The organism is Streptomyces sp. FIT100 (genome assembly GCF_024584805.1).
GTDB lineage: Bacteria > Actinomycetota > Actinomycetes > Streptomycetales > Streptomycetaceae > Streptomyces.
In genome coordinates, this window is sequence record NZ_CP075715.1 from 3,668,526 (window position 1) to 3,782,304 (window position 113,779).

A 113,779-nucleotide genomic window follows, 5' to 3' on the forward strand; every position below is an offset into this window, starting at 1 on the left:
CGCGTCCGCGGGTGCGCTGAGCATGGGACTCTCCGGGAGCGTCCCGATGGCCGTGGTCTCGGCGGCCCTGCTGGGCGCGGGGACGGCCGTGATGCAGCCGGCGCTCGCAACCCTGATCGTCTGGTGCTCCAGCCCGGCGGGCCGGACTCGGGCGTTCGCGACGCAGTTCTTCCTGCAGAACCTGGGGCTCGGCATCGGCGGTCTCATCGGCGGCCAGATCGTCGACGCGGACCGCCCTGGAAGCTTCACCCTTCTCTTCGCGATCGAGGCGGCGATGTTCGTCGTCCTGGCGGGGATCGCCGCGACCGTGAAGATGCCCGTGTCGCCGTCCATCCAGGATCCGCGGCCCATGGACTCGGAGACCAGGGCCAGGGGTGGGCTGCGTGCACTGCTCGGGCACCGGGCCATGGTGCAGCTGTGCGTTCTCGGCTTCGTCCTCTTCTTCGCCTGCTACGGGCAGTTCGAGTCCGGGCTCGCGGCGTACGGCACCGAGGCCGCAGGGATCGACCCGGCGACCCTCGGCTTCGCCCTGGCGGCGAACACGGCCGTCATCGTGGTCGCGCAGTTCGTCGTGCTCCGGTTCCTCGAGCGGCGGCGGCGTACGCGCGTGATCGCCGCGGTCGGGCTGATCTGGGCCGTCTCGTGGCTCTTCGCGGGGTACGCGGGTCTGGGACACGGCAGCCAGGCCATGGCGACGGCCGCGTTCATCTCGACGTACGCGCTCTTCGGGCTCGGTGAGGCGATGCTGTCGCCGACGGTGGCTCCGCTCGTCGCCGATCTGGCGCCGGAGGCGATGGTCGGGCAGTACAACTCGGCCTTCGCCCTGGTCAAGCAGCTCGCGCTGGCGGTCGGTCCGGCCGTGGGCGGGCCGATGGGGGCCGCACTGCACGGACCGTACATCGTGACGTTCGTCCTCTTCTCCCTGGGCATCACCGTGCTGGCCCTGCGCCTGGGCAAGCAGCTCACGCCCGTGCAGGACCTGCCGGTGCTCGCCTCGAAGTCGCGGATCGTGGCCGGGCGCCGTCCCGACCGGGACAGCCGCGAGACCAGCCGCGACGACAACAAGGCCGGGACCGCGGCCTAGTCGGGGAGCGCGAACTCGCACCACACCGCTTTGCCGCCGCCGGGAGTGCGGCGGCTGCCCCAGGACGAGGCGATCGTCGCGACGATGGAGATGCCGCGGCCCGCCTCGTCCTCCGTTTCCGCGCGGCGGCGGCGCGGCAGATGGTCGTCCCCGTCCGTCACCTCGATGATCAGGCGGCGGTCGGTGCGGCGGAGCCGCAGACGCATGGGCGGGGTGCCGTGCTGCAGCGAGTTCGCGACGAGTTCGCTGGCGGCCAGCACCCCCAGGTCGCACAGCTCGCCCGGGAAACGCCAGGACGCCAGGACCCCCGAGGCGAAGGCACGCGCGCGGGGCGCCGCTTCGATGCCGCCGAGCAGTTCCAGGGCGGCGTTGTGGAAGAGCTCCGCGTCCGTGCCCGTACGGGTGGGGTGCTGGAGGACCAGGACCGCGACATCGTCGTCATGCTCCGCCGTGACGCCCAGGGAGCGGATCAGACGGTCGCACACCACCTGTGGAGTGCCGGTCGCTCCGGCCAGCGCGCGCTCCAGGGCGGCGACCCCCTCGTCGATGTCCTCTCCGCGCCGCTCGATGAGACCGTCCGTGTAGAGGACGGCGGTGGAGCCGGGCTGGAGCGGGATGGTGCCCGACGTGTGGATCCAGCCGCCGGTGCCGAGCGGAGGTCCTGTGGGCTCCTCGGCGCGGTGGACCGTGCCGTCCGCGTCCCGCACGAGGATGGGCAGATGGCCCGCCGACGCGTAGACGAGGCGTCCCTCGTTCGGGTCGTGGACCGCGTACACGCAGGTGGCGATCTGGCTGGGGTCGATCTCGGCGGCGAGTCCGTCGAGGAGCTGGAGCACCTCGTGCGGGGGCAGGTCGAGGCGGGCGTAGGCGCGGACGGCGGTGCGGAGCTGGCCCATGACGGCGGCGGCGCGCACCCCGCGGCCCATGACGTCGCCGATGACGAGGGCGGTGCGGCCGGCGCCGAGCGTGATGACGTCGTACCAGTCGCCGCCTACCGCGGCGTCCGTGCCGCCCGGGCGGTAGTCGGCCGCGATGCGGAGGTCGTCCGGCTGTTCGAGCTCCTGTGGGAGGAGCGAGCGCTGGAGCGTGACGGCGGTCTCGCGGTGGCGGCGCTCGCTGGCGCGCAGCCGCTCGGCGGCCTCGGCGTGGTCGGTGACATCGGCGGCGAAGACGAGGACTCCGGAGCCGGGCACCGAACCGGAGGCGGTGATTCCAGGGACTTCGGAGGCACCGGGGCCATCGACGGCGTCCTGGACTTCGGGGACATCCGCGGGCAGGCACGTGACCGTGTACGAACCACCGCCCTTGACGCGACGGGACTTCACCGTGCGGGGCTTTCCGCTGCGCAGCACCTGGTCCATGAGCGGGAGCAGGCCCAGCTCGGTGAACTCGGGGCACGCGTCGGCGGCGCGGACGCCGATGGGGCGGGGGCCGAAGGCCGCAGCGTAGGCGTCGTTGACGTACGTGATGCGGTGCTCGGGGCCGTGGACGAGGGCGACGAGGGCGGGGAGCCGGCCGAGCAGCTCCCGTACGGAGAACTGTTCGAGCATGGGCGCGTCGGTGAGGTCCGGCGTGCCGGCGGCACCGCTGACACCTGTGGCGTCGCCGGGACCCGCGGCGTCGGGCGAGCGCCCCGGCCGCTGGTCGTACTCACCGCGGGCCGCGGGCACGGAGCCGCGGTCGACCCTCGCTGCGGCGCGACGCTGCGTACCGGGGAGCCGGGCGCTCCAACGCGTGAAGTTCACGAATTTCCAAGCCTCGTGTGTCGGTCGTGCTGGTCGTCTCGGGTCACTCCGCCGGGGCGGGCCGGGGGTCCGGGGGTTGCCCCCGGGTGGAGCAGCCAAGCCTCGTGTGTCGGTCGTACTGGTCGTGGTGGTCGTGGTGGTCGTCTGGGGCCGCCGGAACGCTCAGGAGCTCGGATCACCACTCAAGGGACGGGGATCACTCAGTGCATGCGTCGGTCCACCTATCGTCACACGTCCAGTGTGGCCGACCGCACTGACAACCAAGACTGACGAGAGTGTCAGCCCTCCCCGGGATCCTCCCCCGTCCGTGATTGCCGCCTGCCTTTGGCGCCGTTGGGCGGATCCTCGTGACGGCGTGTGAGGGGCCGGGAGGGGACCGCGCCCGCGGCGAGTTCGAACTCGGCGCGCGGATGCTCCAGCGAGCCGAGCGAGACGATCTCACGTTTGAAGAGGCCCGACAGCGTCCACTCGGCCAGGATGCGTGCCTTCCGGTTGAACGTGGGCATGCGGCTGAGGTGATACACCCGGTGCATCAGCCAGGCCGGATAGCCCTTGAGCTTGCGGCCGTAGACATGCGCCACGCCCTTGTGCAGGCCGAGCGAGGCGACGGATCCGACGTACGCGTGGGCGTACTCCTTGAGGGGCTGTCCGCGCAGCGAGGCGATGATGTTCTCGGCCAGCACCTTGGTCTGGCGGACGGCGTGCTGGGCGTTCGGCGCCGTCTCCGCGCCCGGCACCTTCGAGGTGACGTCCGGTACGGCCGCGGCGTCGCCCGCCGCCCAGGCGTGATCGACCCCCTCCACGGTGAGCCGGGGCGTGCACTTGAGGCGCCCGCGTTCGTTGAGCGGCAGGTCGGTGGAGGCGAGGACGGGCGCGGGCTTGACGCCGGCGGTCCACACGACCGTGCGGGTGGGCAGGCGAGTGCCGTCACTGAGAACGGCGATCCGGTTCTCGCAGGAGTCGAGGCGGGTGTCGAGGCGTACGTCAATGTTGCGGCGCCGCAGCTCGCGGACGGCGTACGTGCCCATCTCCTCGCCGACTTCAGGGAGGATGCGGCTGGTCGCCTCGACGAGGACCCATTTCAGGTCCTCGGGCTTGATGTTGTGGTAGTAGCGCGTGGCATAGCGGGCCATGTCCTCCAGCTCGCCCAGCGCTTCGACCCCCGCGAAGCCGCCGCCCACGAAGACGAAGGTGAGGGCGGCGTCGCGCAGTGCGGGCTCGCGTGTGGAGGACGCGATGTCCATCTGTTCGAGGACGTGGTTGCGCAGGCCGATGGCCTCCTCGACGGACTTGAAGCCGATGCCGTACATGGCGAGGCCGGGGACCGGGAGGGTGCGGGAGATCGAGCCGGGCGCAATGACCAGTTCGTCGTAGCCCAGCTGGACGCCGCCCGCGCCCTCCTCCTCGGTGGCGAGGGTGGCGACGGTCGCGGTCCGCTTGGCGTGGTCGACGGCTCTGACCTCACCGATGAGGATCCGGCACTTGGCCAGGACCCGGCGGAGCGGGACCACCACGTGGCGGGGTGAGATCGCGCCGGCCGCCGCTTCGGGGAGGAAGGGCTGGTACGTCATGTACGGCTCTGGCGTCACGACGGTCATCTCGATCCGGCCGCGGGCCAGCTCGGCCTTGAGCTTCTGCTGGAGACGGAGTGCCGTGTACATCCCCACGTAGCCGCCGCCGACGATGAGGATGCGCGTGCGCGGCGAGGAGCCGGGGGTCGTGTCCCGGGAGTTTGCAGCCTTCACCATCCCATGACGCAACGGTCCCGGGAGTTTGTCCACAGCCCCGGCAAATTGTGTGACCGGAGGTTCTGGCCGGACATCGCCGGTCCGGTTCCCGGGGTTGGGGAAGGTACGCAGGTCAGGGCGGGCGCGGGAGGTGGAGGGAGGGGGCCGAATCGGGAACGTTCCGGCCCTTGCTCCGATCGGGGGGCACACCGTGCGGAAGAGCCCCTTCTGAATTGACCTCGACTCAACTATGTTCGTACTTCGTCGGGGTGTCGGGTCGGTGACTCGTCTGATTCACCTCGGCTGTCAGGGCGGGGAGTCTCCGGGGGGAGACAACATCATCACCGGGGGAACGGTTATGCACACTCAGGAATCGCATTGGCAGTCCGCTGCCGCTTCCGACGGCAACGGCACGCGCGTGGGCAACGGGCGCGCGACGGGGGCGGTGACCGGATCAGTGACCGGACCGGTCACGGGAGCAGCGGGGACGGCCGGTGCGGGGGCAGGCGCGGCAGGGCGTTCGGCGCCGCTGCGCGTGGATGCCCAGCGGAATCTGGAGCATGTACTGCGCGCCGCACGCGAGGTGTTCGGCGAGCTGGGGTACGGCGCACCGATGGAGGACGTGGCGCGCCGGGCGCGCGTCGGTGTCGGCACGGTCTACCGCCGTTTTCCCAGCAAGGACGTCCTGGTGCGACGGATAGCCGAGGAGGAGACCTCCCGGCTCACCGAGCAGGCGCGCACGGCGCTGGGGCAGGAGGAGGAGCCGTGGTCGGCGCTCTCCCGCTTCCTGCGCACCTCGGTCGCGTCCGGCGCGGGGCGGCTGCTGCCGCCGCAGGTGCTGCGCGTCGGTGTGGACGGGGACGACCCGACGGTCCTGCCCGAGGCCGTACCGGAGGTCCTCCCCGAAGTCATGGGGGGCGCCGGGCAGGGTGCGGGCAGGGACGGCCGGGGCGGGGCACGGGTGCCGCAGCAGCGGCAGGGTTTCGGCGGCCAGCCCGGCCTGCGAGTGGTCGGCTCCCGCCCCGAGACGGCCGTGCAGGACGACGCGGGGACGGGCGAACTGCTGGAGGTCGTGGGGCAGCTCGTGGAGCGGGCGCGGTCGGCAGGCGAGCTGCGGGCCGATGTCACGGTGGCCGATGTGCTGCTGGTGATAGCCACGGCGGCACCGTCCCTGCCGGACGCGGCACAGCAGGCCGCGGCCTCGGCACGGCTACTGGACATCCTGCTGGAGGGTCTGCGGTCGCGGCCGGCGTAGCGGCGCGTGTGGGGGCAACGGGTGCCCGAACGGCTGTCCGGACGGCTGCCTGAACGAATCCGGGGCGGCATCCGAGGACGGATGCAGCCCGGCAGCCGGATACCCGCAGCCGGTGCCGGATGCCGGAGCGGGCGACGGGTGCTCGTACGGCGCAGTCGTACAGTCCGCTAAGCATTCCCCGTTCGGGTGAATGGTCTCGCGCGGTCCCGGAAGGTCTCCCCGGACGAGTGGTAGCCGGGAGGTGGCGTACTGCCGGTCATCTCTCTGTGGCACTCTTGGCCGGTGTTCGGGTCACTGCGTGCGTACGGGGGCTTCCTCGATGAGCGGTAACGGTCGGGACGAACCACTCGGCGGCGCCCCTGGGGCGGAGACCGGCGGGGCGCATCGGCAGGTTCCGAGCCAGGGCGGGCCGGGTCATGCCATGCGTACGCCCGGGCAGTCCGCCGACGGAGCGTATGCGCGGGATGCCGATGCGAGCGTGCCGCCGCAGCGCGAGCGCGGCGGCAGGGCGACGGCCGACGATCTGCCGCCGTCGGACGCCGACTTGGTCCAGCGGATGCGGGGCGGCGACAGCACCGCGTACGCGGAGTTGTTCCGCCGGCACTCGGACGCCGTGCGCCGGTACGCGCGCACGTGCTGCCGCGACGCGCACACGGCGGACGATCTGACCGCCGAGGTCTTCGCCCGCACGCTGCAGGCGGTGCGGAGCGGCGCCGGGCCCGAGCACGCCGTGCGCGCCTATCTCCTGACGACCGTGCGCCGCGTCGCCGCTGCCTGGACGAACTCCTCGAAACGGGAGCAACTGGTCGAGGACTTCGCGGTCTTCGCCGACCAGGCCGCCCGCTCCTCCGAGGTCTCCGACCAGGACACCCTCGACCTCGGCGCCGACGTCCGGGCCATGCACGACGCCGAGCAGTCGCTGGCCCTGCAGGCGTTCCGCTCGCTGCCCGAGCGATGGCAGGCGGTGCTCTGGCACACGACCGTCGAGGAGGAGTCGCCCAGCAAGGTGGCCCCGCTCTTCGGGCTCACCGCCAATGCCACGGCGGTACTGGCCAGCCGGGCCCGCGAGGGCCTCAAGCAGGCTTATCTCCAGGCCCATGTGAGCACCGCGCTCACCTCTGGTGGCGACTGCGCGCGGTACGCGGACCGGCTCGGGGCGTATGCCCGGGGCGGGCTGCGGATGCGGGCCGAGCGGGGCCTGCGCAAGCACTTGGAGGAGTGCGTCAAGTGCCGGCTGGCCGCGGGCGAGCTGGAGCAGGTCAACGCGGGCATCCCCGCGCTGCTGCCGATCGCCGTCATCGGCTGGTTCGCCGGCGGGTACTCGCTCAAGGCCGCCGGGATCGTGGCAGGCGGCGCCGCGGGAGCGGCGGGAGCGGGTGCCGCCGCCGCCTCGACGGGGTCCGCCGCGTCCGGGTCGGGCACGGCCGGTTCCGGATCCGGCGGGGCCGCTGCCTCGGAGGGCCTGGGCGCACCGGCGAAGGCAGGGCTCGCCGCCGCTGCGGCCCTCGCCGCGGCCGCCGGGCTCGCATGGGCGCTCGCCGGCGACCCCGCGTCCGTGCCCGCGAAGCCCGAGGCGAAGCCGCCCGTCTCGATGCCCGTCGCACCGAAGGCACCCGCCCCGTCCGCAAAGCCGGAGCCTCCGGCGCCGCCCGCGCCCCCGGCCGAGGAGCCTGCGCCGCCGCAGGAGCCGTCGACCGCCCCGGTCGCGCACCCCGTGGAGCAGCCCGAGCCCCCGGCGGCCGAGCCGACCACGCCGCCGCCGAGTCCGGAGCCGCCCGCGGCCGAGCCGAAGCCCACTCCGCCGCCCCCGCCGTCCGTCTACCAGGTCAACGAGCTGAAGTTCGGCACCGTCGGCGACCACGCCGAGCCCGAAGTGCGGCTCGCGGAGAGCAGCTGGATCTGGAAGCGCTGGGGCATGTCGATCGACGGCACCCGCTACGAGCAGGGCGTGTCGGTGCACGGAAGGTCGTCCGTGACGATCGACCTGAACCAGCAGTGCACCTCCTACGAGGCGTCGGTCGGCATCGACGATCTGACGCTGGGAACGGGCAGCGTGCGGTTCTCCGTCTACGGGGACGGGGCACGACTGTGGCAGTCGCCCGTGATGAACGGCGGTGACCCGGCGGTTCCGGTGAGCGTCGGCATCGCGGGGCAGAAGTCGATCCGCCTCGTGGTGGAGCCGCAGAAGCCGTCCGACACGGTGACGGTCGCGGACTGGGCCCAGTCCCGGATCAACTGCTCCTGACCGCGGCGCCGGCGCGTTCGGGCCTCGCGCTCCACGGCCTCGGCCCACAAACCACCGGGGTCGGCCACGGCCGGTGACCTGACCCGGGGGGCGCGGAGGGGTCGGGTTCGGGACACTCAAGCGTGATTTGTGGCACGCGCCGAAATCCCGGACGACTACACGCTTCCGAGTGGGCGCGCGACGTACGAGGGTCCGGGGGTTTCCCCCGGAAAAGCACAGCATGCCGTCCCGAACACGAGCCCCGCAGCGCCACCCGGACGGCAACCACCCGCCACCGGGCAACCCCAACACCCCAGCCCGTCCGGCGCTTGAGGACAAAAACCCCGGCCCAGCCACCGCCACCGGACAACACCAGCGCCGCCAACCCGCCCCCCGCCGGAGGCGCTACGCCCGCAGCGTCGGCCTCGGCGGCACACCCGACGCCACCGCACGCCGGCGTGGTGCCGCCGTGCCCGTCCAGCAGGTGCCGCGGCGGGCCAGGAGGCGGCGGAGCCAGAGCTCCGTGGAGACCAGGTCCGCGAGGCCGTCCAGCGGGACCGGCTCGCCCTCCGACGCCGCGCGCAGCGCCCGGCGGACGACCCGCGCCTCGACCAGGCCCGCGTCGGCGAGCAGCGGCGTGTCGAAGAGGGCGAGCAGTTCGGGCAGCGCGAGCCGCAGGCCCGTCCGGGTCGCCGCCGTCGACGCGGCCTGGGACGGCGCGCCCCAGCCCGGCGGCAGGTCGTGGATCCCCGCGCCCGCCAGCACCGACCGCAGGACCGTCACCCGCGCCCCCGGCTGTACCCGCAGCGCCTCGGGGAGGCCGCGTGCGGCCCGTACGACCTGGTTGTCGAGAAAGGGCGCGTGCAGCCGCTGGCTGCGTACCTCCGCCGCCTGCTCCAGCACCCGGTGGTCCGCCGCGGCGCGGGCGAGCGCGGCGCGCGCCCGCGCCTCGCCGGGCCGTTGCACCGATGTGGGCCGGGTCGCCGCCTCGGCCAGCCGAACCGATACTTCGGCGAGCGCCTCCCCTGTGAGCCAGCGCGCCGCGGGTCCCGGCCGGGACCAGGCGAGGGCGGCCAGGGAGGCGCCCACGGGCCCGTTCACCGAGGCGACGGCCCGGTTCGCCGAGGGCAGGTGCGCCGCCGCGGCCTCCAGCCCGGTCCGGTACGGCGTACGGGCCAGCCGCCGCGCCGCACGGTAGACGGTCAGCGGGACGAGCAGCGATCCCGCCGACGCCCCTTGGGCCTTGGCCAGTGCGGAGACGGGCCGGAGCAGTGGCCGGCGCCGGCGGTCGATCAGGAGGTCCGCAAGCCGCGCGGGATGCGCGTCGAGGACCTGGCGTGCGGCGAACCCCGTGAGGTGGTCGGCGCTGCCGGCGGCGAGGCGGCGCCGGTGGCGTTCGGCGACCACCAGGGACGCGCCCGGTTCGTCCGTCAGCGGTCCGGACTCCAGGTCGGCGTAGGGGAGGGCTTCTTCGCCGGCCGCGACGACGACGTGGTGGAGCCGGGGGTTCTCCGCGATGGCCCGGGCCCGTTCCAGCTCGGCTTCCCGCCCTTCCCCCGCGGCCAGGTCGTTGAAGGTGACGGCCAGCAGCCGTTCCCCCGCGCCGGTGCCGTGCCCCAGTACCGTGCCCGGCGCCCCGGGCAGCCCGGCGGCGAGCAGGGCAAGCGTCGCGGAGGCGCTGCCTCCGGACAGGTCGGCGCCGATGCCCGGCACGGGTGCGCCGCGTGCCGCGCGCCGCTCCGACGGGCCCATTCCGGGAACGGGACCGGGGTCGGGCGGCAGCACCCCCGGCGCGTGCCGGGGCGCGGTGAGCCGGGCGCGTACGGCGTCGACGAGCGCGTCCCGCATAGCGTCCATCGCCCGCTCCGCCTCGGGCTCGGGTGCGGCGACGGCGAGCGAGGCGACCGGTTCGTACCCCGTGATCTCGCGCGAGCCCTCGCGCAGGATCAGCGCGTGCCCGGGCGGGATGCGCTTGACGCCGGCGTACGGGGTGGAGTCGCGCAGCGCCTCCGGGGTCTCGGGGCAGGCGAGCAGCGCGGCGAGGTGGCCGATGTCGAGCTGGGCCTCGATGAGGTCGGCCAGGGGCAGCGCCGCGGTGGCGTACGCCGTGCCGTTCGCCCAGGGCGTGTAGAAGACGGGCCGCGCGCCGGCGAGATCACCGGCGATGGTGATGCGGCGGCCGACCTGCACGACGGCCGTGTAACTGCCTGCCCAGGCGGTGAGATGCCGCAGCGCCCCGCCGCGGGCGGCGAAGAGGCCGACGCGCAGCTCCTCGTCATTGGCGGCGCAGCATCCCAGCACGGCGACGCGGGTGAAGGGGTCGGCGGTGACGACGCGCACCTCGTCGGGCCGCCAGTCGCCGACGGCCCACAGCGGATCGGGGTCGCCCCACAGCAGCTGGGCGCCGACGGGGTGGACGGTGCGGTTCTCGTCAGTGGAGCCGGTGGCCGTCGCCCCCGCCGTACCGAAGCTTGCGGCGATACTGCTCCATCCCACCAGCCACCGCATCGCGCCTCCACAGCCTGTGGACAACTCTGGGTCGGCCAACCGCCGATGAGGACATGCTGCCACGACAACGGCGCATGGGAGGGTCTCCGGGCCGCTCGCGCGTAAAGTGAACACGCCCCTGGCATGGGCGGATTGCACTCGGAGCGTGGGGCGCACCCGTGGTGCGCCGCCGCAGCGGCCAACTTCCGGACGGAGATCAGACGGAGATCAGACGGAGATCGCACCAACATCGCACGGCCTCCGCACGGACGCCTGACGGCCTCCGCACAGACGCCCGACGGACAAGGGACGACTCCCGGAGGCCGTCGAAGGACGCCGAAGGACGCCGGAGCGAGCGTCGACATTCGGCCATTCTCCGAACAGCACGGAACCGAACACCGGTCCGGACAGGGGGCCGCGCGCACGGTCCGGGAGGTGCTGACCACCCCCCGGACCGGTCCGCCGCCCGCGGGGAAATGAGGCGGCGGTGTCCCCCAGCCCACTGGATCCCTGTGCCAGTGGGCCGACCCACGCACCACTCATGGAAGCGCCCACGCCAGCGCCCGACGAGAGCGCACGGACGGGCGCACGGCCACACACCGGGAGCACGAGGACGGCCGGACCCGGCCCCGTTCACACAACAATCTCGCCATACGGACGACCGCCTCTTAACGGTCGGGATCCGGCGAACTACGCTGTGTGTCACTGCTGTTCTCCGCGGGGGGTGCATATTCCGAAGGGCTCGGCCAGATGCTCTTGCGGCGAGGTCCGGGACCCGGGCCGGCGTCGGCGGAGGCCGTGCCCCCGGGGGAGAACGCAGCACGAATGCCGTGCGCCTGCACCGGGCGCCCCGGCGGCCGTCTGTGTGTCGAGGGGTGGCGCATGTCCAGGGAGCAACGCGGGCCGAACGAAAAGCTCGGCACCGTTCTCGCCCTCGCGGGAATCAGCAACGCCGGCCTCGCCCGGCGGGTCAACGACCTCGGCGCGCAGCGCGGTCTGACCCTTCGTTACGACAAGACGTCGGTGGCCAGGTGGGTGTCGAAGGGCATGGTGCCGCAGGGCGCCGCGCCCCATCTCATCGCCGCCGCCATCGGGCAGAAGCTGGGCCGCCCGGTGCCGCTGCACGAGATCGGCCTCGCGGACGCCGACCCCGCCCCCGAGGTTGGGCTCGCCTTCCCGCGCGACGTGGGTGAGGCGGTCAGGTCGGCCACGGAGCTGTACCGGCTGGATCTGGCCGGGCGGCGCGCGGGCGGCGGCGGGATCTGGCAGTCGCTGGCCGGTTCGTTCTCGGTGAGCGCGTACGCCACCCCCGCGTCCCGCTGGCTGATCACGCCCGTGGATCCGTCGGTCGCGCGGCACGTCGAGCGCGATGACGAGCGGAGCGCCGAGCGGAACGCGCAGCATTCCCCCGAGGACACCACCGCCACCGCCTCCCCCGCCGTCTCCCACACGGCCTCCAACGCCTCCGAGGGGGCGCCTACGGACCCGGCCGCGGACGGCGCCACCGACGACGGGCTGGTCCGCGTCGGCCACACCGACGTCGCCAAGCTGCGCGAGGCCGCCGAGGACGCCCGCCGCTGGGACTCCAAGTACGGCGGCGGGGACTGGCGTTCCTCGATGGTCCCCGAGTGCTTACGGGTCGACGCGGCCCCGCTGCTCCTCGGTTCGTACTCGGACGAGGTCGGCAGGGCGCTCTTCGGAGCCACCGCTGAGCTGACCCGGCTGGCGGGCTGGATGGCCTTCGACACCGGCCAGCAGGAGGCGGCGCAGCGGTACTACATCCAGGCGCTGCGCCTCGCCCGCGCCGCCGCCGACGTCCCCCTCGGGGGATACGTCCTTGCCTCGATGTCGCTCCAGGCGACCTACCGGGGCTTCGCCGACGAGGGCGTGGACCTGGCCCAGGCGGCCGTCGAGCGCAACCGCGGACTGGCCACCGCCCGCACGATGAGCTTCTTCCGGCTGGTCGAGGCGCGCGCGCACGCGAAGGCGAGCGACGCGGCGGCGGCCGGCGCGGCGCTCAAGGCCGCGGAGAGCTGGCTGGAGCGGGCCAGGGAAGGCGATGCCGACCCGTCCTGGCTGGGCTTCTACTCGTACGACCGCTTCGCCGCCGACGCCGCGGAGTGCTACCGCGACCTGAAGGCGCCGCGCCAGGTGCGCCGCTTCACGGAGCAGGCGCTGTCCCGCCCCACGGAGGAGTTCGTGCGGTCGCACGGGCTGCGGCTGGTGGTGAGCGCCGTCGCCGAACTGGAGTCGGGGAACCTCGACGCCGCGTGCGCTGCGGGCACCCGGGCGGTGGAGGTCGCGGGCCGGATCTCGTCCGCGCGTACGACGGAGTACGTACGGGACCTGCTGCACCGGCTGGAGCCGTACGGCGACGAGCCGCGCGTGGCGGAGCTGAGGGAGCGGGCCCGGCCGCTGCTGATGGCACCGGCGTGAGCCACACCCCTCCGTAAAGCGTGTCCCACCTGGTTTAACGCGAATGTCAGTGGGCCAGTGCATCATCGGGGGGACCGGGGGTTGCCCTCCGGACAGCACAGCCGGGGTGGGAGGTGTGTGGTGACGGCGTCATACGCGACGTACGGCGGCGCGTACGACTGTGACGTGCTGGTGATCGGTGGCGGGATCATCGGCCTGTCGACGGCGTACGCCCTGACGCGCGCCGCGCCGGGCACATCCGTGGTCGTGCTGGAGAAGGAGGCCGGCCCGGCCCACCACCAGACCGGGCGGAACAGCGGAGTGATCCACAGCGGGATCTACTACCGGCCGGGTTCGCTGAAGGCGCGCTACGCCGTGCGGGGCGCGGCGGAGATGGTGAAGTTCTGCGCGGAGTACGGGCTCGCCCATGAGGTCACCGGCAAGCTGATCGTCGCCACCGACCGCGAGGAGCTCCCGCGGCTGCACGCCCTGGTCCAGCGCGGCAGGGAGAACGGGATTCCGGTGCGCGAGCTGGGCCCGGCGCAGATCGCCGAGTACGAGCCGCGGGTCCGGGGGGTCGCGGCGATCCATGTGGGGACGACCGGCGTGTGCGACTTCGGGGCGGTCGCGGCACAGCTCGCGGAGGAGGCCGACGCCGCGGGCGCACAGATCGTGTACGGCGAGGAGGTGCGGGCCGTCGACCGGCGCCCGTTCGGCGTCGCGGTGCGCACGTCCTCCGGGCGGATCGTCCGGGCGCGGGCGCTGGTGAACTGCGCGGGGCTGCACTGCGACGAGGTGGCGCGTCTGGCGGGCGACGAGCCGGCGGTACGGATCGTCCCCTTCCGGGGGGAGTACTACGAGCTCGACCGCCCCGAGCTGGTCCGCGGCCTCGTCTATCCGGTGCCGGATCCCGCCTTCCCCTTCCTCGGGGTGCACCTCACCCGGGGCATCGAGGGCACCGTCCACGTCGGGCCGAACGCGGTGCCGGCGCTCGCCCGCGAGGGGTACGGCTGGTCCACGGTCCATCCCCGCGAGCTGGCGGCCACACTGAGCTGGCCGGGCTCCTGGCGGATCGCCCGCCGCCACTGGCGGTACGGGACGGGCGAGCTGTACCGCTCCCTGTCCAAGCGCGCCTTCACGGAGGCGGTGCGGCGGCTGCTGCCCCCGGTGGCGGAGGACGACCTGCGGCCGGTGGCGGCGGGCGTGCGGGCGCAGGCGGTGCTGCGGGACGGCACGCTCGTGGACGACTTCCTCATCCAGGAGGCCCCCCGCACGGTCCACGTACTGAACGCGCCGTCCCCTGCGGCGACGGCCTCCCTCCCCATCGGCCGCGAGGTGGCCCGAAGGGCCCTGGCCCACCTGGCCTGAGCCCGGACGGTGGCTGCGGCCCGGGACAGAGCCCCCGGGGAGCGCGGGACGCGCCGTACAATCGGGGCATTGTGTCTGAGTCCGAGAACGTCACCACCAAGGTTCCCCGCCCCAAGACCGAGCCGCGTTTCCCGGGTGGTCCCGCGGCCGATCCGGCCGGGTCCCATCACGAGCGGCGGATCCGCAGCTTCCAGCCGCGCCGCAGCCGGGTGACCGCCGGGCAGGGCGAGGCGCTGCTGCGGCTGTGGCCGACGTGGGGGCTGGACATCGACGGGCGGAGCACCCTCGATCTCGACGAGATGTTCGGCGGGCTCCCGGTCGTCCTGGAGATCGGCTTCGGCATGGGCGAGGCGACCGCCCAGATGGCGGCCGCCGACCCCCGCACCGGCATCCTCGCGGTCGACGTGCACACGCCGGGCCAGGGCAATCTGCTCGGCCTCGCCGACCGCATGGGGCTGAGCAACGTCCGGGTGGCCAACGGCGACGCGATCATCCTGCTCCGCGAGATGCTCACCCCGGACGCGCTCGACGGGCTCCGTGTGTACTTCCCGGACCCGTGGCCCAAGAAGCGCCACCACAAGCGGCGGCTGATCCAGCCCGAGTTCCTGACGCTCGCCGCGAGCCGGATGAAGCCCGGCGCGGTGCTGCACTGCGCGACCGACTGGGAGCCGTACGCCGAGCAGATGCTCGAGGTGCTCACGGCGCACCCCGGCTTCGAGAACACCCGGGAGGACGGCGGCTACGCTCCCCGTCCCGCCTTCCGCCCGCTGACCCGGTTCGAGGGCCAGGGTCTCGACAAGGGCCATCTGGTGCACGATCTTCTGTTCCGTCGCACCGCCCGCGCCGGCGACCGACCCGGCTGACCCGGCTGACCCGACCGACCCGACCGACCCGGCTGACTCGACGGCGCCGACCGCGCCGACCGCGCCGACCGCGCCGCCTGGCTGACCCGGCTGAGCCGACGGGCCGCCTCACTCGGACGCGTAACCACGTCGCGCACTGTCAGTGCGCCTCGTTAGGGTCGATGCGTGTCCCACCGGCCCATGCAGCAGCTTCCTGCGGCTCCGCACCCCGTCGTTCCGGCGTGCGGCGAACAACCGCTGTTCGACGCCGTTCCGGAGCGCACGCACTGGCGCTACAAGCCGCGCCGCGCCTTCTGGCGCAGCAAGGCCCTGCGCGTGGGGGCCGTATTCACGCTGCTCGCGCTCTGCGGGCTCGTCCTCCTCGCACTGGTGCGCGAGGAGACCGGCACCGAGGGCTTCCTCGTCGGCCTCGGCCTCGCCGTGCTGCCGGTGCCGCTGCTGATGGCGGCGTTCCGCTGGCTGGACCGGGTCGAGCCGGGCCCCTGGCGCAATCTGATCTTCGCCTTCGCCTGGGGCGCCTGCGCCGCCGCGCTCGTCGCCATCATCGCCAACTCGTTCGCGACGCAGTGGATAGCCACCGCGACGGCCGACCCGGCGTCCGCGGACACGATCGGGGCCACGGTCATCGCACCGGTGGTGGAGGAGAGCGCGAAGGCGGCCGCGATCCTGCTTCTCTTCCTCTTCCGCAGACAGGACTTCACGGGGCTCGTCGACGGCGTCGTCGTGGCCGGTTTCACCGCGACCGGCTTCGCCTTCACCGAGAACATCCTCTATCTCGGCACGGCGTTCGGCGAGGACCAGGAGTTCGGCCACTCCGGCTTCGCGTCCGTCACCGCGGCGACCTTCTTCGTACGGATCGTGATGTCGCCGTTCGCGCACCCCCTCTTCACCGTGCTGACGGGCATCGGCTTCGGCATCGCGGCGAACACACCGCACCGGCGCAGGTTCGTCAGGACCGTGCTGCCGCTGCTCGGCCTGGCGATGGCGATGGCGATGCACGCGCTGTGGAACGGCTCCGGGGTGTTCGGCCCCTGGGGCTTCTACGCGGTGTACGGGGCGTTCATGGTCCCGGCCTTCGGGCTGCTGACCTGGCTGGCGATCTGGACCCGCCAGCGCGAGCTGCGCACGGTCGCGACGCACCTGCCCGCATACGCCGCCGCGGGCTGGCTCTCCGCCGCCGAGCCGTTCGCCCTCTCCTCGATGCGGGCGCGCACGATGGCCCGTGACCTGGTGGGCCGCGCTCACGGTTCGGCAGCCGCCCGCACCGTGACCGAGTACGAGGCGTTCGCGACCTCGCTCGCCTTCCTGCGCCACCGGGCCCACCGCGGCACGGCGGGCCCGGACTTCGCCGCCCGTGAGCAGGAGCTGCTCCACCACCTCTGGCAGCGCAAGCACGTCGCGTCCCCTGCTCTCACCTACGCGGCCGGGGCGACGGGGCGGGTCCGGCTCCCGCCGCCGTATCTGGACTACGGGAGCTACAACCCGTACCGCTGGTAGCGCCCGGCCGGGCGCTACCAGCACCGGGCAGGGGTGGGTCTACGCCGACGCCGCCGTCAGCCGCGCAAGCTCGTCCTCGGCGAGCTCCAGCTCCGCGACCGCGACCAGAGCCGGCAGCTGCTCCACCGTCCGTGCGGAGGCGATGGGCGCGACGACGGTCGGCCGGGACGCGAGCCAGGCGAGGGCGACCGTCGCGACCTCCGCACCCCGGGCCGCGGCGATGTCGTCGAGCGCCGCCAGCACCCGCCGGCCGCGCTCGGTCTCCAGGTGCTGGCCGGCGCGCTGCGCCCGAGCGCTGTCGACCGCCTTCCCTTCCCGGTACTTGCCGGTGAGGAATCCGGAGGCCAGCGCGGCGTAGGGGACGGCGGCGAGGCCGGCCCTGGCGGCCGTGTCCTGGAGCTCGCCCTCGTAGGCGTCACGCGCGACCAGGTTGTAGGGCGGCTGGAGGACGGCGTAGCGGGCCAGGCCCTCGCGCTCCGAGAAGTCCAGCGATGCCTGGAGCCGCTCGGCGGAGAGGTTGGACGCGGCGATGGCGCGGACCTTTCCGTCCTTCACCAGGCGGTCGAGGGCCGTGATGATCTCTTCGACCGGTACGGAGACATCGTCGAAGTGCGTGTAGTACAGGTCGATGTGGTCGGTGCGCAGTCGGCGCAGCGAGTCCTCGGCCGCCGCCTTGATCGTGGCGGCGGAGAGCCCTTTGTGCTGCGGGTGCGCGCCGGCCTTCGTGGCGACGACGACGTCGGCGCGGTTGCCTCGCAGGGCCATCCAGTTGCCGATGACGGTCTCGGATTCGCCGCCCTCGTTGCCGGGGACCCATGCCGAGTACGCGTCGGCGGTGTCCACGAAGTTGCCTCCGGCCGCCGCGTACGCGTCGAGCACGGCGAAGGACTCCGACTCGTCGGCGGTCCAGCCGAAGACATTGCCGCCGAGGGCGAGCGGGAAGACGGACAGATCGGACGAGCCCAGCGGGCGCAGTGACGTCATGCCTGCCCAACGACTCCCTGCCCGCCGAGATTCCGGAATCCGCCCGTCCACTGCCGCCTCACGCAGCGGCCCCGACCTCAACTCCCAAGGCGCCACGAAGCCAAGGAGCCAAGGCTCCAGGGACCCGAGGGTCGGGCTCCAGTGCCCGGCGCCTCAGGGACCCAGAGACGCAAGGACCCAGGGACCAGAGGGCTGGGCAGGACCCAGCGCCTCAGGGAACCCAGGGACTCAGAGACCCAGAGACTCAGATGCTGATGCCCTTGTCCCGCAGCCACGCCGCCGGGTCGATCCCGTCGCCGCCCGCCGTGTGCACCTCCAGGTGCAGATGCGGTCCGGTGACATTGCCGGTGGCGCCGACGCGGCCGATCGTGTCGCCCGTGGTCACCGCCTGTCCGGCGGACACGGTCATCGACGACAGGTGGGCGTACCAGATCTCGGTGCCGTCCTCGAGCTCCAGCACCACGCGGTAGCCGTACGAGCCGGACCAGCCCGCGGACTTGACGGTGCCGCCGTGGACGGCCTTCGCCGGGGTGCCGGTGGGGGCCGCGAAGTCGAGGCCGGTGTGGTAGCCGGAGGACCACATGGACCCGGCCTGCCCGAACGTGGAAGTGATCGTGTACGAGGACGTCGGCAGGGAGTAGCTCGCGGCGAGCTTGGCCAGCCGCTCGGCCTCCGCCTTGCGCGCGGCCTCCTCCTCGGCCTTCCGCTTCGCCTCGGCGGCGGCCTTCTCCGCGGCGGTCTGCTGGGCTCTCGCCTCCGCCGCGGCCTTCTCGGCTGCGGCCTTCTCCGCGGCGGCCTTCGCCTCGGCCTCGGCTTCGGCCCGCTGCTGCTCGGCCTGCTGGAGAATCCGGGCGCGCAGGGCCTCGCCTGCGCCCGCCCCGCTCTGCTCGCTGCTGCTCGCGGACGCCGTGTCGGCGACGGAGAGCGCGGTCAGCGGCGCGTCGTTGCGGTCGCCGTCCTCGTCGTCGGAGTCGTCCGCCACCAGGGAGCCCACGCCGGGCAGGGACTTGGCGTCGGGGAGTTTGTCCGTGATGGTGTCGGGCAGGGAGATGGAGACCGCGGGCTTGTCCTGCGCGGTGGCCATGCCGCCGGCGCCGACCGCGGCGATGACGCCGACTCCGAGGACGGTGGAGCTCCTGGCAAGTCCGTTGCGCTGCTTGACGACGCGGTGCCTGCCGCGGACCGGGCGAACGGTCTCCTCGGTCGGGTTCCATTCCTCCGCCCCGGCGGCCGGGGCCCACGCGTCGGCGGGCATCCACTCGGTGTTGGGGGGATCTTGGAGGGCAGGCTCGTTGGACGCCACGGAGGCGTGCTCCTTTCCTTCCTTCTCGCCTACCGGGTTAGCTGACGGGTTCGGAGCAGGAAGGTCTCCTACGAGCACCGCGAAGTGCCCGATTCACCCCAATTAGTGGTTCCCCGGTTCCCTTTCGGGATTCGGCGCGTGCGCACGGTGCCGTCTCTTGCGACGGCTGGGACGACCGCGCTGCGTTATCGAACGTTAATAGACGCGGGGGTCGTATTCCAAGCCGTTCCGACTGATCGTTAACGACTTTGGCCAGGACTTATCCTTCACAAGCGGGGACAATCGGGCGAGTTGACCCCAGCTCATTCCGGCCAGTACATCTGACGGTGCATCAAATGTTATGCGGAGGGCTCTGCTTCGATTACACAGGGTCGCAAGCATGCCCTCGGGGCGGGTCACGGCACCACCGGCATCGTCCGGCGCCGCTCCGGCTGCCGGTCCCCGGGCCGGCTGACCGCCAGCAGCGCCATGTCGTCCGTCGACCGGCCGCCCGTATGGCGGCGTACGTCGGCCACCAGCGCGTCCAGCAGCTCGTCGGGGCCGGGGAAGATCCGCCCGCCCAGCCGGCCGCCCGGATCGTAGAAGGCGCCCTGCGCGTCACGGGCCTCCGTCAGTCCGTCCGTGTAGAGCAGCAGAGTGGCTCCGGACGGGAACGCGGCCTCGTCCGCGCGGTCCGGCCACGAGCCGAGGTCGCCCATGCCGAGCGGCAGCGCCCGTTCGGCCGGTTCCAGCGTCTCCAGGGCGCCGTCCCCGTACAGCACGTACGGCGGCGGATGGCCGCGGTTGACCACCCGGACGTGCCCGTCCCCGCGCGGGATCTCGGCGAGCACGGCGGTCGTGAAGCCCTCGAACGCGTCCAGCCCGGAGCGCCGTGTGCCCTCCCGCGCGAGCGCCCGGTCCAGCCGCTGCGCGACCCCCTCCAGCGAGGACTCCTGCTCCGCCGCCTCCCGGAACGCGCCCAGCACGACGGCCACCGCCTCGACCGCGTCCAGCCCCTTGCCCCGTACGTCCCCGACCACCAGCCGCACCCCTAACGGGGTGTCCTGCACGGCGAACAGGTCACCGCCGATGGACGCGTCCGCCTGCGCCGCCTCGTACCGCGCCGCGATGTGCAGCCCGCCGATCCGCTCGGCCGGCGAGGGCAGCACCGCCCGCTGGGCGGCCTCCGCGACGACCCGCGCCGAGGCCAGCTGCTCGCCGCTGCGCCGCACGACCTGGTTGATGAAGAGGGCCAGCACGGAGACCGTGAACACGGTCAGCAGCTCCGTCACCGCCGGGATCTCGCTGGTCCTCTCGTTGTACGCGTGCAGCGCGGCCACCGTCCCGACGGCGGCGACGCCCGTCATGAGCGTGTACAGCGGGGAGAAGAAGGGGGCGGCGACCAGGGGCGCGGCGGCGAAGAGGGGGGAGGCGGTGAACGAGGCGGGGGTGCCGAGGTCGAAGAAGACGCCGGCAATGATGATCAGCACGGGCAGCGCCATGACGACCCGGCGGCCACCGTCACGCCGCGGCCCTCGCTCGTCGTCGCCGCCTGCTCGCTGCCCCACCAGTGGTCTCTCCTGCCAGGTCCGCCAGGTCCCGCCCACGGCTGCGGACGGTACCCCGCCCCACTCAGGCTGGCGGCAGCCGCGCCGTGGTGCGACTCGCCGTCGGCCAACCGGGCTAGGTGGTGTCCGCGGTCACCAGGGGGCCCTCCTGGTGACCGGGCGTGAGCGGTGCGCGCCCGCCGGCTCAGTCGTCGCCGCTGCCGCTGCCGGCACCGCCGTCGGTCTCGTCGGCGAGGTTGCGTTCCGCGTACACCTTCATGGCATCACGGACGAAGACCGCTGTCCCCTCGCCGTGCCGGTCGTAGTTCGCCGTGAAGCGCGGGTCGGCGACGTACATCTCGCCGAGCCCGATGATGTACGGCTTCGTCGGCGTGACCGTCACCGACAGCCACTCGATGTGCCTCCGCGCGATCGCCTGCGCCTCCTCGCTGTCCGGCGCGAGGCCGTCCTTCCGTGCCTGGGCGAAGTCGCGGGCGATCCCGGCCTGCCGGTCCTGGAACTCCTGCTTCTCCGCGGCGCTGAGCGAGCGCCACCAGCGGTCACCCTTCTCGTACGCCTCGCGGCCCCAGCGCTCGGTGACCTCCGCCTCGTACCGGGTGTGGTCGAAGCCGTCGAAGACTTCTTCCGCCATCAGTTCCTCTCCTCTCTCCGTGCGGTCGAGAGTGGTCCGCACCGAGGCGATCTGCCGCCCGATGCGCTCCCGCTCCTGCTCCAGCAGCCTCAGATGGGTGCGCAGGGCGGCGGCCGTGTCCCGCTGTCCTTCCAGGACCTGCGCGATCGCCGGCAGGCCGAGGCCCAGCTCGCGCAGCAGCAGGATGCGCTGCAGCCGGACGAGGGCGTCCTGGTCGTAGTAGCGGTAGCCGTTGCTGCCGATCCGGCTCGGCGTGAGGAGCCCGAGCTCTCCGTAGTGCCTGAGCGCTCGGCTCGTCGTGCCGGCCTTCCTGGCGATTTCCTGGATCGACCACTCCATGACCCTCACGCTAGAACTTGACGTTGCGTAAAGGTCAAGCGAGCCGTCTGGCGAAACCGCGAGAACGGGAGAATGCGAAAATGCCGAAGGCCCGGGACCTGATCGGTCCCGGGCCTTCGGCCTTCAGTAGCGGGGACAGGATTTGAACCTGCGACCTCTGGGTTATGAGCCCAGCGAGCTACCGAGCTGCTCCACCCCGCGTCGGTAAACACCACCTTACGCCATCCGGAGCAAGATCAATTCCACTTTCGCCGCCCGGGTCGTCCAGAACGCCCGGCCACGGCCGGCGCCCGGGTCGTCCAGAACGCCCGGCCACGGGCGGCGCCCCCGCCCCAGGCCCCCACCCAGTCCCCCGGCGCGCCTACTCGGCGACCTCCGTCCGCTCCCACCACTCGTACACGGTGACCCGGCCCTCCGGGCTGTCCTCATGGCGCGTCGTGGCCTTGAAGTGCTCGTAGCCGCCGCGATGCGGAATCTTCAATTCCTGGCCAGGGGGTGTGATCGGCACGATCTGCCCCTGCAGATCGTCCGGACCACCCTCCAGGAGTGCCTTGGTAGCCATACCTCCAGTTTTCCCACCCGGGAACCACCTCGCACCTTGTACGCGATCAGAGCGCCCCGAGGAGGCAGAGGCGGTTCAGAGCCGGCCCAGGAACGCGAACAGATTGCTCCTCGTGCGCGCGATCTGCTCCTCGACCGTGAGGGACTCGATCAGGCGGCCCCCGGGCACCGCCTCCTTCTTGCCGCGCACATAGAGGGAGCAGGCCAGGTCGGTGCACATGTACGCACCGACCGAGTTGCCCTCACGGCCCGCCGGGCCCGTCCTGCGGGCCGTCATCAGCGAGACGTCGTCCCCGGGATGGGTGGTCAGACACAGCGAGCACATGCTGCGGTGCAGATATCCGCGCTGCCGGGAGGGGAAGCGGAGCGCCACACCGATGAGCCGGCCGTCCCGCTCGGCGACCAGATAGCTGCGATCGGGCGCACCCGGATCGCGCCACCCCACGAAGTCGAGATCGCTCCAGGGCCGCTCCGCGAGATCGCGGGGGACGGCGAGCCGCTTGGCCTCACCCTTCGAGCAGTTGACGAACGACGCACGGATCTCCGGCTCGGTGAGTTCCTTCATGCCGGCGACGCTACGAACCCCTAGGAGCCCCGGGCAACTGATTAAGCGTCGCGACGAGACCCTCCTCGTTCGGGACGTCATGCGTCGCGGCGTCAGGCGCCGGGGCGTCGCGGCGTCAGGCGCCGGGGCGTCGCGGCGTCAGGCGTCGCGGCGTCAGGCGTCGCGGCGTCGGAAGGCCGTCGCCGCCGCTGCCGTCTTCGCCGTGATCAAGGCGAGGAAGACCACGCCACCCGCGAGCGGGCCCAACTGGGCGCCGCTGTCCAGGAGGGCACTGCCCGCGTCCGCCGCGCCGGTCATGGCGCTGCCCGCGGTGAAGGGCAGGAACATCGCCACACGCTCCAGCAGCGACTGGCCCGAGTTGGCCAGGACCGCGCGGAGCATCGGCTCCACCACGAAGGGGACCGCCAGCAAGGTCAGCAGAGCCACGGTCTGGGAGCGGATGAGCGCGCCCAGGGCCACGCCTGCCAGGCCCCAGCCCGCGACCAGCAGCACGTGGCCGATATGGACGCGGACCAGGAGCGCCGCCGGGACCCCGCTCAGGGACTCGCCGGCCAGAACAGGGAGGGCGACGGCCCAGGCGACGGCCAGGTTGGCCAGCGCGAGCACGGCGCTGAATGCGGCGATCGACACGGCCTTGGCGCCGAAAGCGACCGACCGGCGGGGGGTCAGCGCGAGGGTGGTGCGGATCGTGCCGTACCGGTATTCATGACCCATGGCGAAGACGCCCAGTGCGCCGGCTGTCACCGGTGTCAGCGGGGACTTCGTCAACATGATCACCAGCAGCTCGGACACCGGTACGGCCTGTCCTCGGTCCGCCGACATGTCCTTGATCAGGGCCCCGAAGGCCAAGGCCAGCAACGCGGTGACCATCAGGGTGGCGGCGGCCGTCCACCAGGTGCTGCGCAGGGTCCGCAGCCGCCACCATTCGTACGCGAGCGCCGTCCTCATGCCGTCGCCTTCTCCTGTCCGGCCCGCCGGGCGTCGTAGTCGGTCTGTTCCGCCGAGGCGCGGAGGTACGCGGACTCCAGCGTGGAGGTACGGGCGACCAGTTCGTAGACGAGGATCCCGAGGGCCGCGGCGATCTCGGCGATGCGCCGCTGGGCCAGTCCGCGTACGACGACGAGCTCGGCTTCCCGCTCCAGTACCGTGCCGCCCTCCTCCGCCACCGCCTGGGCCAGCCCCTCGGCGTCGGAGGTGCGCACGAGCACTGCTTCCAGCTCGAAGGTGCGGATGAACTCGGCCTGCGGCAGGTCGGCGAGGAGCCGCCCGCGGCCGATGACCACCAGGTGGTCGGCGACCGCCTCCACCTCGGCGAGCAGGTGTGAGGAGATCAGCACGGAGTTGCCGCCGGCCGCGTACCGGGTCAGGAATTCCCGGAGCCAGTGGATGCCCTGCGGGTCGAGCCCGTTCGCGGGCTCGTCCAGGATCAGCGTGTCCGGCTCGCCCAGCAACGCCGCGGCAAGGCCCAGCCGCTGGCCCATACCCAGCGAGAAGCCCCTGGGCCGGGTGGTGGCGACCGAGCCGAGGCCCACCTGTTCCAGCACCTCGTCGGCGCGGGAGACCGGCAGTCCGGCCCCCTTCGCGAGCATCCGCAGATGGTTGACGGCCGTCCGAGCCGGGTGGAAGGAGCGTGCGTCGAGCATCGCCCCGACCCGGCGTGCGGGCCGGGCCAGTTCGCGGTACGGAACACCGTCGAAGAGGGTTTCGCCCTCACCCGCGTCGAGTCCCAGCATGAGCCGCATGGTGGTCGACTTCCCTGCGCCGTTGGGCCCGAGGAAGCCCGTCACCTTTCCCGGCTCCACGCGGAAGGACAGGTCCTCCACGACCGTCTTCCCGCCGTATCGCTTCGTGAGGCCGCGGGCCTCGATCAGTGCCATGACTCTCCAGAACGCAGATCTCGGTCCAGTACGCATTCGTCCGTCACCGTCAGGGCAGCGGGCAGCGTGTGGCTGATGAGAAGGACCAGACGGTCGGCACCCCAGAGCGAGAGCTCCCCGGCGATCTTCTCCACGCCCTCCTGGTCGATGCCGTTGAACGGCTCGTCCAGGACCGCGCAGCCGAAACTGCCGAGGGTGCAGATGACGTACCAGAGCTTGCGGGTGTTGCCGGTGGACAGCGTCTTCGCAGCGTGGTCCAGCCAGGGCCCAAGACCCAGCCGGACCGCGCGGTCCAGGCCGCCGTCGGGGGCAGCGCCGCGGCACCGTGAGGTGAAGACGATGTGGTCCCTGACCGTCATATCGGGGTAGAGGGCGGGCTGGGTACGGCAGATTCGGCGGCCGGCCCGGGCTGCCGGGCTGTTCGCGTCCAGGCCGCCCACCCGTACGGTGCCCTGCCACGGCACGAGGTACCCCGAGCAGAGCTCCACCAGGGTGGACTTGCCCGTGCCGTTGCCGCCCCTCACATGCACCAGGCCCGTTCTGCCGAAGGAGAGCGAGAGCCCGCTGAACACCGGGCTTCCCTCCACATAGCCCGCGGTCACGTCACGGATCTCAAGGGCAGGGTCCTGATGCGACGGCCGATGCACGTGATTGCTCCTCCGAAGAGACAGACGCTGTAGAAGGCGGTCAGCAGCCGCAGGGACAGGGGTTGCGCAGTGCTGCCCACGAGGGCGGGCAGGGCGAGCCCGATGGAGACGCATGCCACGAACACGCCGGGCGCGCTGGTGCCGTCCACCAGTTGTCTCGGCGCGGACGCCAGCGACTCCGCGATCAACGAGGCGGACATGACCCCGAGTCCCAGGAACGGCAGCTGCCACAGGACTGTGCCGCTCACCAGGCCGGCTGCCGCTGCCACGCCCGCGGCGAGGAGCACAGCGTGGGCGGTGTAGTACAGCGTGGCGCTCACCGCGACATGGCGGTGGGAGAGCAGGTTCTCCCAAGCGGAACGGAACTGGGGGCCGAGCGCGGTCGGCCCGCTGGTGGCCAGCACCAGCTCCACGCAGCCCAGCAGCAGGACGAAGCCAAGGGCGACCGCGGTACGCGTGACGAGCCGTTCGGCTCCGGCCGGCAGAGGTAGCAGCCCGCTGCCGGAGGCATGTACTCCGGCCAGCAGCAGGACGGCCGTCAGCAGGGCCGCGTAGGCCCGCCTGATCATCGGGTACGTACGGCTGGAAGTGAAGTGCCGGTGCACGACCGGCAGCAGCGGCAGCCGTGCGGGCCGGAAGGCCATGGCCGGCACGGTGGCGGACCGTCCGGAAGGGCGGATGGCGAACGCACTCCCGTCCAGGCGGCGGCAGTCGCGCATGCAGCTCAGCAGAGCGGCGGCGGCCAGGGTCGCACAGACCACCGTCACACCGAGGGCCAGCAGCTCGACCAGCCCCGTGCCCGTTCCCGAGCCCACGCCTCCGCCCCGGCCGCGCGCGCCCGCGGTGCCCGCGGCCCCTGGGGCGTCCAGCAGTGCCCCCGTCGCCAGACCCGTGGCGAAAACCACCAGGGCCACCGTCGCGTGCACGCCTGGCCCGGCAGCCGCTGCGGTGGAATCAGCACGCGCGGCGAGCCGGGCGGACACGGCCAGCGTGAGCGCGCACAGCACCAGCGGTACGCAGATCAGCCCTGGGGTGAGCGGACCGGCCAAGGACTCCCGGAAGACGCACAGGAAGGCCGCGTCCACAGTGAACAGTGCGGCGTGAAAGTGCACGATTCGGGCAGCGCAGTACACCAGGAAGACATCGCGGGCCCTGATGTCGAGGGCCCGGAAGAAGTGTTCGTTGGGGCTGCCGCTGACGCTGTGGCGCCGCCGGGAGAACGCCTCGCGCAGCAGATACACCCCGCCCGCGTACAGGTTGGCGAGCAGGAAGCCGCCGACCAGGACCAGGCCCGGCAGCTCGATCGTCCGGTGCAGCAGGCGCGCCCCGAGGAGGGCTGCGGCGAGCAGCACCGGCACCGTCAGGGCGGTGCCCGTGAAGCAGAACACCCGGAAGACCGGCATGGGCATGCTCCAGCCCAGCGCGTTCAGCCGCTCGAAGAGCAGGAAGTCGACGGTGTTGCGCAGGCCGGACGGGGACGTACGGGGTGAGGGCATCTCAGAAGCGATTCCTCGGCCGGTTCTCCGACGCCTCCGCACGCAGCAGGGTCACCCGCACGCACACCAGGAAGGAGACGCCGATGGACAGACCCAGCAGGACCTTCAGCGGCAAGCTCCCACCGGACGCGCCGAGGGTCGCGGCATGGCAGGCGGCCGCGAGTGGGAATGCCACCAGGGCAGCCCGGTACGAGGGTTTGCGCGGCACCAGCACGATGACCAGCGGTACGGCGGCCCCCAGCACGGCGAGGGCGGGCAGCAGCCATGCGGGTACGCCCGCCGCCCGGGACTCCTGGGCGACCAGGAAGACGGTGGACGTCGCGCCGCTGAGGGCGACAACGGCCGCGGCGGCCCATAAGACGGCCGGCTGTGACGTGGTGAAGCGCATGGAATCTCCCTCTTGCTGGGATCTCGAGAGGCTCACTGAGATCTCGACCGGCTTGCTGGGATCTCGACCGGGATCTCGCCCCTCAGATCGCGAGGGAAAGTCCCGCGAGCCCGACGGCGAAGGCATAGGTCGTGATGATCTTGCGCTGACCGAGCCCGGCCCAGTGCGTACGGAAAAGGACTGGCGCGATCGCGGCGACCAGCAGGACGTACAGGTAGTACCAACCGGTCGTCTTGGGGGAGGAGACGTCGAGCGCCGAACTGACCAGGTGCACGGGGAAGGTGCACAGCAGCGCGACGACGAAACCGAGCCCGAATCCCCGTTCCCGGCCGACCCGCCGCCGCATGGTGAGGACGTGCCGCTCCACCACGGCGGCGAGCGAGTAGAAGACAGCCAGCAGCAGCATCGACAGGAACACGGCCAGCAGCAGGCCGACGTTGACGGCCAGCGCCTCCATGCTCTTGTCCGGGACTTTGTCCGCCATATCGCTGTTCTGCAGCTGCCGGCGGACGGTCTCGTACAGGGTGGGCAGCCGCAGCAGAATGGCGGAGATCGTCAGCCCGTACGCGATGAGCCAGAAGGCCCGGCTCGTCGGTCCGGGCGTGCGGACCTTCCCCGGCCCTCCTCTCGCGCTGTTCTCCGACTCGGCGGGCTCAAGGGCCCTTGCCGGCACCGCCATAGGACTTTCCCCAATCCCCCCTCGGCTAGCGAGCGGCTATCACGACTGACTCCACCAGGGCCGCAACGAGAATGACCGCGACCGCGACGCCCAGCGTCTTGAGTGAGAGCGCGAGCGACTCCGCGTACGCCCGCAAGGGCGATCTGTCGTCCTCCGCGCTGCTGTGCAGGGCATTGGCCACGCCGGACACCACGGGCAGCATTCCGGCAGTGGCCGCGAGCAACAGCCCGAGGAATTCGAGCGGCGCGTAAAGGACGATGGAGCCCAACGCCTCCTGGAATCCCGCGGTACGAGCCGCCGCACCGAATGTGGCACCGATGTACACGGCCATCAGGCCGAGCGCCACGACGGTGGAGAATCCCGCGGTCAGCGCGCCGGAGAACAGCAGCATGGCGGCTCCCGTATTGCGCAGCACAATGGGGCCGAACGAATCGGCGAAGGAGACATCGGCCGGCCGACCACCAGGGTCCGCCCAGGCGCCGTCCCCGCCCGCCGGGTCCATGCTGGTGCAGCCCAGCACGATTCCTGTGCACAGCGCCGCCAGGGACACCGAGAACGCGATGGCGAGCATGCGCCTCGTAACGTCCCCGGCGGCCGTGCGAGTTGCCTGTGAAATGGTGATTTCCCCAGCTACTCGGTCATCGTGCCCCTAGGAGATGGCGACCTTCTTGCCCCACTGGCTGATGGCCCACTTGGCGGTCGCGACGACCGTGCCGGCGATACCGCCGGAGACCAGGGCCATCGCGGCGGCCAGGACCCAGCCGCCGACCTCGACGGCGTTGACGATCTGGGTGGCCACCGAGCTGGAGAGGCCGAACATGCCGGCGATGTACATGACGCTGATACCCGCGAAGGTCAGGCCGATGACGCTGATGAGTCCGGCGGCCGCGGTGGTGCCGGCCGTCTTCTTGGTGGCGAACGAGTTCATGACGGGCTACTCCCTTGAATCTCTTCCGAAAGGCCGCGGCCCCGGTGCACCGGCCCCATAGCGGTAGCGTCGATACGGGACCGCAAGGCCCCTTCGGGCGTTTTCGTACAGTTGCTCGGGTCGGGAACGATCATGACAAGGGGCCGGATCCGCCGGTACCCCCGAGTGACCCCTCCAGGTGGAGGCTGATCCGCCCGTTCTCCGGAACCGCGGGGTCAGCGCCTCACAGCGGCAGCACGGCCCTGACCAGGAACCCGCCATCCGCTCCGGGCGAGGCGTCCAGCCGCCCGCCCAGGCGCTCGGCACGCTCGCGGAGCCCGACCAGCCCATGGCCGCCTGCGGGGAACGCGGCGTCCTCCCGCCGGTGCGCGGCCGGGCCGTTGCGTACTTCGAGCACCAGTGACTCACGGTCCTCGGCGAGCAGCGCCGAGATGGCGACCGGGGCACCGGGCGCGTGCTTGCGTACGTTGGTGAGTGCCTCCTGAACGATCCGGTACACGGCCGTCTCGACGCCCGGCGGCCATGACCGCTCGGTCAGCGCACGCAGGTCGGTGGTGACGTCCAGTGCACTGTCGGCCGCCAGTCCCGGCAGGTCCGCCAGGTGCGGCCGACCTGCCGCGGTGGCGCCGAGGATCCCGGAGCGGCGTAACACCCCCACGGTGTCCCGCAGTTCCTCCAGCGCCCGGACACTGTGCTTCCGGATGCTCTCCACATCGGCGCGCTTGGCCGGATCGGACTCGACGGCCCGGAGCGCGCCCGCCTGCACGGCGATGATGCTCAGGTGATGGGAGACGGTGTCGTGCATGTCCCGGGCCAGCCGGGCCCGTTCGCGGATCACCGCCTGCTCGGCTCCCAGCCGCTGCTCACGCGCCTGGCTCGCCTCGAGCCGGGCGAGCTGCGCCTGGGTCTGGGCACGGGCCCTGGCCAACAGGCCGAGCGCGGTCGAGCCGACGCTCAGCAGAGCCGCCACCTCGATGGCGTTCAGCAGCTCCGTCAGGGTCTTGTCGGCGACCCCGGGCAGCGGCCAGGGGCAGACCGCGGCGGCGATCAACAGGCCGGAGGGCCAGAGGACCCGGCCCTGCGGCCGGGACGAGGCCACGGCGTACATGGTGATCACCCACGGCAGCAACAGGTACCCGGTGACCATGGCCGGCAGCGTGGCGCAGAGTGCGGTCACCGGAAGGCGCCGGCGCAGCGGCAGGGCGAGCAGGGCCGGGACACACACGGCGAGCGCGAGCGGGCCGGACTCGTCGAGTACGGTCAGCGGCTCGGCCAGCGCGCACACCACGGCCACCTGCTCGGCCGAGAGCCGGATCCGGCGGGGCAATCTCATACGGATCACGCCGTACGTCGTGTTCCTGCCGTCGCACTGCTCACCAGACCTTGCTGGTGGGCCCGGACCGCCGCCTGCACCCGGTTGGCCACGCCCAGCTTTCCGAACAGGACGCTGACGTGGTCCTTGACGGTGGTGGTGGCGATATAGAGCTCCTTGCCGATCTCGGTGTTGGACAGGCCCGCGGCGAGAAGTTCGAGCACTTGCCGCTCTCGCGCCGTGAGCTCCCCCGTGGCAGTCGCTCCCGCCAGGTCAGGACCGGACCTGGGCTGCGCGGGGATTCCCCCGACCGGCCGCGCGCCCTCGCTCGCCACGGCCGCCTCGCCCGGCCGGCCCGCCCGGTTCACGTACCCGCTGACAACGGTGCGGGCCACCCGCGGAGCGATGACACTGCCGCCCTCGGCCAACTCCCTGATGGCGTACTCCAGCTGCTCAGGAGCGGTGTCCTTGAGGAGGAAGCCCGACGCTCCGCCGTGCAGCGCCTCCGAAAGGTGCTCCTCGGCGTCGAAGGCGGTCAACATGGCGACCACCGGGGGCCGCTCCAGTGCGCGCAGGTCCGCGAGCACGCCGAGGCCGTCGCGGTCAGGCATCCTGACGTCGAGCAGGACCACGTCCGGTCTCTGCCGCTCGGCCTCGCCGACGGCCTCCTCCCCCTGGCAGACAGCCACCACACGCACACCTTCGAAGGTGCCGATGATCCGTCTGAGCCCTTCCCGGATCAGGACCTCGTCATCGACGATCATCACGCGTATGGCCGATTCGTTCATTTTCTTCCCCGTGCAGCAAACTGTGGAATCGCTTCGCCCAGGCCGAGCGCAGAGTCACGGCGCCTCACCCGGTGTCGACATCGCTACTATCCCACGGTCAAGGTGGGTCGAAGCGGACGTACTTCGCAGGTAGGTCCCTCAACGCGCGAGGCCGCCGAGGGATGGCCGAAGGACGGCCGGCGGATGTTCTGGTATCAGCCATGACAGAGGGGGCCGTACCGACGACGAAGCGCCCCAACCGGATGGAACCGATTGAGGCGCTAAGCAGCAGGTCAGAGAGGTTTTCCCTCGACCCGCAGGCGGTAGGCCGTGTGGGACTCGAACCCACAACCAACGGATTAAAAGTCCGCTGCTCTGCCAATTGAGCTAACGGCCCTCGACGAGTCATCCATGAGCATAGCCGGACGGGGGCGGTGCGCCGATCGGGTATCGCCTCACCGGCCCCGTCACGTGGCCGAAGGGCACGGCGCGGCCGTCGGCGTCCAGGCCCTCGGCGGGGCCATGGGCCTCGCCACACGGGCGTCGAGAACGAGCAGGGCCCGTACGCACCGAGGTGTCGTACGGGCCCTGCCACGGATTACGGCCGGTCAGCCGTTGCGCTTCCAGCGCGGCTTGTCGTCACGGCGGCCGCCACCGAACGAGCCGGAGCCGGAGCCCGAGCCGCGGTGGTCGTCACGGCGGCCGTACGGGCGGTCGTGGCCGCCGGAGCGGAAGCCGCCGCCCGAGGGACGGTCGTCGCGGCGGTCGCGGTTGAACGGACGGTCGCTGCCGCCGCGGTGGTCGCGACGCTCGAAGGGGCGGCCACCACGGTCGTTGTCGCGACGGTCGTCGCGACGGAAGCCGCCACGGTCGTTGCCGCCACGGTCGTTGTCACGGCGGAAGCCACCGCGGTCGTCGTCACGACGGTCGCGGTTGAACGGACGGTCGTTGTCACGACGCTCGAACGAACGGCCGCCACGGTCGTTGCCACCGCGGTCGCGGTTGAACGGACGGTCGTTGTCACGACGGTCGTCACGACGGAAACCACCGCGGTCGTTGCCACCACGGTCGTTGTCACGGCGGAAGCCACCGCGGTCGTCGTCACGACGGTCGCGGTTGAACGGACGGTCGTTGTCACGACGCTCGAACGAACGGCCGCCACGGTCGTCACGGCGCTCGCGACGGTCGAAGTTGCCCCGATCGTCACGGCGCTCGTCACGGCGCTCGTCACGGCGCTCGCGGCGCTCGTACGACGGACGCTCCTCACGGACCTCACGGGCCTCGCGGAACGCCGGGGCCTGCTCGGGTACGGCCACCTCGGCTGCCGCCGCGACCTCGGTCTCCGCCGCCTCGGTCACCTCGGCGACCGCGGCCTGCGGGTCCTCGCCACGCTCGCGCGCGGCACGGGCGACCAGGCGGTCGGCCTCCTCGCGGAGTTCGGCGGCGCGGCGCTGGACGCGCTCCAGCTCCTTGGTGAGCTGGGCGACCTCGCGCTCGGCCTGCTTGGCGGCGTTGTTCGCGGAGTCGGCCTGGACCTCGGTCAGCGAACGGGCACCGGTGATCTCGGCGACCTCCGGGTCGAAGATGCCCGCACCGCCGACGATGTGGCGCGAGGCGTCGACGCCCGCGTCCTCCATCAGACGGAAGATCTGGCGGCGCTGGTGCGGGAGCGCCAGCGAGACGACCGTGCCGGACTGGCCGGCACGGGCGGTGCGGCCCGAACGGTGCAGGTAGTCCTTGTGGTCCCCGGCCGGGTCCACGTTCAGGACGAGGTCGATGCCGTCGACGTGGATACCGCGGGCGGCGACATCGGTCGCCACCAGCGCGTTGACATAACCGTCCTTGAAGTCGGCGAGGACACGGGTGCGGGCACCCTGCGTCATGCCGCCGTGCAGCGCATCGGCCTTCACGCCCGCGTCGACGAGCTGCTCGGCGATACGGTCGGCCCCCAGCTGCGTACGGACGAAGATGATCGTGCGGCCCTTGCGGGCGGCGATCGCGGCCGTGACCGGCGCCTTGTCCTTCGGCTTCACGACGAGGACGTGGTGGGTCATGGTCGTGACGTTGCCCTGGGCGCTGTCGACCTCGTGGCTGACCGGGTTGTTCAGGTAGCGCTTGACCAGGGTGCCGATCTCGTTCTCCATGGTGGCGGAGAAGAGCATGCGCTGGCCACCCTCGGGCACCTGGTCGAGCAGCTCGGTGACCTCGGGCAGGAAGCCCAGGTCGGACATCTGGTCGGCCTCGTCGAGGACCGCGACCTGGACGTTCTCGAGGGAGCAGGCGCCACGGTTGATGATGTCGCGCAGTCGGCCCGGGGTGGCGACGAGGATGTCGACGCCGCGCTCGAGCGCGTAGATCTGGTTGCCCATGGACGTACCGCCGCAGACGACCTTGATCTTCAGGCCGAGGACGTCGCCGTAGGGCTGGAGGGCGTCCGCGACCTGCATCGCGAGCTCACGGGTCGGGGTGAGAATGACGGCGCGGGGCTTCTTCTTCTCGGTCTGGCCGCCGGCCAGCGTGGCCAGGGTCGGCAGACCGAAGGAGAGGGTCTTGCCGGAGCCGGTGCGGCCACGGCCGAGGATGTCTTTGCCGGCCAGGGCGTCCGGGATGGTCGCGGCCTGGATCGGGAACGGGACGGTGACACCGTTCTGAGCGAGCTTGCGGACGACGCCCTCGGGGAGGCCGAGGTCGCCGAAGGTCACCTCGGGGGTCGCGGGAGCCTCGTCGGCAGCCGCGGCCTCGGCCGTCTCCGCCGCGTCGACGATCTCCTCGTTCACGACCTCGTCGGTCACGATCTCGTCGTTCTCGGGCAGGACGGCACGATCAGTACTGGAAATGGACATGCGAAATGCGAAACCTTCCGGAGTCTCGGCACGCGCCCAAACTCCGTGAATTCGCAATTCGACCGCCTCAATGCGGTCAGCCACGGCTAGGGAGAGTACGCGCCACGCGGCGCGCTTCTGTGTCGGCGCCGGGCAATGGGATCAAACGATCTACCACCATACGCACCTGAACCCGCCGAAGGCAAACCGCCTCACTGCGTCGCTCGTCACACCCGCGGGGCCGCGCGGGGCCGCCCATGTCGGCGCACCCCCTCGGCCCCTCCTGCCCGGCGGCCCTTCCCGTACGGGCCTGTGCAGGCCCGCACGGGCTCATACGGGCCTATACAGGCTCATACGGGCTCATACGGGTGCCATCTGCGGCGACGCCATCGGCACCGTGTGCGCCCCCGCCCCATCGACGGCCGCCCGCATCGCGCCCATCTGGGTGTTGGCCGCCGGTGAGGCGGACGGCGGGTCGGTGGGTTCCTGGGTCGGGTCGGGATCCGGGTCGGGGCCTGGCGGGGTCGGGTCGACGGGCGGCGTCGGGTCCACCGGCGGCGTGGGGTCGACCGGCGGCGTCGGCTCGCCCGGCGGAGGCGTGGGCCCCGGCGGTACGGCGGGTCCCGCGCCCCCTCCACCGGCGACGCCGCCCTTCGGCGGCCGCGCGGACGGCGCCACGGACCCGCTCGGGCTCGCTCCGGCGCCCGCGTCCTGGCCCGCGGCCTCGCCCGCGGCCCCGCCGGAGCGGGCGGCTGCGCCCATGCCCGTGCGCTCGTGCCCGCCGACACCGCCCGGCGCGGCGCCCCCGCCGTCCGGCTCGATCCCGGCCCCGCGCTGCTGCGGGGACTTCGCGGGCGGCCCACCGCCGTCGTCGCTCACGCTCATACAGCCTGCGGAGGCCGCGACCGCCAGGGCGGTGGCGATCCATACGGCACAACGGCCGGGGGCGGACAACTGGCGCACGAGCGGCACCTCCGAGGGCACGGGACACGGGTTCTGACGCAGGTCTTCCTGCCCAACTCCCTGTGCCCCACAAGGGACACGCCCGGCGCACGCCCAGCCCGGGGCCGCGAGCGGCCAACACACCCGGCGCCACCGGCAACCAGCGGGTTTCAGGAACCGCCGGTTTCGGGAACCACGCCCGAGCCGCCGGGGTTTCAGGCTCCGCGCCCGAGCCGCCGGGCGAACGCCACGACCCGGCGGGTGAGCCACGCGCCCAGCCACACCGCCGCCAGCGCGCCGGCTACCGTTCCGGCGCCGTACGCCACTGCCTGCGCGACCTGGTGACGCTCCAGCAGCTTCACGACGTCGAGGGCGTACGTCGAGAACGTCGTGAACCCGCCCAGCACCCCGACCCCGAGGAACGGGCGCGCCAGCGGGCTCGTGACCACCTCGCGCTCGCTCACCAGCACCATCAGCACGCCGATGAGGGCACAACCGACCACATTGACGGTGAAGATCGCCCATACCGAAGGCCAGGCGAGCGACATCCCGTAGCGCGCGGACGCGCCCAGCGCCCCTCCGGCGGAAACCGCCGCGATGACGCTCCACTTGACGCCCGCCCAGGGGGCTCGCCCGACCCGCCCGGAGCCGGAGCCGGAGCCGGACCTGGTGCCCGTGCCCTGGCCCACGACGCTCACCCGTACCCGAGCGCGTGCAGCCGCTCGTCGTCGATCCCGAAGTGGTGGGCGATCTCATGGACCACCGTGATCTCGGTCTCCTCGACCACTTCCTCACGGGTCTCGCAGATCCGCAGCGTCGGACCCCGGTAGATCGTGATCCGGTCCGGCAGAACGCCGGCGTACCACTCCCCGCGGTCGGTCAGCGGAGTCCCCTCGTACAGCCCGAGCAGCTCGGGATCGTCGGCGGACGGTTCGTCCTCGACGAACACCGCGACGTTGTCCATCAGCCGCGTCAGCTCCGGCGGGATCCGGTCCAGCGCCTCGGCGACCAGTTCCTCGAACTCCTCGCGCGTCATCTCCAGCACCCGGCCATTGTCACGCACGCGCGCCCCCGACCCCCGTACGCGGGGCATAGCCCGCCGCGTACACGGGCATACGCGACCAATGGCCAGCGCCCGTGAAGCCCGTCAACGGCTCCGTGCCCTCCTCACCCGTACCCGGCGCCGCACCCCCGCCACCACCGGTTCCCCCGCCGGCGCCCTCGCCCCTACCCCCCATCCCTATGCCCGCGCGATCGGACTGGTCGCCGTCGTCCTGCTGGGCGCCTGGCTGGGGCTGCTGATCGTCGGGTCCGTCCGTACGCCCGTCGGGCCCATGGACACGAGCATGACCCTCCGCCCGTCCCTCTCCGGCGGCACGAAGATCAACGTCTCCCCGCTCGGCGCCCTCGAACTGGACTCCCACACCGCGCCCATCCGCCTCGACGTCGACGTCGACCGGCTCGACCCCATCCGCTCCCAGGCCCTGGTCGAGCATCCGGAGCGGCTCGCCGGCCTCCAGGACGAGATCACCCAGGACGTCACGGCCGGCACCCGCGACCTCGCCGTGCGTTCCTGCGTCGCCGTCGTCGCCGGCGCCACCGCGCTCGGCCTCGCGGTCTACCGCAGCCCGCGCCGCGCCCTCACGGCGGGCGGCCTCGCACTCGCCCTCCTGGCGGCGTCCGGCACCAGCGCGTACGCGACCTGGAACCCGAAGTCGGTCCTGGAGCCGAAGTTCTCCGGCCTCCTGTCCTCGGCGCCTTCCGTCGTGGGCAGCGCCCGCTCGATCGTCACCGAATTCGACGTCTACCAGAAGGAGTTGGCCCGTCTCGTCACCAACGTGACCAAGCTGTACGACGCGACCTCCACGCTCCCCGTCTACCAGCCGGACCCGGGGACGATGCGCGTCCTGCACGTCTCCGACATCCACCTCAACCCGGCCGCGTGGCACATCATCGGCTCACTGGTGGAGCAGTACGAGATCGACGTCATCATCGACTCCGGCGACACCATGGACCACGGCACCGCCGCCGAGAACACCTTCCTCGACCCGATCCCCGACCTCGGCGCGCCCTACGTCTGGGTCCGCGGCAACCACGACTCGCCCGCCACCCAGCGCTATCTCCAGGACCTCGACAACGTCCACGTCCTCGACGAGGGCCGCGCGGTCACCGTGGCGGGCCTGCGCGTGGCGGGCACCGGCGACCCCCAGTTCACCCCCGACCGCTCGGTCGCCGCCCAGGGCGACCCCGCCGAGCGCATGGCCGGGATCCGCCTCGCCTCCGCCCTGCGCGACCAGCGCCGCGCGGGCACCCCCGTCGACATCGCCGTCGCCCACAACCCGGTCGCCGCCCGCGAGACCGACGGCACCGTCCCCCTCGCCCTGGCGGGCCACGTACACCACCGCGAGACCGAGCTCCTGCCGCTCGGCACCCGCCTGAAGATCGAGGGCTCCACGGGCGGCGGGGGACTGCGCGCGGTCCAGAACGACGAGCCGGAGAAGGTCCGCGCCTCCGTCCTCTACCTGGACCGCACCACGCGCACGCTCCAGGCGTGGGACGAGATCACCCTGGGCGGCCTGGGCCTCACAACCGCCGAGGTCAGCCGCCATCTGGCCACCGAACCAGCCGCCGGCTCACCGCCCCCGGCCCCCCGCTCCTCACCCGCCCCGTAAACCGTTTTGGCGATAGCTCCCCGCATCCCATATGCTTCTCACGTCCCCGACGCGCTGCTAAGCGCCCAGGTGGGCCCTTAGCCCTCATCGTCTAGTGGCCCAGGACGCCGCCCTTTCAAGGCGGTAGCACGGGTTCGAATCCCGTTGGGGGCACGCATCACCGTGTGCGAGACTGGCTCTCGCACAATGCATCACCTCTGGTCCTGTGGAGCAGTTTGGAGTGCTCGCCACCCTGTCAAGGTGGAGGCCGCGGGTTCAAATCCCGTCAGGACCGCTGCGATCTCCCGTAGATCGCGTGGCTGGGTAGCTCAGTTGGTACGAGCGTCCGCCTGAAAAGCGGAAGGTCGCCGGTTCGACCCCGGCCCCAGCCACCGCAACCCTGAACAGGGCATACGCCCCCTCTGAAGATCATTCGGAGGGGGCGTTTTCGTGCCGGTTACGCCAACCCGTACGCCAACGGTTCTCAGGACAGGGTGTCCCCGAGCTTCCTGAGCGCCTTGCGCTGCTCGTCCAACGAGGCGTGGGCGTAGACCTTCATCGTCACGCCGATGTCGCTGTGCCCCACGATCTGCCGGACGATGTGCGGCGGCACTCCCAGGTCCAGCAGGAGTGAGACTGCCGAGTGCCGGAGATCGTGGAACCGGATCTCCAGCCCGAGCCGCTTCCGGAGCGGGTACCAGCTCCTCCGGAGGTTGTCCGGTTCCAGCGGGGTGCCGATCCGAGAGGTGAAGATCAGCCCGTTCTCCTTCCACTCGATGCCTGCCACCGCCCGCTCCTGCGCCTGCCGCTCACGGTGCTCGGTGAGCACCTTCACGACAACCGGCGGGAGCGGGACCGTGCGGACCGAGGCCGCGGTCTTGGGCTGGACCAGCCGGAGCTCCCCGTCGACGCGCTGGAGGGCCCGGTCCACGGTCAGCGTCTCGCGGTCGAGGTCGACCGCGTCCCAGCGGAGTCCCAGAACCTCACCCCGGCGCATCCCCAGGACCAGGGCGAGCACGTAGAGCGCGTGCAGCCGGTCCCCTGCGGACTCCCGGAGCAGGAGACGGGCGGAGGCCACGCTGAGCCCTTTTCCCGTGTCGTACGACGGCGTGGGCACCTGCACGAGCTGGGCGACGTTCCGCACGATCAGTTCCTCTCGGACGGCGTTCTGGAGGGCGTTCCGGAGCACGGCGTGGATGGACTGCACCATGCGGCGGGAGAGAAGCGAGCGGCAGCACTCCTTCGGCTTCGCGGCGCAGCACTCAGGCTCCCGGCGGTCCTTGTCCCACCCGTGCTTGCAGCACTGGCACTCCCCCGACACCGCCGCGAGCCAGGTGCGAACCTCCGCGGCCCGAAGCGTCCGGATCTTCTTGCGCCCGAGTCCGGGCACGAGGTGGACGCGCGCCACGCTCTCGTAGCCCTGGTACGTCTTCGGCCGGCGGTTGACCCGGACAACCGTGGCCAGCCAGTAGGTGAGGTAGTCCTCCAGCCTCATGTTCGTGTCGGGCACCGGAATGCCCTGGTTCTCCTGCGACTGAAGGTTGGTGATCTTCTCCCGCACGTCGTCGCGGGTCTTGCCATAGACCGAGACCCGCTTACGGATGCCGCTGGTCGTCGTCACGTACACGCGGCCGTGGTACGTGCCGTCCTTACGGATCGTGATGCTGCCTTCGCCGTTGGCGCGCTTGGCCATCAGGCGGCCTCCTCCAGTCGGTTCTTCATGTACGTGGCGAGCGCGTCCGCCGGGATCCGGCGGGAGCGCCCTTCGGTGAAGCTCGGGAGCCGCTTGGTCCGGATCAGGTCGTAGACCTTGAAGCGGCTCATTCGGAGTGCGCTCATGACCTCAGGCACGGTCAGGGCCTGGTGACTTGTGGGCAGGGCGGAGCTCATGCGGTGACTCCTAGGGGCGGTCCGTCGGGGGGCCTCTCTGAGGGCCGCTACTTCCGCTACCGCCGCTACCTCGCAGGTCAGGGGCCTGTTGGAGGTAGCGGGAAGGGGTAGCGGTAGCGGATAGGTAGCGGCGGGGTAGCGGCAACCGAGGCCGGTTGCCGCTACCTCATCAGCGCTGGTCAGGCCACGTTTTCCGTGCCGGGTAGCGGAGGTAGCGGACTTTCCGGGGGTGGGGGGCAGTAGCGGGCCCACGCGTCCCAGAGATCGGCGGCGTAGTAGCCCTTCAGGACGCTCCCGGCGGCCTTGATGTTGCGGGAGGCGATGGGCTCGTTGTCGGCCGTCATGTACTCCGCGAGCATCTTCGACAGGCGCCGGTTGTCGAGCGGCTTGCCGTTGAGGTCGGCCCACGGTGCGTCGTCGAGGGCGTTGAGCCGGTCCAGGATGGCGACGGTGGGCAGGCGGTCGATACCGACCATGACGTGATCACGCAGGTCGGTCAGCAGCCGAACGCCCAGACTGCCCTTGTCGTTCACCTTGGATGCGGTCACCAGCGTCACGCATGCCCCACGTGCCCGCTCGGGCCAGTGGCCGCCGACCGCGTCGGCGATGGCGATCAGGGGTTCCCACACGTCCGCCGGCCGGTCGGTCACCCCGTCCGGCATGTCCGGCCACGCACCCATGACGAACCCCCGCGCTTGCTCTGCCCACGTGGCGAGTCGATCTCGGAGTTTGTGCCCCTCCGCTTCGTGGATGCGGGCTCGGAAAGGCTCCACCTTCTCGTTCCTGGCCCGGCGGCGCATGCGGATGATGACGGAGCGGCTCAGGATCGTGTCCGGCAGCGAACCGAGACCGGCGACCGCCACCGCGCAGTACGACGGGAACGCCTGCACTGTTTGCTGCCCACCGTCTCCGATGCACCGGTAGGTGACCCCGGTGCGACGGTGTCCGGCGTTGAGGAACCCCCGCAGTTCCTCGTTGTCCCCCGCCTTGGGACCGAAGACAGTGTCGATCTCATCGAACAGAATCGTTGGCTTGCCATCGCCCCCGGAGACGGACCGGAACAGAGCGGCGGCGGACGCATTGACCGCGGTCATGGGCTGCGGCACGAGGGTTTCCACGATCTCCAGCGCCCGGGTCTTGCCCGACCCCGGTTCCGGGGAGAGGAAGGCGATGCGGGGAGTGGAGTCGAAGCAGTCGAGCAGGTGGGCGTGCGCGTCCCACAGGGCCACGGCGACGTAGGCGGCTTCGGTGGGAAAGACGTTGAAGCGACGGTGGAAGGCTTCCACCTCGTCGAGCAGCGCGGCGCCGTCGATGGGGCTGGTCATGCGGCGGCCCTTCCTTCCTGGGAGCGGCGCAGGGGGCATACGTCTCGGTGGGCGGCGTGGTCCTCGATCAGGGCGAGCACCCGGGGCTTGCCGATGGCGCTGCGGTCGCGTCCGCACATGCAGCGCGAGGTGGCGGTGGGGACGGCGCCGCGCGGGGCGACGATGTGCAGCCACGCGACGGGGCGGCGTCCGTCGTCGCCGTGCGGATCAGAACTACAAGCAGTTCGGACGCCCTTGCGGGCGGCGCCTTTCGGCTCGCCCGCAGCCGTCTGGTCCACAGGCTGTGGAGCGGCTGACTGGCCGGACGTGGTGGACGTGATGCTCTTCAGGCGGGGGCGGGAGGGGGTGTTCATGCCGTCTCCGACCTGCGGCTGTTGTGGGTGATGGACCAGTTCAGGGCGCTGCGGAGAGTGGAGCGGCACTCGGAGACGGTGAGTCCGGCCGTCTCGCCCGCCTCCTGAAGAGCGTCCTCGACCGTGTGTCGGGGAAGGTCGCCCCACGCGACGAACCGCCCCAAGGCGCGCGCCGCCCGGAACAAAGCTGCTTCCCGCGCTCCGAGTTGCGACATGGCGACGTTCCGCGCCTCGTTGGCGAGTGCTACATCCGCATATCGACGAGATTGCTCCGCAACAGCCCTTGAGGGAGCCTGAGACGCCTTGAGGGCCGGTTGCAGGATGGTGTGGAGCCACGGGGGCAGAGCGGCGGGCACAGGGGCACACAGGGCCTCGTAGTGTCCGGCGGGGAGGGTGCTGCCCGCGGCGACGACGTAGCCGCCTCGCGCTCGGGTGTCGACCGAATCGGCCACCGTGCCCGCCGTGTTGCCCAGACGGACGCCGGGCGGGACGGTGAAGTAGAGATGCGTTCCACCGCTTGCAGTCCGCACCCGGTAGGTCTCGGGGACGGCTTGCCCGGCGCGCTCGCAGAGCGCTCCAAAGGTCGCCGCGCCGTTAGGCGCGTCCGAACTGCCCTTGTGCTCTGGCGTGTCCAGGTCGACGACGACCAGACCTGAGGGACCCGTGGCGATGCCGACGTTGAATGGAGCCCGCGACCACGCGGCGTGGATGCGGTCGGGGGCGGTAGTGGCGCGCTGTTCCCACTTCTGATGCCCGTCGGCGCACTCGCCGGTTCCGGCGCAGGTGCCCTTGCCGTGCAGGGCGGGGCGCTTGGTGCCGGGGCGGAGGGGGAAGACGTGCCAGCCGTGTTGGGCGGCGTCCAGCGCCGCACGCAGCAGCGCGGGACGGGGGTCATGGGTCATGCTGGATGTCTCCAGTTCCTTGATGGGTGACTGGCTGGCAAGGGCGACCGCGCATCTTTGGCGAGAGCGGGCGGTCGCCCTTGGCGTAGCTAGCTGTGGAAGTGGTTGCGCTTGATGACGGCCTTGCGGATGTTGACCGTGGTGGCGCCCTGGTGGCCGCTCGCGCTGAAGATCTGCACGGCGATCCAGCCGCCGAAGATGACGGCGGCGAGGATGATGAGCTGCTGCACGAGCGCGGCGAGCGCGGCGATGAACGAGGTGAGCAGGAGCAGTCCGCCGCACACTGCAAGGAAGCCGATGCCCCCGAGGGCGACGTTCACGGCCGCCCGCGAGACGGGCGGCTTGGCCGTGACCGGTTCCGGGCGGGCGGGTTCGATGGCGTAGCCGGTGACGACGCGGCCGTCGGGGAGGACGATGCTCGCCACGGCCGGGACCGTGCCCGGCTGCACCGGTACGACCGGTGCCGGGACGGCGACGGCGGGGGTGATCGGGGTGGGGTGGTGGACTTCCACGGCCCGCTCTGTGGCCGTGTGGCTGGGCTTGTCGGGGTGCATGTGGAATCCCTTCCGGAGGTGAGCCAGGGAGGCAACGGCACCCCCTTGAGGGGGCGTTGTGGAGGGGGTTTCTGGGGTGCTGACCTGCGGGCCTCCCTGACTCCCTGGACGATCATTTGTGCTGGTCAGGGCCAGGGAAGCGGGTCAGGGAGGGAGTGAGGGAGTTCTCCCTGTCTCCCTGACCCGTCGGCGGTGCGCTCCCTGCCGTCAGCCGGTGGAAGCGGAACCCTCGTTGTTGCGGTTGGTGAGGGCGCGGGCGACGCGTTCGCGGGCGACGACCATGACGCCGTCGGACTTGTACGGTTCGGCGCCGGCGCCGTCGAGGACGCGCTTGAGGTCGATGAACGACCAGCTGCCGTAGGCGTCGGCGTTGCGTGTGGCGAGCCGCGCGAGGACGTCTTTGGTCCGCACGCGGGGTGCGTCGCCGATGACGGCGGCGATGTCGGCGAGCGGATCGTGCTCTGTACCGCGGTCGATGGCGTGCAGGGTGGTGACGCCGTCGCGCAGGGCTTTGGCGCGGTCGGTGATGGCTTCGGCGGCGTCGTCGTCGATGTAGTGCGTGCGCACGGTGATGGACGACTGTCCGGCGGGGATGGTGATGCCGTCGGAGGCGACGACGAGGGTTCCCCGGTCCAGGCCGGGTCGCAGCAGGTTGGGTGCGGCGCCGCCGTCGACGGCCTTGTCCCCGAGGGCCATGCGGGCCTGGGATTCGGTGCCCAGGGCGAGGGAGGCGCGTGTGTGGGCGCCTTCACGCACGAGCTTGGGGAGGTTCTCGTTGGTCGGGTCCTGGGTGCCCTGCCACATGAGCACGTTCACGGCCCGGCCCTGGTTGTGGATCTTGCGGACGGCCATGAAGTACCGGGAGTTGGCCCTGGCCCCGCCGTACGGGCGCTTGTCGTCGTCCTTGGCCGGGCACATGAACGCCACCTGCGCTTCGTCGACCAGGACGATCAGTGGCGGGAACACGGTGCCGGGCGGGGCCTGGATACGGCGGTTCATCTCGTCCACCGCGCCTTCGACCATCTCAACTACCTGGATCACGTGCTCATCGGTCGGGCCCTGGATCAGGGTCGTGGCGAGGCCGTCGAACATGGCCCAGTCACCCACACCCTTGAGGTCACCCATGAGGAACTGCACCGACTTGTCCAGCGAGAGCCACAGGGCCAGGGAGCGCAGGGCCACGGTCTTGCCCTGGTTCGACAGGCCCGTGATGAGCAGGTGGCGCTGGTACAGGCTGAGCGCGGCGGCGTCGCCGCGCAGGTCCTGCCCCCACGGTGCCTTGCCCGTCTTGTAGTTCGCGGTCATCGAGTTGTCGGTGGTCAGCGGGGACGGGCCGATCGGCTCATCCAGCGCACCACTGTCGGCAATCCACAGCCGAACGGTGCGAGCCGCTTGCGGGATGGTGATGAACACCTCGTGCTCATGCCGGGTGAGGTTCTCCGCGAGCTTGCGGCGCTTGCTCTGCACCTCGTTGGTGGAGACGCCGGAGGGGAGGGTGACGTCGACTTCGACGCCGCATCCGGCGATCCGGATCGGACCCAGCATCGAGGCGCCGGCATCGCCCATCTCCTTGATGGCCCGCGCCAGAGCCGGGACGCCCAGATCGCGCAGGGCCTTGACCACAATCGACGGAGTGATCGGCTCACCCTCACTCGACCGGATATTGGCCGGCAGGGCCCAGTTCGGTGCGGCCTGCTGCTTGCAGCCCACCGACCACAGGGCGAGCAGCGCGAGGAACGGCCCGACGCTGATCAGCGGCCCCCACACCACCTGGACGATGGTGATCATCAGGGCGATGAACTCGATGACCGCCGACAGCGGAGTGACGACATCGGTGATGTCCTTGTTGGCGATGGCCATGACGACCCCGAGGGCGACCAGACCGCCTATGCCCATGCCGGTGCCGACCAGGGCGCCCTTGGCCGCGTCTACAGGCGAGTGCAGCAGATCCATACGGCGCCGATGGCGGGCTTCGCGGAAGCGCTGAAGGCGTTCCTCCCACTCCTGCGCCACCTCATAGTTCCCGGCGGCCTCAGCGGCACGGAGCATGCGTTCGTAGCGGGCGCCGGTGCGGCCGTCCCAGGTACGACGGGCCACGATCCGACCCCCGTTGAACGTGTACAGGCCGTGCCGCGCAACCGCCCGCGCAGACGCCTTCGTGTGCTCATGCGTGACCGCCGTCATCACGGCACGCCCCGAGCGCACCCACAGCGGAACGGGCGTGGCGGGCGCCGGATCGGGGACCACGGTCAGCGTCGTCACGGCGGACGGCTCGGCGGGCGGATCGGTGTGCTTGTGCAGGTGAACGACGGTGTCACCCATGACAGGCAAACTCCTGACTACCCCTATAGGGGCGGCAAATTGAGAAGGGGGGAGGATGGGCGCCCCGCCCGGTCGAGGGCGGGCGGGGCGCGTGGTTCAGGCGCCGTGACGGGCGCGGTTCTCCGCGTGGCTGAGCTGGCATGCCTCGGTGCGCGGTGCGTCCTCGTACCAGCAGAACGGGCGGATGGTGCCGGCCGCCGTGAACACGCGGATCGCGGCGCCCGCCGGGGCGTCGGGAAGGGCGTAGACACGCCCGCCCTCCAGGGAGGCGAGCAGGCGGGCGGCGTGGTGCTCGCAGCCGTCCGCGCCCGCGTTCGTGCGGTCCAGCACGGTCACCACCACCGGGCCGCCGCACGGCGTCGGGTCCTCCGGATGGGCGGCAGGGCAACGACGGTCCATGCTCACCACCACCGAGACGGCTTCTTGGGCACGATGTACGGGTGGCCGTTGATCATGTGGTCCACGCACTGCGGACAGTCCTCCCGGGGCCCGAGATGACGGTGTGCGCGCCGATCGTGGGCGTGCTGCCAGCACTGCGGGCACTCACCCGGAGGCGTCTGCATGCCGGGCATTCACCACCACCCCGACGACTTCTTGACAGCCTTCGCGGCGGCGGCCTCGTTCACGACCCGCTGACGCTCGCTGTGCAGAGAGGCGATCTCCGCGACCAGCCGCGTCTCCGCGCTCTGCCACGCGGCCTCAATACGCTGCTCGACCTGTCCGGTGCTGCGGCCCCGCACGATGCGGTAGGAGCCGCCGACCGCGGCGGCCAGGACAGCGCGTCGCTCGTGACTGTCGAGGGGCCATATCTCGCGGTTGCGGACGGCTTCAAGCTTGCGGGCCGCCAGCCGGATCTCCCGATCCAGACGGCGCGTGTCGGGCTTGCCCATGATCACGTACTCCTCGGGGATCCGCAGGGATTGGGGGAGGCGCAGAGCAGGCACATGCCGAGCGAGGTCGGCAGGCAGTAGCCGTAGACCACGCGGCACTTGGGGCAGGTGCGGCGGGCGAGCATCGCCAGGGCGAGCGCTCCCCACTTGCGCGAGGTCATCGGACGCACCGGCTTCGCACGGTCGATCCGGTACAGGTAGGCGACGCTCACGCCGTTCTTGCGGCGACACGAGAGGCGCATGAGCTGAGCCGCTATCGGCTGACCCCCCGGGCGCAGACCGCGGGCCCGTAACTGCCGGCGCGTGGCCAGCCCGTCCGGGGCGTAGCGCCACGGGTAGGTCGGGATGCCATGGAGCGTGCCGCTCGGGTCGTAGCACTTGCCGAAGGCGGGGGACATCACGCCACCGCCCCAACTGTCGCCCTCTCGGCAAGCAGGGTGTCCCGCAGCATCCGTGCGTTCACGGGCGAGGTACGGACCGTGCGACGGATGCCCTCAGCGGTCAGCTTGTCGTCGGGCCAGTCGGCCGTGGCCTTCCGCGCCTCGTCCAGCAGCTCATCCGGGGTCCGCTTCGGGCGCGGCGTGCGCGCTGCCTCGGGCACGCGGCCCGTGGTCCGGCGCGGTCGGGTCGACTCGGCAGCCACTGCACCCAGCTCGATTGGCTGCACTGGGCTCGACTGGATCGCCGGAAGTGACTTGGCCGGGAGAGTCGACTTCAGGAACCCGACGGCTACCGCCCGGGGCAGCGGTTTCACGTTCGGCGTGATCGCCTCTGGGGTCGATCCCACGAGGTCAGCCCTAGACTGATTCCTCACGGTCTCGGTAGATTCCTCCGCATTCGCGGTCGGGGCCGAGATCGGGGCGGGGCGGTGGTGCAGCACCTTCGCCACGAGGTCGGACCCGAAGTAGATCGACCCGACCGGCAGCGACGTGGCGAGCAGGACGAGTAGCCAGTTGACCGGGTCCCAGTCGGCCAGCCGTGTCCAGTCGACCGACTCGCCGTGAAGCTCCGGGACGAGGCCGTGCACGAAGTTCAGCACCAGCGAAGCGGCGGTGTACGCGGCCAGGACCCGCAGCGCGAACCGCTTGTCGGCCCGATCGGTCAGGACGAGCGTGGCGACCAGGGCAAGGGCCATCAGCCCGTCGACCACGAAGGGGTACAGGGTGGCTCCGGTCGCGTCCGCACCGACCGCCGTGGCCACGTCCCGCAGCGCGTTCCACGAGACGCGAAATGCCATGCCGACCACGACGACCAGCGCGAGGACGAGCAGCGTCTTTCCGGCGCGGTTCATCGGCGCCACCGCCGCTCCGGCTCGTCACGGAAGGTCGCGTAGTCGCCGGGCGGGTAGACGTATTTGCTCAGCGCCCCCTCGGCAGCGACCGCCGCCGCCCCCAGCAGGGAGACGCCAGCGGCGGTGACAGCGCTGTGATCCGCCGCAGTGTCGGCGATGACCGCGGCGGCCTGCGAGGCGCGGCGCGCCGCGTTCGGAGAACCGTTGGGGTCGGTCATGTGGTTGATGGCGAACTCGGTGATCCGGTCACGGATGCCCATCACGCCACCTCCCCCGAGCTGAGGCGGTTGGCGAGCTCGCGGCGGGCAGCGAGCACCCGGCGGCGGGCGCGGCGGATCCGCCGCTGGTCCAGCTCGCTCGGGATGCGGTCCAGGGTGATGATCTGCGCGTCGAGCAGGTCGACGCCGGCCAGGATGACCGGCATCTCCCGCTCGATCGCGTCCAGCTCCGCGGCCGTCGGCTCGCGGTCGATGCTGTCGACGGCCGCGGTAACGGCCGCCTGACGTGCAGCGATGTACTCCATGGGTCGTTGTCTCCCTAGCAGGTAAGAACGGCCCGAACAGCACCCCCGGAGTAGCCGCTCCGGGGGTGCACGCCGTTGAAGTCGGGTTTCCGGCTCCCCTCAGCGCCGCTCGTACGAGACGAGCAGCGGAGGCAACCGGCCGCAGCGAGGCTGCGCAGGTGGGGTCGCGCTGTACCGCGCACGGGACAGAACCCGCACGCGCCCGCCCTCTTGTTCGCAGAGGTGGGACGGGCTCCCTCAGCACGCTGTTGAGTTCTCAAGCCACAAGCGCTCACGTCGTACTCACCCCGCGGGGCTTTCCTTCGGGCACACCCTTAGGGTTCCCTAGGGTTCCCTGCGGTGTCAAGCGGTAAGCTAGGGAACCTCCACTACTGCGACGAGGGAGCTGGCGACATGGCCGCTCAGGCCGACAACCGAGCGCCGTACGCGCGCATTGCCGCCCACTATGCGGAGCTGATCGGTTCCGGTCAGCTCCAGCCTGGGACGCTTCTGCCGAGCATTAAGAACCTCTCGGAGCAGTGGAGCGTGAGCACCGCGACCGCCGAGAAGGCGCTGCGCAAACTCCGCAACGAGGGGCTAGTCAGGGGGATTCACGGGATCGGAACAGAGGTTCTGGATCAGCCAGGCCCGATGTCTTCGGGATCTCAGCGCCAGGACCGGGGCCACCGCACCGGGTCGAGCTGGGGGTCAGGGGAAAGGTCTGACTCTCACCAAGCCGCCGTTGTATCTGCGCCTCTGGCGGTGGCCCAAGCGCTGGACATCGAGCCTGGCTCCGACGTCATCCGCCGGCGCCGTGTTTACAGAGACCGGCACGGCATCGTTGCGCACAGTACGTCATGGATTCCTGCTCGGTACGGAAAGCTGATTCCCCAGTTGGCCAGGAGCGAGCGCTTGACTGGAGGTACCTCGCTCCAGCTCATCGCTGCGGCGACGGGCCGACCGATCAGCCACCGGATCGATACCGCCTCGGCACGCCTCCTCACGGCAGAAGACGCCCAGCTACTGGAGCTTGACCCCGACGATCCGCCGACCGAACCGGTGGTCGTGATGACCGCGAAGTTCCTCGACATCGACAGCAGCGTTGTGGAGTACGGCGTCGACCTGGGAGGGCCAGGCCGTACCTGGCGAACGGAATCGGAGATCCCGCAGTGACGGTGCCTGACGACACCCTTGTGAGCGTGCTCGAAGACCGCTTGGGCGCACTCCTTAAGGCCCGCTGCACGGGCCGACTCACCCCAGACGCCGAAGCCGAGATGGCTACCATCTCCCGGACCCTGACCGGAAGGCTGCTGCCTCCACGCCCGCCGCGCTGCGTCCTCATGGCCGGTCTTCCCGGCTCTGGTAAGACCACGCTCTCCCGCGCCCTCGTCGCTCGCGGTTACGTACGCCTCTGTCCAGACGAGGAAATGTATCGGCGCCATGGCGTGTACGGGGTGGACTTCCCCCGAGGCACGTTCCCCACGCTTGAGCGTCCAGTCCTTGAGGATGTGGCGCTTGAGCTACGGGAGCGACTCCATGCCGGGCACGATGTCGTGGTCGACCATGGCTTCTGGACTCCGGAGGACCGGAACCGATGGCGAGCCATTGTCACCGACGCCGGCGCAACTCCTGTGCTTGTTCACCTCGAAGCAAGCCACGATGAACTCTGGTCAAGGATCAACAAGCGCAACGAGTCCCACGCGCACGATGCCAACTCAATCTACTTTTCCGAGAGCGACCTTCAGCGGTACCGAACCCGCTTTGTCCCTCCCGGAGCGGACGAACCGCATCTCACATATGACGGCGATCCTTCAACCACGATCGCAGCACTGGAAGCCGCTCACTCCTAAGCCTCAGCCATCCGCCTCGGGGAAAGTAGCACCCGCCAGTCAGCTACCTGACCGCTGATAAATCCTCGCTTCATCGCTTCGGATTTCTAGGGTGGCATCGTAGAAGAATTTTGCTGCCTGCTCTCGCAATTCGTCCAACGCTTTCATTGTGATCAACCCCGTGAGATCAGCGCAATCAGGGAGCCCCTTGATCAGCAACACGACAGTGACCTGATATAGCGAGTTGAGGGCCATCGAAGCAGGTTCGGTGAGTCCCACGTTCGTCTTACCGACCCGCATCGCCACCTGGCCCCTGAAATCAGTGAAGTTCAGGCTCAGCCCTCTTGATCCGGAGTGGACCTCATTACTTGCCAACTGATAATAAGCGCGCATGTGTCCCATGCGCACCTTGGCCTCAAGTGCGCGGAAATTGGCGTCCGGACAGTACTTCTTCGCCCATCCGTACTCCCGCTTAAACTCAGTTCCGTACTTCGCCAATGCGGCGTCGTAGAGGGCTTCTAGTTCATCTAGATAATCCTGCCCTAGAGGCTCCACACCGAGGGCTTGATGGTCCTTCTGATGTTGCCGAGCGCTCTGGTGAACAGCAATCACCTCGTGCTCCAAGTACCTAAGTGCAAGGTCCCCGTTCTGCGCGTCATCAATGCAATCACCGATAGCACCCGCGATTACGGCCATTTCGTGAAGCGTCCTACATCGCGCAAGCGCCCCTTCGGGATAGCCATTGATGAGCAAAGCAGAGACTTCTCCAGACACCCTGCAAGCCTTGGCGTGCAGGCGAATCAATACCTCAAAGGAGGCAGCTCGCTCCTCACTAAGACCACTCGAGCCCTTCGACGCCAGTGCTTCGCCAGCTTCATGAGCACAGGCCATCATGATTGTGTACGCCATAAAGGCGCGGCCGTATCTCCGCTGCAATCGCTTCATAAACCCCCTGTCAACCCTTCTATTGGCTCGGATCGAGGCCATGTTCTGCAGCGCATGGATAGCGACCTGGGCTCCAAGTTTTTCTATGAAGGGCTCAACCGAAGTCCGGGCCTTTTCCATCGCTGCGCTCTCTGCAACTTCCTGAGTCCCGGAATCGTGCAGCGCCCTTGCCACATACTCGGCGAACATTTCCTCCATGGACGGCCTATTTCGCCGAAATATCCACCTCAAAGCAACCCCCACCCATTCGCCCCGAATCCTCTACTCACATCACAATTCAGCTAATCACTCGCGCTCGCACTCCTCGGCCTACCCATGCCAATCACCTCTTCCTCTACTGACCGCAGATAAGAGATGACCTCGTGAGCAGCCGCCTCAAACTCGGCACGAGCAACCTCCTCATCTTCTGCGATCCAGTCGAGCAGGTCATCAAGCAGTCGTTTCTTTTCTGCCCGCAGGCGCGCTTTATCTTGTTCGATAAAAACCTCAGCCACTCTCTTTTGGAATCGGGAAGGATAGTAATCCTCGAACTTACTGTTGGACCAAAAAGAGAAGCGACTGGACGGCCAGTTTGAGAATTTTCTCTCCAGTTGGGAGACTACCTTTTGGCCACTCGTATCACCATCCACAACCACCCATGCCCTATGCCGATACATGGGCTCGAGGTGGGAAAAGAGCAGCATTTCCACAAAGTCAATGACTAGTGGCTCAACACGACTTGTTCCTCCAGCGGCTACGGTTCGCATCCCGCGCAGTCCAGGGGCGAACCACGGGATAAGGTATTGCCTAACCAATCGTTCAGCACTCGACTCCTCGAAGATCATCCAGCCGTCGCTCAGGTACAGGTCAGAAACCTCGTAACCAAGCTCCTGCAGCACGTCTACACGCTCTGCTGAAGTCGAAACAACTTCATAGGATGTGCTGGGCGGGATACCCCCATCCGCAGAAGCGTGAAGAACCACAGTGCTTTCTGGACTGCCTAGTCTTGTGAGAACGATGCTGCTGTGTGTGGTAATCACGAACTGGTTGAATTCACTTGCTTTTAGCACGGCGGCCAGGAGCGCCTTAAGCGCATGCGGATGCAGGTCGTTCTCCGGCTCCTCAATCAGAAATAGCTTTCCCTTTGCCCCACAAAGACTGACGATCAAATTCAATACTGACGCAACACCTGTGCCCATGGCATCAATATTGATGCTGGAGAATCTGTCGACCTGAATTCCTAGGTACTGCCCATGCTCCCCCGGAATCACGTTTATATCGAACCCCAGAACATCCCGACATAGCTGGCGAAATTGGAGAGCTTCCGGAAACTGAGCGGTTGCCAGCATCGCAACTCGGGCGACGATGTTTGCATCATGAGGCCAAACTGCATGCGCGCTAGCTACGTCAACCTGACTTCCATTCGACCTTTGTGCTCGACCAGAGAATACAGGATAAATCAGATTACCTGGAGCTACTCCCCGCGACCTCTGCAGATAATATCCGGCGCCGTCGCGATTGCCGTAGAGTTCAACCCCCTTCCCTCTTGTGGTGACTTGAATTTGATTCTCGGTGACGTTGTCTTTGATTCCGGCAGGGGAGACATTCTGAAGCGGGATGTCTGCAATGCTCGATAGCAATATTCTTGCACTGCTGAAGCCGACGCGAATGTCAGTCTTTCGAATTTCGGAACCATCTTGCAACAGGTAGAGCGCACGCAGAAGCGAGGATTTTCCGGCATTATTCCTGCCGATTATCAATGTTATTGGACCCAAGGGTAGGTCCCCACTGTCTGCGATTGACCTGAAATCCGTGATCCGAATTGAGTTGAAGATCATCGACCCTCGCTTCCCTGCCGACCAGGGGAGAATCTTAGGGCGCTTTCCTCTGCTAAATCCACAGATTCGACAGAAAACACGCGTGGCATGTCTACTCACTGGCGCGAACCACAAGCCTTGCAGGTTGGAGGCGGGCCGCCGTGTCGGAGTCGGCGAACCGGTCTTGAGAGCCTGTGCACCGCCACGTAGCTGTGGGCACGGTGAGGGCATGACGGACGATGCAGATCGCTTAGCAGCAGTGCACCTTGCCCACCAGACCCACGAGGTTGGGCGCGCATACGGGTTGGAGCCCGTGCGTCAGGTGATCCGCCGTATCAGCCGAGGGCGGTGGGGCGGCCACAAAGGCTGGCCTCGCGTCCCCATCTTGGAGACTCCGTGGCAAGACACGATCTCCCCTACGCGAACCGACTGGCGTCAGCGCGCAGCCCAGTTGGAAGGGGAGGTCGTCTTCGCTGTCGACTACAGGGTTTGCCGCCGCTGCGGACTGGGATGGGTTGAGGAGCCACACACCGACCCCGAGTACGGGCGTTGTGGACTCGCCAGAGCAGGACTGGCCGCCCTTCGCACCGACTACCCGAACGTGGCATGGCACACGCTCGGAGCCCACTTCGTCAGCGCGCAGCCGTTCTGGCAGGCCGTGGGCGCAGGGGTGCCGGGAAGCTACCAACAGCGCGAACTCTGCTTGCACATGAGGTGGTAGCCCGTCCTTGGCGTACGCCAACCCGTACGCCAACAGCAGCGCACAGCCGCGTGCGTCACCGGGCACACCAAGTAGTGGGATCTTGCCGTGCCTTGGGATGACGCGGCCTGAAAAGCGGAAGGTCGCCGGTTCGACCCCGGCCCCAGCCACCGCAGCCCTAGCAGGGCAAACACCCCCACCGAAGATCCTCGGCGGGGGTGTTTTCGTGTCGGCCCGCTCGCCGTACCAAGGGCGGCTTTCCCATCTTCAGAGAAAGATCCACGTCCTCGAGCTCCGGGTTCCGGCTGAGGAGCTCGACGACTTCAACGCCCACATGGTCGGCGGAGATCCGGGTGGTCCACGAGTTCCGCTGGGACAGGGGGCCTGCTGACGCCACAGCTGCTGTCCGCCCGTGGCTCCGCGCCGGATGAGGCGCCCGCTCAGAGCGCGGAGCGCGGTGGCATGCAGCCGGGCTCACACAGTGGGGTCCTCAGGCAGCGTCTTTCTGGAAGGCGTCCCGCAGGCGCAGCAGCTCGCGGCGGCGGGAGTGTGCCCGGGCCAGGAGGAGGCCCGCGGTGGCGATGAGGGCGAGGGCGGCCAGGGCGACGGCCAGGGCTTCGGGGGTGGTGCCGCGGACTGCGGCCAGTGCCGTGGCGACGGCACCGGTCACGGAGGTGACCGCGAGCGCGAGCCGGGCGCCCAGCACCCGGTCCCGGGCGAACAGCGCTCGGCGGCGGCTCAGGACCCACCCGGCGAGGGCGGCCCAGGCCAGGCCGACGGCGATCAGCCCGGCGAAGGCGGCCCGGGTGCGCACGGGGAGCGGGTGCGGTTCGGTCAGCCACAGCACGGCGATCAGGGCCGCCCCGCACCCTCCCGCGAGGCCCACCGCCACGTGCCGCATACGGGCGCGCAGCGAGACCTCCGCCGCGAGCGCCCGCTCCAATTCCTTCGGCACATCCCGGCGTGCCCTGTCGTTGTGCTCGCTCATGCCTCGTATCCCCTCTCCACCAGGACGTCCCGCAACATGCGGCGCGCGCGGTGCAGCCTGCTCTTGACCGTGCCCGGCGGGACGCCGAGCACCTCCGCGCAGTCGGCCAGGGGCAGGTCCTCCAGATGGAAGAGGATCAGCACCTCGCGTTCCGTCGGCGGCAGCCCGCCCAGGCCCGCTTCGATCTCGAGCGCGGTCAGGACGCCGACGAGACCGCCACCGTCGTCGGCGACCGCGTCCGTCTCCGCCTCGGCGGTCTCCGGGGTCCGGTACGCCTGGCGCAGATGGTCGGTCACCGTGCGCCGGGCGATGGTGAACAGCCATGGGGCGAACCGTTCCGGCTGCCGCAGGCGCGGCAGCCCGCGCACCACCGCGACCCACGCCTCCTGGGCGAGATCGTCCGCGATGTGCGGGGATCCGACCATGCCGCGCAGATAGCGCCACAGCGGGTCGTGCCAGACACGCACCAGCTCGTGGAACGCCTCCCGCTCCCCGAGCTGGCAGCGCACCACCAGCAGACCGTCGCGTCCGTCGTCGCTCACCGCATCTCCCTGCCTCGACTCACGCGTCACCGGGACAGTCGGGATCCGGCACGGAAAGGTTCACGAGGACTCTCCCTTGAACTCTGCTCGTCGGCGGACGGGGCCGGCCGTCGGAGGAGGTCGTCACGCCCGTTCGCGCCCCCGCCACCCCCGCACCGCCAGGACGATCGCCGTGGCCGCGACCAGCAGGGTCAGGAGGATCCAGTCGGGGACCGAGCCGCCCAGGTCGGCGACCCGTTCCTCGGCGGCGAAGGAGGTGTCGACCGACAGCAGGCCCGGGAGTGCGGCGGTGCCGTCGGTGGTGAGGAAGAGGACGCCCAGGGTGATGAAGAGGAGGCCGGAGAGGGCCGAGGTCGTGTGGAGGCGCAAGCGCCCCCCGAGGCGGACCGTCCGGCCGCGGAGCCAGCGGCGGCGGGAGAGGTCGTAGCGCTCCCAGAGGAGGGCGAGGACGAAGAGGGGGACGGCCATGCCGAGGGCGTAGACGGCCAGGAGCAGGGCGCCGTAGGCGGGGCCCGCGCTGAGGGAGGCCACGGTCAGGACGCTGCCGAGGATCGGGCCCGCGCAGAAGCCCGCGAGGCCGTGGACGAGGCCGAGGGCGTAGACGGAGAGTCCCGTCGTGGGGCGGATCCGGCCGCCGGCCTCGGCGAGGCGGCGGGAGGAGAAGGTGAAGGCGAAGCCCTTGCCGAGGAGCTGCGCGGCGCCGAGCGCGATGATCAGCCAGCCGCCGGCGGTGACCATGAGCTCCCGGTGGCCGTGCAGGAGCCGCCCGGCGAGCGAGCCCGCCGCGCCCAAGGGCACGAGGGTCGTGGCGAGACCCGCGTAGAAGATGCCGGTACGGGCCATGAGCTTGGACGTCGTGTCGATCGAGTACGCGAAGAAGGCGGGCAGGAGCAGTGCGCTGCACGGGCTGAGCAGAGCGAGGAGGCCGCCGAGGAAGGCGGCCAGATAGCCGATGTCCGTCACCGCGCGGCGCCCTTCCCCGCACCGGCCGCCTCCACCGCGATCGCCTGCTCGAACGTCTCCCGTGGCTGCGCGCCCGCGATCGGGCGCCCGTTGACGAGGAACGACGGCGTGGACGTCGCGCCCAGGCCGTACGCCTCCTGCTGGTCCTGCGCGACCGCGCGCCGCGCCGCGCCGCTCTCCGCGTCCCGTGCGAAACGGTTCAGGTCCTTCACCCCGGCCTCTTCGGCGAGCTCCTTCAGCCGCTGCGCGCCGAAGCCCTTCTCCTTCGCGCCCTCGGCGTACGCGGCCGCGTGGAACTGCCAGAAGCGGCCCTGCCGTCCGGCGGCCCAGGCCGCGCGCGCCGCGGCTTCGGACTCGGCGCCGAAGATCGGGAGGTTGCGCCACTCGATGCGCAGGGTGCCGCTGTCCACGTACTTCTCGACCAGCGCGGGCGCGGTGTCCCGCGCGAACTTTCCGCAGTAGCCGCACGCGAAGTCGGCGTACTCGATCAGGACGACGGGTGCGTCCGCGCGGCCGACCGCGAGGGGGTCGGCGGGGTCGCGCCGGGCGAGTTCCGCCAGCTCGCGGTACATGTCGGCCTGCGGGTCGGCGGACGCCCCGGCGACGGAGCCTCCTGCTGTGGGGGCCGTGGGGGCGGTGGGGTCGGGTGCGGCGGCGGTGTACGAGACGACGCCGAGCAGCACGGCGGCCGCGGCGACGGCCGCGCCGAGCGCGAAAGGCTTGCGGGAAAGGGGCATGGCTGTGTGATCTCTCCGGTACACGAAGGCGCTGGGGGTGTCCGGCGGATCGGGCTGGATCGGCGAGCGGCGCAGGAGACGGCGTCCCAGGGCGTCGCGAGCCCAGCGTGATCCGCCGGGCACCCCCGAGGCGTGAAGGCGTGAAGGCGTGAGGGGGTTGGGCGGGCGGCACGGCTGTGCCCCGCCCTACACGCGCAGGACGGAGAGATCGATCGGGCTCGGTGCGGCAACCGGTGGAGGACCCCGCTCCGGTACGACGCCGGGCACGGCCCCGGCGACGGCCCAGCAGCCGGACACGCCGTTCGGGACGGTCTGCGGGGCGGGCAGGAGTTCGTACGTGGACGATCCGCGCGGCGGAGTGGCGGGGGTGAGCCCGCCGTCGTTCCCGGCGCCGTCGTCGCAACCGGGGCCCTGGCCGTCGCCGGGCTGGACGACCGCCACCCCCACCGGCGCCGAGGTGACACGTCCGTCCGCCGAACCGTCGCCGGGCGTCCTGTCGCCGGGCGTACCCGCCGCGGCCGGCAGGCCCCCGAACAGCACCGCCAGCGCCGCCACCGCCGCCACGACCGCGAAGACGCGGCACCACAGGCTGCTGACGCTGTGCATGGGCGGGGGGCTCTCCTGCTGTTGACTCGCTGTTGGCTCGCTGTTGGCTCGCCGGTGGTCCGGCAGTGGCCGACCATCTACATCCCCGTCATCGTACGGCCAGGGCCCGCGCCTCCCGGCCCCACCGGGCGCCCGCCACGACGACCCGCCCCCGCAAATGGGTTCGCCACTCCCCTCGCGCGGGTGCGATCCTTGAATCCGTATGTCTACTTCCTTCGCCGATCTCCAGAACCTGCTGGCCGAGATCTCGCTGCGCGACGCGCACCGGCTCGGACGGCGGCTCGAGGGCACCCGCCGGATCCGTAAGCCCGAGGCGCGGCAGGCCGTGCTGGACGAGATCGCGGCGGAGGCCGCGAAGGCCGCCGCGAGCAGCGCAGGGCGCGCGGCACGGGTGCCGGAGGTCACGTACCCCGAGCAGCTGCCGGTCAGTCAGAAGCGGGACGAGATCCTCGCGGCGATACGGGACCACCAGGTCGTGATCGTCGCGGGTGAGACCGGCTCCGGCAAGACGACGCAGATCCCGAAGATCTGTCTGGAGCTCGGCCGCGGCGTACGCGGCATGATCGGGCACACCCAGCCGCGCAGGATCGCCGCGCGCACGGTCGCCGAGCGTGTCGCGGAGGAGCTGCGCACTCCGCTCGGCGAGGCGGTCGGCTGGAAGGTCCGCTTCACCGACCAGGTGAACCCGGACGCGACCTTCGTCAAGCTGATGACGGACGGCATCCTGCTCGCCGAGATCCAGACGGACCGCGAGCTGCGCGCGTACGACACGATCATCATCGACGAGGCCCACGAGCGGTCGCTCAACATCGACTTCCTCCTCGGCTATCTGGCCCAGCTGCTGCCGAAGCGTCCCGACCTGAAGGTCGTGATCACCTCCGCGACCATCGACCCCGAGCGGTTCTCCAGACACTTCGGGGACGCGCCGATCGTCGAGGTCTCCGGCCGGACCTACCCCGTCGAGGTCCGCTACCGCCCCCTCCTCGAGGAGGAGAGCGACGAGAGCGACCGCGACCAGATCACCGCCGTCTGCGACGCCGTCGACGAGCTCCAGGCCGAAGGCCCCGGCGACATCCTGGTCTTCCTCTCCGGAGAGCGCGAGATCCGCGACACCGCGGACGCGCTGATCAAGAAGAACCTCCGCCACACCGAGGTCCTCCCCCTCTACGCCCGCCTCTCGCACGCCGAGCAGCACCGCGTCTTCCAGGCGCACACGGGCCGTCGAATCGTCCTCGCGACCAACGTCGCCGAGACCTCGCTGACCGTCCCCGGCATCAAGTACGTGATCGACCCGGGCACGGCCCGCATCTCCCGCTACAGCCATCGCACCAAGGTCCAGCGCCTGCCCATCGAGGCCATCAGCCAGGCCAGCGCCAACCAGCGCAAGGGCCGCTGCGGCCGTACGTCGGACGGCATCTGCGTCCGGCTCTACTCCGAGGACGACTTCGAGGCGCGCCCCGAGTTCACGGACGCCGAGATCCTGCGGACGAACCTGGCGTCCGTCATCCTCCAGATGACCGCGGCCGGCCTCGGCGACATCGAGAAGTTCCCCTTCATCGACCCGCCGGACCACCGCAACATCCGCGACGGCGTGCAGCTCCTCCAGGAGCTGGGCGCGCTGGACCCGGTGCAGAAGGATCCGAAGAAGCGGCTCACGCAGATGGGCCGCAAGCTCGCCCAGCTGCCGGTGGACCCGCGCCTCGCCCGGATGGTCATGGAGGCCGACAAGAACGGCTGCGTGCGCGAGGTCATGGTCATCGCTGCCGCGCTCTCCATCCAGGACCCGCGAGAGCGCCCCGCGGACAAACAGGCGCAGGCCGACCAGCAGCACGCCCGCTTCAAGGACGAGACGAGCGACTTCCTCGCCTTCCTGAACCTCTGGCGATACGTCCGAGAGCAGCAGAAGGAGCGCGGCTCCTCCAGCTTCCGCCGGATGTGCAAGCAGGAGTACCTCAACTTCCTGCGCATCCGCGAATGGCAGGACATCTACGCGCAGCTGCGCACGGTCGCCAAGCAGATGGGGATCCATCTCAACGAGGACGACGCGCCCGAGCAGTCCGTGCATGTCTCGCTCCTCGCGGGGCTCCTCTCCCATATCGGGATGAAGGACATTAAAGACGGCGCGAAGAACGAGTATCTGGGCGCCCGGAACGCCAAGTTCGCCGTCTTCCCCGGCTCGGCCCTCTTCAAGAAGCCGCCGCGCTTCGTCATGTCCGCCGAGCTCGTCGAGACCTCCCGCCTCTGGGCCCGGGTCAACGCGAAGATCGAGCCCGAGTGGATCGAGCCGCTCGCCGAGCACCTGCTCAAGCGCACCTACAGCGAGCCGCACTGGGAGAAGGACCAGGCGGCGGTGATGGCGTACGAGAAGGTCACGCTGTACGGCGTCCCGATCATCGCCCAGCGCAAGGTGAACTACGGCCGGATCGACCCGGAGACGAGCCGCGAGCTTTTCATCCGCAACGCACTCGTCGAGGGCGACTGGCGCACGCACCACAAGTTCTTCTCCGACAACCGCCGGCTCCTCACCGAGGTGGAGGAGCTGGAGCACCGGGCCCGGCGCCGCGACATCCTGGTGGACGACGAGACGCTGTTCGACTTCTACGACCAGCGGGTGCCCGAGCACGTCGTCTCCGGCGCGCACTTCGACTCCTGGTGGAAGCACAAGCGCCGTGAGGAACCCGAGCTCCTCGACTTCGAGCGCGAGATGCTCATCAACGAGAAGGCCGGGGCGGTCACCAAGGACGACTATCCGGACGCGTGGCGCCAGGGGCAGCTGAAGTTCCGTGTCACGTACCAGTTCGAGCCGGGCGCGGACGCGGACGGCGTCACCGTCCACATCCCGCTCCAGGTGCTCAACCAGGTCACGGACGAGGGCTTCGACTGGCAGATCCCGGGCCTGCGCGAGGAGGTCGTGACGGAGCTGATCCGCTCCCTCCCGAAGCCGGTCCGCCGGCACTACGTGCCCGCGCCGAACTACGCGAAGGCGTTCCTGGAGCGGGCGGTGCCGTTGCAGGAGCCGCTGCCGGTCACGCTCGCGCGCGAGCTGCAGCGCATGGTCGGCGTCCCGGTGGACGGCGACGACTTCGACCTCGCGAAGGTGCCGGACCATCTGAAGATCACGTTCCGGATCATTGACGAGCGGCGCCGGAAGCTGGCCGAGGACAAGGACCTGGAGGCGCTGCGGCTGTCGCTGAAGCCGAAGGCCCGTCAGGCCCTCTCCCACGCCGCCGCGGCCACCGCCGAGCGCTCGGGCGGTACGGCCGTCGAGCGCTCGGGGCTCACCGACTGGTCGATCGGCACGCTGTCGCGCGTCTTCGAGACCCGCCGCGCGGGCCAGCCGGTCAAGGCGTACCCGGCCCTGGTCGACGAGGGCGAGACCGTCGCCGTACGCCTCTTCGACACCGAGGCCGAGCAGACGCAGGCCATGTGGCGCGGCACGCGGAAGCTGATCCTGCTGAACATCCCGGTCAACCCGGCGAAGTTCGCCTCCGAGCGGCTGACGAACCAGCAGAAGCTCGCTCTCTCCCGCAATCCGCACGGCTCCATCCAGGCGCTCTTCGACGACTGCGCGACCGCCGCGGCGGACAAGCTGATCGCCGACCACGGCGGTCCTGCGTGGGATGAGGAATCGTTCCGGAAGCTCTACGACAAAGTCCGCGCGGACCTCGTGGACGCGACCGTACGGACCGTGGACCAGGTCGGGCAGATCCTGGCCGCCTGGCAGGCCTGTGAGCGGCGTCTCAAGGCCACCAGCAGCCTGGCCCTGGTCGCCAACGTCCAGGACGTCCGGACGCAGCTCACGGCCCTCGTGCCGGCCGGTTTCGTGACGAGGACGGGTCTGCGGCGCCTGCCCGACCTGATGCGCTATCTGGTCGCCGTGGACCGCCGGCTCCAGCAGATGCCGACGGCCGTCCAGCGCGACACGACGCGTATGGCGAAGGTCCACGAGATGCAGGACGAGTACGCCTGGCTGCTGGAGCAGCTGCCCAAGGGACGGCCGGTGCCCCAGGAGGTCCTGGACATCCGCTGGATGATCGAGGAGCTGCGGGTGAGCTATTTCGCCCACGCCCTGGGCACGGCGTACCCCGTCTCGGACAAGCGCATCGTCAAGGCGATCGGCGCGGCGGCGCCGTGACGCGCCCGTCGCCTTGAGTGAGTTCGACCGGACCCTCTGACCTGCTGTACAGTCTCTCTCGCAGCGCACGCAGTACAGCCTGCGAATTCTGGTCCTGTGGAGCAGTTTGGAGTGCTCGCCACCCTGTCAAGGTGGAGGCCGCGGGTTCAAATCCCGTCAGGACCGCATGGAGGCGAAGGCCCCGCACCGATGGTGCGGGGCCTTCGTCGTGGGGCCCGCACCAAGTGGTGCGGGCCTTCTGCCGTATTGACGGGGTCCCGCGCCACCGGTACCCAGTCATCACAGGGGAACGGGGCCCCGACCGCGGAGGTGGCGCATGGCGGCATCCACAGCGAGGCATGAGACACGGGCGCTGCTGCGCGCCCATCTCGCGGCCGTGTCCGGCTATCGCCATCTCACCCGGCACTGTCCGGTCTGCCATCGGCTGGAGCGCCTCGCCATGGAGTCGGCCGCCGAGCCGGAGGACGCCGAGGACGCCGAGGACGGCTCCGCCACCCCTCCTCCGGCCATGTGACGGGAGTCACCGAACGAGTTTTCAGAAAGGCTGCGCTTACACGCTTCCTACAACGCGCCAATTTAATATGTGCAATTGCACCCTCACCGGAGGGGTCTGGAGCGCTCCCACACCCTCCCCCGACCCGCCGCTGGCCCGCTGCCGACCCGGCGCCGCGACCGCCACGCGCCGGCGTCCGCGGGCACAAAAAGATCGCGCTGGACCCGGCGGAGTCCAGCGCGATCAGACGACGATTGACCTGTTGGGGCAGGCGCCCGCCGTGTCGAGCTCTGTGTCGGGCCTGGGGATTGGGGGTCCCGTCAACGGCCCTGATCGGGGTGTCAGGCCTCGCTGCGCTGCTGCGGAATACCCGCAAGCAGTGCGCGGACCTCTGCCTCGCGGTACCGGCGGTGTCCACCGAGGGTACGGATGGACGTGAGCTTGCCTGCCTTGGCCCAGCGGGTGACCGTCTTCGGGTCCACGCGGAACATCGTGGCAACCTCAGCCGGGGTCAGCAGCGGCTCGGCATCAGGGGTGCGAGCGGTCATGAGCGGCCTCCTCGGGAGAACCGAACCTTCTCGGTTCTTTCCTCTAAATTCTGCACCTTGACCCGCGTTGCCCGAAATGGCAGACGCGGGCCGAGTCGGTTATAGGACGAACGGCTTGTCCTCGGCACTACAACTACACCATCTGTCCAGCCACGTCGGCCAAACCGATGGAATTGCCCTCTCAGGTGTTCATCAGCGGCGGAAGCCGATGGACCATGCCATAACGGACAGTCACGTCACAGTGACGATCAGTCACAGAGCGATCAGGAGTCGTCAGACCCCCCATAGCGTGCATTGCTGAGAAATCCGTCACAAGTAGGACGGAAGGAACCCTCCCCGGACTCCTTGTCCTATTTTGGCATGAGGGTGGGCGATGGACGCAAGGAGCGACTTAGTGCCGTCCGTCACGCTTGGGCCTTAGGCCCCGGCTTGAGCTATAGGCCCGGATCAGGACTTACGACCCGGCCACACGTCCTTAAGCTGCACGTTACCCGGGAGTCAGTTCGCGAACTGACGATCGCGCACCGCACGCCACCGCTCCGACAACCGCCCGTACGCCTCACCCGCGCCGTCGCCGTCGCCGGCCCGCAGCGCCGCGATCCCCTCGGCGAGGTCCGCCGCCGAGCGGTCCTCGGCGAGCTGCTCGGGAGAGAGCGCGTGGACGAGACCGCCGTAGTCGAGTTCGACCAGGGAGCGCGGATGGAACTCTTCCAGCCACCTGCCCACATCCACCAGACCCTCGGTCAGCGGATTCTCGTCGACCGACTCCCGCAGCGTCCGCAGTCCGCGCGCCAGCCTCCGCCTCGCCTGCACCATCGGCGTCCGGTAGCGCATCACGGGCGGCTCCCCGGGCACCTCGCCCGGCTCGTACTCGCGCTCCTCGTCCGCGAAGAGCGTGAACCAGCGCACCGGCACCTGCCACACCGCCGACCTGATCCACGGTCTGGCGTCCGGGTTGCGCTCCCGCCACGCCTCGAAGTCCGCCGCGGCCTGCCCGCGCACCACCGGCGGCAGCACGGCGTCCAGCACCGGCGGTGGCAGCAGCTCCGACAGCTCCTCCAGCGCCAGCCAGCCGCGCAGCCGGGTGCGCCAGGGGCAGACGCAGACGACTCCGTCCACCTCCGTGACGAAGGCGTCGGGGCTCTCGTGGACCGGCACCGGCACCGGCGGGGTCGGCAGCAGGTCCGCCAGCGACCGCCGCAGCTCGTCCTGGGCGGTGGCGACCCTGCCGCTGCGGGCGTAGCGCGCCCAGTGCCCGCGCTCCGGCTCGGGAAAGGCCGCCAGAGGCTCGTACACCCGCAGGTAGGCGGCGTACGGGACGAGCACAGAAGTGACGGCCGGCATGTCGCAAATCCTTCCACGCGCATACTCCGGGAGGGGGTGATCCTCGGCACTGGGTCGGATCTACGCACCCGTAGGACTTACTCTCTTGCCCACCGGGTCCCTCCCCACCCGCAGGAGGGTCCTCAAATCGCCGCTTCTTACTTGGGAGTCACCACCGTGACCGATGTGACCGGCGCCCCTGTCGACGTACTGCACACCCTGTTCCACTCGGACCAGGGGGGCCACGAACAAGTCGTGCTGTGCCAGGACCGCGCCAGTGGCCTGAAGGCCGTCATCGCCATCCACTCGACCGCTCTGGGCCCGGCCCTCGGCGGCACGCGCTTCTACCCGTACGCCACCGAGGAAGCCGCCGTCGCCGACGCGCTGAACCTCTCGCGCGGGATGTCGTACAAGAACGCCATGGCCGGTCTCGACCACGGCGGCGGCAAGGCCGTGATCATCGGGGACCCGGAACTGATCAAGAGCGAGGAGCTGCTGCTGGCCTACGGCCGGTTCGTCGCCTCACTCGGCGGCCGGTACGTCACGGCCTGCGACGTCGGCACCTACGTCGCCGACATGGACGTCGTGGCGCGCGAGAACAGGTGGACCACCGGCCGCTCCCCCGAGAACGGCGGCGCCGGCGACTCCTCCGTCCTCACCGCCTACGGCGTCTTCCAGGGCATGCGCGCCTCCGCCCAGCACGAGTGGGGCGACCCGACGCTGCGCGGCCGCAGGGTCGGTGTCGCGGGCGTCGGCAAGGTCGGCCACTACCTGGTCGAGCATCTGCTGGAGGACGGCGCCGAGGTCGTGATCACCGATGTGCGCGAGGAGTCGGTGCGCCGGATCACCGACAGGTTCCCGCAGGTCACCGTGGTCAGTGACACCGACGCGCTGATCCGCACCGAGGGCCTGGACATCTACGCCCCCTGCGCGCTCGGCGGTGCGCTCAACGACGAGACCGTGCCGGTGCTGACCGCCCGGATCGTCTGCGGCGCCGCCAACAACCAGCTCGCGCACCCGGGCGTCGAGAAGGACCTCGCCGACCGCCACATCCTCTACGCGCCGGACTACGTCGTGAACGCGGGCGGTGTGATCCAGGTCGCCGACGAGCTGCACGGCTTCGACTTCGACCGGTGCAAGGCCAAGGCGGCGAAGATCTTCGACACCACGCTCGAAATATTCGCGCGTGCGAAGGCAGACGGCATTCCGCCGGCCGCTGCGGCCGACCGGATCGCCGAGCAGCGGATGGCCGAGGCGCGGCGCCGCTAGCGGACGCCGCCGCCCGGGCACCCGTCCGGGCAGGCCACGGGCCGGCCGTCGCCGACCGGGGAGGGTCATGCCGACCGGGGAGGGTCATGGAGACAAGACTCACCCCGGTCGGCGAGCCGCCCGCCAAGAAGAGGTTAAAATCGCGGTTGACCAGCGAGGACAGGGCACCTCGCCGGTTCTGCGAGGTGGCACGTGATGCGGGCGGCGTACCGTATGGCCGCGGAAGCAGGTACCGTTGAAGCTCTACGGACCGGTCTCTTCGAGGAGAGCCCGTTCCGAATCATGAACGCGTGTCAAGACTCTGGGGCCGTCGAGCCCCGTCACCGAGGGGGTCGAGCCATGGGGCGCGGCCGGGCCAAGGCCAAGCAGACGAAGGTCGCCCGCCAGCTGAAGTACAACAGCGGCGGGACTGACCTGTCGCGTCTGGCCAACGAGCTGGGCGCATCGACTTCGAGTCCGATTTCGAGCCAGCCGCCGAACGCTGAGCCGTTCGAGGATGACGAGGAAGACGACCCGTACGCCCGCTATGCGGAGCTGTACAACGATGACGAGGACGACGAGGGGGACGACGAGTCCTCGCCCTCGCAGCGTCGCGGCGCTTGACGCCAGCACACGTCAACCCGGTCCAGGGCCTTGCCCCCGGACCGGGTTCTGTGCTGTTCAGCTCGCGACAGCTCTCAATGTGAATACGTGCCCTGCATGCCGGCGCCGGTGGAGTGCTCGCCGCGCTCGATGACCTCGCCGGCCACCCAGGCGTCGACGCCACGGTCCGCGAGGGTCGTCAGTGCCACGTCGACCGACTCCTCCGGCACGACGGCGATCATGCCGACGCCCATGTTGAGGGTCTTCTCCAGCTCCAGCCGCTCGACCCCGCCGGCGCCGCCGACGACGTCGAAGACCGCGCCCGGGGCCCAGGTGGACCGGTCGACCACGGCATGCAGATGGTCCGGGACGACGCGGGCGAGGTTCGCCGCGAGTCCGCCGCCGGTGACGTGGCTGAAGGCGTGCACCTCGGTGGTGCGGGTCATCGCGAGGCAGTCCAGCGAGTAGATCTTGGTGGGCTCCAGCAGCTCCTCGCCGAGGGTGCGGCCGAACTCCGGGACCTCCCGGTCCAGCGCCCAGCCGGCCCGCTCGAACACCACGTGGCGGACGAGCGAGTACCCGTTGGAGTGAAGGCCCGACGACGCCATGGCGATGACGGCGTCCCCCGTACGGATACGATCCGCGCCCAGCAGCCGGTCGGCCTCCACGACGCCCGTGCCGGCGCCGGCGACGTCGAAGTCGTCCGGTCCGAGGAGCCCCGGGTGCTCGGCCGTCTCGCCGCCGACGAGGGCGGTGCCGGCCAGGACGCAGCCCTCGGCGATGCCCTTGACGATGGCGGCGACGCGCTCCGGGTGGACCTTGCCGACGCAGATGTAGTCGGTCATGAAGAGCGGCTCGGCACCGCACACGACGATGTCGTCCATGACCATCGCCACGAGGTCGTGGCCGATCGTGTCGTACACGCCCATCTGGCGGGCGATGTCGACCTTCGTGCCGACTCCGTCGGTGGCCGAGGCGAGCAGCGGGCGCTCGTACCGCTTGAGGGCGGAGGCGTCGAAGAGTCCGGCGAAGCCGCCGAGGCCGCCGAGGACCTCGGGCCGCTGGGTCTTCTTCACCCACTCCTTCATGAGTTCGACGGCGCGGTCTCCCGCCTCGATGTCGACGCCCGCTGCCGCGTAGGAAGCACCTGTCTCAGACATTGCCTGGGATCTTTCGGTTGGAATGACGGGGCTTGATCACGGACGACGGAGCGCGTCGGCGGCGTCGGCGCCGCCCGCCAGCTCGGTCTCCAGAAGCTGCTTGCCGAGGAGCTCCGGGTCGGGCAGCTCCATCGGGTACTCGCCGTCGAAGCAGGCGCGGCAGAGGTTCGGCTTGTCGATGGCCGTGGCCTCGATCATGCCGTCGATGGAGATGTACGCGAGGGAGTCGGCGCCGAGCGAGGTGCCGATCTCGTCGATCGTCATGCCGTTGGCGATGAGCTCGGCGCGGGTCGCGAAATCTATGCCGAAGAAGCAGGGCCACTTGACCGGCGGGGACGAGATCCGGATGTGGACCTCGGCGGCCCCGGCCTCGCGGAGCATCCGGACGAGGGCGCGCTGGGTGTTGCCGCGGACGATCGAGTCGTCGACGACCACGAGGCGCTTGCCCTTGATGACTTCCTTGAGGGGGTTCAGCTTGAGGCGGATGCCGAGCTGGCGGATGGTCTGCGAGGGCTGGATGAAGGTCCGGCCCACATAGGCGTTCTTGACCAGGCCCGCGCCGTAGGGGATGCCTGACGCCTCCGCGTAGCCGATGGCGGCGGGGGTGCCGGACTCCGGCGTCGCTATGACGAGATCGGCCTCGGCGGGGGCTTCCTTCGCCAGGCGGCGGCCCATCTCCACACGGGAGAGGTAGACGTTGCGGCCGGCGATGTCGGTGTCGGGGCGGGCGAGGTACACGTACTCGAACACACAGCCCTTGGGCTTCGCTTCTGCGAATCGGGAGGTGCGGAGTCCGTTCTCGTCGATCGCGATGAGCTCACCCGGCTCGATCTCGCGGACGAAGCTGGCGCCGCAGATGTCGAGGGCGGCGGTCTCGGAGGCGATCACCCAGCCGCGCTCCAGCCGGCCGAGGACCAGCGGGCGGATGCCCTGCGGGTCGCGGGCGGCGTAGAGGGTGTGCTCGTCCATGAAGACCAGCGAGAAGGCGCCCATGACCTCGGGGAGGACCTTGGTGGCCGCTTCCTCGATGGTGAGGGGCTTTCCGTCGTCGTCGGTCTGCCCGGCGAGCAGCGCGGTGACGAGATCGGTGTCGTTGGTGGCGGCGACCTGGGTGGCGCGGCCGTTCTCCTTGGGGAGGTCGGCGACCATCGCGGCGAGCTGGGCGGTGTTGACCAGGTTGCCGTTGTGGCCGAGCGCGATGGAGCCGTTGGCGGTCGCCCGGAAGGTCGGCTGCGCGTTCTCCCACACGGAGGCTCCGGTGGTCGAGTAGCGGGCGTGACCGACCGCGATATGACCCTTGAGGGAGCCGAGTGAGGTCTCGTCGAAGACCTGGGAGACCAGTCCCATGTCCTTGAAGACGAGGATCTGGGAGCCGTTGCTGACCGCGATACCCGCGGATTCCTGGCCCCGGTGTTGGAGGGCGTAGAGCCCGAAGTACGTGAGCTTGGCGACCTCTTCGCCCGGAGCCCAGACACCGAAGACGCCGCAAGCGTCCTGGGGGCCCTTCTCACCGGGGAGCAGGTCGTGGTTGAGTCGTCCGTCACCACGTGGCACGGCACCGAGTGTAGGCGAGATCGACCACTGGTCCGAATTGGGGACGGGCCACGGGCGGGATTGATGCGGTCGGATGTTCGCACAAAAGCCGCGTAATGAAGCCTTTGGGGGGTCGTACGGGTCGGTACAGGACGTCCGGAGGCGTGCCGCACATCACTCTCCGCACTGTCCCCGCGGGCCCTTCCCGCCCGGACCTGCCGGTCGATGGGCGCCGGTCAGGACGCCGTCGCCGTCGATGGGCGCCGGTCAGGACGCCGTCGCCGCCAGGCCCTTGCCGCCGTCCGCGGTGAGGGACAGCCCGCGATGCCGCACCTCGTACGCCACCGTGCCCTGAAGGACGCTTGTCAGCTGCCGCTCCAGGGTCATCTCCGGGCCCGCGCACATGCGCCGCGTCGTGGCCAGCCGGCCGAAGGTGATCGTCTTGGCGGACTCCGAGACCGTCGCCGTACCGGTGAAGGTGTTGCAGCCGAGGCTGCCGCGTACGGAGCCGTCCTTGCCGACGACGAAGTGCGCCTTCTTCTCCGTGCCGGCCGGGAGCGAGGCCGCCGTGTCGCCCGTGACGAGTGAGGTGACGGTCCACTCGGTGCCCACCAGCGGGGCGGCGTTCTCCTCGGTCAGGGCGATCGAGTCACCGTTCGTGGCGGTCAGGGTGAGGCTTCCGTCCGTCAGCTTCGCCTTGAGCTTGCCGGCGAACGCCTTGCTCATGGCCTTCTCGAAGGCCGCGAGCTCCTCCGGGCAGCCGATCTCGGTCATCTGGCCCTGGCCGACGGTGATCGTGTCGCCCTCGACGCTGACGTCCGCGCCGAAGTGGTTGCAGCCGTAGTTGCCCGACGCCCGGCCCTTGGTGTCGATCTCGACGTGGGCATTCTCGGGGGCTTCCGTCCGCTTCCCGTCGACGGTGACGCTGTCGACGCTCCAGTGGACACCGGCGACGGGGAGGGCGGGCCCCACGGAACCGCCCGCGCTGCCCGAGCCCGCGCCGGGGCCCGAGCCGGACTCCGTGCCGCAGGCGGTCAGCGTGAGGACGGCGGTGACGGCGGCAGCGGCGGGGACGATCAGCTTGGTTCGCATGCCGGTGTGACGGTGCGGACGGGACTCCGGTTCCAGGTCCCGCGCGCCGGGCGCCCGGCTCCCTCAGCCCAGCAGCGGCAGCAGACCCGACAGATCCGCCCGCTCCCCGCTCGCACTGACCTGCGCCGCGTCGAGCGCCTCGGCCCAGCCCGTACGCCCCGTCGCGAGCCGGACCCAGGTCAGCGGGTCGGTCTCGACGACGTTCGGCGGGGTGCCGCGGGTGTGCCGGGGTCCCTCGACGCACTGCACCACGGCGTACGGCGGGATCCGCACCTCCACCGAGCCGCCGGGCGCCTTCACGGCGAGGGCGTCGGCCAGCAGGCGTACGCAGGCGGCGAGCGCCTGCCGGTCGTACGGCACGGCGAGCCCGGGGACGGCGGTGTTCAGGTCGTCGGTGTGGACGACGAGCTCGACCGTGCGCGTGACCAGGTGGTCGCCGAGCCGCATCGCGCCCATCCGGGCCTGCACCAGCCGATCGTCGGACGCGGCGGCCAGGGCGGCGGCGAGCTCGCTCGCCGTCCGCTCGTACAGCACGCCGAGGTCCCTGGTCGCCTCGGCGAGCGCGTGTGTGTCCTCGTTGATCGCGTCCGCAAGCCCCGCCGTCGTGAACGGCCAGTCCAGCAGGGCGACCTCCACCGCCTGCGGCTCGGGCAGCGCGACCTTCCGCGCCACCGCGCCCACGTTCAGCGTGATGTGCGCGGCCAGCTCCCGCACCGTCCAGTCGCCCAGCCCGGTGGGCAGCGCCAGCTGCTCGGGCGTCAGCGTCCCGACCGCGTCCTGTACGTGGCCGAACTGCGCGAGCACAGCGGCCCTGATCCTGGCGGAGTCGTAGCTGCGGGCGCGGGTGCGCTTCCTGGCCGGTGGCATGGGGCGAGGCTAGCCTCCCCCGGAGCTCTCGACAGGGAGATACCCCCATCCGCCTGGCAGGGGGCTCGGACCCGGCGGAGGATGGAGGAAGCGTGACGAGCAGCGGCACGACGCGGCACCACCTGCACGAAAGGCGTGAGGCGATCATGGCTGAGCACCCGGACAGCGCCCTCGTCCACCGGGTCTACGAAGCGTTCGGCAAAGGCGACAGGGACGCCCTCGCGTCGATGATGACGGCGGACGTCGTCCACCATGTCCCCGGGGACAACCCGGTCTCCGGGCACCACAAGGGCCGCGACGCGGTACTGGAGCTGTTCGGGAAGGTCTCCGAGCTGACCCGCGGCAGCTACCGGGCCGACCTCAGGGCGGTCGCCGCCGACGGCCGCGGCCACGTCATGGCCTTCCACCGGGCCTTCGCCGAGTGCGGCGACCGCGGGATCGAGATGAACAACGGGCTGTTCTTCACCGTCGTCGGCGGCAAGATCAGCGACATCGACGAGTGCGTCGAGGACATCGACGAGGTGGACGCGTTCTGGAACGCCGCGGCGGCCTGAGCCCGGCCCCGAGCCCGCCCTCGTACGACGCACCGCGGCCCCGCTCCCTGGAGGAGCGGGGCCGCGGTGAACGCCAGTCGGGCGGGCGTCAGGCCAGCAGCGCCGGGATGGTCTCCTCGTGCGCCGTACGCAGCTCGCTCAGCGGGATGCCGAACACACCCTGCACCTCGACCGCATCGCCGTCGACCACACCGATCCGGGTCGCCGGCAGACCCCGCGCCCCGCACATGTCGGTGAAGCGGAGCTCCTCGCTGCGCGGGACGGCGACGACCGCGCGGCCCGCCGACTCGCTGAAGAGGAACGTGAAGGCGTCCAGGCCGTCGGGGACGACCAGGCGTGCGCCCTTGCCGCCGCGCAGGCACGACTCGGTGACGGCCTGGACGAGACCGCCGTCCGACAGGTCGTGCGCCGCGTCGACCATGCCGTCGCGGGAGGCCGAGATCAGGATCTCGCCGAGCAGCCGCTCACGCTCCAGGTCCACCTTCGGGGGCAGTCCGCCGAGGTGGTCGTGGACCACCTGCGACCAGGCCGAACCGCCGAACTCCTCACGCGTCTCGCCCAGCAGGTAGAGGAGCTGGCCCTCTTCGGCGAAGGCGATCGGGGTGCGCCGTGTGACGTCGTCGATCACACCGAGGACGGCCACGACCGGCGTCGGGTGGATCGCCGTCTCGCCCGTCTGGTTGTAGAGCGAGACGTTGCCGCCGGTCACCGGCGTGCCGAGGGTGTGGCAGGCGTCGGCGAGACCGCGCGTGGCCTCGGCGAACTGCCACATGACGGCCGGGTCCTCGGGCGAGCCGAAGTTCAGGCAGTCCGAGACCGCGAGCGGCTTGGCGCCCGACGCGGCGACGTTGCGGTACGCCTCGGCCAGCGCCAGCTGCGCGCCCGCGTACGGGTCGAGCTTCGCGTACCGGCCGTTGCCGTCCGTGGCGACCGCGACACCGAGGTTGGTGTCCGGGTCGATACGGACCATGCCGGAGTCCTCGGGCTGGGCGAGCACGGTGTTGCCCTGCACGAAGCGGTCGTACTGGTCGGTGATCCACGCCTTCGACGCCTGGTTCGGCGACGCGACGACCTTGAGCACCTGCGCGCGCAGCTCGTCCGCGTCCGCCGGGCGGGCCAGCGCGGCCGCGTCGTCGGCCTGGAGCGCGTCCTGCCACTCGGGGCGGGCGTAGGGGCGCTCGTACACCGGGCCCTCGTGCGCGACGGTCCGCGGCGGTACGTCGACGATCTGCTCGCCGTGCCAGAAGATCTCGAGCCGCTCGCCGTCCGTCACCTCACCGATGACGGTGGCGATGACGTCCCACTTCTCGCAGATCTCCAGGAAGCGGTCGACGTGCCGGGGCTCGACGATCGCGCACATGCGCTCCTGCGACTCGCTCATGAGGATCTCCTCGGGCGAGAGGGTCGCGTCGCGCAGCGGAACGGTGTCGAGCTCGACCCGCATGCCGCCGGAGCCCGCGGAGGCCAGCTCGCTCGTGGCGCAGGACAGGCCCGCGCCGCCGAGGTCCTGGATGCCCGCGACCAGGCGCTCCTTGAAGATCTCCAGGGTGCACTCGATGAGGAGCTTCTCCTGGAAGGGGTCGCCGACCTGGACGGCCGGGCGCTTGGCCGGGCCGGTCGACTCGAAGGTCTCGGACGCGAGGACCGAGACGCCGCCGATGCCGTCGCCGCCGGTGCGGGCGCCGTACAGGATCACCTTGTTGCCGGCGCCGGACGCCTTGGCGAGGTGGATGTCCTCGTGCTTCATGACGCCCACGCACAGGGCGTTGACCAGCGGGTTGCCCTGGTAGCAGGAGTCGAAGACGACCTCGCCGCCGATGTTGGGCAGGCCCAGGCAGTTGCCGTAGCCGCCGATGCCCGCGACGACGCCCGGCAGGACGCGCTTGGTGTCGGGGTGGTCGGCGGCGCCGAAGCGCAGCGGGTCCATGACGGCGACCGGGCGGGCGCCCATCGCGAGGATGTCGCGGACGATGCCGCCGACGCCGGTGGCCGCGCCCTGGTAGGGCTCGATGTAGCTGGGGTGGTTGTGCGACTCGACCTTGAAGGTGACCGCGTAGCCCTGGCCGACGTCCACGACGCCCGCGTTCTCGCCGATGCCGACGAGCATCGCGTCGTTCTCGGGGGCCTTCTCGCCGAACTGGCGCAGGTGCATCTTGCTGCTCTTGTACGAGCAGTGCTCGGACCACATGACGGAGTACATGGCGAGCTCGGCGCCGGTCGGGCGGCGGCCGAGGATCTCGCGGATGCGCGCGTACTCGTCCTCCTTGAGGCCGAGCTCCTTCCAGGGCTGCTCGGCCTCGGGCGTCTCGGTGGCCTGCTTGACGGTGTCGAGGGTCACGCTCGGTCGCTCCTTCGCGTGATGGTGGTGCTGTCGTCGCCGACGGGGCGCTCGGTCGCTCTCTCGGCTGTTCCGGCGTCGAGAGTCATGAGGCGACCAGCTTCTTGATGACCGAGGTGAAGAACCCGAGGCCGTCGGTGCCGCCGGTGCCGATCAGCGGCTCCACGGCGTGCTCGGGGTGCGGCATCAGGCCGACGACGTTGCCGGCGGCGTTGGTGATGCCCGCGATGTCACGCAGCGAGCCGTTCGGGTTGCCGTCCAGGTAGCGGAAGGCGACCCGGCCCTCCGCCTCCAGCTGGTCGAGGACGTGCTCGTCCGCGACGTAGCGGCCGTCCATGTTCTTCAGCGGGACGCAGATCTCCTGGCCCTGCGCGTAGTCGGAGGTCCAGGCGGTCTCCGCGTTCTCCACCCGCAGCTTCTGGTCGCGGCAGATGAAGTGCAGGTGGTTGTTGCGCAGCATCGCGCCGGGCAGCAGATGGGCCTCGGTGAGGACCTGGAAGCCATTGCAGATACCGAGGACCGGAAGTCCGGCCCTGGCCTGCTCGATGATCGTTTCCATCACCGGCGAGAAGCGGGAGATGGCGCCCGCCCGCAGATAGTCGCCGTAGGAGAAGCCGCCCGCGAGGACCACCGCGTCGACCTGCTTGAGGTCCTTGTCGCGGTGCCACAGCGAAACGGGCTCCGCGCCCGCGATGCGGACCGCGCGCAGGGCGTCCTGGTCGTCGAGCGTCCCAGGAAACGTGACGACTCCGATGCGGGAGGTCACGACTCCACCTTTACGACGAAGTCCTCGATGACGGTGTTGGCGAGGAACGTTTCGGCCATCTCATGGATACGGGCGAGGGCGGCCTCGTCGACCGGCCCCTCCACCTCGAGCTCGAAACGCTTTCCCTGACGGACGTCCGCGATCCCCTCGAAGCCGAGGCGGGGCAGTGCGCGCTGCACCGCCTGTCCCTGCGGGTCGAGGATCTCCGGCTTGAGCATGACGTCGACTACGACGCGTGCCACTGGCACTCCCGGTGGTGTGGTGCTGAAGGCGGTTCCCTCAGCGTACCCGCCCGAAAAATCTACGCGCATAGATATCCGGAGAACCCCATGTGAAAATCCAGAGAAAAACTCCCCCGACCCATTGCGGATGACACGCTGATGCAATTGGCTGGGCTTCACAATGCGCCGCTGGTCGCTGTACAAAGGAATACAGCGGAAAGCAGCATTGCCTTCGCATCAGCCGGAATACCGGTATCGCCGCATGTGGGCAACGGCTCCACCGAACGACCCGGTCGCACACCGGGCCGCACCGGTGGCGACCGATCGACCGACACGGCGAAACCGCAGGAAAGGACCGATATCCGTGGCTCAGCGCGTAGTGGTCACACTCTCCGACGACATCGACGGCGGAGAAGCGGCGGAAACGGTTGCGTTCAGCCTGGACGGGAAGTCGTACGAGATCGACCTCAACCCCGCCAATGCAAAGAAACTGCGCACCGCGCTCGCTCCGTACATGGCGGCAGGCCGCAAGGCGACGAAGCAGTCACGGCACCCGGGCAAGGCGCGCCGGGAGTACCGGCACACGGCCCTCGAGCCCGACCCCGCGGCGGTCCGCGCCTGGGCCCAGTCCAACAAGATGGAGGTGCCGGCCCGCGGCCGGATCCCCAAGCGGATCTACGAGGCGTTCCGCGAGGCGAGCTGAACACCCCACGGAACACCGGGAGAAGCCCCGCGGAACGGGGTCCCCGGAGAACCGAGTTGCACTACACCCCCGCAGGTGGGCTAAAGTCTGGATCACGCCGAGGGGCGAGGCCGGAAGGCCGGACCTCACGGAGCGTGCGGGTGTAGTTCAGTAGTAGAACAGCCCTCTTCCAGAGGGAAGGCGCAGTGTGCAATTCCTGTCACCCGCTCCGCACCACGTACCAACCACCCCGGTGGATCAGGTACAGTGGTGAACGCACCGCCCAGTGAGAGCTGAGCGGCAGCAATGCGGACGTGGCTCAGTTGGTAGAGCATCACCTTGCCAAGGTGAGGGTCGCGAGTTCGAATCTCGTCGTCCGCTCAGAGAGCGAAGGCCCTGGTCGATATGACCAGGGCCTTCGTCGTTTCCTCGACCCAACGGTTCGCCATCCCGCCCAACGGCACTGACATTTGTCATACGCGGCGATGACAGCGTGCACTGCCCGCGGCTCCGGTCCGGCGGAAGCCTTGAGGCATGAAATCCGATGACGATCCGGAGCACGTGATCGAAGCCCGTGGACTGCGCCGCAGTTACACCGGCGGCTTCGAGGCTGTGAGCGGAATCACCTTCTCCGTCGCGCGCGGTGAGGTCTTCGCGCTGCTCGGCACGAACGGCGCGGGCAAGACCTCCACCGTCGAACTGCTGGAGGGACTGGCCGCCCCGAGCGGCGGCGCCGTACGCGTGCTCGGCCACGACCCGTACCGCGAACGGGCCGCCGTACGGCCCCGGATCGGGGTCATGCTCCAGGAAGGCGGCTTCCCCGCCGAGCTGACGGTCGCCGAGACCGTACGGATGTGGGCCGGCTGCACGAGCGGCGCCCGCCCGGTGGCCCAGGCGCTGGACCTGGTGGGCCTCGGTGCCCGGGCGCGCGTACGCGTCAAGCAGCTCTCCGGCGGCGAGCGGCGGCGGCTCGATCTGGCCCTGGCCCTGCTCGGCGCCCCCGAGGTCCTCTTCCTCGACGAGCCGACGACCGGGCTCGACGCGGAGGGGCGCCGCGACACCTGGCAGTTGGTGCGCCGACTGCGCGACAGCGGCACGACCGTGCTGCTGACCACGCACTACCTGGAGGAGGCCGAGTCGCTCGCCGAACGGCTCGCGATCATGCACCAGGGACGGATCGTGACATCCGGGACCCCCGCGGAGGTGACCGCCTCACGCCCGTCCCGGATCCGCTTCCGCCTCCCTGACGGCATCCCGGCGGCACGGCTGCCGCTCTCGCTGCGGGCGGCCGAGTCGGACGACCGGCGGATCGAGATCCGCACGCACGAGCTGCAGAACGCACTCGGTGAACTGCTGCGCTGGGCCGACGAGTCCGGCGTACGCCTCGAAGGGCTCGACGCCCGCTCGGCCTCCCTCGAAGAGGCGTTCCTCGACATCGCCGACACGACGGCACAGACGGAAGCGGTGGGAATGTGATGCGGGCCGGGACGGCACGGCTGGCCGCGCTGGGGCGGGCCGAACTGACGCTTCTCGCACGGAACAGGACGGCGCTCGTCGTCGCGCTGCTCCTGCCCGTGGCCATGGTGGCGTCCATGCGCTCCTCGCTCGGCCGCCTCGACCTCGGCGCGGCCGGGATCACCCTCAACGGGGCGCTGCTCAGCGGCGCCATCGGGATGGTGCTGCTCCTGGTCGTGTACCTCAACCTCACCTCCGCTTTCGTGTCGCGGCGCGAGGAGCTGGTGCTGAAGCGGCTGCGCACGGGGGAGGTCTCCGACGCGGAGATCCTCGCCGGGACCGCGCTGCCGGCCGCCGCGCTGGCGCTCGCGCAGAGCGTGCTGGTGGTCGTCGCGGGGGCCGTGTTCCTCGACGCGGGAGGCCCGAAGCGGCCCGAACTGCTCGTCGCCGGTGTCCTGCTGGGCATCGTCCTGATGACGGTGCTGGCTGCCGCCACCGCCGCGCTCACCAGGACCACCGAGAGCGCGCAGATCACCACGATGCCGCTGTTCCTGGTCTGCGCCGCGGGCTCGGGGCTGTTCGTCCCGGTCGACCTCCTGCCGGACCGGATCGCCTGGGTCTGCGAACGGCTGCCGATGACCGGGGTGATGGAGCTCGTCCAGGCGGGCCTGCTCGGCGGGGCGGACGCGGCGGAGGCGGGGCGTGCGGCACTGCGCGCGCTGATCTGGATCGCCTGTTCGCTGGTGGCTGTGCGACGGTGGTTCCGCTGGGAGCCGCGGCGATGACGGCCGGCGCTCGGAAGTGAAGTGAGTTTCGGAAGTGAGCGGAGACGTACTCGTGCGGGTGAAGGGCTGGAGCGGTCGCAGCGGCCTCGCCAAGGTCGATCTGTACACGCGCGGCACCGTGTACCTGCTGATGTGGGTCGCCGTGGTCGGGCTGACGCTGATCATGCTGACCCGGCCCGTCCGCTCGGGTGCACCGTTCGGCGTCGTGATCGCCGCGCCGCTGCTCGGGGCCGCGGTGGGCGTCGTGTGCACCCCGCTGGTGCGGCACGCGATGGACGCGTACCTGGGCCAGGGGACGGTCCCTCGTCGGCTCCTGTTCTGGGCGGCCGCGGTGACGGCGGCGACGGTCGGGGCGGTGCTGTGGCTGGCGGCGTCGGTCCCGTCGGCACAGCTGCTGAGGGTGGCGCTGTGGCCTGCGCTGGTGCCGTTCGTGACCGCCCACTGCCTCATCGTGCGGCGGCGTACGACGATCCTGGTCCACGCGGGGGTCCTCGCGGTGCTGGGTGCGCTGATCCCGCTGACCGGCAAGAGCGCGACGCAGACGCTGGTCACGCTCATCACCGTCGCCTTCGCCGTCGGCTGGGTCGCCTTCACCGCCCGTATCTCGATGTGGGTGCTGGCGGTGATGTGGGAGCTGCGGGAGGCCCGCGACGTGCAGGCGCGGCTCGCCGTCGCGGAGGAGCGGCTGCGGTTCGGGCGCGATCTGCACGACGTACTCGGCCGCAACCTCGCGGTGATCGCGCTCAAGAGCGAGCTGGCAGTGCAACTGGCCCGGCGCGGACGGCCGGAGGCCGTGGACCAGATGGTCGAGGTCCAGCGGACGGCCCGGGAGTCGCAGCGGGAGGTACGGGACGTCGTACGCGGCTACCGTGCGGCCGATCTGCACACCGAACTCGCCGGAGCACAAGGGGTGTTGACCGCCGCGGGGATCAGCTGCGCGATCGGGTCGCCGGACGGCGCGGAGCCGGGACTGCCCGGCGATGTCCAGTCGGCGCTCGCGTGGGTCGTGCGCGAGGCGACGACGAACGTCCTGCGGCACGGCGAGCCGACGCGGTGCACCATCGCGCTGGCGGTGTCGGACGGCGCGGCGGTGCTCACCGTGGAGAACGACGGCGTACGGGGCGGGGGCGGAGGCGAGGACGGAGGGCTCTCGCAGGGCTCGGGGCTCGCGGGGCTGCGGGAGCGGCTGGCCGCGCTGGGCGGCACGCTGGACGCGGGGGGCTCGGCGGGCGGGTGCTTCCGGCTCACCGCGACGGTGCCGGTCCCGGAGCCGGTACCGGCCGGACGGTCGCGGCAGGACCGCGGCGGGCTCGGCGGGCTCGGCGGGCTCGGCGGGCTCGGCGGGCTCGGCGGGCTCGATGGCCTTGAGGAGCTCGATGGCCTTGAGGAGCTCAGGGACCTTGATGCCCTTGAGGACAGGGACGGAGCGGGGGACGGAGCAGTGGCCGGAGTGGAGGAGAGCCGTGAGCCGGGATCACATCAGAGTGCTGCTCGCCGATGACGAGCACCTCATCCGGGGCGCGCTCGCCGCGCTGCTCGGTCTTGAGGACGATCTCGCCGTCGTCGCCGAGGCGGCCTCGGGTCCCGAGGCCCTCGCCATGGCACGGGCCCACCGGCCCGATGTGGCGGTGCTGGATCTCCAGATGCCGGGCGCCGACGGTGTGAACGTGGCCACAGCGCTGCGGACCGAGCTGCCGGAGTGCCGGGTCATGATCGTGACGGGTCACGGCCGCCCCGGGCATCTGAAGCGGGCGCTCGCTGCGGGGGTGCGCGGCTTCGTACCGAAGACCGTCAGCGCCCAGCGGCTCGCCGAGATCATCCGTACCGTCCACGCCGGACACCGTTATGTGGACCCCGAATTGGCCGCCGACGCGATCTCCGCCGGCGACTCGCCTCTGACCGCACGCGAGGCCGAGGTGCTGGAACTGGCCGGGGACGGGGCGCCCATCGCGGAGATCGCCGAGCGGGCCTCGCTCTCCCAGGGAACGGTCCGTAACTATCTGTCGTCGGCGGCCGCGAAGCTCGGCGCCGGGAACCGGCACACGGCGGTGCGTCTCGCACGTGAGCGAGGTTGGGTATAGTGGTTCCCGCGCTTCGGCGCATGCGGACGTGGCTCAGTTGGTAGAGCATCACCTTGCCAAGGTGAGGGTCGCGAGTTCGAATCTCGTCGTCCGCTCTGTGGAAGAAGCCCCCGGTCGGCCGGGGGCTTCTTCGTGCTTCCTCTCGCGCTCGCGTCGTGCCGCCTACGACCAGGCGGTGCCGGTCAGCCGCTCGTACGCCTCCACGTACTTGGCGCGGGTCGCCGCCACCACCTCGTCGGGCAGCGCGGGCGGCGGCTGCTCGCTCCTGCGGTCCCAGCCGGAGGCCGGAGAGGTCAGCCAGTCCCGCACATACTGCTTGTCGTACGAGGGCTGGGCGCGGCCCGGCTGCCACTGGTCGGCGGGCCAGAAGCGGGAGGAGTCCGGGGTGAGCACCTCGTCCGCGATGACCAGCTCGGCTCCCTCTTCACCTGCGGCGGAGTAGCCGAACTCGAACTTGGTGTCGGCGAGGATGATCCCGCGCTCCCGGGCGATGTCCCGGGCCCGGCCGTAGACGGCGAGCGTCTTCTGGCGCAGCAGGGCGGCGCTCTCGGCGCCTACCTGATGAGCCACCTCCTCGTACGACACGTTCTCGTCGTGGTCGCCGACGGCGGCCTTCGTCGCGGGGGTGAAGATCGGGGCGGGGAGCTCGGAGCCGTCCACCAGCCCCTCGGGGAGGGCGAGGCCGCAGACCGTACGGGTCTCGTTGTACTCGACGAGACCGGAGCCGGTCAGATAGCCGCGCGCGACGCACTCGACGGGCACCATGTCCAGCGCCTTGCAGACCAGGGTGCGGCCCGACCAGTCGGCGGGGGCACCGGCCGGCAGGTCGGTGGAGAGCACATGGTTCGGCACGAGGTCGGTCAGGCGCTCGAACCACCAGAGGGAGAGCTGGGTGAGGACCCGGCCCTTGTCGGGGATCTCGGTGGGCAGCACCCAGTCGTACGCGGAGATGCGGTCACTCGCGACCATCACGAGATCGCCCGACCCGGTCTCGTACAGGTCGCGCACCTTGCCTGTGTGGAGGTGGGTCAGCCCCGGAACCTGGAGCGGCTCGGGTTTTTCTACGAATCCGGACACGGTTCCTCCGCGTAGGTTGATCCAGGAACGTCTCGATTCTCTCCCACGGGGACGGAACGGTCGCGGACGGGGTCCGACGGGGTCCGACGGTCGTGCTCGGCACGTGCTCAGCGCGTGCTCAGCGCGTGCTCAGTCGCGCTTGCAGATGCGGTCGAGGAGATTGGCGGTCGCGCGCTGGATGCGGGTGTCCACATGGCCCGGGCGGTCCAGGGCCGGGGACCAGGCGAAGGTGCCGGAGGCGAAGACGAGCGCGCCGGAAGGGGCACGGTAGAGGGACGTCTCCTGATGGCGGGTGGCGCCGTCGGTGTCCTGGTAGGGCGAGTGGGCGAGGAGGATGCGGCCCTCGTGCTCGGGGAGCGGGGTGCGCGGGAAGTAGCGGTCGGCCTCGCCCGCGACCAGGCCGGGGATCTCGTCGCCGTCGCCGGCGCCGGTCGCCTCCCAGAGCCAGTGGTCGGCGTTGCGCACCACCATGGGGCGCGGCTCGGGGACCCGGCCCGCGTACTGGATGCCGAGGAGCAGCTGCTCCGGGCGGTCGATCTCGCGCCAGAGGGCGGGGCGGCCGGGGCCGCGGCGCTTGCGGCAGGTCAGGAGGCGGTCCGCGACGCCGGAGGGGGACGGGCCGAGCTCGACCTGCCAGTACATCGTGTTGGCCGAGAGGAAGACGAGGGACGTACCGCGGTCGCGGGCGAGCTCGGCGGTGCGGCGCATGGGCGCGGACCAGTACTCGTCGTGGCCGGGGAAGACCAGGCCCCGGTAGCGGGTGGGGTCGATCCGGCCGGCGTGCAGATCGCGGGTGTCGGCGTAGGCGAGGTCGTATCCGTACCGCTCGGCCCAGCGGATGAAGTCGTAGGCGTGACCGACGTGGAGGGGCAGGCCCGCGCCCGCGTACGGGCGGTCGAAGGAGACGGTGATCGCCGCGTCCTCCTCGCCGAGGAGCCGGCCGCTCTCGTCCCACGCGTGATAGAGACTGGCGCCGGTCCTGCCGTCCTCGGGATAGAGGTTGTACGCCTGCCAGGTGACGTCGGGCAGGAGCAGGAGCAGATCGGCGGGGTGGCTGTCGCGGACGGTGAACGGGATGTGCGAGCGGTACCCGTCGGCGGTGGTGAGGACGGCGACGTACGCCCCGATCGACCAGTACGAAGGGACCTGGAGCCGCCAGGAGAGCCACCAGTGGTGGCAGGAGACCGTGCGGTCGGCGGTGAGCGGGGCGGGCTGGACGATGCCGGAGAGACGGGGGCTGGTGGTGATCTTGGCGGCTCCGTCGCCCCCGTAGTGACCGATGCGGTAGATGTCAACGGAGAACTGCTGGGGCGGGTCCACGGTGATGTGGAAGTCGATGGCCTCGCCCGGGGCCACGGCACCGGTGGAGGCGAAGCCCTTGATCTGGCGGCGTACGTCGTCGGCGGTGAGGGGACCGCGCGCGCTCTTGCCGCGGGCGGCGGCCGGGTCCGGGTCCACGTACCAGGGAACGACCTGGCCCGTGTCGTCGAAGTAGTGCTCACTGCCGCGCAGCCAGGGCAGCGGGCCCTGGCCGAAGGGATCGCTGACGGCATGGGCGAGGGCACCCGATTCCCACCGCCGGATCTGCTCCGCCCCCATCGCGCCCCTCCTTCGCTCCCCCGTCCTGAGGCGCCCGATAGTCAGCGCCGCTCCCAGCACATCACATAACGCACGTACTCCGTCACCGTTCGTCGTGAATTGACGTGAACGGAACGGGATATTCCGGTCTTGGTCGGCCGTCAGACCAGACGGACGGGCTTCTCGGGGCGGATGCCCACCGCGGCGAACCAGTCGCGCAGGGGGTCCGGGTCGCCGTCCTCGACCAGGCTGCGCACACGTCCGCCGAGATCCGCGCTGCGCTCGCCCGCGATGAGGAGCGCCGGGCCGTCGAGCCAGTCGAGACCCGGGACGGCGCCCGCGGTGTCGACGGCGGCGCAGCAGACCATGGCGGTGACGTGGTCGGCGAGCAGCTCACGGGCGGTGCGGGGCGGCTGGAGCGGGAAGAGCGGCAGGGGCTCCGTGCCCCAGATGGCGACGGCGTCGCCGACACCGTGCAGCGCGCCGGCACCGGCGCCGGCACCGCACCGTGCGTCCCGCTCACGCGCGGCTTCCTCGCGTGCGGCCTCCTCGCGTGCGACCTCGGCGCTGATCCCGGCGGCCAGTGCGGAGCCGGGGCCGGAACCGGGGCCTTCGTCCTCGAGGTCGTCCCCGGGCACGGCTCCCTCGGGCGCGGGCTCATCTGCTGCAGCGCCCTGGGCGGCACGACAGGCGCACCCGGCATCGGAGTCGGCCCCCTGACTGGTCACGGGCTCCGCGATCGGGCCGGGTATCTCCGACCCGGATATTCCGGCGTTCGCAGCGGTGTCGCTTTCGCGGGCGAGCTCGACGGCGCTGTCGTATGCGGCGCTGTCCTGCGGGGCGCTGCGCGCGGCGCTGTCGTGCGGGACGCTGTCGTGCGGGACGCTGTCGTGCGGGACGCTGTCGTGCGGGACGCTGTCGTGCGGAGCGCTTCCGAGGGCAACGCCATGGGCGCACAGGCCCGGGGTCCCGCCCGCGAGATAGTCCACGACGCGGGCGAGGTTCGGCCCGGAGGGCGCCACGGCTGCGGGGCGGACGCCCAGCGCGTCCAGGACCCGGTGGAGGCGGGCCGCTTCCGTGCGCCATTTGCGGTCCACGACCTCTTCCGGATACGCCTGCCAGTCCACCGGCGACCAGTCCGCTCCGCCCTCCGCCGGGCCGCCGTGGAACAGGCGCGCGGCCAGCAGCGAGGCGGCCTCGTCGACCGTGCCCGGCTCCTCCAGCAGATCGCAGGCGGGGCGCTCGCCGAGCCGGGAGGCGAAGCCCTCGGCCAGCCGGTCGCGGCGGGAGAGCTCGGTCAGTGCGGAGACCACGCCCGCGTCGAGACGGGACGGCCACCGCCCCATCCGCCAGGCGGGCAGCGCGACCCGGGTCAACAGCCGGTCCCATCCGGCGTACGCGAGGCCGACCTGCTCCTGCGCGACGATCCGCAGGCCGTAGTCCACAGTCTGTGCACGCTCGGACGCGGCGGCGGCGACCCCCCGCTCCATCTCGGCGGCATGCACCCGGCAGCTGTGCAGCAGCAGCTTGGCGACCCGGGCGGCCAGACCCAGCCCCGGCCCCCGCAGCGGACCGAGCCCGGGGCGGGCCGCGGCCCCCACCGCGGCGTCGAGGCCGCGCACGAAGCGCCGGGCGGCGGCTATGTCGGGGTGCGCGGACGGTCCCGTACCCGCGACGACGGGGGCGAGCACGGCGCGGAGCTCCGCGACCCGCATCCACCACAGGAACGGGGATCCGATGACGAGCACCGGCGCGGTGGGCGAGCGGCCTGCGCCGCCGGATATCGCGGGGGCCGCGGCGACGCGCTTCGGCGCGCCCGCACGCTTCGGGTGCGCCGCCCGGTGCGTCGCCGGATGCGTGCGGTCCTCGAGCCAGCTGTCGCAGTCCGGTGTGAGCGCTATGGCCGAGGGCACGGGGACGTCCAGCCGGCCGGCCAGATCCTCCACCAACCGGTACAGATCCGGCGCCGACGCCTTGGCCAGCTCCACCGTCGGACTGACGGCCGGCCTGGCCCGGGCGATCACCGCGGCGACGCCCGCCGCGGCAAGGAGCACGACGACCGCGACCGATGTCACCGCCCAGCGCACGGCGTCCCAGACTCCGCCGCCGATCCGGCCCGTGACCTCGCCCGCCAGCAACACGACGGCGACAGCGGCGGGCAGCAGTGCGACGGCCAGCGCCCTGCTGCGGATGCGCAACACGGCGAGGGCGCGGGAGCGCGCTGCGAGCGCGCCCATCTCCTCACCGATACCGGTTCCGGCCACGGCCTGACTCACCCCCTCTGCCCGTCTGCCCTGCGGCGGCGTTGCTCACAGCCCCACTGTGGCACCCGCCACAGACATCGCAATGCCGGTGGGCCAAGTGCCGGAACGCATGCGCCGCACCCTAGTTGGGGGCTTCGGCGACCGTCATCCGTCTGGGGCAGCCATCACTCGATGGAATGGCTTTGGGCAATGGTGATGACGGCAGGGGAAGGGCGTGGGTTCAGTTCCGTGGGCGCCTTCCGGCGCCGGGTTTCACTCCCCGGCGGCCCGGCGCGCGATGTCCGTACGGTGCTGCGAGCCTTCGAGCCTGATACGGCCGACTGCCGCATAAGCGCGCTCGCGGGCCTGCGCCAGGTTCGCGCCGGTCGCCGTCACCGACAGCACACGTCCGCCGGCGCTCACGACGGCGTCGCCGTCCTTCCTGGTCCCGGCGTGCAGGACGTAGGCGTGCGGGGCGTCCTGCTCCACGACGGCCTCAAGTCCCTCGATCGGGTCGCCGGTGCGCGGCGTACCGGGGTAGTTGTGCGAGGCGACGACGACGGTGACGGCAGCGTCGTCACGCCAGTTGAGCGGGGGCTCGTCGGCGAGCGTGCCCTTCGCCGCGTTGAGCAGGACGCTCGCGAGCGGGGTCTTGAGCCGGGCCAGGACCACCTGGGTCTCGGGGTCACCGAAACGAGCGTTGAACTCGATCACCCGTACGCCGCGGCCGGTGATCGCCAGACCGGCGTAGAGCAGCCCGGAGAACGGCGTACCGCGGCGGCGCAGTTCGTTCACGGTGGGCTGGAGCACGGTCTCCATGACCTCGTCCACCAGCTTGGGGTCGGCCCAGGGCAGCGGGGAGTACGCGCCCATGCCACCGGTGTTCGGACCCTCGTCGTCGTCGAGGGCGCGCTTGAAGTCCTGGGCAGGCTGGAGGGGGAGCACGGTCTCGCCGTCCGTGATGGCGAAGAGGGAGACCTCGGGGCCGTCGAGGTACTCCTCGATGACGACCCGGTCGCAGGAGAGCGCGTGCTCGCGGGCCTTCTCCAGGTCGTCGGTCACGACGACGCCCTTGCCGGCCGCAAGGCCGTCGTCCTTCACGACGTACGGGGCACCGAAGGCGTCCAGCGCCTCGTCGATCTCCTCGGGCGTGGTGCAGACGTACGAGCGCGCCGTGGGCACGTTCGCCACGGCCATCACGTCCTTGGCGAACGCCTTGGAGCCTTCCAGCTCGGCCGCTTCGCGGGACGGGCCGAAGCAGGGGATCCCCGCGGCACGTACGGCGTCGGCGACACCGGCGACGAGGGGTGCCTCGGGGCCGACGACGACGAGATCCGCCCGGAGCTCGCCGGCGAGCGCGGCGACGGCGGCGCCGTCGAGGGCGTCCACCTCGTGCAGCCGCGCGACCTCGGCGATGCCGGCGTTGCCGGGCGCGCAGTGCAGAGCGGTGACGTCGGGGTCGAGGGAGAGAGAGCGGCACAGGGCGTGTTCGCGGGCGCCGCCGCCGATGACGAGGACCTTCACGGCAGCCAGGGTAGCCCGCGCGGCGGGCGCGGCCTTGTGCGGGCCGCCGAAGCGCCCGCCCCTACTCGTTTGTGTATTCCTCCACGACCGTGGCGCCGAGCTCCCGCACGATCAGGTCGTGACCGGAGAGCGCGGAGTCCACGAGGTCTGGATCGTCCTCTTCCGGGATGTCGTCCTCGGGCGCGACGGGCGCGGGCCGGGCCGGAGCCTGCCGCTCCGGCGCAGCGGCCTGGGACGACTGCGGCAGCGCAGCAGCCGCGGCGCGCGGGGGCTCCTGGGCGGGCGGCTGCGCGGCGGGCCGGCCCTGCTGCGGCGACTGGGGCTGGGACGGGGACTGCGGTGCCGCCGACTGGGCAGGCCGGGGTGCCGGGGCCGGACGGCCGCCGTGGCCGCCGTGGCCGCCACCGCCGCCGGGCCCGGCAGGGGGCGCGCCCACACCGCCCGACGGGTCGATGATCGCCTCGATCTTCCACTGGACGTTGAACTGCTCGGCGAGCGCCTGCCGCAGCACGTCCTCGCTGCCGCTGCTCGCGAAGTTGTCACGTGCTCCCGCGTTGATGAACCCGAGCTGGAGGGTGGTGCCGTCGAACCCCGCGACCTGGGCGTTCTGACTGAGCAGGATCCAGGTGAAACGGCGCCGGTTCTTGACCGCCTCCAGGATGTCGGGCCACATGTTCCGCACCTGGGACGCGCCCTGGGCGGCACCCGGCGCGACGGCCTGGACCTGGGGCTGGGGCTGGGCCTGGGACTGGGGGGCGGAGGGCGTGGCAGGGGAGGGCGCGGCCGGCGCGCTGCGCTCCTGGCCGGGTGCGGCTGCGGACGGCCAGGCGCCGGGGCGCTGGGCGGCCGGGGTGGCAGGAGTGGCTGCGGTGGCTGCGCCCGAGGCGGTCGGGGTAGCGGCACCGGGGGTCGCGGCGCTGGGCCAGGCACCGGGGCGCGGCGCGCTGGGCTGCTCCTGGGCGGGCGGGGATGCGGGGGGCGAAACGGGTGCGGGTGCGGGTGCGGGTGCGGGTGTCGGCGCGGCTGCCGGTGCCGGCTGGGCCTCGGGCACAGCGGGCACGGCCTGTGGCTCGGTCCCGGGGCCCGGACCCGGCCCCGGACCCCGTACGGCCGCACGCGCGGCCGCCGGACCACCGGCCGCGCCCCCGACGGGACCGTGCGGCCCGGGCGGCATATGGGCGTCCGTCGCCGGTACGTACCCCATGGCCGGCGCCTGCGCGCCCGTCGAGAACGTGGCCCCGCGCTCCAGCCGGTCGAGCCGTGCCTGCGTCGAACGCTCGTCGTCGAACGCCGCGGGCAGCAGCACCCGGGCGCAGATCAGCTCCAGCTGCAGCCGCGGCGAGGTCGCGCCGCGCATCTCCGTCAGCCCGGTGTTGACGAGATCGGCGGCGCGGCTGAGCTCGGCGGCCCCGAACACCTGCGCCTGCGCCTGCATCCGCTCGACCACGTCCACAGGAGCGTCGATCAGACCCTTCTCCGCCGCGTCCGGCACCGCCGCGAGGATCACGAGGTCCCGCAGCCGCTCCAGCAGATCGGCGACGAAGCGCCGAGGATCGTTCCCACCCTCGATCACCCGGTCCACGACCTCGAACGCCGCGGCCCCGTCCCCCGCCGCGAACGCGTCCACGACCGCGTCCAGGAGCGACCCGTCCGTATAGCCGAGCAGGGCCGTCGCCATGACGTACGTCACACCGTCGTCGGCCGCGCCCGCGAGCAACTGGTCCATCACCGACATCGAGTCACGCACCGACCCGGCCCCGGCGCGCACCACCAGCGGCAGCACGCCGTCCTCCACCGGGATGCCCTCGCGGCCGCAGACCTCCGCCAGGTACTCCCTGAGCGTCCCGGGCGGCACCAGCCGGAACGGATAGTGGTGCGTCCTCGACCGGATCGTCCCGATGACCTTCTCGGGCTCGGTCGTGGCGAAGATGAACTTGAGATGCTCCGGAGGCTCCTCGACCACCTTCAGCAGGGCGTTGAACCCCGCCGACGTGACCATGTGCGCCTCGTCGATGATGTAGATCTTGTACCGGCTCGACGCGGGCCCGAAGAACGCCTTCTCCCGCAGCTCACGGGCGTCGTCCACACCACCGTGCGACGCCGCGTCGATCTCGATGACATCGATCGACCCCGGCCCGTTCCGCGCGAGGTCCCGGCAGGACTGGCACTCCCCGCACGGGGTCGGCGTGGGTCCCCGCTCACAGTTCAGACACCGCGCGAGGATCCGCGCACTGGTCGTCTTGCCGCAGCCGCGCGGCCCGCTGAACAGGTACGCGTGATTGACCCGGTTGTTCCGCAGCGCCTGCTGCAGCGGGTCGGTGACATGCTCCTGCCCGATGACCTCGGCGAAGGACTCGGGACGGTAGCGGCGGTACAGCGCAAGGGACGACACGCCTACGAGGTTATCGGGGCCCACCGACAACCGGCTCCGCCCACCGCAACCCCCCGGCGCCAACCCCACCGGCCGCCCGGCCGTACCTCACGGAACGCAAAGCGCCCCTCACGCACCCGCCAGAGCCGACCTACCCTTGCTGCCTTCCGGCCCTGGGGGAGTTCAGTCAGATAGCGCCACGTGAGGGGCTCCGCACAGAGTACCTGATGGTGGGGGTGGGGAACGAGTTCGCGAGCACTCCTCGCCGTCATGTAATGTTTCCGGCGGAGGATTCGCCTAGAGGCCTAGGGCGCACGCTTGGAAAGCGTGTTGGGGGCAACCCCTCACGAGTTCGAATCTCGTATCCTCCGCCAGTGCCTCACCGGGCACGATGTCGAAGGGCCCCACCTTGCGGTGGGGCCCTTCGTCGTTGTCCTCAGCCCTCGTTGTCCTGGTTTTTGTCCACAGCGGGCGTTTCCGGGGTCCCCCAGATCGCGTCGGCGATCTTCCGGGCGACGCCCTTGAGCATGGCATCGGGCACGTGGAGGTACCTCGCCCGCATGCTCGCGGAGGTGCCCGGCTCCCACCCCATGATCTGATCGATGACGCGGGCCGGGACACCGAGCAACATGAGCACGGTGGCGGCCGTGTGCCGGGCGTCGTGCAGCCGGGCGTTCCGGACCCCCGCGTCTTCCAGCAGCCGCTTCCAGTCGTGATAGTCCGTGTTCGGGCTCAGCGGGCCACCGAGCGGCTTTGTGAACACGTAGTCCGACTCGGCCCATAGGCCGCCGGCCGCCTTACGCTCCCGCTCTTGCGTCTCGCGGTGCGCACGGAGCATGGCGACCAGCGGGCCGGGCAGGGGCACGGCGCGTCGGCCCGCTCGGGACTTTGTGTTCTTGGTCTCGCGCCGGACCTGCACCTTGCCGGGGCAGTACCCCGCCTTACGGCCGCACGGGGAGGCTTCCGGGCACCCGTGCTCGTACCGGGGGCGCAGACGGTTCCGGCGCAGTTTCAGGTACTCGTTGGTGAGGTCGACGTCAGACCAGCGCAGTCCGAGCGTCTCGCCCTGCCGCAGTCCGAGCGCGAGCGCGAGCATCCAACGGGCGCTGTTCCGGCGCTTGTTGGCTTCGAGCAACAGGCACTGAACCTCTTCCACCGAGTAAGGCTCAACCTCGGATTCGTCCTCTTCCATCCGGGGCGGCTTCGCCAGTGCGGCGGCATTCTTCGCCGCGTAGCCGCGCCGTACCGCCTCCCCCAGTGCGGTGCGGGCGGTCCGGTGGGCCTGGTGAGCCGTACCCGCCTTGCGTTCCCCGTTCGCCTGCATACGGCGGTACAGGCTCTCCAGGTGCTCGGGCTGCAAACGGTCAAGGCGATGCTTGCCGACACCGGGCACAAGGTGCACGCGAACGGCGACCTCGTAGCCGTCATACGTGTTCTCGCTGACCGTCGGCTTGACGATGTTCTCAACCCAGTGCTGAAGCCACTTCTCAACCGTCCACGCCTTGCCCGGCTGTTGCGCCGAACCCCCGTCGCGCTGCTTCTCCAGCTTTTTGACTTCCTCAACCAGGTCATCGCGCGTCTTGCGCGTGAGGTGGCGGCGGTAGGGCTCCCCGTTGTCCTTGTAGCCCATCGGGACGCGAGCGTGCCAACGACCATCCGCCCCGAGGTAGATGGCCGATTCGCCGTTGGCACGGCGGGTGCCCTTCTTCTTCTCTGCCACAGGCAGGCTCCTGTTTCTTGGTGTCGGGATGGGGACCGGGGCGGCGGGTTGTCCTTGTCCGGGAGCCGCCGCCCCGGGCGGCGTTAAGCGGCGCGTTGGGCTGCGCGGAGACGGGCGACGTACGCGGCCGGGGCGTCGGCGGGGACGCGGCGCAGACGGCCGACAGGTACGGACTCCAGCTCTCCGGAGCGGATGAGCGCGTAGCACATCGTCCGGCCGATGCGGAGGCGGCGGGCGGCCTCTTCGACCTTGAGGAGAACCAACGTGGGGTCGTCGTCGGTGGGCGCCGGGGTTCCGTGGTCGTTCAAGATTCGCTCCCTTGGCGGGTCAGGGTTCATGGAGAGCGCCGCCACAGAAACCACGAAATACACAGAAACCTGGGATCGCGGCTCTGACCTGCGGCGATACTGTGCGGTGGCCGCTACCACAGAAATCGCCGTAGGTCCCACAGAAATTAAGGGGGCAGGCCCGGGGCGGTCGGTCGGGCTTATTTCTGTGGCTTCTCTGCGGGTTTCTGTGGCAGGGAGCCGCGCGCCCCTGACATGTCTGTCTGTGCAGGTCAGGGGCGCACGGCGGGTATTTCTGTGATTCTGTGGTTTCTGCGGACGGGCTCAGGTGGTCGGGTCGGTCAGCCGGGGGTGTACCAGGTAGCGCGGCGAGGGCGGCCGGCCGCGACCTCCGGTGCGGACGATGGGTTGTGCCCGCACGTAACCGTGGTCTTCCAGCAGGGTCAGCGTCGGGTCCAAGTCCGCAGCGGTGGGGAACTCCGAGCGGGAGAGCTTGACCATCAGGTCGCGCTTACTGACTTCGGTCCACCGGTGGGTGCGCAGCGCTTCCAGGACGCTTTGAGCACGCGCGGTGGTGTTGTCGGCTCCCATGACGTCGAACGCGGCAAGGGCATGGGCGGTGTAGTACTCGCCCAACTCGATGGCCGCGCTCATCGTGTCTTCGGTGACCGGGTGGGCGTAGCCGTTGCCGCCGTGTTCGGCGAGGTGCAGCAGTGCGGCCATGCGGGCGGTCGCCCCGGCAAGTTTTCCGGCCCAGTTGGAGATGTGGCCCAGCTTGCCGCCGCGTGCCTTGAGCTGTGGTTCGATGCGCTTCTGATAGGCGATCAGGGCCGCGTCCGCGTCCGGGCTGAGCTGGATGACGGCCGGGTCGGTCCACTCCGCCAGGGACAGGGTGAGGTCGATGACCCGGGTGGTGTAGGCGGCGGCCGTCTCCTGCGGTACCGGGTCAGTGATGATCTCGCGGTCGCCGACCGTGGACACCGGCAGGGAGTACAGGAAGCGGGCGAGCAGTCCGCGTCCCTCGAACCCCTTGACCTTGCCGATGTCCCTCAGGACGTCCGGCTGTACGGCGAGGCCGATGGTCAGGGCGGGGGTGTCGATGTACTCGCGGCGGGTCTGGCGGTTGACCCTCAGCCGGTCCCCGGCATGCCCCTTGAGGAAGACTTCCATGTTGGGGGCCCCGGAGTAGCGTCCGGCGATGATGTCGAAGATGCCGCCCTCAGCGCTCATCACCGACAGCCGGCCGCCCTGTTCGGCCATGAGCGAGGTGACCGTCTCGGGTGTCGAGTCGTCCGCCAATAGGACCGGTTCGGCGGGGACGGTGAGGGTGTCGGCCGTTTGCGCGAGGCCGACGGCGGTCGCCACCATGTCATCGCGCTTGTCGCCGTCGGCGGACGCGGCCTTGGCGGCGGCCTTGTCCGCCGCTTCCTTGGCCAACCGTGCCGTCAGCTCCGCTTCCACGATCACGGGCTTCATAGCCGTCTTGAGCTGCTTCTCCGCCTCATAGAGGGGGTTGGTCAGCAGCGCAAAGACGGCCGACTTGCGGTTCGCGGGCGGGAGTGCGACCACCGTGTAGAGGTTGGTGGGCTCACGCCAGTTGCCGCGGACGTGGACCACGGACCGACCGCCGGCCGCCGTGGCGAGCGTGGAGAGGGCGATGGACCCGGGGAGGTCAACTGGAGTCTGTGTCTCCTCCGCGACGGCCGCCACGAACTCCCCGAGCCAGGAGGGGAAGACGTGTGCGGGGAACGGCGGACGCTCGCGGCGGCCGGTGAGGGGAACGGGGTCCTCCCATGCCTCTGGTGCCGTGTCGTCCTCGCCGGAGGGTTGTTCCAGGGTGGGCAGTCCGGCCCACAGGTCGGGGCTGTCCACAGGCTGTGTGGTCATGAGGCCGCCCTCCCTTCGGCGGTGGTGGTGTGGGGGCAGACGCCGGCACGGACGCGGGCAGTCAGCCTGGCAACGGCGGCGCGGCCACGGGCGCGTTCGTGAAGCCCGCAGGCACACAGCCAGTCGGCAACGGCCATGCCCTCGCACTGGGTGTGCAGGCCCGGTTGGATGCCGGTGACGGTGACCGTCTGCGGGTCAGAACTAAGGGCAGAAAGGACGCCCTTGCGGGCGACGCCCTTCGGTTCGCCCACGGCCGGCCGTGGCGGGCCCTGTACGGCGTCCTGAGGGTCGTTCGCGGGGGTTCGTGATGCTTTGTTCATGCCGCGCACCCCGATGCCGTCTCAAGGCCGTTGGTGACTGCGCGGCGGGCGTAGGTCTCCGGAACGCCCACACAGACGGCGGCGGTCACGATCTCCTCGCCGATCGCTGCGAGTCCGCAGGGACCGGGGCATCCGGTGTGCTGGGCGGCGAGGAACCGGGCGACGCCGAACGCCTGTGATCCGGCGCCGGATTCGGTGCGGGCCCGTACGAGGGCGAGGCCGCGTTCGAGGCCGGTGCGGACGTAGCGCTCGGTGTGGCGGCACCCGGTGGCCACGGCCCGGTCCCAGGTGGCGCGCGCTGAGACAGAAGAGACCACCCCGCGCCGCGCGGGGGTGGTGTCTTCCTTCACCACCAGGGCGCGCACGGCCTCCGGCAGAGCGGCCATACGGCCAGTCCCCGGTTCCAGCCAACGCACGTACTGCATCAGCGACTTGACGTCGACACCCGGAAGCACGGCGTTCGACGACGGCATGGCGCCCCGGTACAGCCAGTGCTCACCCCGCGTCGTCTGCACCGTGCGCGTGGCGGGCAGAGTCGCGCGGGCCCAGTCGACGGCCGCCGCGTTGTCCAGGTCGACCACGGTCAGCCCGGCCCCGCCAGGGTGGTAGGCGACCGCCACCGCCTCATGCCACGCCGACGCCCACACGGGCGAGGCGAGGACGTCCGGGTCAGTGGTCGCGGCGGCCCACGCGTGACACGGGGCGGGGCACCGGCAGGGGCCCGCCACCTTCATGTTGGGCCGCCCCCCGCACCGGGGCGGGCGGCCCGCGCAGGTGCGGCAGTTACCGAACGGCACCTTGCCCTGCCGCAGGGGCAGGACCGAGACACCGGCCGCCGCGAGTCGGAGCGCGGTGCGCAGGTGGTTCCCGTCTGGATGATCCCCGTCGACGGAACGTCGGGGCTGGCAGTCAGGTGTCATGCTGTAGGTCTCCTGTTCTGCAACGTCGGGATTGGGAGACCGAGGGCGGCGGGTTGTCCTTGTCCGGGAGCCGCCGCCCTCGGGCGTAGCTACTGGCAGTCGGTGAGCGTGTGCGCGTACTGCTGGCGGACGTAGGCACGCGGGTCGCAGATGACACCCGGCTGGTCCATGTCGAGCAGGAACACGGCCGCCGCGTGCGCGGTCTCGGTGGCGTCCGTGACATCGGGCTCGTCAAGCAAGGCGATGCGGTCGAGCAGGGCGGCCTTGCGTAGGTAGAACTCCCGGTCCAGCTCGGTGTAGCACTCGGCATCGGCGAGGCTGTGGGAGATCCACCCGATCTCGCTGTTGATGCTGGGGGCGCCCGCGTACGCCTGCTCGGGGGCGGGCCAGTCCTCGGGGTCGGGGCGATGATCGGCGGTGAGGTAGAGGCGGGTGCGCTTACCGTCTCGGGTCGGGTACCGGCGCACGTCACCGGTGGCGAACGTGGTGGTGAGTGCGATGGTGACGCGGTCAGTGTCGGCGGGGTCGCAGATGACGCGGATCTCGAACACGGGGGCTCCTGTCAGCCGTGGAAGTGGTTGCGCTTGATCACGGCCTTGCGGATGTTGACCGTGGTGGCGCCCTGGTGGCCGCTCGCGCTGAAGATCTGCACGGCGATCCAGCCGCCGAAGATGACGGCGGCGAGGATGATGAGCTGCTGCACGAGCGCGGCGAGCGCGGCGATGAACGAGGTGAGCAGGAGCAGTCCGCCGCACACTGCAAGGAAGCCGACGCCTCCGAGGGCGACGTTCACCGCTGCCCGCGAGACGGGCGGCTTGGCCGTGACCGGTTCCGGGCGGGCGGGTTCGATGGCGTAGCCGGTGACGACGCGGCCGTCGGGGAGGACGATGCTCGCCACGGCCGGGACGTGGCCCGGCTGCATCGGCACAAGCGGCGCCGCCATCGGCACGGCGGGCGTGATCGGGGTGGGGTGGTGGACCTCGATGGCCCGCTCTACGGCCGTGCGGCTGGGGTGGTCGGGGTGCATGTGGAATCCCTTCCGGAGGTGGGTCAGGGAGGCAGCGGCACCCCCTTGGGGGTGCGTGTGGAGGGGGTTTCTGGGGTGCTGATCTGCGGTGCCTCCCTGACTCCCTGGACGATCATTTGTGCTGGTCAGGGCCAGGGAGGTGGGTCAGGGAGGGGGTGAGGGAGTTCTCCCTGTCTCCCTGACCCGCCGGGGGTTGGCTCCCTGTCGTCAGTCGGTGGAAGCGGAACCTTCGTTGTTGCGGTTGGTGAGGGCGCGGGCGACGCGTTCGCGGGCGACGACCATGACGCCGTCGGACTTGTACGGTTCGGCGCCGGCGTCGTCCAGGACGCGCTTGAGGTCGATGAACGACCAGCTGCCGTAGGCGTCCGTGTTCCGTGTGGCGAGCCGCGCGAGGACGTCTTTGGTCCGCACGCGGGGTGCGTCGCCGATGACGGTGGCGATGTCGGCGAGCGGGTCGTGCTCTGCGCCACGGTCGATGGCGTGCAGGGTGGTGACGCCGTCCCGGATCGCCTTGGCGCGGTCGGTGATGGCTTCGGCGGCGTCGTCGTCGATGTAGTGCGTGCGCACGGTGATGGACGACTGTCCGGCCGGGATGGTGATGCCGTCGGAGGCGACGACCAGGGTTCCCCGGTCCAGGCCCGGACGCAGCAGGTTCGGAGCCGCCCCGCCGTCGACCGCCTTGTCCCCCAGGGCCATGCGGGCCTGGGACTCGGTGCCAAGGGCGAGGGAGGCGCGGGTGTGGGCGCCCTCGCGGACCAGCTTGGGCAGGTTCTCGTTGGTCGGGTCCTGGGTGCCCTGCCACATCAGCACGTTCACGGCCCGCCCCTGGTTGTGGATCTTCCGGACGGCCATGAAGTACCGGGAGTTGGCCTTCGCGCCGCCGTAGGGGCGCTTGTCGTCGTCCTTGGCCGGGCACATGAACGCCACCTGCGCCTCGTCGACCAGGACGATCAGCGGCGGGAACACGGTGCCGGGCGGGGCCTGGATACGGCGGTTCATCTCGTCCACCGCGCCTTCGACCATCTCGGTCACCTGGATCACGTGCTCGTCCGTGGGGCCCTGGATCAGGGTCGTGGCGAGGCCGTCGAACATGGCCCAGTCACCCACGCCCTTGAGGTCACCCATGAGGAACTGCACCGACTTGTCCAGCGAGAGCCACAGGGCCAGGGAGCGCAGGGCCACGGTCTTGCCCTGGTTCGACAGGCCCGTGATGAGCAGGTGGCGCTGGTAGAGGCTCAGGGCGGCGGCGTCGCCGCGCAGGTCCTGCCCCCACGGTGCCTTGCCCGTCTTGTAGTTGGCGGTCAGCGTGGCGTCGGTGGTCAGCGGGGACGGGCCGATCGGCTCATCCAGCGCACCACTGTCGGCGATCCACAGCCGCACGGTGCGGGCGGCCTGCGGGATGGTGATGAACACCTCGTGCTCATGCCGGGTGAGGTTCTCCGCGAGCTTGCGGCGCTTGCTCTGCACCTCGTTGGTGGAGACGCCGGAGGGGAGGGTGACGTCGACTTCGACGCCGCATCCGGCGATCCGGATCGGACCCAGCATCGAGGCGCCGGCATCGCCCATCTCCTTGATGGCCCGCGCCAGAGCCGGGACGCCCAGATCGCGCAGGGCCTTGACCACAATCGACGGAGTGATCGGCTCACCCTCACTCGACCGGATATTGGCCGGCAGGGCCCAGTTCGGTGCGGCCTGCTGCTTGCAGCCCACCGACCACAGGGCGAGCAGCGCGAGGAACGGGCCGACGCTGATCAGCGGACCCCACACCACCTGAACGATGGTGATCATCAGGGCGATGAACTCGATGACCGCCGACAGCGGAGTGACGACGTCGGTGATGTCCTTGTTGGCGATGGCCATGACGACCCCGAGGGCGACCAGACCGCCTATGCCCATGCCGGTGCCGACCAGGGCGCCCTTGGCCGCGTCCACAGGCGAGTGCAGCAGATCCATACGGCGCCGATGGCGGGCGTCACGGAAGCGCTGCAACCGCTCCTCCCACTCCTGCGCCACCTCATAGTTCCCCGCGGCCTCAGCCGCACGCAGCATCCGCTCGTAGCGGGCACCGGTACGGCCGTCCCAGGTACGACGCACCACGATCCGACCCCCGTTGAACGTGTAGAGGCTGTGCCGCGCCATCGCCCGCGCGGACGCCTTCGTGTGCTCGTGCGTGACCGCCGTCTTCACGGCACGCCCCGAGCGCACCCACAGCGGAACGGGCTTGGCGGGCGCGGGGTCGGGGACCACGGTCAGCGTGGTCACGGTCTCGGTCGTGGTGTTGGCGGGCGGATCGGTCTTCTTGTGCAGGTGAACGACGGTGTCACCCATGACAGGCAAACTCCTGACTACCCCAGTGGGGCGGGAAGTTGAGGGGGAGAGGCTGGGCGCCCCGCCCGGGTTGAGGGCGGGCGGGGCGGGAGGTTCAGGCGCTGTGACGGGCGCGGTTCTCCGCGTGGCTGAGCTGGCATGCCTCGGTACGCGGGCCGTCGATCCAGCAGAAGGGGCGCAGGGTGTCGGCGGCCGTGAAGACGCGGATCGCGGCGCCCGCCGGGGCGTTGGGGAGTGCGTAGACACGCCCGCCCTGCAATGACGCCAGGAGCCGGGCGGCGTGGTGCTCGCAGCCGTCCGCGCCCGCGTTCGTGCGGTCCAGCACGGTCACCGCGACCGGGCCGCCGCACGGCGTCGGGTCGTCCGGGTGGGCGGCAGGGCAACGAGGGTCCATGCTCACCACCACCGGGACGGCTTCTTGGGCACGAGGTAGGGGTGGCCGTTGATCATGTGGTCCACGCACTGCGGGCAGTCCTCCCGGGGCCCGAGCTTGCGGTGGATACGCGAGTCGTGGGCGTGTTGCCAGCACTGCGGGCACTCACCCGGAGGCGTCTGGATGCCGGGCATGGTCACCACCACCCCGACGACTTCTTGGCCGCCTTCGCGGTAGCGGCCTCGTTCACGACCCGCTGACGCTCGGTGTGCAGGGCGGCGATCTCCGCGACCAGCCGCGTTTCCGCGCTCTGCCACGCGGTCTCAATACACCGCTCGGCCTGTCCGGTGCTGCGGCCCCGGACGACGCGGTAGGAGCCGCCGACGGCGGAGGCGAGGACGGCGCGTCGCTCGTGACTGTCGAGCGGCCACAATTCGCGGTTGCGGACGGCTTCCAGCTTGCGGGTCGTCTGCCGGATCTCCCGATCCAGACGACGGGTGTCGGGCTTGCCCATGGTCACGTACTCCTCGGGGAATCGCAGAGGTCGGGGGAGGTGCAGGGCACACAGGTGCCGAGCGAGGCGGGAATGACGTATCCCGCGTCCCGGCGGCACTGTGGGCAGGTGCGGCGCGCTTGGTTGGCCTTGGCCAAAGCAGCCCACCGGGCCGGGGTCATCGGCCGGACGGGCTTGGCGCGGTCGATGCGGTAGAGGAAGGCGACCAACGGTGGACGCTTGCGTCGGGGCCGCTCGACCTGTGCCGCCACCCCCTGGCCACCCGGACGCAGCCCGAGGGCGCGGAGCTGGCGGTAGGTGGCGTAGCCGTCCGGGGCGAGGCGCCACCGGAACACCGGCAGTACCCCCATCACGCGGCCTCAGCCGCGGCGGCGCGTTCGGCGAGGATCGTGTCCCGCAGGGACCGGGCGTTCGCGGGCGATGTGTGGATCGCGCGGCGGATGCCTTCGCCGGTCACCTTCGCGTCCGGCCAATCGGCCGTTGCTGCCCGCGCTTCGGCGAGCAACTGTTCCGGCGTGCGCTTCGGTCGATTCGACTTCGCCACCGCCGGGACACGGCCGGTGGCGCGGCGCGGTCGGGTCGACTCAGCGGCCGCCGCGCGGTGCTCGATCGAGGCGACCGGAGCGGTGCCGGCCGGTGGGAGTGGCTTGAGCGGCATCGACTTGCCCAGGTCGACTGCGACTGGATCGGGCAGGGTCAGCCGGGTCAGCGTCACCACCGGGTCGGGGGTCGATTCGGGCAGGTCAGCCGTAGACCGTTTCCTCTCGGTCTCAGTGGATTCCTCCGCATTTGCGGTCGGGGTGGGATCGAGGGCGATCCGCCCGAACATCGCGGCGAGCGCGGCGTCCGCACCGGCAGTGACGCGGTCGCGCTGGACGTTCAGCAGCCTCGATCCGAGCGCTACGTCCCCGACCCCGACTTTGCGGGCCAGCCGCCACGATGCCCGGTCCGAACGCTTCCGCACCCGACTGGTCGGGTGATGTGCGGCGCGGGCGCGGTGGTAGGCGAGGGCCTGCACCAGATCGGCGGTGTGGCGCTCGTTCTCCGCGTCGCGGCCGTCGGTGTGCACCACGATCCGCCGGGCCAGGAACGCCATGCCCTCAGCCGAGACGGACATGCCCATCGGAGTCAGGGCGTAGATCACGGTCCGGCCCAGGTCGGGGGCGGCCATCGCTCCCATGACGGCGGCGGCGGCCGGCAGTGCCCACAGTCCGGCGCGGATGATGCGCGGGGAGGACTGTCCCAGCATGGTCAGTCCCAGCAGGACCAGGGCGAGCACAGCGGTGGCGCCCTCGCCAGCGGCGAGCGCACCGAGTGCGGTGCCCTTGCCGTAGGCGTGGCCGATGTTGGAGTAGGTACCGATCCCACCGAACACGCCCGTGGCCAGCATCGGCACGAACGCAGCCGTCAGCACGCTGGTCTGAACCCTGGTCAGCGACTTGCGGGTCTCACTCATGCCGCTTCCCCCGTCCCCGCCCGGTGGGCACGAACGGCGCGCAGGAACGGCACCGTGCGGGTCAGCGCGTCGGCGTACAGGGCGTCCCAACCAGCGATCTCGTCACCGGCCTCCGCGTCCGCCCGCAGGTCGGCGAGGATGTCACGGGCCGCGTCCTCACGGGCGGCCCGCTCGCCGTCCGTCTCGGACTCCAGCGGGCCCCGGAACAGGTCGACGTCGATACCGAGCGCCAGTTCCGCGAACTCGAAGTCGCCGTACGCTTCCTGGCCGGCGACGAACATGCGCATGCGCATGGTGGATCTCTCCTCTGATGCGTCGGGATAGGGAGACCGGAAGCGACGCGTTGTCCTTGTCCGGGAGCGCGCCGCACCGGCAATCAGGGCCAACACCGCAGGAAGCGGCGGGCCAGCGCCCCGGGCGGAATCTGATTCCGCGCCCTCGCGGCTGGTTGCCGGGGCTGTCGAAGTGGAATCGAGGACTTCACCGGCTGCCATCGCACGGCCGCCCGGTCCCGACCCTCGAACTGTCGGGGCACCCTGTTCGCACTACTCGGTGCCAGCAGAACGACCACCACCCAGGGCCCCAACAGGACACCGGAGGCGGTCACCGACGGTCATCACCCGGCCGTCACGGGGGACGGGGTCAAGCCCCGTCAAGCTCACAACACTCTGTTGAGTTCTCAAGGAACCGGCGCTTCCTTTGAACCCCTTTCGAGGGCCCTCCGGGCGCTGCACGGACGGCGCACACACCCCACACTTTTGCGTGGTGTGTACTACCTACCACTCACGTTGGCAGATGGAATCCGCGCCGTCAACCCGTGGCTTTCGACTCGGACCCGCTGACCTTCTTGTGCGGTGGTGGTTCAACTGTCGCCAGACGGCGAGGATTTCGGGAGCGTGTACTTGGGGGTGCACTCGTGCACCCCTGCGCGCAAACCGTCTGTACCGCGGCCCTGACCTGCGTAGAGTGACGATGAGTCAAGCTGGTACTACGGCCGCTCTCTGGGGGTTCGATGGCAGACCGGAACGTCGGACTGGCCACGCTCATGCAGGAAGCCAACTTCTCCCACAAGTCCCTTGCTCGCGCGGTGGTCACCGCTGCTGCTCAGGCAGGTGAGGACGTCACCTGTGACCACACGTACGTGACCAGGTGGCTCAAGGGCTCCATACCGCGCGGCAATATGCCGCAGTTCATTGCCGACGCAATCGGGCGCAAGGTGGGGCGTCGCCTCACGATCGATGACATCGGGATGGGCGACGCCGCAGTGTCCGCCGTGCAGCCTGAGTTGGGGCTTGACTTCGCGGACAGGCCGGAGAGCACGGCCAAGACCGTGGCCGACCTCTGGCGGGCCGACCTTGCCGACGCTGAGACGCTGGTTCGGGCCCTGCCCGATTCTGCGGCTTGGAACACCGCGTCCCTCCGCTGGATCGTGGCCCCTCCGGACGGAGAGCTGACGCGGACGGGCAATCGGGCGGTCGGCGCGGTGGACGTGGACATGGTGCGCTCGACAGCCGACGCGTTCAGCATGCTCGACGGCAAGTTCGGCGGTGGCCATGCCCGGCGGGCGCTCATTCAGTACCTGCACACGGATGTCCGGCCGATGCTCGATGGGAAGTACTCCGACGACGTGGGCAGGCAACTGCACTCAGCCGTGGCGGAAGCGCTCCTACTCGCCGGTTGGATGTCGTACGACAGCGGCCTTCACGGCATCGCTCAGCGGTACCTCATCCAGGCGCTGCGCATGACGCAAGCGGCTGGTGACAGGCTTCTCGGTGGAAGCATCCTGTCGGCCATGAGCCATCAGGCCACGTTCCTGGGGCGGTACCAGGACGCTGCGACGCTCGCCCGTGCCGCGTACACCGGGCCCGGTCTTGCCCTGGGGCCGACCATGGCCGCACAGTTCCGCGCGATGGAAGCGCGGGCACTCGCCCGACTCGGGGATGAGCGGGGCTGTGACCTCGCCCTTGTTGAGGCGGAACTCAAGCTCAGCCAGCGGACGGCCGACAGTGACCCGCCGTACATCGCGTACTTCGACGAAGTGGAGCTTGCAGCCGAGATAGGCCACTGCTTCCGCGACCTGGGGCGCTCCGTTGAAGCCGCGGAGCGGGGCGCCGGCTCCATCTTCGGCGATGGCCTGAACAACCGGAGCGACTTCTTCGCAACGATGGTTCAGGCTGAGGCGTACCTCAACCAAGGGGAGATCGGATGCGGATTCGATATCGCGCTGAGCGCCCTGCAACTCGGCGAAGGGTTGAAGTCGGCACGTTGCGTTCAGTACGTCCGAGAGTTCCAGGGGCGAGTCACGGACAGAATGAAGCGGACTGCGGATTTTCGTGACTTCACGGACCGGGCAGGCAGCTTTCGACTCTGGCAGGACCCGACGTGACCCTTCCGCAACTCAGCACTCCGAGCGAAGTACTGGGACGGCATCCCTCCCTGGCTGAAGACAGTGGCGGTGCAGTTCGCATATGCCCCCCCGCACGCCAACAACTGCTCATACACCCTCGACCACGAATGAGACGAATACCTCCCCCATCTGTGGTCAGGCCCCTTGAGGGTCTACTGTAGGAGACAGGGCCACACGCTGGCAGCGAAATGAATCCGCCTCCCCCGCTCCTGAGCAGATATAGGGATAGACTGAAGATGACTGCTCCCTCTGTCGAGGCATTCGAATTTGACGTCGCCCTCTCCTTCGCTGGAGAAGATAGACACTACGTGCAAGGAATCGCCGAGCTTCTCAAACGAAGAGGGGTGCGGATTTTCTACGATGAATATGTTGCGGCCCACTTGTGGGGGCAGGACCTGTACGCAACCCTGGATGAGGTGTATAGGAAGCGCGCGCGATTCGCCATCATTTTCGTATCTCGTCACTACGTCAGTAAGCCCTGGACCCAACATGAGCGTATGAGTGCGCAAGCGCGGGCGGTGATCAATGTGGACCCATACTTGCTTCCCGTAAGAATTGACGACAGCGAGCTTCCGGGCTTGCGCCCTACCATCGGATACATTGACGCTCGAACTACGTCGCAAGAGCAGCTAGTGGACCTCATTAAGCAGAAGCTTTCGAGCGTCCGGGGCGAGGTGACAACGGAGCCAGCCGCATTCCGCGTACCCCGCACCACTGAACAGCAGCGAGAGCTTCTTGCTCAGAGACCGCCGGCGTGGGAGTACCTTCTCTTCGGCGGCGTGCTTTGGCAGCGCCGTGAGGCATTGGAAGAAAAGTGGCGGGACCACGAATTGGGCTACGCTGGTCGCACAGGCCAGCACTATTCCAATGAGCAAGTGTTCACGTTTCTCAGTAATTCACTAAATGATCTATCGGGCGGCCCCCAGAGTATCGAAAGGATGCTGAGCCTCGAAGTACAGGAACGTGCTTTCGGCGCCCCAGGGGAACCCGGAAACCCTGAGCTTATTGAGCACATCGCCAAGCGCATCGTAGGGGCCTACGAGCAAATGATGGACGTTGCTGCTGAACTAAGGGGAGCTGGCGTGCCAGAAGAGCTAAGCGACGTCATGGAGGCAACGGCTCGTCTGACGGATCACCCTCTAGAACAGATCAGAGATTTCATTGATCAGATCGTGGCAGAATTGGATACCGTTCCAGAGCGGATCGCCCGTGGCGAAGAGCTGCAGATTTCGATGGACCTAATCATGGCCATTGATGAAGCAGCACTGAGATATCAAGCTGAGGTGTTGGAGCAGGCTAGGCGACGTCTCGACTTGTAAGTGACGAGGGTCGCCTTTCCCAAGGAGGGCACCTAGAAAGGCGCCCAGTCTCGGCGAGAGCCACCCGAGCGTAGGGTTTGCACCCGTTTCTCAACTTCCTCGGCTGCGCGGGGATTGGTGCCGACGTTCTGCGAGAGCCACGTGACCATTAGCAGTTCGCGGATGCTCCGGAGGACGGCGTACCCGGGCCATTCTCTCACGTCGAATCCATATCCCGTGACAAAATCAGCGTACTCGGCTTCTGTGTGCCAACCGAAGCTGTCATAGTACATGGCGGTCTGCATTAGGTCCCACTCTCGGGGGCCCGTGACGAACCCGTCCAGGTCGATGACCTTTGGATGACCGATCTCGTCACGCAGGACATTTCCGACGTTGAAGTCACCGTGCAGGTGACCCGCCGGAAGCACGAACCGGAGACGACCGTACTCGGCCGCCAAATCGTCAGCCATGGACCGAAGAAACGCGCGGGTGGCGTCCGGAATGGCGGCACGCTTCAAACGCCGCCCGACCTTGTCGAAAGGCTGAAGGGGCGGGAGCGAAAAAGTCGGCGGCTTCAATTCGTGAAGCCGCCGCAGCAGTACGCCCATTTCTCCCGTACTCGCATACGTGTCACCGTCGGCGAGACCTTCCCAGAAAGTCACCGGGTGTCCCTGAATGACGACGGGCTGTTCAGCCGTCGTGACGAGCCGCGCCGCCGGATATTCCTCAGTCGCGAGCCATTCAGCGACAGCCACCTCCCTCCGCACGGAGGTGAGCCGATCGGGACTGCGGCCGACCCGGGAGACGATACGGCCGCCGTCCACGCGGAACACCGCATGGTCGCCGAACCGCAGCATCTCGATTCCGTCCGGGTCCACGTCCGCGACCTCGCATGCCTTACGCAGGATGGCGCCAGCCGCGTCAGCGTTGAATTCAGTGCGTTCGGTCGTCGTCATGCCGTCTGAGTCCCCCGTCCGGCCGGCAACGCACGTACTTCCCGCCCGCGCTCGGCACCTTTACCGATGAGACCTTGTCCCTCCATCTGCGCGATGGCGGAGCGCACGGCGGTACGGGACGCGCCGAACCGCTCGCACAACTCCTTCTCGGTGGGGAAGCGGTCGCCCACCTTCACCCCCTCGCCGCGCAGCAAGTCGGTTACCCGGTCGACCAACGGCCGACGGTCGCCAGTCCCTGCTACGAACCACCCAGCCCCCTGCACGGACTCGATCAGGCCGTCAGCCTTGAGTGCCGCAAGCGCCCGCTCGATAGTGCTGCGGCTCACGCCGTACTCGCTCACGAGTGCCGACTGAGACGGCAGCACCTCAGTGATCTCGCCGTCCCTGATCTTCTCGCGGAGGGATTCCGAGACCTCCAGGTACGTACCTCGCGGACTGCCCTGCGGCACGTGGGCTCCCCTTCCTCGACCTCGGCGGTGGCCCAGTGGGCACCTAATGGAAACAAGGTTGCCATGCCCGTGCCACCGACCGATGGGCTCGCCTACCCTGCGTCGCTCGACGCCGCTCCTGTCCTCATTCGCTGGAAGACCGACGCGCCCTGTCCGCAGACGGCTGCTCGCCAGCCGTCTCAGCGGCAGAACAGCCAGCCTGCTACACCCAGCCCGGCCAGCAGCAAGGGCCCATAGACGGGAGCGACGGCCCACGAGCGCACATCTGGCCAATCTGGCCAGTAGTTCACGCGGGTGCCCGCTGGCGACGCCAGAGCCGGGTTCATGGAAAATGCCGGAATGGGGCGCCCCGCCGCTACCTCGTCGTAGAGCTTACGAAAGGCTCGCTCCTGTTTGAGGTAATTGGCATCGAGCACGCCGAATACAAGTACCGCCAGGCAGCCGAGAAGCGCCACGAATGGGGACTTACTAGTGATCGCGTATCCATAAGTCACGGTTACTATCGGAAGCAGCCACGACTTGGAGGCGGACGACGCCTGCGACATACGGGTAACAACGGCCTGGATAAACGACAGATGCTGCCGACGGTCTTCGGCCCCGACAGTGCTTGCCTCGTTGAGGAGAGCAGCCTGAATCACGGCGAGGGTTCGGTTCTGGGCTTGGTCGTCTTCAGCCGCACCCATGGGCCATTGAAGTGTCATGCGATCCCCGGGCCAACGAGGCACCAGGTGAAAGTGCACATGGGGCACGGTTTGGGTAGCAGCCGCCCCGGTGGACTGAATCACGTTCAATCCATCCGGTGCGAGAGCTGAACGGATCGCACGCGCTGTCTTGAGGAGCGCTTCACCCAATTCACGGCCCTCAGCAGCAGTTAGATCAGTGAGGTCCGCAACATGACGGTTTGGCACAACTAGAGTGTGACCGCGGGTGGCTGGCTCTAGAGGAAAAAATACTGTCACCTCTTGGCTGCGGTACACCAGCCTCGCGCTGGCGTCATCCCCTGCGATAATCGCACAGAAAGGGCATGAGGCTGGATTTACCACGATCGCCTAGTCACTCCTTGACTCGACCAAATCTCCAGATTATCGCGCAGTCTGTTATAGGTCGCCTTACTGTCGATCTTCCCCGACCAATCCCGAACCGTAGGATCAAAGATCGGTACCGAGCCCACACTCTCTGCTTTCGCGAAGGGGTCGGGACCCGCGCTGTCAACACTTCCCAGGGACGAGAGCCCGTGGATGCGGATCCCCAGAAGGGGTTTCTTATCAGCCCACGCCTTCTCAATCTCATAGATAACCCATGGCCGACTTGCCGTGTACTTGCCGATCAGGACAATGACGGCCTTCTTGTATGCCATCTGGTCGTGGATCCAGTTCTTGATCGCCTGGTCTCCGCGCCTGCGCACCTGCTCCCACTCCTGGGAGTTCAACAGTGGTTGCCCCTCAAGCGCGTTGATGTTGCGAACCAGCTGTACACGGTGAACGTCTTGTTCGTAGTGGAAGCTGTAGAACACTGTCTTAGCCATGTGATCGCCGATCCGAGAGTGCCGACGTGGGTGGCCACGACTCTAGCTGTGAGCTCTGGCATCTTGGGCGAGATCGCGTGAGACCCGGGCCAGGCGGGGTCCTACGCCGTTCGGCCCAACGTCAAGACCTTGCCTGACGGCATCATCGGTTGTCCTGGTCTTTGTCCAGTGCACCGACGGCCGCCACCGTTCGCCTCCGTACGCGCCCCCTCTCTGACCTGCACCGGGAACGTCGATGAACGCCCCCGGACGGCCGCGCGGACAGTTGGAAAGCGTGTTGGGGGCAACCCCTCACGAGTTCGAATCTCGTATCCTCCGCCAGTGCCTCACCGGGCACGAAGTCGAAGGGCCCCACCGCAAGGTGGGGCCCTTCGACGTTGCCCGCCCACTTCCCGCCCCAGTTGGCCTTCGGCAGCCCCGGAGCGCATCGCCGACTTGCTGGGCAACCTTCCGCAGCGTTCCGGTGCATCCGGGGGACGGCCGCGACAGTATGGCGAGCGTCACACAGAAGCCCGTCTCGCACCCCTGCACCCCCCGCCCTCGCTCCTGAAGCGGTGATCGCTCGACGCACGGCTGTAGGCGGGCGGCGGCCACCAGCGCGCTGCCGTCTTCGGTGAGGTAGATCAGGAAGGTTCATTTCTGATCGGCAGAATCGATCAGCCCTCTCCGCGCACCGGCCGGCCATGCTCACGGAGGATGGTGCGCGGTCGGCTCTGGCAGGTCATCTGCTGGCCATCGACGAAGCCCGACCGTCGGTTGGGTCCCGGACGATTCTCCGGGCCGCCCCCAGGCAGGCCGGGGATGCAACCATTCCTTTCAGAGCTGGAACCCCCGGAAGCCCGACCGCGCACTTGAGACCCTAAAGGCCGACACTGACAACGGCCTTGTACGCGCTGGGCCGTTGAGCGGTGAGTGTCCAACTGCGTGACGACGCCGACGAGCAGCGGCGGACGGGCGCGAACGCCTGCGGACCATCAGCGCAGGTAAGAGACCACCGGTCCAGCGTAGAGCCGCCATCCAAGGTGCTTCGGTATGAAGAGCTCGCTCCGTTAGGGTGCGCCGCGTGACCGACGATGCCCCGGCCTGTCCCGAGTGCAGCCGGCCTATGAAGTCCGGCGGCCTGGTGCTCTCCGAGCGGGCGGACGACGGACAGCGGTGACAACCGGAGGCCCTCGCCCCCTGCCCGTGATACCCGCGGGAGAGTTCGCCGGCATCGGAGCGTCGGTGCCGAGTGACGGGGACGTCGTGGCCTACGCGGCCCGCCGCTTGTGGTCCTCCAGCGCCGCCACCGCCGCGTGGTACCCGCACATTCCGTGCACCGAGGGGCCGGGCGGCGTGGCCGACGAGCACAGCCAGGTGCCCGGGAGAGGTGTCCGGTAGGGATTCCAGCGGGCCACGGGGCGGGCCAGGGTCTGCCGCAGGCTCATGGCACCGGAGCCGATGTCGCCGCCCACGTAGTTCGTGTTGTACTCGCCGAGTCGGGCCGCCGACACTCCGCGTCCGGCGACGACGGAGTCGGTGAAGCCCGGGGCGTGGGCCTCGATCGCGGCGCGAATCATCGGCAGGGGATCGCGGGTGTCGCCGTTCGGCACATGGGCGTAGGCCCACACCGGTCTCTTGCCGCGGACGGCCCGTGCCGGGTCCGCGGCGGCCGGGTCGACGAGGATGATGTAGGGGTGCGCTGCCGTGATGCCCTTGGCGGTCGCGGTCTCCGCACGGGCCAGTTCCGCTGCTGTTCCGTGCACGCCGCCCAGGTGGACGGTGGCGGCGCGGGAGAGCCGGTGGTCGGTCCATGGGATCGCCCCGTCGATGAGGAAGTCCGCCTTTGCGGCCCCCGGGCCGTACCGGTACCGGGACAGCCGGCGGAGGTAGCCGTCGGGCAGGGGCGCGATACGGGCCAGTTCGCGGGGTGAGACGTCCAGCATGGTGATGCTCCGGCCCGCCGGGAGTTCCCGCAGGCTGTTCACCCTGGTACCGGTGTGGATCCGGCCGCCGAGCCGCTCGATCCGCGCGGCCATGACCGCGGCGATGGCTCCGGAGCCGCCCTGGGCCACGGGCCAGCCCGTGGTGTGGGCGAGGTGCCCGAGCAGCAGCGCGACCGCGGACGCCGTCGGTGAGGGGAGCCTGCCGATGCCATGGGCGGCCACGCCCGTCAGGAGGGCTCGTGCCGTCTCGGTGCGCAGGCTGCCGCCCGGGCGGGCCGAGTGGACGGGCAGCCGGGACGCGAGCAAGGTGAGGGCCCGCAGCGGAGGGGCCGTTCGCTGGGTGGACAGCATGAGGTCCACCACGGCCGAGGACCGTTCCATCAACGGGAGCATGAGACGTCGCCAGCGTGGCCCGTCGTCCCCCAGCTCGGCGCAGGTGGCGTCGAGGTCACGCCAGGCGACAGCGGCCGGCCTGCCCTTGAGCGGGTGGGCGTAGGCGGCGGGCGAGTGCATGAGGCGGACGCCGTGCTCCTCCAGTTCGAGCGACCTCATGAAGGGGGAGACCGGCGCCATCGGGTGCACCGCCGCGCAGATGTCGTGCACCACCTCCGAATCGAAGAGCGGCTCCGTGCGCAGGCCGCCACCGATGCGGTCGTGCGCTTCGAACACCTCGGTGCGCAGACCTGCACGGGCGAGGGTGAGTGCGGCGGCGAGGCCGTTCGGCCCGGAGCCGACGACAACGGCATCCGTCATGTGTGGGCTTCCTCCGGCAGGTTGTGTGCGTCTCCGCGAACGCCGTCGCCTCGGGCCGGGTTCAATGGACGGCCAGCCAGCCGAGGCCCGCGGCGCAGGTGACCCCCGCGGCGGCGAGGGCCACCGGTCGGTGGCGGCGCAGCGCGTACGCGATCAGCAGGGCGGTGAGCAGTACGGAGAGCGACCCGATGGCGCCTCGCAACGGCCCGTTGCTGTAGCCGAGTTCAGCGGCGTGGCGTACGAGCCAGGCCGCCCAGGCCAGCCTCATGATGTCCTCTCCGTGGTTTCTGGTGGCCGGAGCCGGAGCGAGTGCCGGACCATCCGATCGTCACCTTCCGGACGGCGGGGAGGTCGCGGCGAGCGTTTTCACCGCGAGCCGGTCGGTGCGGCCCGGGCTGCCGAGGCGGTGCACGAGGAGCCAGCGGCCGTCGTCGTGTGCCGCGGCCACGACGGAGGAGCTGCGGGTGGCTCCGTCGTGCCACAGCGTCGACGAGCCCCGGCGCCAGGTGGGTGCCGGGGTGCCCAGCCTGCGGTCCACGAGCAGTCCGACGAGGAGGTCGGCGAGGGTCCGGCAGCTGGTCCACAGGCCGCCCGCCGGCAGGATCGGTCCGGTCAGATCCCACAGGGGCCGTGGCCGGCCGAGCAGGTTTCGCGGTACGAGGCGCCGGTCCTCCGGGGGGAGTGCCGTCATCGCGCCTGCTTCCAGCCCCAGCGGCAGGAGGACATGCTCGTCCACGAGTTCCTGGAAGGTGCGTCCCGTGGCCGTGGTGAGGGCGTGCCCGAGCACCGCGTAGCCGAAGTTCGAGTACTCCTCCTCGCCCAGCCGCCCTGCCGACAACCGGTCCAGGCGCCGCAGCGATGCGCGCAGGGCCGGCTCCGTGAAGCCGGCGTACGGGTCGTCCGGAGGACCGGAGGGCCCGGGAGGCAGCCGGGGCAGACCCGAGGTGTGCTCGGCGAGATGCCGGAGGGTGATGGCCGTCCCCTTGGGCACCTCGGTCAGGCATGCCTCCAGCGGTGTGTCGAGGTCGAGCGCTCCCTCCTTCGCCAGCCGGACCAGGACCGTTCCGGTGAAGACCTTGGTGAGAGAGCCGATCTCGACGAACCGGTCCGCACCGTGGCCGTGGGTGGCACGGTCACGGATGCCGGCGCTGCCGAGTATGCAGGTCGGTGTCAGCACGCTCCGTTGCTCCTGTCAGACGAGTTCTGCTTCGGGGACGGCCTCGGTTCGTGTTCGTCGCGCCGCCTTCGACGCCGCGTCCTCGGCAGGCTCCTGCGGTGGCCGGGTACGGCGGGCACGCAGCCATGCCACAGCACGGTCGAGAGCACCTGACAGAAAGACGAGATCGCAGGCGATCATGGTCAGCGCGAAGCCGGTGAGTCCCATGAAGAACGCGATCGAGACATGGAAGCCGATGGACATGGCGGCCGCCCAGGGGCGCAGTGCCGGGACGAGGACGCCGAGCGGGAAGTAGACCAGGAAGGCGACCGTCCCGTAGGTGCCCAGCACGACCAGGAGGTCGTTCTCGTACACCAGGTGCGACCAGCCGGGCAGTTCGAACTCCGGCACCCGCATCACGTAGAACAGGGCCGTGCCGTCCTGCCATTCCTCGCCCATGACCTTGTAGAGACCGGAGACGACGTAGACCAGGCAGATCTGCGCCGCGATCATGAGGACGCCGAGGTTGTGGAACGGCACGGAGACCGCGCGCACATGCCCCGGCAGCCGCCGGGCGAAGCGCTTCGCGAGACCGACGGGAAGGGCGAACCGGGCGTAGCAGTGCGTCAGGAGCAGGAAGGGCAGCACCACGTAGGCAAGGTTGTCCCCTCCGTCCAGGAGGGCGGGCTGCCGCTGGTAGAGGGACCACAGCAGGACCCAGTGGCATGCGAGGCCCGGTCGGCCGCCGACACCGAGCGTCACGGCCAGGGCCGCGACCAACCCCACGTGGAAGACCAGTTGGAACCAGACGTCGGACGAGGACAGCACGTACAGGCTGAATCCCGTCAACTGGTCCCTGAACTCTTCGTGCGGCAGCACTCCATCGGGTCCGAACAGGTAGTTCCGCTCCCGGTACTGGCTCACGTAGTACATGAGGCCGACGAAACCGAGGAGCATGCGGGTCCCCGATACGCCGGTGACGGCGACCGCGTGCAGGGACCAGGCGTCCAGGCGCGCACCCAGTGTCTTCATCGCAGATCCTTGGTGCGGGCCCAGGCGAAGTCCTTCACCAGGACCCTGCCTTCGGCCGAGGGGTCGTCCCGCTTGGACCAGGGCGGCAACTCGTGCACGTACATGCGGACTTGCACCTTCACCGCCTTGCCGTCGCACGCGGTCGGCATCTGGTCGTAGGAGTAGCGGGACAGGGACTTCACGGCTTCCGCCTCCGTGACCTTCTCGTAGGGCAACGGGGGCAGCACGGGCTTCTTGTCGTTGGTCTGCTTCTCCCGCAGCCTCCTGAGGATCTCCTCGCTGCTGGTGACGTTCTGGAGACCGGCAGAGATGAGGCGCACTTCGCGCGAGGGGAAGAAACGAGAGTTCTGGGCCTTGTCGATGCCGTGCGCCGTGACGTCGTAGTACTCCGAGACCGATCCGTCGGCGCAGGCGGCCCTCGCCAGGATGCCTCGGTCGTCGGATATCGGTGTCGGGGCGAAGAGCTGCCAGTTCTGCGAGAAGTACGGGTCCAGATACTCGGCGACGCGGTCTCCGTAGACGAGTTTCGCCGGGCTGAGCGGCGCCTGGGACAACGCGGCCGCGGTCATGTGAGCGCCCAGGAGGGCGCCGCCGATGAGCAGCGCCGCCCTCCTGGTCGTGCGGTACGTCTTCGTCACGTGGTGATCAGCGGTCGAAGACCGTGTCGGCCGAGACACCCTGCGGGAGGTCGGCGGGCGCGGCGAAGACACTGCCGTGCGACAGCATGTTGTCGGCGTTGCTCTTCGCCACCACGGCCATGCCCTTGCCGACGGCCGCGGCCTTGTGCGCTCCCTTGGTGGCGGCCTTGCCCACGGACTTGGCGGCCTTGCCCAGCATGGAGCCGAGGGCCTGCGGGGCAGGCTGCGACGCATCGACGGCGGCGACAGGCGCGGCCGGCTGGGCCGGGGCCGCCTGGGCGCTGCCCTGGGCCGCGACGAAGAGAGCGACCCCGGCGGTGGCGGCTCCGGCAGCGGTGGCGATCTTCTTGATATTCATTCGGTTTTCCTTCCCCGATTTGAACGATGCAGGTGTGGCCGCACTCCGGACCGCCCGGCAATGTGCGCCGGGTCGGTGCGTGGTGGACAACGCCCTTGAGCCTGCCGCCTCGAAGGCCGCCTCTCCATTGCCTCTTGAGGCATTGCCTCAAGAGGCAATGGCGTCCTCGGTCAAGGTCTCCTGATAATTGAGCGCCACCAGACTCGCCTCGAATCTGGATCCGACACCCAGCTTGCGCACGACACTGGTGATGTGGGCCCTGACGGTCCGTTCCGCGACTCCGAGCCGCCGGGCGAGCAGGCGGTTCGGCTCTCCCTTGGCGAGATTGCGCAGCACCTCGCGCTCCCGGGCGGTCAGCCTCGCGAGGCTCGCCGCATCCACGGAAACGGGAAACTCGCGGATCTCTGCACCCGTGGTCATCGTGATTTCTCCCCCTGACTACGTTCACCTGCAGGCCCCGGGCAGAGCGGGCCGCAGGGTGAGCGGGGTGGCTTCGTTCACGAGGCAGTGGTCAGTTGCCGACGCGTCAACGCGTCAACCACCCGGCTGGAATGTTCTGTTGGAGCCTACAGGGGCACTCCGACGAGATGACCTCGGGTGAGAGAAGTCACGGACGGCCGCGCCGGACGGCTCCGCACGAGCGCAGGCGGGACGAAGGCGCGACGAAGGGCCCCGACCGATCCCGGCCGGGGCCCTTCGTGCCGCGTGCTGCGTGTGCGTGCTACTCGTGTTGCGTGCCGTCAGCCCTGGGGCTCGCTGATGTTGACCATCCAGGGAATGCCGAACCGGTCCGTGCACATGCCGAACACGTCGCCCCACATCTGCTTCTCCAGGGGCACCGCCACGGAGCCGCCGGTGGACAGCTTCTCCCAGTAGCCGCGCAGCTCGGCGTCGTCGTCGCCGCTGAGGCTCACCGAGAAGTTGTTGCCCGGCGCGTACTCCATTCCGGGCGGGGCGTCGGCGCCCATCAGGGTGAAGCCGCTCGGCGTTTCCAGCATGGCGTGCATGATCTTGTCGGCATCGGGAGAGCCGGCCTGGCCGGATTCACCGTAGGTGTTCAGCGCCAGCGTGCCGCCGAAGACCTCCTTGTAGAACTCCATCGCCTGCCGGGCGTCGCCGCCGAAGCTGATATACGGGTTGAGTCGCGAGGTCATAAAACCTCCTGCGTCGGAGCAAAGGGTCGGATATCGGCAGAGTAGCGGGGACCACTGACAACGGCCCCCGGTACGAATGAGTGTCACGGGCGCGGACGCACAGACCCATGGACGCACAGACGGGACGCACAGACCCACAGACGGCCTGATACGCGACTGACACACACCCGCGCGGTGCCGGATGCACGACCCTGATCGGCTGGACGCGGTCCTCTCCCAGGCTCGGTGACGTGCCGAACGCGGCTTCCCCGCGTGCCTCGGCCCCGGCCTCGGCCCAAGTCTCCGTCTGTGAGAGGTGTTCTGTCGGTGGTTGCTCGCTGGATACGTACCGAAGAGAAGCCCGCGTGGGCCCGTCGCTGCGCCGTGTGGGCGTCGGCCGCGGCGCTCGTCGTGGCCGGAATCGTCGGCTGGCAGGGGCTGCCCGGCGACGACGGCGGCGACGGTCCCGCGGCCGCCGCCGCGCGGGCGGCGGCCGTGGCGGAGCGGCTGGATCTGCCATGGCCGTCGGAGGGCCAGACGAGCGTCGCGGTGGAGGGCCTCGGCAGCCTGGGCAGCAGGGGCGGTGACAAGCCGATGCCGATCGCGAGCGTCACCAAGGTGATGACCGCGTACGTGGTCCTCAAGGAGCACCCGCTCCGGAACGGAGAGCGCGGCCCGAAGATCACGGTCGACGAGACGGCCGCGCAGGAGGGCCTCTCCCTGAGCGAGTCCAGCGCCCCCGTCCGTGCGGGTCAGCGGTTCAGTCAGCGCGATCTCCTGGAGCTGCTGCTGCTCCCTTCGGGCAACAACGTGGCCCGGCTGCTGGCTCGTTGGGACGCCGGCAGCCAGGAGGCGTTCGTGGCGAAGATGAACCGAGCCGCCGCCGGGCTCGGGATGACCCATACGACGTACACGGGTGCGAGCGGCATCGAGCCGACGACCCGGAGCACCGCCGACGACCAGCTCAAGCTCGCCCGCCGGGCCATGCAGGAGCCGGTGCTGCGCGCGGTGGTGGCGATGCGCAGTACGACGATCCCCGGGATGCCGGGCGCTGTCACCAACACCAACCGGCTGCTCGACAAGCCCGGGGTGATCGGGCTCAAGACCGGATCGAGCACGCCCGCCGGCGGCAACCTCATGTGGGCCGCCGAGGCGAAGTCCGGCACCGGGCGCCATCTCGTGCTCGGCGTCGTACTGGGGCAGCGCGCCGACACCACGCCCACCGAGGGCCTCCAGGCAGCCCTGGACAGCAGCGGCCGGCTGATCGACGCCGTGCAGCGGGGCCTGCCGGACGCCCTCGCGGCTCGTGGCGGCAAGGCGGTGCACACGTGACCGCGGTGCTGGTTCCCAAGGCCCCCGAAGCCGGCGCGGAGCAACGAGCCCGCCCGCCGGCGGCCGATGCCCCGCCCGTCGTCGGCGGACGACGCGTCCGGCGGTGCGAGAAGCTCATCGCGGCGGCCTCGGTGCTGTCCGCGCTGGTCATGGTCGGCCATGCCTGGATACCGAACGGGTACGGCAACCTGGGCAGCCTCGTGGAGACCTTCCTGCCCTGGTGGGGGCTGACCGCCCCCGCCCTGCTGGCCCTTGCCGCGGTGCGGCGGTCCGCGGCCGCCGGTGCCACCGCGCTCCTTCCCGCCGTCGTCTGGTGCTCCCTGTTCGGCGACGCCCTCGTGGACAAGCGGTCCGAGGGCGGCGATCTGACGGTGATCACCCACAACGTCCACGACGAGAACCCCGATCCGGACGGAACCGCACGTGCCCTCGCCGCCACCGGCGCCGATCTGCTCGCGCTGGAGGAGCTCTCCCCGCGCAGGGCACCGGCGTACGAGAGCGCGCTGGCCGGCAGCTACGCGTACCACTCGGTACAGGGCACGGTCGGGCTGTGGAGCAAGTACCCGCTGCGGGACGTGGAGCCGGTCGCGATCATGCCGTGGACGCGTGCCCTGCGGGCCACGGCCGACACCCCGAAGGGACCGGTCGCGGTCTACGCCGCCCACCTCGCGTCGGTACGGGTCCGGCCTGACTCCGGTTTCGCCGCGTCCTGGCGCAACGAGTCGGCCCGGAAGCTGGCCGATGCCCTGCGGGCCGAGGCGCTGCCCCGGGTCGTGGTCGTGGGCGATTTCAACGGCACGACCGACGACAGCGCGCTGCGGCCGGTGACCTCCGGGCTCCGCTCGGCCCAGGAGGAGGCGGGTGACGGCTTCGGCTTCACGTGGCCCGCGGCGTTCCCGGCGGCCCGGATCGACCAGATCCTCGTGAAGGGCATCACTCCGGCAGCGGCCTGGACCCTGCCGCCGACCGGCAGCGACCATCTGCCGGTCGCGGCCACCCTCCGGCTGTGACGGGAGCCCGTGCCGGCAGCGGCGCTCGCGGCGGGCGCCGGCCCGTGGGACCCGTGCCC

At 70.3% G+C, this 113,779-nt stretch carries 107 protein-coding genes, 10 tRNA genes, 1 other RNA gene and 1 riboswitch (1 of these 119 running past the window's edge); of the genes, 32 read left to right on the top strand and 86 right to left on the bottom strand.

What is annotated here, in order from left to right; genetic code table 11:
* Positions 1-1,084, top strand: the 3' portion of a protein-coding gene (locus KK483_RS16300; protein WP_262009535.1) for an MFS transporter. 233 nt of this gene lie to the left of the window's left edge; 1,084 of the gene's 1,317 nt are visible here — the last part of the coding sequence; the start codon falls outside the window, past its left edge; its stop codon occupies positions 1,082-1,084.
* On the opposite strand, the gene KK483_RS16305 is transcribed toward KK483_RS16300, so the two are convergent.
* Both KK483_RS16305 and KK483_RS16310 read right to left on the bottom strand, forming a co-directional pair.
* Positions 1,081-2,829: an ATP-binding SpoIIE family protein phosphatase gene (locus tag KK483_RS16305; protein ID WP_262005959.1), complete on the bottom strand. Its 1,749-nt coding sequence runs from the start codon at positions 2,827-2,829 to the stop codon at positions 1,081-1,083. The two genes, KK483_RS16300 and KK483_RS16305, sit on opposite strands and share 4 nt — an antisense overlap.
* A gap of 278 nt (positions 2,830-3,107) precedes the next feature.
* On the bottom strand, positions 3,108-4,577 hold the full coding sequence (locus KK483_RS16310; protein ID WP_262005961.1) for an NAD(P)/FAD-dependent oxidoreductase: 1,470 nt from the start codon (positions 4,575-4,577) through the stop codon (positions 3,108-3,110).
* 337 nt (positions 4,578-4,914) lie between these two features.
* On the opposite strand from KK483_RS16310, the gene KK483_RS16315 reads away from it, so the two are divergent.
* Positions 4,915-5,811, top strand: coding sequence for a TetR/AcrR family transcriptional regulator (locus KK483_RS16315; RefSeq protein ID WP_262005962.1), 897 nt, complete (start codon positions 4,915-4,917; stop codon positions 5,809-5,811).
* Positions 5,812-6,130: 319 nt separating this feature from the next.
* Complete coding sequence (locus tag KK483_RS16320; RefSeq protein ID WP_262005963.1) at positions 6,131-8,056, top strand: sigma-70 family RNA polymerase sigma factor; 1,926 nt, start codon at positions 6,131-6,133, stop codon at positions 8,054-8,056.
* 384 nt (positions 8,057-8,440) lie between these two features.
* Here KK483_RS16320 and KK483_RS16325 read toward each other — a convergent pair whose 3' ends face one another.
* Positions 8,441-10,543 (bottom strand): asparagine synthase-related protein, encoded by a 2,103-nt coding sequence (locus tag KK483_RS16325; RefSeq protein ID WP_262005964.1) that lies wholly within the window; start codon positions 10,541-10,543, stop codon positions 8,441-8,443.
* An 861-nt stretch (positions 10,544-11,404) separates the two neighbouring features.
* Here KK483_RS16325 and KK483_RS16330 point away from each other — a divergent pair.
* From KK483_RS16330 to KK483_RS16345, 4 genes are all read left to right on the top strand, one after another.
* Complete coding sequence (locus tag KK483_RS16330; protein WP_262005965.1) at positions 11,405-12,958, top strand: MFS transporter; 1,554 nt, start codon at positions 11,405-11,407, stop codon at positions 12,956-12,958.
* 117 nt (positions 12,959-13,075) lie between these two features.
* Complete coding sequence (lhgO, locus tag KK483_RS16335) at positions 13,076-14,305, top strand: L-2-hydroxyglutarate oxidase (RefSeq protein ID WP_262005966.1); 1,230 nt, start codon at positions 13,076-13,078, stop codon at positions 14,303-14,305.
* A gap of 71 nt (positions 14,306-14,376) precedes the next feature.
* Complete coding sequence (gene trmB / locus KK483_RS16340) at positions 14,377-15,168, top strand: tRNA (guanosine(46)-N7)-methyltransferase TrmB (RefSeq protein ID WP_262005967.1); 792 nt, start codon at positions 14,377-14,379, stop codon at positions 15,166-15,168.
* Positions 15,169-15,348: 180 nt separating this feature from the next.
* Positions 15,349-16,665, top strand: a complete 1,317-nt coding sequence (locus KK483_RS16345; RefSeq protein WP_262009537.1) for a PrsW family intramembrane metalloprotease — start codon at positions 15,349-15,351, stop codon at positions 16,663-16,665.
* Positions 16,666-16,704: 39 nt separating this feature from the next.
* On the opposite strand, the gene KK483_RS16350 is transcribed toward KK483_RS16345, so the two are convergent.
* From KK483_RS16350 to KK483_RS16455, 22 genes are all read right to left on the bottom strand, one after another.
* Positions 16,705-17,649, bottom strand: coding sequence for an aldo/keto reductase (locus KK483_RS16350; protein ID WP_262005968.1), 945 nt, complete (start codon positions 17,647-17,649; stop codon positions 16,705-16,707).
* Positions 17,650-17,893: 244 nt separating this feature from the next.
* Complete coding sequence (locus tag KK483_RS16355; protein WP_399014189.1) at positions 17,894-18,952, bottom strand: M23 family metallopeptidase; 1,059 nt, start codon at positions 18,950-18,952, stop codon at positions 17,894-17,896.
* Between the two features lie 11 nt (positions 18,953-18,963).
* A riboswitch (cyclic di-AMP (ydaO/yuaA leader) is annotated at positions 18,964-19,099 on the bottom strand.
* A 248-nt stretch (positions 19,100-19,347) separates the two neighbouring features.
* The gene (locus tag KK483_RS16360) at positions 19,348-20,433 is read right to left on the bottom strand and encodes a PP2C family protein-serine/threonine phosphatase (protein WP_262009541.1); all 1,086 of its coding nucleotides are present in this window, start codon (positions 20,431-20,433) and stop codon (positions 19,348-19,350) included.
* A gap of 250 nt (positions 20,434-20,683) precedes the next feature.
* Complete coding sequence (locus tag KK483_RS16365; protein WP_262005969.1) at positions 20,684-21,469, bottom strand: MerR family transcriptional regulator; 786 nt, start codon at positions 21,467-21,469, stop codon at positions 20,684-20,686.
* Positions 21,470-21,596: 127 nt separating this feature from the next.
* A tRNA-Met gene (locus tag KK483_RS16370) sits at positions 21,597-21,670 on the bottom strand.
* 160 nt (positions 21,671-21,830) lie between these two features.
* Positions 21,831-22,031 (bottom strand): DUF5988 family protein, encoded by a 201-nt coding sequence (locus KK483_RS16375; protein WP_262005970.1) that lies wholly within the window; start codon positions 22,029-22,031, stop codon positions 21,831-21,833.
* A gap of 75 nt (positions 22,032-22,106) precedes the next feature.
* Complete coding sequence (locus tag KK483_RS16380; protein WP_262005971.1) at positions 22,107-22,595, bottom strand: FBP domain-containing protein; 489 nt, start codon at positions 22,593-22,595, stop codon at positions 22,107-22,109.
* A gap of 153 nt (positions 22,596-22,748) precedes the next feature.
* Positions 22,749-23,543: an ABC transporter permease gene (locus KK483_RS16385; protein ID WP_262005972.1), complete on the bottom strand. Its 795-nt coding sequence runs from the start codon at positions 23,541-23,543 to the stop codon at positions 22,749-22,751.
* Positions 23,540-24,472 carry an ATP-binding cassette domain-containing protein gene (locus KK483_RS16390; protein WP_262005973.1) on the bottom strand — a complete coding sequence of 311 codons (933 nt, stop codon included), beginning with the start codon at positions 24,470-24,472 and terminating at the stop codon, positions 23,540-23,542. The genes KK483_RS16385 and KK483_RS16390 overlap by 4 nt, the downstream gene beginning before the upstream one ends.
* Entirely contained in the window at positions 24,463-25,074 is a 612-nt protein-coding gene (locus KK483_RS16395; RefSeq protein WP_262005974.1) for an ATP-binding cassette domain-containing protein, read from the bottom strand. Before KK483_RS16395 ends, KK483_RS16390 begins: the two co-directional genes overlap by 10 nt.
* The gene (locus KK483_RS16400) at positions 25,071-26,615 is read right to left on the bottom strand and encodes a hypothetical protein (protein WP_262005975.1); all 1,545 of its coding nucleotides are present in this window, start codon (positions 26,613-26,615) and stop codon (positions 25,071-25,073) included. Before KK483_RS16400 ends, KK483_RS16395 begins: the two co-directional genes overlap by 4 nt.
* A gap of 1 nt (position 26,616) precedes the next feature.
* The gene (locus KK483_RS16405; RefSeq protein WP_262005976.1) at positions 26,617-27,003 is read right to left on the bottom strand and encodes a hypothetical protein; all 387 of its coding nucleotides are present in this window, start codon (positions 27,001-27,003) and stop codon (positions 26,617-26,619) included.
* 82 nt (positions 27,004-27,085) lie between these two features.
* The gene (locus KK483_RS16410; protein ID WP_262005977.1) at positions 27,086-27,682 is read right to left on the bottom strand and encodes a hypothetical protein; all 597 of its coding nucleotides are present in this window, start codon (positions 27,680-27,682) and stop codon (positions 27,086-27,088) included.
* Positions 27,683-27,707: 25 nt separating this feature from the next.
* Positions 27,708-28,253: a stage II sporulation protein M gene (locus KK483_RS16415; RefSeq protein ID WP_262005978.1), complete on the bottom strand. Its 546-nt coding sequence runs from the start codon at positions 28,251-28,253 to the stop codon at positions 27,708-27,710.
* A 78-nt stretch (positions 28,254-28,331) separates the two neighbouring features.
* Complete coding sequence (locus tag KK483_RS16420) at positions 28,332-28,610, bottom strand: uberolysin/carnocyclin family circular bacteriocin (RefSeq protein ID WP_262005979.1); 279 nt, start codon at positions 28,608-28,610, stop codon at positions 28,332-28,334.
* A 223-nt stretch (positions 28,611-28,833) separates the two neighbouring features.
* Entirely contained in the window at positions 28,834-29,943 is a 1,110-nt protein-coding gene (locus KK483_RS16425) for a sensor histidine kinase (protein WP_262005980.1), read from the bottom strand.
* Positions 29,944-29,948: 5 nt separating this feature from the next.
* Entirely contained in the window at positions 29,949-30,710 is a 762-nt protein-coding gene (locus KK483_RS16430; protein ID WP_262005981.1) for a response regulator transcription factor, read from the bottom strand.
* A gap of 303 nt (positions 30,711-31,013) precedes the next feature.
* Positions 31,014-31,086 (bottom strand) — tRNA-Lys (locus KK483_RS16435).
* Between the two features lie 211 nt (positions 31,087-31,297).
* Positions 31,298-33,532 carry a DEAD/DEAH box helicase gene (locus KK483_RS16440; RefSeq protein WP_262005982.1) on the bottom strand — a complete coding sequence of 745 codons (2,235 nt, stop codon included), beginning with the start codon at positions 33,530-33,532 and terminating at the stop codon, positions 31,298-31,300.
* A gap of 339 nt (positions 33,533-33,871) precedes the next feature.
* On the bottom strand, positions 33,872-34,474 hold the full coding sequence (locus tag KK483_RS16445) for a hypothetical protein (RefSeq protein WP_262005983.1): 603 nt from the start codon (positions 34,472-34,474) through the stop codon (positions 33,872-33,874).
* Positions 34,475-34,668: 194 nt separating this feature from the next.
* On the bottom strand, positions 34,669-35,142 hold the full coding sequence (gene crcB / locus KK483_RS16450; protein WP_399014193.1) for a fluoride efflux transporter CrcB: 474 nt from the start codon (positions 35,140-35,142) through the stop codon (positions 34,669-34,671).
* 5 nt (positions 35,143-35,147) lie between these two features.
* On the bottom strand, positions 35,148-35,498 hold the full coding sequence (locus KK483_RS16455; protein WP_242338321.1) for a metallopeptidase family protein: 351 nt from the start codon (positions 35,496-35,498) through the stop codon (positions 35,148-35,150).
* Positions 35,499-35,577: 79 nt separating this feature from the next.
* Between KK483_RS16455 and KK483_RS16460 the strand changes: the two genes are divergently transcribed.
* From KK483_RS16460 to KK483_RS16475, 4 genes are all read left to right on the top strand, one after another.
* Positions 35,578-37,125 carry a metallophosphoesterase gene (locus KK483_RS16460; RefSeq protein WP_262005984.1) on the top strand — a complete coding sequence of 516 codons (1,548 nt, stop codon included), beginning with the start codon at positions 35,578-35,580 and terminating at the stop codon, positions 37,123-37,125.
* 80 nt (positions 37,126-37,205) lie between these two features.
* A tRNA-Glu gene (locus KK483_RS16465) sits at positions 37,206-37,278 on the top strand.
* A 46-nt stretch (positions 37,279-37,324) separates the two neighbouring features.
* Positions 37,325-37,399: transfer RNA gene (locus tag KK483_RS16470), tRNA-Asp, on the top strand.
* Between the two features lie 23 nt (positions 37,400-37,422).
* Positions 37,423-37,496, top strand: a tRNA-Phe gene (locus KK483_RS16475).
* 92 nt (positions 37,497-37,588) lie between these two features.
* Here KK483_RS16475 and xerC read toward each other — a convergent pair.
* The 14 genes from xerC to KK483_RS16545 form a co-directional block, all read right to left on the bottom strand.
* Positions 37,589-38,797, bottom strand: a complete 1,209-nt coding sequence (gene xerC, locus KK483_RS16480) for a tyrosine recombinase XerC (RefSeq protein WP_262005985.1) — start codon at positions 38,795-38,797, stop codon at positions 37,589-37,591.
* Positions 38,797-38,994 carry a helix-turn-helix domain-containing protein gene (locus KK483_RS16485; protein WP_262005986.1) on the bottom strand — a complete coding sequence of 66 codons (198 nt, stop codon included), beginning with the start codon at positions 38,992-38,994 and terminating at the stop codon, positions 38,797-38,799. Before KK483_RS16485 ends, xerC begins: the two co-directional genes overlap by 1 nt.
* Before the next feature lie 179 nt (positions 38,995-39,173).
* The gene (locus KK483_RS16490; RefSeq protein ID WP_262005987.1) at positions 39,174-40,319 is read right to left on the bottom strand and encodes a DUF3631 domain-containing protein; all 1,146 of its coding nucleotides are present in this window, start codon (positions 40,317-40,319) and stop codon (positions 39,174-39,176) included.
* Positions 40,316-40,672 (bottom strand): hypothetical protein, encoded by a 357-nt coding sequence (locus KK483_RS16495; protein ID WP_262005988.1) that lies wholly within the window; start codon positions 40,670-40,672, stop codon positions 40,316-40,318. Before KK483_RS16495 ends, KK483_RS16490 begins: the two co-directional genes overlap by 4 nt.
* Complete coding sequence (locus KK483_RS16500) at positions 40,669-41,574, bottom strand: bifunctional DNA primase/polymerase (protein ID WP_262005989.1); 906 nt, start codon at positions 41,572-41,574, stop codon at positions 40,669-40,671. Before KK483_RS16500 ends, KK483_RS16495 begins: the two co-directional genes overlap by 4 nt.
* Before the next feature lie 89 nt (positions 41,575-41,663).
* On the bottom strand, positions 41,664-42,128 hold the full coding sequence (locus KK483_RS16505) for a hypothetical protein (RefSeq protein ID WP_262005990.1): 465 nt from the start codon (positions 42,126-42,128) through the stop codon (positions 41,664-41,666).
* Between the two features lie 207 nt (positions 42,129-42,335).
* Positions 42,336-44,450 (bottom strand): FtsK/SpoIIIE domain-containing protein, encoded by a 2,115-nt coding sequence (locus KK483_RS16510; RefSeq protein WP_262005991.1) that lies wholly within the window; start codon positions 44,448-44,450, stop codon positions 42,336-42,338.
* A 96-nt stretch (positions 44,451-44,546) separates the two neighbouring features.
* Entirely contained in the window at positions 44,547-44,849 is a 303-nt protein-coding gene (locus KK483_RS16515; RefSeq protein ID WP_262005992.1) for a hypothetical protein, read from the bottom strand.
* Positions 44,850-44,851: 2 nt separating this feature from the next.
* Complete coding sequence (locus tag KK483_RS16520) at positions 44,852-45,013, bottom strand: pRL2-8 (RefSeq protein WP_262005993.1); 162 nt, start codon at positions 45,011-45,013, stop codon at positions 44,852-44,854.
* Positions 45,014-45,022: 9 nt separating this feature from the next.
* The gene (locus KK483_RS16525; protein ID WP_262005994.1) at positions 45,023-45,340 is read right to left on the bottom strand and encodes a hypothetical protein; all 318 of its coding nucleotides are present in this window, start codon (positions 45,338-45,340) and stop codon (positions 45,023-45,025) included.
* 2 nt (positions 45,341-45,342) lie between these two features.
* Positions 45,343-45,738: an RRQRL motif-containing zinc-binding protein gene (locus KK483_RS16530; protein ID WP_262005995.1), complete on the bottom strand. Its 396-nt coding sequence runs from the start codon at positions 45,736-45,738 to the stop codon at positions 45,343-45,345.
* Positions 45,738-46,631, bottom strand: coding sequence for a DUF2637 domain-containing protein (locus KK483_RS16535; RefSeq protein WP_262005996.1), 894 nt, complete (start codon positions 46,629-46,631; stop codon positions 45,738-45,740). Before KK483_RS16535 ends, KK483_RS16530 begins: the two co-directional genes overlap by 1 nt.
* Positions 46,628-46,891: a hypothetical protein gene (locus KK483_RS16540; protein ID WP_262005997.1), complete on the bottom strand. Its 264-nt coding sequence runs from the start codon at positions 46,889-46,891 to the stop codon at positions 46,628-46,630. The genes KK483_RS16535 and KK483_RS16540 overlap by 4 nt, the downstream gene beginning before the upstream one ends.
* A complete protein-coding gene (locus tag KK483_RS16545; RefSeq protein ID WP_262005998.1) occupies positions 46,891-47,154 on the bottom strand; it encodes a DUF6284 family protein in 264 nt (87 codons plus the stop codon). Before KK483_RS16545 ends, KK483_RS16540 begins: the two co-directional genes overlap by 1 nt.
* Positions 47,155-47,547: 393 nt before the next feature.
* Between KK483_RS16545 and KK483_RS16550 the strand changes: the two genes are divergently transcribed.
* A complete protein-coding gene (locus tag KK483_RS16550) occupies positions 47,548-48,306 on the top strand; it encodes a GntR family transcriptional regulator (RefSeq protein ID WP_262005999.1) in 759 nt (252 codons plus the stop codon).
* Complete coding sequence (locus KK483_RS16555; protein WP_262006000.1) at positions 48,303-48,983, top strand: ATP-binding protein; 681 nt, start codon at positions 48,303-48,305, stop codon at positions 48,981-48,983. The genes KK483_RS16550 and KK483_RS16555 overlap by 4 nt, the downstream gene beginning before the upstream one ends.
* Before the next feature lie 39 nt (positions 48,984-49,022).
* Here the strand turns inward: KK483_RS16555 and KK483_RS16560 are convergent, their stop codons facing one another.
* The 7 genes from KK483_RS16560 to KK483_RS16590 all read right to left on the bottom strand — a co-directional run bounded on the left by KK483_RS16560 (position 49,023) and on the right by KK483_RS16590 (position 56,239).
* Entirely contained in the window at positions 49,023-50,105 is a 1,083-nt protein-coding gene (locus KK483_RS16560; RefSeq protein WP_262006001.1) for a DUF5677 domain-containing protein, read from the bottom strand.
* A gap of 83 nt (positions 50,106-50,188) precedes the next feature.
* Positions 50,189-51,724 (bottom strand): ATP-dependent endonuclease, encoded by a 1,536-nt coding sequence (locus KK483_RS16565; protein ID WP_262006002.1) that lies wholly within the window; start codon positions 51,722-51,724, stop codon positions 50,189-50,191.
* Between the two features lie 1,169 nt (positions 51,725-52,893).
* A complete protein-coding gene (locus tag KK483_RS16570; protein ID WP_262006003.1) occupies positions 52,894-53,391 on the bottom strand; it encodes a transmembrane transport protein in 498 nt (165 codons plus the stop codon).
* Positions 53,388-53,933 carry an RNA polymerase sigma factor gene (locus KK483_RS16575; RefSeq protein ID WP_262006004.1) on the bottom strand — a complete coding sequence of 182 codons (546 nt, stop codon included), beginning with the start codon at positions 53,931-53,933 and terminating at the stop codon, positions 53,388-53,390. Before KK483_RS16575 ends, KK483_RS16570 begins: the two co-directional genes overlap by 4 nt.
* Before the next feature lie 123 nt (positions 53,934-54,056).
* Positions 54,057-54,896 carry a cytochrome c biogenesis CcdA family protein gene (locus KK483_RS16580; protein WP_262006005.1) on the bottom strand — a complete coding sequence of 280 codons (840 nt, stop codon included), beginning with the start codon at positions 54,894-54,896 and terminating at the stop codon, positions 54,057-54,059.
* A complete protein-coding gene (locus KK483_RS16585) occupies positions 54,893-55,633 on the bottom strand; it encodes a DsbA family protein (RefSeq protein WP_262006006.1) in 741 nt (246 codons plus the stop codon). Before KK483_RS16585 ends, KK483_RS16580 begins: the two co-directional genes overlap by 4 nt.
* Positions 55,634-55,819: 186 nt before the next feature.
* The gene (locus KK483_RS16590) at positions 55,820-56,239 is read right to left on the bottom strand and encodes a hypothetical protein (RefSeq protein WP_262006007.1); all 420 of its coding nucleotides are present in this window, start codon (positions 56,237-56,239) and stop codon (positions 55,820-55,822) included.
* 202 nt (positions 56,240-56,441) lie between these two features.
* On the opposite strand from KK483_RS16590, the gene hrpA reads away from it, so the two are divergent.
* The 3 genes from hrpA to KK483_RS16605 all read left to right on the top strand — a co-directional run bounded on the left by hrpA (position 56,442) and on the right by KK483_RS16605 (position 60,888).
* Entirely contained in the window at positions 56,442-60,374 is a 3,933-nt protein-coding gene (hrpA, locus tag KK483_RS16595) for an ATP-dependent RNA helicase HrpA (RefSeq protein ID WP_262006008.1), read from the top strand.
* A gap of 90 nt (positions 60,375-60,464) precedes the next feature.
* Positions 60,465-60,539 (top strand) — tRNA-Asp (locus KK483_RS16600).
* A gap of 151 nt (positions 60,540-60,690) precedes the next feature.
* A complete protein-coding gene (locus KK483_RS16605) occupies positions 60,691-60,888 on the top strand; it encodes a DUF6274 family protein (RefSeq protein ID WP_262006009.1) in 198 nt (65 codons plus the stop codon).
* Positions 60,889-61,208: 320 nt separating this feature from the next.
* Here KK483_RS16605 and bldC read toward each other — a convergent pair whose 3' ends face one another.
* Both bldC and KK483_RS16615 read right to left on the bottom strand, forming a co-directional pair.
* Positions 61,209-61,415: a developmental transcriptional regulator BldC gene (bldC, locus tag KK483_RS16610; RefSeq protein WP_003949541.1), complete on the bottom strand. Its 207-nt coding sequence runs from the start codon at positions 61,413-61,415 to the stop codon at positions 61,209-61,211.
* A 498-nt stretch (positions 61,416-61,913) separates the two neighbouring features.
* A complete protein-coding gene (locus KK483_RS16615; protein ID WP_262006010.1) occupies positions 61,914-62,759 on the bottom strand; it encodes a hypothetical protein in 846 nt (281 codons plus the stop codon).
* 156 nt (positions 62,760-62,915) lie between these two features.
* Here KK483_RS16615 and KK483_RS16620 point away from each other — a divergent pair, with 156 nt between their 5' ends.
* On the top strand, positions 62,916-64,007 hold the full coding sequence (locus KK483_RS16620; protein ID WP_262006011.1) for a Glu/Leu/Phe/Val dehydrogenase dimerization domain-containing protein: 1,092 nt from the start codon (positions 62,916-62,918) through the stop codon (positions 64,005-64,007).
* Positions 64,008-64,346: 339 nt separating this feature from the next.
* The gene (locus KK483_RS16625) at positions 64,347-64,610 is read left to right on the top strand and encodes a DUF3073 domain-containing protein (RefSeq protein WP_262006012.1); all 264 of its coding nucleotides are present in this window, start codon (positions 64,347-64,349) and stop codon (positions 64,608-64,610) included.
* A gap of 74 nt (positions 64,611-64,684) precedes the next feature.
* Here the strand turns inward: KK483_RS16625 and purM are convergent, their stop codons facing one another.
* The 4 genes from purM to KK483_RS16645 form a co-directional block, all read right to left on the bottom strand.
* Positions 64,685-65,749, bottom strand: a complete 1,065-nt coding sequence (gene purM, locus KK483_RS16630; protein ID WP_262006013.1) for a phosphoribosylformylglycinamidine cyclo-ligase — start codon at positions 65,747-65,749, stop codon at positions 64,685-64,687.
* Between the two features lie 36 nt (positions 65,750-65,785).
* Complete coding sequence (gene purF / locus KK483_RS16635; protein WP_262006014.1) at positions 65,786-67,303, bottom strand: amidophosphoribosyltransferase; 1,518 nt, start codon at positions 67,301-67,303, stop codon at positions 65,786-65,788.
* 246 nt (positions 67,304-67,549) lie between these two features.
* Entirely contained in the window at positions 67,550-68,374 is an 825-nt protein-coding gene (locus tag KK483_RS16640; protein WP_262006015.1) for an META domain-containing protein, read from the bottom strand.
* A gap of 63 nt (positions 68,375-68,437) precedes the next feature.
* Positions 68,438-69,241 (bottom strand): maleylpyruvate isomerase family mycothiol-dependent enzyme, encoded by an 804-nt coding sequence (locus KK483_RS16645; RefSeq protein ID WP_262006016.1) that lies wholly within the window; start codon positions 69,239-69,241, stop codon positions 68,438-68,440.
* 146 nt (positions 69,242-69,387) lie between these two features.
* Here KK483_RS16645 and KK483_RS16650 point away from each other — a divergent pair, with 146 nt between their 5' ends.
* On the top strand, positions 69,388-69,795 hold the full coding sequence (locus KK483_RS16650; protein ID WP_262006017.1) for a nuclear transport factor 2 family protein: 408 nt from the start codon (positions 69,388-69,390) through the stop codon (positions 69,793-69,795).
* A gap of 88 nt (positions 69,796-69,883) precedes the next feature.
* Here KK483_RS16650 and purL read toward each other — a convergent pair whose 3' ends face one another.
* The 3 genes from purL to purS all read right to left on the bottom strand — a co-directional run bounded on the left by purL (position 69,884) and on the right by purS (position 73,141).
* Positions 69,884-72,133 (bottom strand): phosphoribosylformylglycinamidine synthase subunit PurL, encoded by a 2,250-nt coding sequence (purL, locus tag KK483_RS16655; RefSeq protein WP_262006018.1) that lies wholly within the window; start codon positions 72,131-72,133, stop codon positions 69,884-69,886.
* An 85-nt stretch (positions 72,134-72,218) separates the two neighbouring features.
* Positions 72,219-72,899 carry a phosphoribosylformylglycinamidine synthase subunit PurQ gene (purQ, locus tag KK483_RS16660; protein WP_262006019.1) on the bottom strand — a complete coding sequence of 227 codons (681 nt, stop codon included), beginning with the start codon at positions 72,897-72,899 and terminating at the stop codon, positions 72,219-72,221.
* On the bottom strand, positions 72,896-73,141 hold the full coding sequence (gene purS, locus KK483_RS16665; protein WP_242338389.1) for a phosphoribosylformylglycinamidine synthase subunit PurS: 246 nt from the start codon (positions 73,139-73,141) through the stop codon (positions 72,896-72,898). The genes purQ and purS overlap by 4 nt, the downstream gene beginning before the upstream one ends.
* Before the next feature lie 343 nt (positions 73,142-73,484).
* Here purS and KK483_RS16670 point away from each other — a divergent pair, with 343 nt between their 5' ends.
* From KK483_RS16670 to KK483_RS16705, 8 genes are all read left to right on the top strand, one after another.
* A complete protein-coding gene (locus tag KK483_RS16670) occupies positions 73,485-73,823 on the top strand; it encodes an Lsr2 family protein (protein WP_262006020.1) in 339 nt (112 codons plus the stop codon).
* 136 nt (positions 73,824-73,959) lie between these two features.
* Positions 73,960-74,031, top strand: a tRNA-Gly gene (locus KK483_RS16675).
* Between the two features lie 79 nt (positions 74,032-74,110).
* Positions 74,111-74,183, top strand: a tRNA-Gly gene (locus KK483_RS16680).
* Between the two features lie 153 nt (positions 74,184-74,336).
* Positions 74,337-75,278: an ABC transporter ATP-binding protein gene (locus tag KK483_RS16685; protein WP_262006021.1), complete on the top strand. Its 942-nt coding sequence runs from the start codon at positions 74,337-74,339 to the stop codon at positions 75,276-75,278.
* Complete coding sequence (locus KK483_RS16690) at positions 75,278-76,042, top strand: ABC transporter permease (protein WP_262006022.1); 765 nt, start codon at positions 75,278-75,280, stop codon at positions 76,040-76,042. Before KK483_RS16685 ends, KK483_RS16690 begins: the two co-directional genes overlap by 1 nt.
* 34 nt (positions 76,043-76,076) lie before the next feature.
* Positions 76,077-77,543 carry a histidine kinase gene (locus KK483_RS16695; protein WP_313879235.1) on the top strand — a complete coding sequence of 489 codons (1,467 nt, stop codon included), beginning with the start codon at positions 76,077-76,079 and terminating at the stop codon, positions 77,541-77,543.
* The gene (locus KK483_RS16700; RefSeq protein WP_262006023.1) at positions 77,506-78,123 is read left to right on the top strand and encodes a response regulator transcription factor; all 618 of its coding nucleotides are present in this window, start codon (positions 77,506-77,508) and stop codon (positions 78,121-78,123) included. Before KK483_RS16695 ends, KK483_RS16700 begins: the two co-directional genes overlap by 38 nt.
* Positions 78,124-78,145: 22 nt before the next feature.
* A tRNA-Gly gene (locus KK483_RS16705) sits at positions 78,146-78,218 on the top strand.
* 67 nt (positions 78,219-78,285) lie between these two features.
* Here KK483_RS16705 and KK483_RS16710 read toward each other — a convergent pair.
* The 6 genes from KK483_RS16710 to ffs all read right to left on the bottom strand — a co-directional run bounded on the left by KK483_RS16710 (position 78,286) and on the right by ffs (position 87,129).
* The gene (locus KK483_RS16710) at positions 78,286-79,200 is read right to left on the bottom strand and encodes a phosphoribosylaminoimidazolesuccinocarboxamide synthase (RefSeq protein WP_262006024.1); all 915 of its coding nucleotides are present in this window, start codon (positions 79,198-79,200) and stop codon (positions 78,286-78,288) included.
* A gap of 129 nt (positions 79,201-79,329) precedes the next feature.
* A complete protein-coding gene (locus KK483_RS16715) occupies positions 79,330-80,799 on the bottom strand; it encodes a N,N-dimethylformamidase beta subunit family domain-containing protein (protein ID WP_262006025.1) in 1,470 nt (489 codons plus the stop codon).
* A gap of 140 nt (positions 80,800-80,939) precedes the next feature.
* Positions 80,940-83,015, bottom strand: coding sequence for a hypothetical protein (locus KK483_RS16720; protein ID WP_262009544.1), 2,076 nt, complete (start codon positions 83,013-83,015; stop codon positions 80,940-80,942).
* Positions 83,016-83,294: 279 nt separating this feature from the next.
* The gene (gene purD, locus KK483_RS16725; protein WP_262006026.1) at positions 83,295-84,545 is read right to left on the bottom strand and encodes a phosphoribosylamine--glycine ligase; all 1,251 of its coding nucleotides are present in this window, start codon (positions 84,543-84,545) and stop codon (positions 83,295-83,297) included.
* A 61-nt stretch (positions 84,546-84,606) separates the two neighbouring features.
* The gene (locus tag KK483_RS16730) at positions 84,607-86,937 is read right to left on the bottom strand and encodes a DNA polymerase III subunit gamma and tau (protein WP_262006027.1); all 2,331 of its coding nucleotides are present in this window, start codon (positions 86,935-86,937) and stop codon (positions 84,607-84,609) included.
* A 97-nt stretch (positions 86,938-87,034) separates the two neighbouring features.
* An RNA gene (gene ffs, locus KK483_RS16735) (signal recognition particle sRNA small type) lies at positions 87,035-87,129 on the bottom strand.
* Between the two features lie 73 nt (positions 87,130-87,202).
* On the opposite strand from ffs, the gene KK483_RS16740 reads away from it, so the two are divergent.
* Positions 87,203-87,290 (top strand) — tRNA-Ser (locus tag KK483_RS16740).
* A gap of 62 nt (positions 87,291-87,352) precedes the next feature.
* Here the strand turns inward: KK483_RS16740 and KK483_RS16745 are convergent.
* From KK483_RS16745 to KK483_RS16805, 13 genes are all read right to left on the bottom strand, one after another.
* Complete coding sequence (locus KK483_RS16745; protein ID WP_262006028.1) at positions 87,353-88,636, bottom strand: site-specific integrase; 1,284 nt, start codon at positions 88,634-88,636, stop codon at positions 87,353-87,355.
* A gap of 83 nt (positions 88,637-88,719) precedes the next feature.
* Positions 88,720-88,944, bottom strand: a complete 225-nt coding sequence (locus KK483_RS16750; RefSeq protein ID WP_262006029.1) for an excisionase family DNA-binding protein — start codon at positions 88,942-88,944, stop codon at positions 88,720-88,722.
* Between the two features lie 303 nt (positions 88,945-89,247).
* Complete coding sequence (locus KK483_RS16755; protein ID WP_262009545.1) at positions 89,248-90,795, bottom strand: YfjI family protein; 1,548 nt, start codon at positions 90,793-90,795, stop codon at positions 89,248-89,250.
* Between the two features lie 331 nt (positions 90,796-91,126).
* Positions 91,127-92,050, bottom strand: coding sequence for a bifunctional DNA primase/polymerase (locus KK483_RS16760; RefSeq protein ID WP_262006030.1), 924 nt, complete (start codon positions 92,048-92,050; stop codon positions 91,127-91,129).
* A gap of 89 nt (positions 92,051-92,139) precedes the next feature.
* Positions 92,140-92,601, bottom strand: coding sequence for a hypothetical protein (locus KK483_RS16765; RefSeq protein ID WP_262006031.1), 462 nt, complete (start codon positions 92,599-92,601; stop codon positions 92,140-92,142).
* Positions 92,602-92,612: 11 nt separating this feature from the next.
* On the bottom strand, positions 92,613-93,077 hold the full coding sequence (locus tag KK483_RS16770) for a hypothetical protein (RefSeq protein WP_262006032.1): 465 nt from the start codon (positions 93,075-93,077) through the stop codon (positions 92,613-92,615).
* 207 nt (positions 93,078-93,284) lie between these two features.
* Complete coding sequence (locus KK483_RS16775; protein ID WP_262006033.1) at positions 93,285-95,405, bottom strand: FtsK/SpoIIIE domain-containing protein; 2,121 nt, start codon at positions 95,403-95,405, stop codon at positions 93,285-93,287.
* A 94-nt stretch (positions 95,406-95,499) separates the two neighbouring features.
* On the bottom strand, positions 95,500-95,799 hold the full coding sequence (locus tag KK483_RS16780) for a hypothetical protein (protein WP_262006034.1): 300 nt from the start codon (positions 95,797-95,799) through the stop codon (positions 95,500-95,502).
* A gap of 2 nt (positions 95,800-95,801) precedes the next feature.
* Positions 95,802-95,972: a pRL2-8 gene (locus KK483_RS16785; RefSeq protein ID WP_262006035.1), complete on the bottom strand. Its 171-nt coding sequence runs from the start codon at positions 95,970-95,972 to the stop codon at positions 95,802-95,804.
* Positions 95,973-95,974: 2 nt separating this feature from the next.
* Positions 95,975-96,292 carry a hypothetical protein gene (locus tag KK483_RS16790; protein ID WP_262006036.1) on the bottom strand — a complete coding sequence of 106 codons (318 nt, stop codon included), beginning with the start codon at positions 96,290-96,292 and terminating at the stop codon, positions 95,975-95,977.
* 2 nt (positions 96,293-96,294) lie between these two features.
* Positions 96,295-96,642 carry an RRQRL motif-containing zinc-binding protein gene (locus KK483_RS16795; protein WP_262006037.1) on the bottom strand — a complete coding sequence of 116 codons (348 nt, stop codon included), beginning with the start codon at positions 96,640-96,642 and terminating at the stop codon, positions 96,295-96,297.
* The gene (locus KK483_RS16800; RefSeq protein ID WP_262006038.1) at positions 96,642-97,748 is read right to left on the bottom strand and encodes a conjugal transfer protein; all 1,107 of its coding nucleotides are present in this window, start codon (positions 97,746-97,748) and stop codon (positions 96,642-96,644) included. The genes KK483_RS16795 and KK483_RS16800 overlap by 1 nt, the downstream gene beginning before the upstream one ends.
* Positions 97,745-98,035 (bottom strand): hypothetical protein, encoded by a 291-nt coding sequence (locus KK483_RS16805; RefSeq protein WP_262009547.1) that lies wholly within the window; start codon positions 98,033-98,035, stop codon positions 97,745-97,747. Before KK483_RS16805 ends, KK483_RS16800 begins: the two co-directional genes overlap by 4 nt.
* Before the next feature lie 725 nt (positions 98,036-98,760).
* On the opposite strand from KK483_RS16805, the gene KK483_RS16810 reads away from it, so the two are divergent.
* Both KK483_RS16810 and KK483_RS16815 read left to right on the top strand, forming a co-directional pair.
* Positions 98,761-100,134, top strand: a complete 1,374-nt coding sequence (locus KK483_RS16810; RefSeq protein ID WP_262006039.1) for a hypothetical protein — start codon at positions 98,761-98,763, stop codon at positions 100,132-100,134.
* 257 nt (positions 100,135-100,391) lie between these two features.
* Positions 100,392-101,474, top strand: coding sequence for a toll/interleukin-1 receptor domain-containing protein (locus KK483_RS16815; protein WP_262006040.1), 1,083 nt, complete (start codon positions 100,392-100,394; stop codon positions 101,472-101,474).
* A 32-nt stretch (positions 101,475-101,506) separates the two neighbouring features.
* On the opposite strand, the gene KK483_RS16820 is transcribed toward KK483_RS16815, so the two are convergent.
* The 12 genes from KK483_RS16820 to KK483_RS16875 form a co-directional block, all read right to left on the bottom strand.
* Positions 101,507-102,409 carry a phosphotransferase enzyme family protein gene (locus tag KK483_RS16820; protein ID WP_262006041.1) on the bottom strand — a complete coding sequence of 301 codons (903 nt, stop codon included), beginning with the start codon at positions 102,407-102,409 and terminating at the stop codon, positions 101,507-101,509.
* The gene (locus KK483_RS16825; protein WP_262006042.1) at positions 102,406-102,858 is read right to left on the bottom strand and encodes a GntR family transcriptional regulator; all 453 of its coding nucleotides are present in this window, start codon (positions 102,856-102,858) and stop codon (positions 102,406-102,408) included. The genes KK483_RS16820 and KK483_RS16825 overlap by 4 nt, the downstream gene beginning before the upstream one ends.
* A gap of 179 nt (positions 102,859-103,037) precedes the next feature.
* Complete coding sequence (locus KK483_RS16830) at positions 103,038-103,901, bottom strand: HIT family protein (RefSeq protein WP_262006043.1); 864 nt, start codon at positions 103,899-103,901, stop codon at positions 103,038-103,040.
* Positions 103,895-104,383: a TIR domain-containing protein gene (locus tag KK483_RS16835; RefSeq protein WP_262006044.1), complete on the bottom strand. Its 489-nt coding sequence runs from the start codon at positions 104,381-104,383 to the stop codon at positions 103,895-103,897. The genes KK483_RS16830 and KK483_RS16835 overlap by 7 nt, the downstream gene beginning before the upstream one ends.
* Before the next feature lie 1,250 nt (positions 104,384-105,633).
* Positions 105,634-107,061, bottom strand: coding sequence for an NAD(P)/FAD-dependent oxidoreductase (locus tag KK483_RS16840; RefSeq protein ID WP_262006045.1), 1,428 nt, complete (start codon positions 107,059-107,061; stop codon positions 105,634-105,636).
* Positions 107,062-107,122: 61 nt separating this feature from the next.
* Positions 107,123-107,329: a hypothetical protein gene (locus KK483_RS16845; RefSeq protein WP_262006046.1), complete on the bottom strand. Its 207-nt coding sequence runs from the start codon at positions 107,327-107,329 to the stop codon at positions 107,123-107,125.
* 60 nt (positions 107,330-107,389) lie between these two features.
* Positions 107,390-108,238 carry a serine hydrolase gene (locus tag KK483_RS16850; RefSeq protein WP_262006047.1) on the bottom strand — a complete coding sequence of 283 codons (849 nt, stop codon included), beginning with the start codon at positions 108,236-108,238 and terminating at the stop codon, positions 107,390-107,392.
* A gap of 15 nt (positions 108,239-108,253) precedes the next feature.
* Positions 108,254-109,249, bottom strand: coding sequence for an HTTM domain-containing protein (locus KK483_RS16855; protein WP_262006048.1), 996 nt, complete (start codon positions 109,247-109,249; stop codon positions 108,254-108,256).
* Positions 109,246-109,887 (bottom strand): DUF5819 family protein, encoded by a 642-nt coding sequence (locus tag KK483_RS16860; RefSeq protein ID WP_262006049.1) that lies wholly within the window; start codon positions 109,885-109,887, stop codon positions 109,246-109,248. The genes KK483_RS16855 and KK483_RS16860 overlap by 4 nt, the downstream gene beginning before the upstream one ends.
* A gap of 7 nt (positions 109,888-109,894) precedes the next feature.
* Positions 109,895-110,245: a hypothetical protein gene (locus tag KK483_RS16865; RefSeq protein ID WP_262006050.1), complete on the bottom strand. Its 351-nt coding sequence runs from the start codon at positions 110,243-110,245 to the stop codon at positions 109,895-109,897.
* 147 nt (positions 110,246-110,392) lie between these two features.
* Positions 110,393-110,665: a helix-turn-helix transcriptional regulator gene (locus tag KK483_RS16870; protein ID WP_262006051.1), complete on the bottom strand. Its 273-nt coding sequence runs from the start codon at positions 110,663-110,665 to the stop codon at positions 110,393-110,395.
* Between the two features lie 320 nt (positions 110,666-110,985).
* Positions 110,986-111,399 carry a VOC family protein gene (locus tag KK483_RS16875; protein WP_262006052.1) on the bottom strand — a complete coding sequence of 138 codons (414 nt, stop codon included), beginning with the start codon at positions 111,397-111,399 and terminating at the stop codon, positions 110,986-110,988.
* Between the two features lie 306 nt (positions 111,400-111,705).
* Between KK483_RS16875 and KK483_RS16880 the strand changes: the two genes are divergently transcribed.
* Positions 111,706-112,710, top strand: a complete 1,005-nt coding sequence (locus tag KK483_RS16880) for a D-alanyl-D-alanine carboxypeptidase family protein (protein ID WP_262006053.1) — start codon at positions 111,706-111,708, stop codon at positions 112,708-112,710.
* A gap of 116 nt (positions 112,711-112,826) precedes the next feature.
* Positions 112,827-113,720, top strand: a complete 894-nt coding sequence (locus KK483_RS16885; RefSeq protein ID WP_262009549.1) for an endonuclease/exonuclease/phosphatase family protein — start codon at positions 112,827-112,829, stop codon at positions 113,718-113,720.
* The last annotated feature ends 59 nt before the right edge of the window (positions 113,721-113,779 follow it).

Coding starts and splice junctions, on each gene's coding strand:
- KK483_RS16310 (WP_262005961.1), bottom strand. CDS start 4,577: ATGGTGAAGGCTGCAAACTCCCGGGACACGACCCCCGGCTCCTCGCCG.
- KK483_RS16315 (WP_262005962.1), top strand. CDS start 4,915: ATGCACACTCAGGAATCGCATTGGCAGTCCGCTGCCGCTTCCGACGGC.
- KK483_RS16320 (WP_262005963.1), top strand. CDS start 6,131: ATGAGCGGTAACGGTCGGGACGAACCACTCGGCGGCGCCCCTGGGGCG.
- KK483_RS16325 (WP_262005964.1), bottom strand. CDS start 10,543: ATGCGGTGGCTGGTGGGATGGAGCAGTATCGCCGCAAGCTTCGGTACG.
- KK483_RS16330 (WP_262005965.1), top strand. CDS start 11,405: ATGTCCAGGGAGCAACGCGGGCCGAACGAAAAGCTCGGCACCGTTCTC.
- KK483_RS16345 (WP_262009537.1), top strand. CDS start 15,349: ATGCAGCAGCTTCCTGCGGCTCCGCACCCCGTCGTTCCGGCGTGCGGC.
- KK483_RS16350 (WP_262005968.1), bottom strand. CDS start 17,649: ATGACGTCACTGCGCCCGCTGGGCTCGTCCGATCTGTCCGTCTTCCCG.
- KK483_RS16360 (WP_262009541.1), bottom strand. CDS start 20,433: ATGGCGCTGCCCGTGCTGATCATCATTGCCGGCGTCTTCTTCGACCTC.
- KK483_RS16365 (WP_262005969.1), bottom strand. CDS start 21,469: ATGGAGTGGTCGATCCAGGAAATCGCCAGGAAGGCCGGCACGACGAGC.
- KK483_RS16375 (WP_262005970.1), bottom strand. CDS start 22,031: ATGGCTACCAAGGCACTCCTGGAGGGTGGTCCGGACGATCTGCAGGGG.
- KK483_RS16380 (WP_262005971.1), bottom strand. CDS start 22,595: ATGAAGGAACTCACCGAGCCGGAGATCCGTGCGTCGTTCGTCAACTGC.
- KK483_RS16385 (WP_262005972.1), bottom strand. CDS start 23,543: ATGAGGACGGCGCTCGCGTACGAATGGTGGCGGCTGCGGACCCTGCGC.
- KK483_RS16390 (WP_262005973.1), bottom strand. CDS start 24,472: ATGGCACTGATCGAGGCCCGCGGCCTCACGAAGCGATACGGCGGGAAG.
- KK483_RS16400 (WP_262005975.1), bottom strand. CDS start 26,615: ATGCCCTCACCCCGTACGTCCCCGTCCGGCCTGCGCAACACCGTCGAC.
- KK483_RS16405 (WP_262005976.1), bottom strand. CDS start 27,003: ATGCGCTTCACCACGTCACAGCCGGCCGTCTTATGGGCCGCCGCGGCC.
- KK483_RS16410 (WP_262005977.1), bottom strand. CDS start 27,682: ATGGCGGTGCCGGCAAGGGCCCTTGAGCCCGCCGAGTCGGAGAACAGC.
- KK483_RS16415 (WP_262005978.1), bottom strand. CDS start 28,253: ATGCTCGCCATCGCGTTCTCGGTGTCCCTGGCGGCGCTGTGCACAGGA.
- KK483_RS16420 (WP_262005979.1), bottom strand. CDS start 28,610: ATGAACTCGTTCGCCACCAAGAAGACGGCCGGCACCACCGCGGCCGCC.
- KK483_RS16425 (WP_262005980.1), bottom strand. CDS start 29,943: ATGAGATTGCCCCGCCGGATCCGGCTCTCGGCCGAGCAGGTGGCCGTG.
- KK483_RS16430 (WP_262005981.1), bottom strand. CDS start 30,710: ATGAACGAATCGGCCATACGCGTGATGATCGTCGATGACGAGGTCCTG.
- KK483_RS16440 (WP_262005982.1), bottom strand. CDS start 33,532: ATGTCCATTTCCAGTACTGATCGTGCCGTCCTGCCCGAGAACGACGAG.
- KK483_RS16460 (WP_262005984.1), top strand. CDS start 35,578: ATGGCCAGCGCCCGTGAAGCCCGTCAACGGCTCCGTGCCCTCCTCACC.
- xerC (WP_262005985.1), bottom strand. CDS start 38,797: ATGGCCAAGCGCGCCAACGGCGAAGGCAGCATCACGATCCGTAAGGAC.
- KK483_RS16485 (WP_262005986.1), bottom strand. CDS start 38,994: ATGAGCTCCGCCCTGCCCACAAGTCACCAGGCCCTGACCGTGCCTGAG.
- KK483_RS16490 (WP_262005987.1), bottom strand. CDS start 40,319: ATGACCAGCCCCATCGACGGCGCCGCGCTGCTCGACGAGGTGGAAGCC.
- KK483_RS16495 (WP_262005988.1), bottom strand. CDS start 40,672: ATGAACACCCCCTCCCGCCCCCGCCTGAAGAGCATCACGTCCACCACG.
- KK483_RS16500 (WP_262005989.1), bottom strand. CDS start 41,574: ATGACCCATGACCCCCGTCCCGCGCTGCTGCGTGCGGCGCTGGACGCC.
- KK483_RS16505 (WP_262005990.1), bottom strand. CDS start 42,128: ATGCACCCCGACAAGCCCAGCCACACGGCCACAGAGCGGGCCGTGGAA.
- KK483_RS16510 (WP_262005991.1), bottom strand. CDS start 44,450: ATGGGTGACACCGTCGTTCACCTGCACAAGCACACCGATCCGCCCGCC.
- KK483_RS16515 (WP_262005992.1), bottom strand. CDS start 44,849: ATGGACCGTCGTTGCCCTGCCGCCCATCCGGAGGACCCGACGCCGTGC.
- KK483_RS16520 (WP_262005993.1), bottom strand. CDS start 45,013: ATGCAGACGCCTCCGGGTGAGTGCCCGCAGTGCTGGCAGCACGCCCAC.
- KK483_RS16525 (WP_262005994.1), bottom strand. CDS start 45,340: ATGGGCAAGCCCGACACGCGCCGTCTGGATCGGGAGATCCGGCTGGCG.
- KK483_RS16530 (WP_262005995.1), bottom strand. CDS start 45,738: ATGTCCCCCGCCTTCGGCAAGTGCTACGACCCGAGCGGCACGCTCCAT.
- KK483_RS16535 (WP_262005996.1), bottom strand. CDS start 46,631: ATGAACCGCGCCGGAAAGACGCTGCTCGTCCTCGCGCTGGTCGTCGTG.
- KK483_RS16540 (WP_262005997.1), bottom strand. CDS start 46,891: ATGGGCATCCGTGACCGGATCACCGAGTTCGCCATCAACCACATGACC.
- KK483_RS16545 (WP_262005998.1), bottom strand. CDS start 47,154: ATGGAGTACATCGCTGCACGTCAGGCGGCCGTTACCGCGGCCGTCGAC.
- KK483_RS16550 (WP_262005999.1), top strand. CDS start 47,548: ATGGCCGCTCAGGCCGACAACCGAGCGCCGTACGCGCGCATTGCCGCC.
- KK483_RS16560 (WP_262006001.1), bottom strand. CDS start 50,105: ATGGAGGAAATGTTCGCCGAGTATGTGGCAAGGGCGCTGCACGATTCC.
- KK483_RS16565 (WP_262006002.1), bottom strand. CDS start 51,724: ATGATCTTCAACTCAATTCGGATCACGGATTTCAGGTCAATCGCAGAC.
- KK483_RS16570 (WP_262006003.1), bottom strand. CDS start 53,391: ATGAGCGAGCACAACGACAGGGCACGCCGGGATGTGCCGAAGGAATTG.
- KK483_RS16585 (WP_262006006.1), bottom strand. CDS start 55,633: ATGCCCCTTTCCCGCAAGCCTTTCGCGCTCGGCGCGGCCGTCGCCGCG.
- KK483_RS16590 (WP_262006007.1), bottom strand. CDS start 56,239: ATGCACAGCGTCAGCAGCCTGTGGTGCCGCGTCTTCGCGGTCGTGGCG.
- hrpA (WP_262006008.1), top strand. CDS start 56,442: ATGTCTACTTCCTTCGCCGATCTCCAGAACCTGCTGGCCGAGATCTCG.
- KK483_RS16605 (WP_262006009.1), top strand. CDS start 60,691: ATGGCGGCATCCACAGCGAGGCATGAGACACGGGCGCTGCTGCGCGCC.
- bldC (WP_003949541.1), bottom strand. CDS start 61,415: ATGACCGCTCGCACCCCTGATGCCGAGCCGCTGCTGACCCCGGCTGAG.
- KK483_RS16615 (WP_262006010.1), bottom strand. CDS start 62,759: ATGCCGGCCGTCACTTCTGTGCTCGTCCCGTACGCCGCCTACCTGCGG.
- KK483_RS16625 (WP_262006012.1), top strand. CDS start 64,347: ATGGGGCGCGGCCGGGCCAAGGCCAAGCAGACGAAGGTCGCCCGCCAG.
- purM (WP_262006013.1), bottom strand. CDS start 65,749: ATGTCTGAGACAGGTGCTTCCTACGCGGCAGCGGGCGTCGACATCGAG.
- KK483_RS16640 (WP_262006015.1), bottom strand. CDS start 68,374: ATGCGAACCAAGCTGATCGTCCCCGCCGCTGCCGCCGTCACCGCCGTC.
- KK483_RS16645 (WP_262006016.1), bottom strand. CDS start 69,241: ATGCCACCGGCCAGGAAGCGCACCCGCGCCCGCAGCTACGACTCCGCC.
- KK483_RS16650 (WP_262006017.1), top strand. CDS start 69,388: ATGGCTGAGCACCCGGACAGCGCCCTCGTCCACCGGGTCTACGAAGCG.
- KK483_RS16685 (WP_262006021.1), top strand. CDS start 74,337: ATGAAATCCGATGACGATCCGGAGCACGTGATCGAAGCCCGTGGACTG.
- KK483_RS16690 (WP_262006022.1), top strand. CDS start 75,278: ATGCGGGCCGGGACGGCACGGCTGGCCGCGCTGGGGCGGGCCGAACTG.
- KK483_RS16715 (WP_262006025.1), bottom strand. CDS start 80,799: ATGGGGGCGGAGCAGATCCGGCGGTGGGAATCGGGTGCCCTCGCCCAT.
- KK483_RS16720 (WP_262009544.1), bottom strand. CDS start 83,015: ATGGGCGCGCTCGCAGCGCGCTCCCGCGCCCTCGCCGTGTTGCGCATC.
- KK483_RS16760 (WP_262006030.1), bottom strand. CDS start 92,050: ATGACACCTGACTGCCAGCCCCGACGTTCCGTCGACGGGGATCATCCA.
- KK483_RS16770 (WP_262006032.1), bottom strand. CDS start 93,077: ATGCACCCCGACCACCCCAGCCGCACGGCCGTAGAGCGGGCCATCGAG.
- KK483_RS16775 (WP_262006033.1), bottom strand. CDS start 95,405: ATGGGTGACACCGTCGTTCACCTGCACAAGAAGACCGATCCGCCCGCC.
- KK483_RS16780 (WP_262006034.1), bottom strand. CDS start 95,799: ATGGACCCTCGTTGCCCTGCCGCCCACCCGGACGACCCGACGCCGTGC.
- KK483_RS16785 (WP_262006035.1), bottom strand. CDS start 95,972: ATGCCCGGCATCCAGACGCCTCCGGGTGAGTGCCCGCAGTGCTGGCAA.
- KK483_RS16790 (WP_262006036.1), bottom strand. CDS start 96,292: ATGGGCAAGCCCGACACCCGTCGTCTGGATCGGGAGATCCGGCAGACG.
- KK483_RS16795 (WP_262006037.1), bottom strand. CDS start 96,642: ATGGGGGTACTGCCGGTGTTCCGGTGGCGCCTCGCCCCGGACGGCTAC.
- KK483_RS16800 (WP_262006038.1), bottom strand. CDS start 97,748: ATGAGTGAGACCCGCAAGTCGCTGACCAGGGTTCAGACCAGCGTGCTG.
- KK483_RS16805 (WP_262009547.1), bottom strand. CDS start 98,035: ATGCGCATGTTCGTCGCCGGCCAGGAAGCGTACGGCGACTTCGAGTTC.
- KK483_RS16810 (WP_262006039.1), top strand. CDS start 98,761: ATGGCAGACCGGAACGTCGGACTGGCCACGCTCATGCAGGAAGCCAAC.
- KK483_RS16815 (WP_262006040.1), top strand. CDS start 100,392: ATGACTGCTCCCTCTGTCGAGGCATTCGAATTTGACGTCGCCCTCTCC.
- KK483_RS16820 (WP_262006041.1), bottom strand. CDS start 102,409: ATGACGACGACCGAACGCACTGAATTCAACGCTGACGCGGCTGGCGCC.
- KK483_RS16835 (WP_262006044.1), bottom strand. CDS start 104,383: ATGGCTAAGACAGTGTTCTACAGCTTCCACTACGAACAAGACGTTCAC.
- KK483_RS16840 (WP_262006045.1), bottom strand. CDS start 107,061: ATGACGGATGCCGTTGTCGTCGGCTCCGGGCCGAACGGCCTCGCCGCC.
- KK483_RS16845 (WP_262006046.1), bottom strand. CDS start 107,329: ATGAGGCTGGCCTGGGCGGCCTGGCTCGTACGCCACGCCGCTGAACTC.
- KK483_RS16855 (WP_262006048.1), bottom strand. CDS start 109,249: ATGAAGACACTGGGTGCGCGCCTGGACGCCTGGTCCCTGCACGCGGTC.
- KK483_RS16865 (WP_262006050.1), bottom strand. CDS start 110,245: ATGAATATCAAGAAGATCGCCACCGCTGCCGGAGCCGCCACCGCCGGG.
- KK483_RS16870 (WP_262006051.1), bottom strand. CDS start 110,665: ATGACCACGGGTGCAGAGATCCGCGAGTTTCCCGTTTCCGTGGATGCG.
- KK483_RS16875 (WP_262006052.1), bottom strand. CDS start 111,399: ATGACCTCGCGACTCAACCCGTATATCAGCTTCGGCGGCGACGCCCGG.